General features: G+C 72.8%; 91 protein-coding genes and 2 pseudogenes (1 of these 93 running past the window's edge). 50 read left to right on the top strand and 43 right to left on the bottom strand.

Translation table 11 applies throughout. The annotated features are described in order from the left end of the window. Nucleotides 1–310, bottom strand: partial view of an SUKH-4 family immunity protein gene (locus ACZ52R_RS15740; RefSeq protein ID WP_465753593.1) — the beginning only. The gene continues 944 nt to the left of window position 1, outside the view; only the first 310 of its 1,254 coding nucleotides appear in the window; its start codon is at nt 308–310; its stop codon lies off the left edge, out of view. Nucleotides 311–665: 355 nt separating this feature from the next. Between ACZ52R_RS15740 and ACZ52R_RS15735 the strand changes: the two genes are divergently transcribed. Continuing rightward, nucleotides 666–3,476, top strand: coding sequence for a penicillin acylase family protein (locus tag ACZ52R_RS15735; RefSeq protein WP_465753592.1), 2,811 nt, complete (start codon nt 666–668; stop codon nt 3,474–3,476). Between the two features lie 72 nt (nt 3,477–3,548). On the opposite strand, the gene ACZ52R_RS15730 is transcribed toward ACZ52R_RS15735, so the two are convergent. After that, a complete protein-coding gene (locus ACZ52R_RS15730; RefSeq protein WP_465621330.1) occupies nt 3,549–3,851 on the bottom strand; it encodes a hypothetical protein in 303 nt (100 codons plus the stop codon). A 153-nt stretch (nt 3,852–4,004) separates the two neighbouring features. Between ACZ52R_RS15730 and ACZ52R_RS15725 the strand changes: the two genes are divergently transcribed. Beyond that, entirely contained in the window at nt 4,005–5,231 is a 1,227-nt protein-coding gene (locus tag ACZ52R_RS15725; protein WP_465753591.1) for a threonine synthase, read from the top strand. Here ACZ52R_RS15725 and ACZ52R_RS15720 read toward each other — a convergent pair. Then, the gene (locus tag ACZ52R_RS15720) at nt 5,228–5,986 is read right to left on the bottom strand and encodes a class I SAM-dependent methyltransferase (RefSeq protein ID WP_465753590.1); all 759 of its coding nucleotides are present in this window, start codon (nt 5,984–5,986) and stop codon (nt 5,228–5,230) included. The two genes, ACZ52R_RS15725 and ACZ52R_RS15720, sit on opposite strands and share 4 nt — an antisense overlap. 97 nt (nt 5,987–6,083) lie before the next feature. Between ACZ52R_RS15720 and ACZ52R_RS15715 the strand changes: the two genes are divergently transcribed. Both ACZ52R_RS15715 and ACZ52R_RS15710 read left to right on the top strand, forming a co-directional pair. Beyond that, on the top strand, nt 6,084–6,590 hold the full coding sequence (locus ACZ52R_RS15715; protein ID WP_360498933.1) for a winged helix-turn-helix transcriptional regulator: 507 nt from the start codon (nt 6,084–6,086) through the stop codon (nt 6,588–6,590). 252 nt (nt 6,591–6,842) lie between these two features. Next, entirely contained in the window at nt 6,843–8,177 is a 1,335-nt protein-coding gene (locus ACZ52R_RS15710; RefSeq protein WP_465753616.1) for a hypothetical protein, read from the top strand. Between the two features lie 229 nt (nt 8,178–8,406). Here the strand turns inward: ACZ52R_RS15710 and ACZ52R_RS15705 are convergent, their stop codons facing one another. From ACZ52R_RS15705 to ACZ52R_RS15665, 9 genes are all read right to left on the bottom strand, one after another. Then, the gene (locus ACZ52R_RS15705; protein ID WP_465753589.1) at nt 8,407–9,474 is read right to left on the bottom strand and encodes a hypothetical protein; all 1,068 of its coding nucleotides are present in this window, start codon (nt 9,472–9,474) and stop codon (nt 8,407–8,409) included. Beyond that, nucleotides 9,471–10,313: an ABC transporter ATP-binding protein gene (locus ACZ52R_RS15700; RefSeq protein WP_465753588.1), complete on the bottom strand. Its 843-nt coding sequence runs from the start codon at nt 10,311–10,313 to the stop codon at nt 9,471–9,473. Before ACZ52R_RS15700 ends, ACZ52R_RS15705 begins: the two co-directional genes overlap by 4 nt. Then, complete coding sequence (locus ACZ52R_RS15695; RefSeq protein ID WP_465621323.1) at nt 10,310–10,741, bottom strand: GntR family transcriptional regulator; 432 nt, start codon at nt 10,739–10,741, stop codon at nt 10,310–10,312. The genes ACZ52R_RS15700 and ACZ52R_RS15695 overlap by 4 nt, the downstream gene beginning before the upstream one ends. Before the next feature lie 165 nt (nt 10,742–10,906). Further along, entirely contained in the window at nt 10,907–11,962 is a 1,056-nt protein-coding gene (locus ACZ52R_RS15690; protein WP_465753587.1) for an MDR family NADP-dependent oxidoreductase, read from the bottom strand. After that, nucleotides 11,959–13,623 carry a phytoene desaturase family protein gene (locus tag ACZ52R_RS15685; RefSeq protein WP_465753615.1) on the bottom strand — a complete coding sequence of 555 codons (1,665 nt, stop codon included), beginning with the start codon at nt 13,621–13,623 and terminating at the stop codon, nt 11,959–11,961. Before ACZ52R_RS15685 ends, ACZ52R_RS15690 begins: the two co-directional genes overlap by 4 nt. Nucleotides 13,624–13,667: 44 nt before the next feature. Continuing rightward, nucleotides 13,668–15,398: a phytoene desaturase family protein gene (locus ACZ52R_RS15680; protein ID WP_465753586.1), complete on the bottom strand. Its 1,731-nt coding sequence runs from the start codon at nt 15,396–15,398 to the stop codon at nt 13,668–13,670. Further along, complete coding sequence (locus ACZ52R_RS15675; RefSeq protein WP_465753585.1) at nt 15,385–24,627, bottom strand: non-ribosomal peptide synthetase/type I polyketide synthase; 9,243 nt, start codon at nt 24,625–24,627, stop codon at nt 15,385–15,387. The genes ACZ52R_RS15680 and ACZ52R_RS15675 overlap by 14 nt, the downstream gene beginning before the upstream one ends. A 67-nt stretch (nt 24,628–24,694) precedes the next feature. After that, a complete protein-coding gene (locus ACZ52R_RS15670; RefSeq protein ID WP_465621316.1) occupies nt 24,695–25,552 on the bottom strand; it encodes a sterol desaturase family protein in 858 nt (285 codons plus the stop codon). 281 nt (nt 25,553–25,833) lie between these two features. After that, the gene (locus ACZ52R_RS15665; protein ID WP_465753584.1) at nt 25,834–27,261 is read right to left on the bottom strand and encodes a helix-turn-helix domain-containing protein; all 1,428 of its coding nucleotides are present in this window, start codon (nt 27,259–27,261) and stop codon (nt 25,834–25,836) included. Between the two features lie 405 nt (nt 27,262–27,666). Here ACZ52R_RS15665 and ACZ52R_RS15660 point away from each other — a divergent pair, with 405 nt between their 5' ends. Then, nucleotides 27,667–30,876: a M28 family peptidase gene (locus ACZ52R_RS15660; RefSeq protein ID WP_465753583.1), complete on the top strand. Its 3,210-nt coding sequence runs from the start codon at nt 27,667–27,669 to the stop codon at nt 30,874–30,876. A gap of 117 nt (nt 30,877–30,993) precedes the next feature. Here the strand turns inward: ACZ52R_RS15660 and ACZ52R_RS15655 are convergent, their stop codons facing one another. Continuing rightward, the gene (locus ACZ52R_RS15655; RefSeq protein WP_465621310.1) at nt 30,994–31,650 is read right to left on the bottom strand and encodes a hypothetical protein; all 657 of its coding nucleotides are present in this window, start codon (nt 31,648–31,650) and stop codon (nt 30,994–30,996) included. A gap of 260 nt (nt 31,651–31,910) precedes the next feature. After that, nucleotides 31,911–32,543 carry a hypothetical protein gene (locus ACZ52R_RS15650; protein WP_465753582.1) on the bottom strand — a complete coding sequence of 211 codons (633 nt, stop codon included), beginning with the start codon at nt 32,541–32,543 and terminating at the stop codon, nt 31,911–31,913. A gap of 227 nt (nt 32,544–32,770) precedes the next feature. On the opposite strand from ACZ52R_RS15650, the gene ACZ52R_RS15645 reads away from it, so the two are divergent. The 5 genes from ACZ52R_RS15645 to ACZ52R_RS15625 all read left to right on the top strand — a co-directional run bounded on the left by ACZ52R_RS15645 (nt 32,771) and on the right by ACZ52R_RS15625 (nt 37,714). Then, a complete protein-coding gene (locus ACZ52R_RS15645) occupies nt 32,771–34,009 on the top strand; it encodes a cytochrome P450 (RefSeq protein WP_465753581.1) in 1,239 nt (412 codons plus the stop codon). 174 nt (nt 34,010–34,183) lie between these two features. After that, nucleotides 34,184–34,693 (top strand): carboxymuconolactone decarboxylase family protein, encoded by a 510-nt coding sequence (locus ACZ52R_RS15640; protein WP_465753580.1) that lies wholly within the window; start codon nt 34,184–34,186, stop codon nt 34,691–34,693. Nucleotides 34,694–34,905: 212 nt separating this feature from the next. After that, nucleotides 34,906–36,747 (top strand): penicillin-binding transpeptidase domain-containing protein, encoded by a 1,842-nt coding sequence (locus ACZ52R_RS15635; RefSeq protein WP_465753579.1) that lies wholly within the window; start codon nt 34,906–34,908, stop codon nt 36,745–36,747. A 65-nt stretch (nt 36,748–36,812) separates the two neighbouring features. Continuing rightward, the gene (locus tag ACZ52R_RS15630; RefSeq protein ID WP_465753578.1) at nt 36,813–37,166 is read left to right on the top strand and encodes a hypothetical protein; all 354 of its coding nucleotides are present in this window, start codon (nt 36,813–36,815) and stop codon (nt 37,164–37,166) included. Then, entirely contained in the window at nt 37,166–37,714 is a 549-nt protein-coding gene (locus tag ACZ52R_RS15625) for a GNAT family N-acetyltransferase (RefSeq protein ID WP_465753577.1), read from the top strand. Before ACZ52R_RS15630 ends, ACZ52R_RS15625 begins: the two co-directional genes overlap by 1 nt. A gap of 66 nt (nt 37,715–37,780) precedes the next feature. On the opposite strand, the gene ACZ52R_RS15620 is transcribed toward ACZ52R_RS15625, so the two are convergent. Further along, the gene (locus tag ACZ52R_RS15620; RefSeq protein WP_465621298.1) at nt 37,781–38,050 is read right to left on the bottom strand and encodes a hypothetical protein; all 270 of its coding nucleotides are present in this window, start codon (nt 38,048–38,050) and stop codon (nt 37,781–37,783) included. 279 nt (nt 38,051–38,329) lie between these two features. Here ACZ52R_RS15620 and ACZ52R_RS15615 point away from each other — a divergent pair, with 279 nt between their 5' ends. Together ACZ52R_RS15615 and ACZ52R_RS15610 are read left to right on the top strand one after the other, a co-directional pair. Continuing rightward, a complete protein-coding gene (locus tag ACZ52R_RS15615) occupies nt 38,330–39,940 on the top strand; it encodes a hypothetical protein (RefSeq protein WP_465753576.1) in 1,611 nt (536 codons plus the stop codon). 11 nt (nt 39,941–39,951) lie between these two features. Continuing rightward, nucleotides 39,952–40,359, top strand: coding sequence for an Imm7 family immunity protein (locus tag ACZ52R_RS15610; protein ID WP_465621294.1), 408 nt, complete (start codon nt 39,952–39,954; stop codon nt 40,357–40,359). A gap of 81 nt (nt 40,360–40,440) precedes the next feature. On the opposite strand, the gene ACZ52R_RS15605 is transcribed toward ACZ52R_RS15610, so the two are convergent. Further along, entirely contained in the window at nt 40,441–41,646 is a 1,206-nt protein-coding gene (locus ACZ52R_RS15605; protein ID WP_465621292.1) for an FAD-dependent monooxygenase, read from the bottom strand. Here ACZ52R_RS15605 and ACZ52R_RS15600 point away from each other — a divergent pair. The 4 genes from ACZ52R_RS15600 (at nt 41,639) to ACZ52R_RS15585 (ending at nt 43,776) form a co-directional block, all read left to right on the top strand. Next, nucleotides 41,639–41,869: a hypothetical protein gene (locus ACZ52R_RS15600; RefSeq protein ID WP_465753575.1), complete on the top strand. Its 231-nt coding sequence runs from the start codon at nt 41,639–41,641 to the stop codon at nt 41,867–41,869. The genes ACZ52R_RS15605 and ACZ52R_RS15600 overlap by 8 nt on opposite strands. A gap of 125 nt (nt 41,870–41,994) precedes the next feature. Then, entirely contained in the window at nt 41,995–42,720 is a 726-nt protein-coding gene (locus ACZ52R_RS15595; RefSeq protein WP_465753574.1) for a DUF2625 family protein, read from the top strand. Between the two features lie 68 nt (nt 42,721–42,788). Further along, nucleotides 42,789–43,358, top strand: a complete 570-nt coding sequence (locus ACZ52R_RS15590; RefSeq protein WP_360498890.1) for a hypothetical protein — start codon at nt 42,789–42,791, stop codon at nt 43,356–43,358. A gap of 64 nt (nt 43,359–43,422) precedes the next feature. Then, nucleotides 43,423–43,776, top strand: coding sequence for a hypothetical protein (locus ACZ52R_RS15585; protein WP_465663354.1), 354 nt, complete (start codon nt 43,423–43,425; stop codon nt 43,774–43,776). Nucleotides 43,777–43,930: 154 nt separating this feature from the next. On the opposite strand, the gene ACZ52R_RS15580 is transcribed toward ACZ52R_RS15585, so the two are convergent. From ACZ52R_RS15580 to ACZ52R_RS15570, 3 genes are all read right to left on the bottom strand, one after another. Next, nucleotides 43,931–45,088 carry a nucleotide disphospho-sugar-binding domain-containing protein gene (locus ACZ52R_RS15580; protein ID WP_465663353.1) on the bottom strand — a complete coding sequence of 386 codons (1,158 nt, stop codon included), beginning with the start codon at nt 45,086–45,088 and terminating at the stop codon, nt 43,931–43,933. 29 nt (nt 45,089–45,117) lie between these two features. Then, nucleotides 45,118–46,473 (bottom strand): ATP-grasp domain-containing protein, encoded by a 1,356-nt coding sequence (locus tag ACZ52R_RS15575; RefSeq protein WP_360498885.1) that lies wholly within the window; start codon nt 46,471–46,473, stop codon nt 45,118–45,120. A gap of 178 nt (nt 46,474–46,651) precedes the next feature. After that, a complete protein-coding gene (locus ACZ52R_RS15570) occupies nt 46,652–48,709 on the bottom strand; it encodes a PEP/pyruvate-binding domain-containing protein (protein ID WP_465753573.1) in 2,058 nt (685 codons plus the stop codon). A gap of 504 nt (nt 48,710–49,213) precedes the next feature. On the opposite strand from ACZ52R_RS15570, the gene ACZ52R_RS15565 reads away from it, so the two are divergent. Together ACZ52R_RS15565 and ACZ52R_RS15560 are read left to right on the top strand one after the other, a co-directional pair. Continuing rightward, complete coding sequence (locus ACZ52R_RS15565; protein WP_465621280.1) at nt 49,214–50,017, top strand: glycerophosphodiester phosphodiesterase; 804 nt, start codon at nt 49,214–49,216, stop codon at nt 50,015–50,017. A 182-nt stretch (nt 50,018–50,199) separates the two neighbouring features. Next, the gene (locus tag ACZ52R_RS15560) at nt 50,200–51,525 is read left to right on the top strand and encodes an MFS transporter (RefSeq protein WP_465753614.1); all 1,326 of its coding nucleotides are present in this window, start codon (nt 50,200–50,202) and stop codon (nt 51,523–51,525) included. Between the two features lie 25 nt (nt 51,526–51,550). On the opposite strand, the gene ACZ52R_RS15555 is transcribed toward ACZ52R_RS15560, so the two are convergent. From ACZ52R_RS15555 to lanL, 3 genes are all read right to left on the bottom strand, one after another. Next, entirely contained in the window at nt 51,551–52,828 is a 1,278-nt protein-coding gene (locus ACZ52R_RS15555; protein WP_465621278.1) for a lanthionine synthetase LanC family protein, read from the bottom strand. Nucleotides 52,829–52,982: 154 nt separating this feature from the next. Beyond that, a complete protein-coding gene (locus tag ACZ52R_RS15550; protein WP_360498877.1) occupies nt 52,983–53,114 on the bottom strand; it encodes a hypothetical protein in 132 nt (43 codons plus the stop codon). Nucleotides 53,115–53,116: 2 nt separating this feature from the next. Beyond that, a complete protein-coding gene (gene lanL, locus ACZ52R_RS15545) occupies nt 53,117–55,954 on the bottom strand; it encodes a class IV lanthionine synthetase LanL (RefSeq protein WP_465753572.1) in 2,838 nt (945 codons plus the stop codon). A 172-nt stretch (nt 55,955–56,126) separates the two neighbouring features. On the opposite strand from lanL, the gene ACZ52R_RS15540 reads away from it, so the two are divergent. Then, nucleotides 56,127–56,402, top strand: coding sequence for a DUF4253 domain-containing protein (locus ACZ52R_RS15540; RefSeq protein ID WP_465663349.1), 276 nt, complete (start codon nt 56,127–56,129; stop codon nt 56,400–56,402). Nucleotides 56,403–56,454: 52 nt separating this feature from the next. Here ACZ52R_RS15540 and ACZ52R_RS15535 read toward each other — a convergent pair whose 3' ends face one another. Together ACZ52R_RS15535 and ACZ52R_RS15530 are read right to left on the bottom strand one after the other, a co-directional pair. Then, a complete protein-coding gene (locus tag ACZ52R_RS15535) occupies nt 56,455–56,820 on the bottom strand; it encodes a hypothetical protein (RefSeq protein WP_360498867.1) in 366 nt (121 codons plus the stop codon). Nucleotides 56,821–57,097: 277 nt separating this feature from the next. Continuing rightward, nucleotides 57,098–58,120 (bottom strand): helix-turn-helix domain-containing protein, encoded by a 1,023-nt coding sequence (locus tag ACZ52R_RS15530; RefSeq protein WP_465663348.1) that lies wholly within the window; start codon nt 58,118–58,120, stop codon nt 57,098–57,100. 341 nt (nt 58,121–58,461) lie between these two features. On the opposite strand from ACZ52R_RS15530, the gene ACZ52R_RS15525 reads away from it, so the two are divergent. Both ACZ52R_RS15525 and ACZ52R_RS15520 read left to right on the top strand, forming a co-directional pair. Continuing rightward, a complete protein-coding gene (locus ACZ52R_RS15525) occupies nt 58,462–59,235 on the top strand; it encodes a hypothetical protein (protein ID WP_465621270.1) in 774 nt (257 codons plus the stop codon). Nucleotides 59,236–59,673: 438 nt separating this feature from the next. Then, nucleotides 59,674–59,895, top strand: a complete 222-nt coding sequence (locus ACZ52R_RS15520) for an aromatic-ring hydroxylase C-terminal domain-containing protein (RefSeq protein ID WP_465621268.1) — start codon at nt 59,674–59,676, stop codon at nt 59,893–59,895. A gap of 22 nt (nt 59,896–59,917) precedes the next feature. Here ACZ52R_RS15520 and ACZ52R_RS15515 read toward each other — a convergent pair. Together ACZ52R_RS15515 and ACZ52R_RS15510 are read right to left on the bottom strand one after the other, a co-directional pair. Then, nucleotides 59,918–60,055 (bottom strand): annotated as a pseudogene (locus ACZ52R_RS15515) (LuxR C-terminal-related transcriptional regulator); the annotation flags it as partial. A 9-nt stretch (nt 60,056–60,064) separates the two neighbouring features. Continuing rightward, nucleotides 60,065–60,289 (bottom strand): hypothetical protein, encoded by a 225-nt coding sequence (locus ACZ52R_RS15510; RefSeq protein ID WP_465753571.1) that lies wholly within the window; start codon nt 60,287–60,289, stop codon nt 60,065–60,067. A 208-nt stretch (nt 60,290–60,497) separates the two neighbouring features. On the opposite strand from ACZ52R_RS15510, the gene ACZ52R_RS15505 reads away from it, so the two are divergent. The 5 genes from ACZ52R_RS15505 (at nt 60,498) to ACZ52R_RS15485 (ending at nt 67,367) form a co-directional block, all read left to right on the top strand. After that, nucleotides 60,498–64,001 (top strand): nSTAND1 domain-containing NTPase, encoded by a 3,504-nt coding sequence (locus ACZ52R_RS15505; RefSeq protein ID WP_465753570.1) that lies wholly within the window; start codon nt 60,498–60,500, stop codon nt 63,999–64,001. Then, nucleotides 63,994–64,356: a CU044_2847 family protein gene (locus tag ACZ52R_RS15500; protein WP_465621265.1), complete on the top strand. Its 363-nt coding sequence runs from the start codon at nt 63,994–63,996 to the stop codon at nt 64,354–64,356. The genes ACZ52R_RS15505 and ACZ52R_RS15500 overlap by 8 nt, the downstream gene beginning before the upstream one ends. Before the next feature lie 426 nt (nt 64,357–64,782). Next, on the top strand, nt 64,783–65,418 hold the full coding sequence (locus ACZ52R_RS15495; RefSeq protein WP_465621261.1) for a DUF6368 family protein: 636 nt from the start codon (nt 64,783–64,785) through the stop codon (nt 65,416–65,418). A gap of 135 nt (nt 65,419–65,553) precedes the next feature. Continuing rightward, nucleotides 65,554–66,708 (top strand): bifunctional glutamate N-acetyltransferase/amino-acid acetyltransferase ArgJ, encoded by a 1,155-nt coding sequence (gene argJ, locus ACZ52R_RS15490; protein ID WP_465621259.1) that lies wholly within the window; start codon nt 65,554–65,556, stop codon nt 66,706–66,708. A gap of 50 nt (nt 66,709–66,758) precedes the next feature. Continuing rightward, nucleotides 66,759–67,367 carry an SMI1/KNR4 family protein gene (locus ACZ52R_RS15485; RefSeq protein ID WP_465621258.1) on the top strand — a complete coding sequence of 203 codons (609 nt, stop codon included), beginning with the start codon at nt 66,759–66,761 and terminating at the stop codon, nt 67,365–67,367. 95 nt (nt 67,368–67,462) lie between these two features. On the opposite strand, the gene ACZ52R_RS15480 is transcribed toward ACZ52R_RS15485, so the two are convergent. The 6 genes and pseudogenes from ACZ52R_RS15480 to ACZ52R_RS15455 all read right to left on the bottom strand — a co-directional run bounded on the left by ACZ52R_RS15480 (nt 67,463) and on the right by ACZ52R_RS15455 (nt 77,710). Continuing rightward, a complete protein-coding gene (locus tag ACZ52R_RS15480) occupies nt 67,463–67,933 on the bottom strand; it encodes a GNAT family N-acetyltransferase (RefSeq protein ID WP_396289254.1) in 471 nt (156 codons plus the stop codon). 39 nt (nt 67,934–67,972) lie between these two features. Beyond that, a pseudogene (locus ACZ52R_RS15475) lies at nt 67,973–68,719 on the bottom strand (hypothetical protein); the annotation flags it as partial. Nucleotides 68,720–68,844: 125 nt separating this feature from the next. Continuing rightward, the gene (locus ACZ52R_RS15470; RefSeq protein WP_465621256.1) at nt 68,845–69,540 is read right to left on the bottom strand and encodes a DUF7158 domain-containing protein; all 696 of its coding nucleotides are present in this window, start codon (nt 69,538–69,540) and stop codon (nt 68,845–68,847) included. After that, nucleotides 69,537–73,721, bottom strand: coding sequence for a glycoside hydrolase family 38 N-terminal domain-containing protein (locus ACZ52R_RS15465; protein WP_465753569.1), 4,185 nt, complete (start codon nt 73,719–73,721; stop codon nt 69,537–69,539). The genes ACZ52R_RS15470 and ACZ52R_RS15465 overlap by 4 nt, the downstream gene beginning before the upstream one ends. 36 nt (nt 73,722–73,757) lie before the next feature. Next, nucleotides 73,758–76,250, bottom strand: a complete 2,493-nt coding sequence (locus tag ACZ52R_RS15460) for an endo-beta-N-acetylglucosaminidase (protein ID WP_465663341.1) — start codon at nt 76,248–76,250, stop codon at nt 73,758–73,760. A 281-nt stretch (nt 76,251–76,531) separates the two neighbouring features. Continuing rightward, nucleotides 76,532–77,710, bottom strand: coding sequence for a LacI family DNA-binding transcriptional regulator (locus tag ACZ52R_RS15455; protein ID WP_465621251.1), 1,179 nt, complete (start codon nt 77,708–77,710; stop codon nt 76,532–76,534). Between the two features lie 230 nt (nt 77,711–77,940). On the opposite strand from ACZ52R_RS15455, the gene ACZ52R_RS15450 reads away from it, so the two are divergent. The 7 genes from ACZ52R_RS15450 (at nt 77,941) to manA (ending at nt 87,955) form a co-directional block, all read left to right on the top strand. Next, nucleotides 77,941–79,230, top strand: coding sequence for an ABC transporter substrate-binding protein (locus tag ACZ52R_RS15450; RefSeq protein ID WP_465621249.1), 1,290 nt, complete (start codon nt 77,941–77,943; stop codon nt 79,228–79,230). 192 nt (nt 79,231–79,422) lie between these two features. Continuing rightward, nucleotides 79,423–80,295 (top strand): carbohydrate ABC transporter permease, encoded by an 873-nt coding sequence (locus ACZ52R_RS15445; protein WP_465621247.1) that lies wholly within the window; start codon nt 79,423–79,425, stop codon nt 80,293–80,295. Between the two features lie 19 nt (nt 80,296–80,314). Then, nucleotides 80,315–81,172 (top strand): carbohydrate ABC transporter permease, encoded by an 858-nt coding sequence (locus ACZ52R_RS15440; RefSeq protein WP_465621407.1) that lies wholly within the window; start codon nt 80,315–80,317, stop codon nt 81,170–81,172. A 44-nt stretch (nt 81,173–81,216) separates the two neighbouring features. Further along, entirely contained in the window at nt 81,217–82,473 is a 1,257-nt protein-coding gene (locus ACZ52R_RS15435) for a glycoside hydrolase 5 family protein (RefSeq protein ID WP_465753568.1), read from the top strand. Nucleotides 82,474–82,590: 117 nt separating this feature from the next. After that, the gene (locus tag ACZ52R_RS15430) at nt 82,591–85,635 is read left to right on the top strand and encodes an alpha-mannosidase (RefSeq protein WP_465621243.1); all 3,045 of its coding nucleotides are present in this window, start codon (nt 82,591–82,593) and stop codon (nt 85,633–85,635) included. A 131-nt stretch (nt 85,636–85,766) separates the two neighbouring features. Next, nucleotides 85,767–86,699, top strand: coding sequence for an ROK family protein (locus ACZ52R_RS15425; protein WP_465621241.1), 933 nt, complete (start codon nt 85,767–85,769; stop codon nt 86,697–86,699). Nucleotides 86,700–86,719: 20 nt separating this feature from the next. Then, a complete protein-coding gene (gene manA / locus ACZ52R_RS15420) occupies nt 86,720–87,955 on the top strand; it encodes a mannose-6-phosphate isomerase, class I (RefSeq protein ID WP_465753567.1) in 1,236 nt (411 codons plus the stop codon). Between the two features lie 77 nt (nt 87,956–88,032). On the opposite strand, the gene ACZ52R_RS15415 is transcribed toward manA, so the two are convergent. The 6 genes from ACZ52R_RS15415 to ACZ52R_RS15390 form a co-directional block, all read right to left on the bottom strand. Next, entirely contained in the window at nt 88,033–88,428 is a 396-nt protein-coding gene (locus tag ACZ52R_RS15415) for a DUF2267 domain-containing protein (protein ID WP_360509170.1), read from the bottom strand. A 304-nt stretch (nt 88,429–88,732) separates the two neighbouring features. Beyond that, complete coding sequence (locus ACZ52R_RS15410; protein ID WP_465621235.1) at nt 88,733–89,287, bottom strand: acyl-CoA thioesterase; 555 nt, start codon at nt 89,285–89,287, stop codon at nt 88,733–88,735. Next, nucleotides 89,284–89,595 carry a hypothetical protein gene (locus tag ACZ52R_RS15405; RefSeq protein ID WP_360509167.1) on the bottom strand — a complete coding sequence of 104 codons (312 nt, stop codon included), beginning with the start codon at nt 89,593–89,595 and terminating at the stop codon, nt 89,284–89,286. The genes ACZ52R_RS15410 and ACZ52R_RS15405 overlap by 4 nt, the downstream gene beginning before the upstream one ends. A 498-nt stretch (nt 89,596–90,093) precedes the next feature. Then, complete coding sequence (locus ACZ52R_RS15400) at nt 90,094–91,482, bottom strand: NAD(P)/FAD-dependent oxidoreductase (RefSeq protein WP_465663335.1); 1,389 nt, start codon at nt 91,480–91,482, stop codon at nt 90,094–90,096. 107 nt (nt 91,483–91,589) lie between these two features. After that, on the bottom strand, nt 91,590–92,081 hold the full coding sequence (locus tag ACZ52R_RS15395; RefSeq protein WP_465663334.1) for a flavoprotein: 492 nt from the start codon (nt 92,079–92,081) through the stop codon (nt 91,590–91,592). 21 nt (nt 92,082–92,102) lie between these two features. After that, nucleotides 92,103–92,546, bottom strand: a complete 444-nt coding sequence (locus tag ACZ52R_RS15390) for an ATP-binding protein (protein WP_465663333.1) — start codon at nt 92,544–92,546, stop codon at nt 92,103–92,105. A 183-nt stretch (nt 92,547–92,729) separates the two neighbouring features. On the opposite strand from ACZ52R_RS15390, the gene ACZ52R_RS15385 reads away from it, so the two are divergent. The 4 genes from ACZ52R_RS15385 (at nt 92,730) to ACZ52R_RS15370 (ending at nt 96,279) form a co-directional block, all read left to right on the top strand. Then, the gene (locus ACZ52R_RS15385; protein ID WP_465663332.1) at nt 92,730–93,992 is read left to right on the top strand and encodes a helix-turn-helix domain-containing protein; all 1,263 of its coding nucleotides are present in this window, start codon (nt 92,730–92,732) and stop codon (nt 93,990–93,992) included. Beyond that, a complete protein-coding gene (locus tag ACZ52R_RS15380) occupies nt 93,989–94,507 on the top strand; it encodes an NUDIX domain-containing protein (protein ID WP_465663331.1) in 519 nt (172 codons plus the stop codon). Before ACZ52R_RS15385 ends, ACZ52R_RS15380 begins: the two co-directional genes overlap by 4 nt. Before the next feature lie 75 nt (nt 94,508–94,582). Further along, entirely contained in the window at nt 94,583–94,942 is a 360-nt protein-coding gene (locus ACZ52R_RS15375; RefSeq protein WP_465621225.1) for a hypothetical protein, read from the top strand. Between the two features lie 116 nt (nt 94,943–95,058). Further along, nucleotides 95,059–96,279, top strand: coding sequence for a GNAT family N-acetyltransferase (locus ACZ52R_RS15370; protein WP_465663330.1), 1,221 nt, complete (start codon nt 95,059–95,061; stop codon nt 96,277–96,279). An 88-nt stretch (nt 96,280–96,367) separates the two neighbouring features. Here the strand turns inward: ACZ52R_RS15370 and ACZ52R_RS15365 are convergent, their stop codons facing one another. Further along, nucleotides 96,368–97,096: a hypothetical protein gene (locus ACZ52R_RS15365; protein ID WP_465621221.1), complete on the bottom strand. Its 729-nt coding sequence runs from the start codon at nt 97,094–97,096 to the stop codon at nt 96,368–96,370. Between the two features lie 301 nt (nt 97,097–97,397). Further along, nucleotides 97,398–97,883: a cysteine/serine endopeptidase inhibitor gene (locus tag ACZ52R_RS15360; RefSeq protein WP_465621219.1), complete on the bottom strand. Its 486-nt coding sequence runs from the start codon at nt 97,881–97,883 to the stop codon at nt 97,398–97,400. Between the two features lie 318 nt (nt 97,884–98,201). Here ACZ52R_RS15360 and ACZ52R_RS15355 point away from each other — a divergent pair, with 318 nt between their 5' ends. The 10 genes from ACZ52R_RS15355 to ACZ52R_RS15310 all read left to right on the top strand — a co-directional run bounded on the left by ACZ52R_RS15355 (nt 98,202) and on the right by ACZ52R_RS15310 (nt 108,814). Then, entirely contained in the window at nt 98,202–98,330 is a 129-nt protein-coding gene (locus ACZ52R_RS15355; protein ID WP_465663329.1) for a hypothetical protein, read from the top strand. Between the two features lie 606 nt (nt 98,331–98,936). Beyond that, on the top strand, nt 98,937–99,920 hold the full coding sequence (locus ACZ52R_RS15350) for a TauD/TfdA dioxygenase family protein (RefSeq protein ID WP_465663328.1): 984 nt from the start codon (nt 98,937–98,939) through the stop codon (nt 99,918–99,920). Next, nucleotides 99,907–100,113, top strand: coding sequence for a hypothetical protein (locus ACZ52R_RS15345; RefSeq protein WP_465663327.1), 207 nt, complete (start codon nt 99,907–99,909; stop codon nt 100,111–100,113). Before ACZ52R_RS15350 ends, ACZ52R_RS15345 begins: the two co-directional genes overlap by 14 nt. Before the next feature lie 26 nt (nt 100,114–100,139). Further along, complete coding sequence (locus tag ACZ52R_RS15340; protein ID WP_465663326.1) at nt 100,140–101,738, top strand: ABC transporter substrate-binding protein; 1,599 nt, start codon at nt 100,140–100,142, stop codon at nt 101,736–101,738. Between the two features lie 24 nt (nt 101,739–101,762). Then, nucleotides 101,763–102,707 (top strand): ABC transporter permease, encoded by a 945-nt coding sequence (locus tag ACZ52R_RS15335; RefSeq protein ID WP_465621209.1) that lies wholly within the window; start codon nt 101,763–101,765, stop codon nt 102,705–102,707. A 4-nt stretch (nt 102,708–102,711) separates the two neighbouring features. Then, on the top strand, nt 102,712–103,560 hold the full coding sequence (locus ACZ52R_RS15330) for an ABC transporter permease (RefSeq protein ID WP_465621207.1): 849 nt from the start codon (nt 102,712–102,714) through the stop codon (nt 103,558–103,560). Beyond that, nucleotides 103,557–105,242, top strand: a complete 1,686-nt coding sequence (locus ACZ52R_RS15325; RefSeq protein ID WP_465663325.1) for an ABC transporter ATP-binding protein — start codon at nt 103,557–103,559, stop codon at nt 105,240–105,242. Before ACZ52R_RS15330 ends, ACZ52R_RS15325 begins: the two co-directional genes overlap by 4 nt. Then, the gene (locus ACZ52R_RS15320) at nt 105,239–107,614 is read left to right on the top strand and encodes an arylsulfatase (RefSeq protein ID WP_465753566.1); all 2,376 of its coding nucleotides are present in this window, start codon (nt 105,239–105,241) and stop codon (nt 107,612–107,614) included. Before ACZ52R_RS15325 ends, ACZ52R_RS15320 begins: the two co-directional genes overlap by 4 nt. A 117-nt stretch (nt 107,615–107,731) precedes the next feature. After that, entirely contained in the window at nt 107,732–108,385 is a 654-nt protein-coding gene (locus ACZ52R_RS15315) for a 4'-phosphopantetheinyl transferase family protein (protein ID WP_465621203.1), read from the top strand. Nucleotides 108,386–108,430: 45 nt separating this feature from the next. Then, nucleotides 108,431–108,814, top strand: a complete 384-nt coding sequence (locus ACZ52R_RS15310) for a barstar family protein (RefSeq protein WP_465621201.1) — start codon at nt 108,431–108,433, stop codon at nt 108,812–108,814. Between the two features lie 34 nt (nt 108,815–108,848). Here the strand turns inward: ACZ52R_RS15310 and ACZ52R_RS15305 are convergent, their stop codons facing one another. Then, a complete protein-coding gene (locus ACZ52R_RS15305; protein WP_465621200.1) occupies nt 108,849–109,664 on the bottom strand; it encodes a polysaccharide deacetylase family protein in 816 nt (271 codons plus the stop codon). A 357-nt stretch (nt 109,665–110,021) separates the two neighbouring features. Here ACZ52R_RS15305 and ACZ52R_RS15300 point away from each other — a divergent pair, with 357 nt between their 5' ends. Continuing rightward, the gene (locus ACZ52R_RS15300; protein ID WP_465621198.1) at nt 110,022–111,599 is read left to right on the top strand and encodes a CehA/McbA family metallohydrolase; all 1,578 of its coding nucleotides are present in this window, start codon (nt 110,022–110,024) and stop codon (nt 111,597–111,599) included. A 334-nt stretch (nt 111,600–111,933) separates the two neighbouring features. Continuing rightward, entirely contained in the window at nt 111,934–112,428 is a 495-nt protein-coding gene (locus ACZ52R_RS15295; RefSeq protein ID WP_465621196.1) for a hypothetical protein, read from the top strand. 80 nt (nt 112,429–112,508) lie between these two features. On the opposite strand, the gene ACZ52R_RS15290 is transcribed toward ACZ52R_RS15295, so the two are convergent. Then, a complete protein-coding gene (locus tag ACZ52R_RS15290; RefSeq protein WP_360509176.1) occupies nt 112,509–112,964 on the bottom strand; it encodes a DinB family protein in 456 nt (151 codons plus the stop codon). 328 nt (nt 112,965–113,292) lie between these two features. Between ACZ52R_RS15290 and ACZ52R_RS15285 the strand changes: the two genes are divergently transcribed. After that, nucleotides 113,293–114,168: a class I SAM-dependent methyltransferase gene (locus tag ACZ52R_RS15285; RefSeq protein WP_465621194.1), complete on the top strand. Its 876-nt coding sequence runs from the start codon at nt 113,293–113,295 to the stop codon at nt 114,166–114,168. Between the two features lie 122 nt (nt 114,169–114,290). Here the strand turns inward: ACZ52R_RS15285 and ACZ52R_RS15280 are convergent, their stop codons facing one another. After that, nucleotides 114,291–115,049 carry a DeoR/GlpR family DNA-binding transcription regulator gene (locus tag ACZ52R_RS15280; RefSeq protein WP_465621192.1) on the bottom strand — a complete coding sequence of 253 codons (759 nt, stop codon included), beginning with the start codon at nt 115,047–115,049 and terminating at the stop codon, nt 114,291–114,293. Between the last annotated feature and the right edge of the window lie 294 nt (nt 115,050–115,343).

Genomic DNA, 115,343 nt, shown 5'->3' with positions numbered 1-115,343 from the left:
ACACCTCGCCGGTGGCCCCGTCGAGCAGCACATCCGCGAGGTTGCCCCCGTACCGGTCCTCGTACCGCGCCTCCCCCAGCACGATCAGGGTCTCGGCGCCTTCCTCCCGGAACTCGTCGTACCAGGTCGCGGCCGTCCGCAAGGGCTCGTACCAGGACGCCGCCAGGTCCAGGTACGCGAAGGAGCGGGGCAGGCCCCCGGCCGCCAGCCGCTCGCGGCTCGGCCCGTGGGTGAGCCCGGCGGGCAGCTCCCGAAGGCCCACCACGTCCGCACGCGCCTCCGCACTCCCCGCCGCGTTTGTCTCCACCACGGCACACCCCCTCCTCAACCGCGCTCCGACGGACGATCTTGCCTCCGACGCGCCCGACCATAGCCGACAGCACCGACAACCGGCCCGGCCGTCCTCGCCGCCCCCACCTGTGGCCCTGCGCAGCGGACCTCGAGGCAACGGTGAAGGGCAGCCCCACCTGTACGCCGTCACCAACGACCGGCACCTGCTGACCTTCAGCGGCGTCACCGCACGCGCGAGCGACGGTGCACCGCCACACGGCCCACGGCCCGTCAACTTCACGCCGCTCCAACGGAAATGGCATGCACGCCACTAGCCAACCGGTCAGTAGCACCCCTACCGTCGACTCCCCGTGGCTTCGACGGAGGAGTCCGCCTTGCGCCTACGCCCCCACCCCCTCCGATTCCCGGCCGCCGCCCTCGCGTCGGCCCTGCTCGTCATCGCTGCCCTGACCACCGCCCCCACCGCGGCGGCCGCCCCCACCACCCCCACGACAACGAGCGCCGCCGCCGGCGACTACTGCGGCGGCCACTGCGCCGACATCCTGCCGCCCGGTGAGAACGGCAACGCCACCCTCGCCGACATCCTGCTCAACCGGATGTTCGGCGCCCGCCCCGCCCACACCGACGACCAGCTCGGCCCGTACGCTTCGCTCGCCTCCGGCTACCCCGGCCTCACCGACGCCAAGCTGCGCGACTTCTTCAACGACGCCTCCTTCGGCGTCCCCGCCGACCAGGTCGCGAGCAGCACCAGCCCCCGGTCGGACGTCACGATCGTGCGCGACAAGGCCACCGGCGTCCCGCACATCACCGGCACCACCCGCTACGGCACCGAGTTTGGCGCGGGCTACGCCGCCGCCCAGGACCGGCTCTGGGTGATGGACCTCTTCCGGCACGTCGGGCGCGGCCAGCTGTCCGGCTTCGCGGGCGGGGCAGCCGCCAACCGCCAGCTGGAGCAGAGTTTCTGGCAGGCCGCGCCGTACACCGAGGCGGAGCTGCAGCAGCAGATCGACGCGATCGCCGCCCGCGGCGGCCGGGCCACCCAGGCCCTCACCGATGCCAACGCCTACCTCGACGGCATCAACCAGTACGCCAAGGAGTCCTACAACGCCCGGACCTTCCCCGGCGAGTACGACCTGACCGGGCACATCGACCCGATCACCAACGCCGGGTCGATCGAGCCCTTCAAGCTGACCGACCTGGTCGCCCTCGCCTCCGTGGTCGGCGCCCTGTTCGGCTCCGGAGGCGGCAACGAACTCGCCTCCGCCCAGGTCAAGTCGGCCGCCGAGGCCCGCTACGGCAAGGACGCCGGGGATGCGGTCTGGAAGTCGCTGCGCGAGGCCGACGACCCCGAGGCCGTCCAGACCCTGCACGACGGGCAGAGCTTCCCGTACGCGACCGTGCCCGACCAGCCGCAGGGCGAGGCGCTGCCCGACCCCGGCTCGGTGGTGCCCGAGCGGATGATCTACGACGCCGGCGGCTCGGCGAACACCGCCGCGACGAAGGCGGACGGGGTGCTCCCCGGCAATCTGCTCACCGCCAAGCACGGCATGTCCAACGCCCTGCTGGTCTCCGGCGCGCACACCGACGACGGCCACCCGGTCGCCGTGTTCGGCCCGCAGACCGGCTACTTCGCCCCGCAGCTGCTGATGCTCGAGGAGATCCAGGGCCCCGGGATCAGCGCGCGCGGCGCCGCCTTCGCCGGTCTGAGCTTCTACGTGCAGCTCGGCCGCGGCCAGGACTACGCCTGGAGCGCCACCTCCGCCGGCCAGGACATCACCGACAGCTACGCCGTCCCGCTCTGCACCACGGACGGCTCACCGGTCACCACGGCCGCCGGCTCCTACCTCTGGCACGGCCAGTGCCTGCCCTTCGACCGGCTGGAACGCAAGAACGCCTGGAGTCCGACCACCGCCGACTCCACCGCGGCCGGCTCCTACACCCTGGTGATGTACCGCTCGAAGTACGGCCTGGTCACGGCCCGCAGCACGGTCGGCGGCGCACCCGTCGCCTTCACCGCGCTGCGCTCCACCTACCGCCACGAGGCCGACTCCATCATCGGCTTCCAGGAGCTCAACGACCCCGGCGCGGTGCACGACGCGGCGAGCTTCCAGCAGGCCGCGCAGGACATCAACTACACCTTCAACTGGTTCTACGCCGACTCCCGCGACATCGCGTACTACAACTCCGGCAGCAATCCGGTGCGCGCGCCGGGGGTCGACGCCGGACTGCCGGTCCGCGCCGAACCCGGCTACGAGTGGGCGGACTTCGACCCCGCCACCAACACCGCCCGGTACACCCCGGCGGCCGAGCACCCGCAGTCCGTCGACCAGGACTACTACGTCTCCTGGAACAACAAGCAGGCGAACGGCTACACCTCGGCCGGTTTCGGCAACGGCTCAGTGCACCGCGGCAACCTGCTCGACGACCGGGTGAAAACACTGCTGCGGAGCGGCGGCAAGGTCAGCCGGGTCTCGCTCACCCAGGCCATGGAGGGCGCCGCGCTCGCCGACCTGCGGGCCGAGGACGTGCTGCCCGACCTGGTCCGGGTACTGCGCAGCGCGCCGGTCACCGACCCGGCCACCCTCACCGCCCTGCAGCAGCTGGAGGCCTGGCTCGCCGACGGCGCGCAGCGGAAGGAGACCTCACCCGGCAGCCACGCCTACGCGGACGCGGCCGCGATCCGGGTGCTGGACGCCTGGTGGCCGCTGGTGTCCGAAGGCGTCATGCGGCCCGGCCTCGGCGACCAGCTGTTCGCCGCGCTGACCGGCGCCCTGCAGATCAACGAGTCGCCCTCGGGCGGGCAGACCGGTCCCGGCGGCGGCCCGGTGAGCGCCAACGAGGGCATCCCCCACAAGGGTTCGGCCTTCCAGTACGGCTGGTGGAGCTACCTGGACAAGGACCTGCGCGCCGTCCTCGGCGACCAGGTGAAGGGCCCGCTGGCCCGCCCCTTCTGCGGCGGGGGCGACCTGACCGCCTGCCGGGGCGTCCTGCTGGACACCCTCAAGCGCGCGGCCGCCCAGACCCCGGCCCAGGTCTACCCGGGCGACGCGGACTGCTCGGCCGGCGACCAGTGGTGCGCCGACACCATCATCCAGCGCCCGCTGGGCGGCGTGACGGACACCAAGACCACCTGGCAGAACCGCCCCACCTACCAGCAGGTGGTGCAGTTCCCCAGCCACCGCTGAGCCACTGCTGGACCTGAACCAGCCCCGCATCACCCGACGGCCGCCGGCACCCCCACGGGGAACCGGCGGCCGTCACTTCACCCGATCGGCGGCGACCCTCGCGTCGCCCCGCAGGTTGTTCGCCTCGTCGCGCAGCCGCCGGCCCGCGACCGCGTACGTCCGACAGGTGGCGTTGGTGGTCATCCGTTCGGCCATCGCACCGACCAACTCCCCGGCACTGTCCACCAGCTCGGCGAGCGCGCCCAGCAGTGCCGCCTCCTCCGGCCCCGGCACCTTGTCCCGTACGCTCTCGCGGGCCTTCGGCTGCGCGTTCTCCCGCAGCTGCCGCCGCGCCTCGCCGATCGCCTCCACCATCGCCCGTACGCCGCTGTCCATCGTTCCCCCGATTCCTGTCCGACCCGACTCTCGACCGGCTCTCGACCTCGACCAGCCCTCGACCGGCCCTCGACCGGCCCGGTGAGTGTGCCCGCGCGCACCGGAATCACAAACCCCACCCGGTAGCACCTGAAACACCATTAGGCTGCTTACATGGCAACAGCAGACTCTCTCGCAACCGGCCAGCGCTCCCTCGGCGACCCCGACCTCGACTACCCGCTCTGGCCCCCGCTCACCGCGGGCTGCCCGCGCACGAGCACCGGGGACGTCTCCTACCCCGTCGAGGTCGACTACGCCTACGACAAGGCCGACCCGGCGAGCCTCTTCGCCCCCGCCCCGACCCGCGGCGGCCTGGAGCGCTGGGCCCCGCTGCTGCCGCCGCTGCTCGCGCCGGGCCTGGGCGAGGGCGCCACGCCGCTGGTCGAGATCGAGCCCGGGGTGTACGTCAAGGACGAGTCGCGCAACCCGACCTGGAGCCACAAGGACCGGCTGAACCGCTGCACCGTCAGCGCCGCCGTGGGTGTCGGCGCGCCCGGCATCGCGGTCGCCTCCTCCGGCAACCACGGCGCCTCGGCCGCCGCCTACGCCGCCCGCGCCGGGCTGCGCTGCGTCGTGTTCACCGGCCCCGACCTCCCGCCGAACGTCGACGCCTTCCTCAACGCCTACGGCGCGGTGGTCCTCCCGGTGCCGTGGGAGGCGCGCTGGCCGCTGCTGCGCCAGGTCGTCGACCGGCTCGGCCTGCACCCGGTCAGCAACCTGACCACCACCCACACCGGGCACACGTACGGCCCCGAGGGCTACAAGACCGTCGCGTACGAGATCTTCCAGGACGTCGGCGTCCCCAGCGCCGTGTTCGTCCCGACCGGGTACGGCGAGCTGCTCTTCGGCGTCTGGAAGGGCTTCGCCGAGCTGCGCCGCCTGGGCCTGACCGACCGGGTGCCGCGCATCCACTCCTGTGAGGCGGCGGCCTCCGGCCCGCTGGCCCGGGCCCTCGAGCAGGGTCTCCCGGCCGCCCGCGTGACGGTCAGTCCGAGCAACGCCTACTCGATCGCCTCCCCGGTGAGCGGCTACCGCGGGGTGGTCGCGGTCCGGGAGAGCGGTGGCCGGGCGCTGACGCTGGACGATCACAGCCTCGCCGACGCGCAGCGCGAGCTGGCCCGCGCCGGCCTGTGGACCGAGCTGTCCGCGGCGGCCGGCCTGGCCGGGCTGCGCAGCCTCGGTGAGCCGGATCTGTCGGACGGCCCGGTGGTGTGCGTGTCGACCTCCAGCGGCTTCAAGGACCGGGGCGTCGGCACCCGGCGGACCGAGCCGGTCGCCCCGGAGTGGGAGGCGGTCCTCCGGCGCCTGCGGGCCGCCGGGGTCACCAGCGAGAACACCTAGTCCTTCACCGCGCGCCCGAGGTAGGTGACCTGGGGCCGGGCGGCCGGGGAGAGCACGAAGTCGACCAGCGGCGGGATCTCCTCGTCGGTGATCCGGCCGCCGCGGCGGGCCAGGACCGCCCGGACCAGGTTGAGCGGGTTCCGCGGCTTGAACTCGCGGACGTCCTGGTTGCGCAGCCCGTGCCGGGCGAGCGCGGCGGCGACCTCGGCGGGGGTGCGCAGCCGGTCGGCTCGGTAGCGGCCGGGCGGCATGATCCGGGTCATCGGGATGGCCTGGAAGGCGCCGAGGTAGACCAGCCGGGCGAGGGCGGTGCGGCTGACGGTGTCGTAGACCAGGGTGGCGCCGGGGGCGAGCACCCGGGCCGCCTCGCCGAGGACCCCGTCCAGGTCGCCGGTCACCTCCAGGGTGTCGGCGCAGTAGACCAGCTCGAACTCGCCGTCACCGAAGGGCAGTTCCTCGGGCTGTGCGACCAGGTCGGTGATCGTGAGGCCGTCCCGCCGGTGGGCGGCCCGGGCGTGTCCGGTGGCCACCGGGGACGGGTCGACGGCGGCCACCCGGAAGCCGAGCCGGGCCAGTCCGGCCGCCGGGAGTCCGCGCCCGCCGCCGATCACCAGGGCGGGGCGGCCTTCGCCGCGGGGGGCGACTTCGGCGAGGTACTCCATCCGGACGGCCTGGAAGGACAGGGCGCGGATGTGCCGGCCGTCGATCGCCTCCGGGGACGCCGCGTCGAGCTCGATGTGCGGGGTGGTGCCCATGGCTGAACTCCCTCGGGACGCTCACGAAACATTCAGGTTCCCTGAGGGAACTTATCAGGGATGGGTTTCCTCGGGGAACCCAACTACCCTGGTCGCCATGACCCGCACCTCGCTCGCCGACGTCGCCTGCTCCATCGCCCGCGCCACCGACCTGTTCGGCGACGCCTGGACGGCGCTGATCATGCGGGACGTCCTGACCGGCATCCACCGCTTCGACGACCTCGCCCACGACCTGGGCATCTCCCGCAAGGTCCTGGCCGCCCGGCTGGCCCGACTCGTCGAGGAGGGCGTACTGGTCCGCGAGCAGTACCAGGAGCACCCGCCGCGCGAGGAGTACCGGGCCACCGAGAAGGGCGCCGAGCTGCACTCCGTGCTGATGGCACTGATGGCCTGGGGCGACCGCTGGTACGCGGGCGAGGCCGGCCCGCCGGCCCGGATCCGCCACCTGGACTGCGGGCACGACACCACGCCCGTGACGGCCTGCGGCCACTGCGGCGGGCCGGTCACCGCCGCCAACACCACCGAACTGCCCGGCCCCGGCGGCCGGATCGGCCCCGGCACCCGGGTCCTCGGCCCGCTCCTCGTCGCCCGCGCCAGGCCGTAGGGCCGCCGCCCGCGCCAGGCCGTACGGCCACCGCCGGCGCCAGGCCGCGACGAACGATGCGCCCCGACCGGCGGCCGCCCGGGGCCTGCTGTTCGCCGGGCCGTCCGCCGACGTAGGGCCGACGTAGGGTCGGCGTTCGCCGAGCGCCCGCAGGCTGGCAACCCTCCGCCAACTCCCCCCACCCGTGGAAGGGTTGCCACCGTGTCGCGTTCCCCCCGCCGCCTGCTGCCGCTGGCCGTCGCCGTCGCGGCGGTGCCCGTGCTCGCCCTGCCCGCCGTCCCGGCCGCAGCGGTGACGTACGGCACCCCGACGATCACCCTCTCGGCCGGTTACCTCTCCGGCGCGGTCGGCGCCACCGGCGACCCGACCGTGACCGTGACGGTCGCGCAGAGCGGCGCCTCGGCCTCGGCGCTGGCCGTCGCCGCCTCGGCCACCACCCGCAGCACCGTGGCCCGCACCGGCGACGTCACGGTCACCGGCACCGGCGGCGCCCGCACCCTGGCGGTCGCCGCCCAGGGCGTCGGCTACACCGACCTGACCATCAAGGTCACCGGCCTGGGCGGCAAGAGCGCCACCCGCACCCTGCACTACGCGGCCTCCGCCGCCGTCCGGTACTCCGCCACCAGCCGCTACCTCACCGGCTCCAGCGACGCCTCGGCCGCCGTGGACGCGGGCGGCGGCTACATCGTGGTCGGCGACGACGAGTCCAACACCCTGCGCCTGTACGACCGCAACAACTCCGGTGCCCCGGTGCGCACCTGGGACTTCAGCACCGCCCTCGGCGTCTCCAAGGAGATCGACATCGAGGCCGCCACCCTGGTCGGCAACACCATCTACTGGACCGGCTCGCTTGGCAACAACAAGGACGGCGTGGTCAAGCCCGACCGGCAGACCGTCTTCGCCACCACGATCACCGGCTCCGGCGCCACCACCCAGCTCTCGCTGGCCGGCCAGTACCACGGCCTGCGCGACGACCTGATCGACTGGGACTCCGCCAACGGCGACCGCTACGGCTTCGCGGCCGGCGCCGCCGACGGCCAGGTGCCCAAGCAGATCGACGGGTTCAACGTCGAGGGCCTGGAGTTCGCCCCCGGCAGCACCAGCACCGCCTACGTCGGCTTCCGCGCGCCGCTCACCCCGGCGGTCACCGGCGGCCGGGCGCTGCTGGTGCCGGTCACCAACTTCCCGTCCCTGCTGAACGGTTCGGCCGCGCACGCGGCCTTCGGCGACCCGATCGAACTGGACCTCGGCGGGCTCTCGGTCCGCGACATCCGCCGCAACGACCTCGGCCAGTACCTGATCGTGGCCGGCTCCTGGGCCGCCGAGGACAACTCCGCCCCGTACGCGCTCTACCGCTGGGACGGCCGGGCCGGCTCCCAGCCGGTCAAGCTGATCGACCTGCCGACCGGCGACTACGGCGCCTGGGAGGCCGTCCCGGACGTCCCGAACCTGGACACCCCGGGCGCCGCCGCGCAGCTGATCACCGACGACGGCTCCGCCGACCTCTACCAGGACGGCACCAACGCCAAGGACCTCACCCACCCCGAGTGGAAGAAGTCCCGCAGCACCTGGTTCACGCTCAACTGACGCCGCCCCGGGCCCCTCGGCATCCACACCGAGGGGCCACGCCAAGATCCTCATGCCGAGGGCCCCGCAGCGAGGGGCCGGCCCGCATCGGACCAGGCTCGGACCTTGTGCCAGGACAGCACCCAGGCCCCGTCCTCCACCGCGTAGGCACCGAACAGAGCGGGCGCCTCGGCCCGCATCGGCTCGCCGATCCGCCCGACTCCGCCCCCTGCCCCTCCCCCGGCCCCCGCTACACCGTGGTCCGGGCCCGGCGCACCAGCCACCAGGTCACCGCCAGGGCGACCACGAACAGCCCGAGGTTCAGCCCGTTCTCGATCAGGTGGAAGGTGCCCAGCCGGCTCGCCGGCTGCAGGCTCTGCTGGATGCCGGTCAGCCCGTGCTCCCGGAGGCAGGAGGTGAAGGCCGCGGCCCGCCCGTCGAGGATGTTGCCGCACCACTGCCCCATCACCTCGTTGTACGGGTGGAGGTGCCCGGCCGCGTCGACGAACGGCGGCTTGCCGCCGTCCAGCAGCAGTTCGTTGGCCACCGGCGCGAACGGGTCGATGCCCTCGCCCCGCTCGGCCGCGAGCGAGATCGTCCGGGTCGCCGGGTCCATCAGGTGCGGCCGCAGCTGCTCCATCAGCATCGTGCGTGCGCCGAAGGCCCCGAGCACCACCACGAACGCGGGCAGCAGCCGGCGCAGCGCCGCCCCCACCGCCACGCCGACCATCCCCCAGGCGAGGGCGAGGGTGAGCGGCAGCCAGCCGCCGGCCTGGAACAGTGTCCCTTCGAACAGGCTGCGCCGGGCACCGAGGTGGACGAGGTTCGCCACGTGCAGGCACTCGGCGGCGAGCACGGCGGTCAGCACGCCGAGGACGGTGCCGAGCACGGCGAGCTTGCCGAACAGCCACCGCAGCGGGCTGATGTCCTGGGACCAGGCGAGCAGTACGGTGCGGTGCTCGTACTCCTTGGCCAGCAGCGGCACCCCGACGAACATGCCGAGCATCGCGGGCAGGAAGACGACCAGGTTGAGCTGGTAGCCGGCGATGTCGGCGCCGTGGTTGATCCTGGCGAGCCGGTCGTCGGCGACGGCCTTGGCGCAGTCCGGCCCGTGGCACAGGTCGAGCGCGTGCTGCAGGTCGGCGGCGTTGACGACCATCCAGGCGAGGACGGCGGCCGTGAGGAGGGCGGCGCCGATCAGCTGCCCGCGGTGCTGGCGCCAGGTGAGCCAGAGGATGCCGCGCCACAGGTTCCCCCGGGCGGCGGGCGCGGGCCGGGTGGCGGCGGCGGGCGGCGGGGTGGTGGCGGGGGCGCTCACCGTCCGGTCTCCCCGAGGGAGGCCTTGAGGTAGCCGAGCACGATGTCCTCCAGGGTGACGGGGTGGCCGGTCCAGCCGGGCGCGTCGAGCGGGGTCGCCGCGCCGAGCAGGGTGCGCACCACGAAGGTGGACTGCCGGGCGGTGTGGTTCTCGTGGACGGTCTCCCCCTCGACGGGCGGCCGTTCGGCCCGCGGGCCGCTCAGCCGGACGTGCTGGGCGAGGAGGTCCTCGACGTCGCCGTCCAGGATGTTCCGGCCGTGCGAGAGGAGCAGCAAGTGGTCTCCCACGCCCGCGAGTTCGGCGACGACGTGGGTGGACAGCAGCACCGTCATGCCGGTCTCGGCGACCTCGCCGAGCAGTTCGCCGGTGACGGCCTTGCGGGCGACCGGGTCAAGGTTGGCCAGCGGCTCGTCCAGCAGGAGCAGCGACGGGCAGGCGCCGAGCGCGACGGCCAGCGCGACCTGCGCCTGCTGGCCGCCGGAGAGCTTGTCGCAGCGCCGGTCCAGCGGGATGTCGAACCGCTCCAGCCAGCCCAGCGCGCGGGCCTGGTCCCAGACGTGGTTGGTGTGGCGGCCGAAGTTCAGCATGTCGGTGACCTTGAAGTCGCGGTAGAGCGGCTTGTCCTGCGAGAGCAGCACCACCCGGCCGTCCGTCCGGTACTCGCCCGCGGTGGGTTCGAGCATGCCGCTGACGATGCCCAGCAGGGTGGACTTGCCCGCGCCGTTGGCGCCGACCAGCGCGACCACCCCGCCGGCCGGGAGCGTGAAGCTGCAGTCGTCCAGGGCGGTCACGCCCCGGTACCGCTTGGTCAGCCCGCGTACCTCCAGGGCCGCGGTCACGCCTTCGCCCCCTGGTGCGCGGCCGCCTGGCGTGCGTCGCGCTCGGCGGCGGCCGACTCCTCGGCGAGCACGGCGGTGACCAGGGCCTTGACGTCCTCGTCCTCCAGCCCGGCCGTGCGGGCCTCCGCGACCCAGCGGGCGAGCCCGGTGCGCAGCCGCGCCATGTCGTGGGGTTCGACGGCGCCGAGCGAGCCGGTGACGAAGGTGCCGGAGCCCTGCCGGGCCTCGACCAGGCCGCCGTGCTCCAGCTCGCGGTAGGCCTTGAGCACGGTGTTGGCGTTGACCGTGCACGAGACGACGACGTCGCGGACGGCCGGAAGGCGGTCACCGGGCTTGAGCAGTCCCAGCCTGAGCGCTTCCCGTACTTGCTTTACGAGTTGCGCATAGGCCGGGAGGCTGTCCGTCCGGTCCACATGGAATTCGATCACGGGGCGTCTCCTCGGTGGATGAGGTCCTGAGGCCTGCCCCTGAATTGTTATGGTCTAGTAGAACACCAGTCAACCACTACAGCGAAACACTTTCCGATCAGCGCCGTGCAGTGCCGTGCAGCGCCGAGCAGCGCCGAGCAGCGCCGAGCAGCCGGGCGCGGCCGCTCAGAGCTCGACCAGCACCTTCCCCCGGCTCGCCGAGCGGTCCTGGTAGAGGCTGCGGTACGCGGCGGGGATGCCGTCGAAGCCCCGGTGGACGGTCTGCTGGTACGTCAGGTCACCGCTGCGGACCAGCGCGCCGATGTCCCGCCGCAGCGCCGCCCAGTTCTCCTCGGTGAACCACTCCAGCGAGAAGATGCCGCGGATCGTGGTGCGCGGGTACATGATCATCGGCAGCAGCCGGGGGCCGGCCCAGCCGCCGCCGACCTGGCTCCCCCACTGCCAGCAGACCGCCACCCGGCTCTCCACCGCGAGCATGCCGAAGACCACGTCGGTCAGCACCCCGCCGAGGCTGTCGAAGTAGCGGTCGATGCCGTCCGGGGCGAGCTCGGCGAGTTCCTTCTCCAGTCGCTCCGGAGCGTCGCCGTCGCGGTACAGCACCACCCCGTCGAAGCCCAGCTCCCACAGCCGTTCGGCCTTCTCCGGCGTCGCCGTGGTGCCGAGCACCCGTGCACCCCGGTGCTTGGCCAACTGCCCGACCACCGAACCCACCGCCCCGGAGGCCCCGCTGACCAGCACGGTCGCACCGGCGCGGACATCGAGGAACTTCTCGACCGTGCCCCAGGCCGTCATCCCCGGCCCGCCCAGGACACCGAGCGCGGTGGAGAGCGGCAGCGCCTCGTCGTAGTGGGCGGGGTCCAGCCGGCGGAAGGCCGGGAAGACCATCGGGAAGGTGCCGGTCTGCCACAGCCTGGATGCGCCGTTGCTGATCAGGTGGCTGCGCCAGCCGCCGAAACCCTGCACCAGGTCACCGGCCGCGAACCGCGCGGCCGGCCCGGCGTCCAGCACCTCCATGATCGAGTCGGCGCCCATGTGGTCGCCGATCGGGGTGTCCAGCGCGATGCCCTGGAGGTACGGGTCGACCGAGACGTACCGGGTGCGCAGCAGCATCTCGTCGGCGGCGAGCCGGACGTCCAGCTCCTCCACGACCTTGCGGTACATCCGCTCGATGTCCGGCACACCGTCCACGTGCTCCCGGACGGTCCACTTCTCGATCCTCACGAGGTGACTCCAAACTGCCGGTCGACGGGTCCGACCGGTTCGATGAGCAGGGTGGGCGGCGGCGCGTGGTCGTCGATCTCCGCGGTGAACGGCTTGCGGTCGTCCCGGCAGATGAACTGGACGACGTGTCGGCCGGCCGCCGCCGCCCGGATCAGACCGCCGGTGGTCGCCCACACACCGGAGAGGTAGAAGTTCGCGAGGCCCGGCAGCCCGGGGCCGTTGCGCTTGATCTCCTCCTCCAGGATCTCGCCGCTCTCCACGAAGGGCTGCCAACCCAGCACCGTGCCGTCGTAGTTGCCCGTGTAGCGGACCTGGGTGAGCGGGGTGGAGACGTCCTTGACCGCCACCGTGTCCTTCAGGCCCGGGTGGTGGCCGTCCAGGAACTCGATCACGGCGTCCCGCACCCGGCGCTTCTCGCGCTGGTACTCCCGGCCCCGGCCGACCGGCAGGGTGTGCAGCTCCTCGCCGCGCCGCAGCCGGGGCGACTGCTCGGGGCCGGTGCTCAGCTCCCGCCAGGGGGCGATGTCGCAGAAGTAGCTGGCGTACACCACGGTGGTCCCGGCCGGGGACAGCTCCGGGTAGTGCCGGCTGCGGAACTGGACGTTGATGCTGGGGTGCCGGATGCCGGTGAGCCGGGCGGCGAGCTCGTCCTCCAGCAGGTAGGTGGTGCACGGGTCGCCGGCCGGGAAGGGGCGGCGCAGGCCGAGGAAGACGGTGAGGTACCCGGGGAAGACCATGCCGGGCTCGGTGATGGTCCTGGTGTACAGCCGGCGGTAGGTGTCGTTCAGGTAGCGGCCCTTGAGCAGGTCCAGCATGGTCGTCCGGCCGTCGCAGGCGGCCACCACGATGTCCGCCCGCACCTCCCGGCCGTCGCTCAGCCGCACCCCGACCGCCCGGTCCTGCTCGACCAGGATCTCGGTCACCTTGGCGTTGTACGTGATCTCGCCGCCGAGCCGCCGGTAGCGCTCCTCGATCGAGTGCGCCAGGCCGAGCGAGCCGCCCTCCGGCACGCCGGCCGACTGCCCGGCGTGCGAGGCGAGTTGGAAGTAGGTCGGCAGCACCGGGAAGTTGGGGTGCTTCTCGTACAGGACGAAGTTGAACGCCTCGCGCAGCAGCGGGCTACGGAACCGCGCCGCGTAGTCGCTCATCAGCACGGTGATCGAGCGGCGGATCACGTTGAAGTACGGCAGGAAGGAGGCGAGCATCCGCCACCGCTCCCGCCGGCCCATCAGCCCGACCGGCTTGAGGAAGGGGTAACGGGCCAGCGCCAGGCGGAACTTGCGCAGCCCGGCGCAGAACTGCCGGATCTGCCGGGCGTCCTCCGGGGCCAGCTCCAGCAGGTGGGCCTCCAGCCGGTCCGGGTCGGAGTAGAAGTAGACCGCCCGGCCGTCCCGGGTGCGCACCACGTTGAAGACGTCGAAGTTGCGCATCAGCTTGCCCTGCAGGGCGCCGAGCTCCAGCCAGATCCGGTGCATCTCGTTGCCCGGACCGCTGCCCAGCAGCCAGCTGACGCAGCAGTCGAAGGTGAACTCGCCGCGGTCCCAGCCGGTGCAGCAGCCGCCGGGGATCTCGTGCATCTCCAGGATCCGGGTGCGGTAGCCGTTCATCTGCGCGTAGCAGCCGGTGGACAGGCCGCCGAGGCCGCCGCCGATGATGACCACGGTCTGCCTGCTGCCGGTGGCCGTCCCGCCGGTGGTCGTCCCGCTCACTCCGCCACTCCCACTTCCACGTCCGCGACGCCCACGTCCGGCACTCCCACGGCCGGTACGCCCACGGTGGCCCGGTCGAGTTGCGGCAGGTGGCCCCACTTGCCCGCGTGCCAGGGTTCCCGGTTGTCGCTGGGCCAGGCCCGGAACGGCCGGCCGAGTTCCCGGCAGAGGTACTGCGCGGCGTACCGTCCGCTGGTGGCGGCCCGGATCAGCCCGCCCAGGGCGGTCCACTGCCCGGCCATGGAGAAGCCGCTGAGGCCGGGCAGCCGCATCCGGTCCCGGTTGACCAGCCGGTTGGCGACGTCCTCGGCCTCGGAGAAGGCCTGCCAGGCCAGGATGCTGCCGTAGGTGTTGCCGGTGAACCGCTCGGCGGTCACCGGCGAGGCAACGTCGACGAGTTCGATCCGCGGGCCGAGCCCGGGGTAGGTCCGGTCCAGGAAGACGCGGACGAACGCGGCGACCTCCTGCTTGCGCGCCCGGTACGCCCGGCGGTCCCGGACCCGCAGGTCCTTCCAGGAGCGGTAGTCGCTGAAGTAGGTGCAGTGCAGCACCGACTTGCCGGGCGGCGCGAAGCCCTCCGCGTAGGCCGAGCGCAGTTGCACCACCAGGCTGTGCTGCAGCGAGCCGGGCAGCCGGGCGCTGTCCTCGGGCGTCAACAGATAGGTGGTGCTGTGCGGTTCGCCCTCCGGCAGCGGGCCGTCGATGCCGACGAAGGCGGAGACCACGGCCGGGTACAGGTTGCCCGGCTTGTGGATCAGTTCGCCGTACAGCCGGTCGGTGACGGGGCTGGAGTAGCGGCCCTCCAGCAAGCGGTCGAGTACCGTCGGACCGTCGCAGGCGGCGACCACGTGGTCGGCGAAGTGCCGTGATCCGTCCCGGAGTTCGATGCCGATGGCGCGTCCGTCCTCGATCAGGATCCGCTCCACCCGGCAGCGGTAGCCGATCACCCCGCCGAGCGAGGTGTACCGCTCCTCCACCGAGCGGGCCAGCCCCAGCGAACCGCCCTGCGGGAAACCGGCGTTGCCGTTGTGCGCGGCGGCCAGTGTGTACAGGTACGGCAGCAGCGGGAAGCCCGCGGGCTCCTGGAGGAACATGGTGGGGAAGGCCCGGCGCAGCAGCGGGTCCTGGAAGCGCTCGGCGAAGCCGCTCATCGGGGTGGTCGCGGTGCGCCAGAACAGCCGGAAGGCGGGCAGGACGGCGCGCAGGGTGCGCAGCCGCTCCGCCGTGGTGCGCAGCGGCGGCGGGGTGAGGTCCCAGGGCAGGTCGACGGCGACGAAGCGGCGCAGGTCCCGGCAGAAGGCCCGGATCGGCTTGGCGTCGTCGGGGGCGAGGGCGAGCAGGTGCTGTTCCAGCCGGTCCGGGTCGCCGTAGAAGGTGACGGCGCGGCCGTGTTCGTCGACGACCCGGTTGAAGATGTCGAAGCGGGTCACCGATTTGCCGTCCAGGGCGCCGAGTTCCTGCCAGACCTGGTGCGCTCCGGTGCCTTCGGCGGTGCCGATCAGCCAGTCGATGCAGTAGTCGAACAGGTAGCCGTGCCGGGACCAGGCGGTGCAGCAACCGCCGGGTAGCACGTGTTTCTCGAAGATCCGGGTCTCCAGGCCGCTCATCTGCGCGTAGCAGCCGGTGGCGAGGCCGGCCAGGCCGGCCCCGATCACGATGACCCGGGGCGGGCCGCCGGGGGCCCGCTCCCTCGTGGACCAGTCCGGTCCGCGGTCAGCCGCGGCCATCGGCGGTGCCTCCGGCCAGGATGGCGCCCGCCAGTTCGGCGTTGCGGGCGGCGTACTCGCCGTCGAGCATCTCGGCGTGGCTGCCGTGGCCGGCGTACACGGCGGTGCCGGTGGTGGAGGCACCGTGCCAGGAGCCTTCCTCGCCGCCGACGTGCACGCTCAGCCGCTCGCGTTCGCAGACCACGTCGAGTTGGGCGCGTACGGTGCCCGTGTTGGGGGTGCGGCTGGAGAACTCCAGGTAGTCCCGGGCCTGTTCGAGGGTTTCCCGGGCGACGATCCGCGAGCCGGTGTGGCGGTGCAGGTGCTCGTGGAGTTCGCGCTCGAAGACGGCCACGTGTTCCTCGCCGAGGTCGAAGGCGTCCAGGACCCGGTAGGCGTCGACCAGCAGCACCGAGCCCACCGTGCGGCCCCGGCGTTCCAGCTCCTTGGCGACCTCGAAGGCGAGGTTGCCGCCGAGGGAGTAGCCGAGCAGGACGTACGGTCCGGCCGGGTGCAGTTCCTCGACCAGGTCGGCGTACCGGGCGGTCTTGTCGTCGCCGGTCAGGTAGTTGAAGGCGGCGATCCGGTGCTCGGGCAGGTGCGCGGCGAGCTGCCGGTAGACCAGTCCGTGGCCGCCGGCCGGCGGGAGGCAGAAGACCGTACGGCCTTCGGTCGCCGTGGCGTTGAACCAGAGGTAGGGCTGGCCGCCGGACACCTCGCCGGTGATGATCTGCTCGACGGTGCGGGCCATGCCGTGCAGGGTGGTGACCTTGAACAGCAGGCCGACCGGGATCCCGATGTTGAATTCGGTCTGCAGGTGGTGGATCAGCTCGATGAGCCGGATCGAGCTGCCGCCGAGTTCGAAGAAGTCGTGCTGCAGGCCGACTTCGTCCAGGCCGAGCAGGTTGCGCCAGTGCTCGGCGACCCTGGTCTCGTAGAGGGTGACGGGGGGTTCGTGCTGGGCTCCGCCGGTGTCGGCCTTCGGCTCCGGAAGGGCGGCGAGGTCGACCTTGCCGTTCGGGGTGAGGGGCAGGGCGGGCAGTTCGGTGAGGTAGGAGGGGATCATCACGGTGGGCAGGTGCTCGGCCAGGTGGCGGCGCAGTTCACGGCGGTCCAGCACGGTGCCTTCGGCGGGGACCACGTAGGCGGCCAGGACGGCTTCGCCCGAGGCGTCCTGGCGGACCGCGACGCAGGCCTGGGCGAGTTCGGGGCGGGCGGTGAGGTGGGCCTCGATCTCGCCCGGCTCGATCCGGTGGCCGCGGACCTTGACCTGGTTGTCGATCCGGCCGAGCAGGTGCGCGGTGCCGGTGGTGTCCCAGTGCCCGAGGTCGCCGGTGCGGTAGAGCCGTACGGGCGTGCCGTCGAGCTCCAGGGTGGCGAAGCGGTGGGCGCTCTGCTCCGGGTCGTTGGGGTAGCCGGCCGCGACGCCCGCGCCGCCGATCCACAGCTCGCCGGGCACGCCGGCCGGGACGGGCTCGCCGTACGGGTCGAGGATGTACAGCGCGCTGTTCGGGAAGGGCCGGCCGATCGGCACCATCCGGCCGGGTTCGAGTTCCTCGGCCGCGCCCTCGTAGTAGGTGCTGTCGACGGTGGCCTCGGTCAGGCCGTAGGAGTTGACCAGCCGGGTCCGTTCGCCGCACAGGGCGCGCAGCCGGCGGTGCTCGGCGGCCTTCCAGGAGTCGGAGCCGACGATGACCAGTTTGAGGAAGTCCAGCCGCAGGCCGTCGCGTTCGCAGTGGGTCAGCAGGGCGCGGGCCACGGCGGGCACGAACTCGCCGCAGTCCACGGCTTCTTCGCGCATCACCCGGTGCAGCCGCGCGGTGTCGAAGAGCAGCTCGCGGTCGACCAGGACGAGGGTGCCGCCGCTGCCGAGCGCCCGGGCGAGGTCGCCGGAGAAGACGTCGAAGGCGGTCCCGGCCATCTGCAGGTGGACCCGGGCCTCGGTGTCCAGCCGGTACTCCGCGCGCCAGCCGGCGGTGACGGCGGCCAGGTTGCGGTGGTCGACCCGGACCGCCTTCGGGCGGCCGGTGGAGCCCGAGGTGTGGATCACGTAGGCGGCCCGGTCCGGGTCGGCGGCGGGCAGCGGCCCGGCGGCGTCGGCGGGCCGGTCCAGGTCCTCCAGGGTGACCGGCTCGGCGGGCAGGTCGGCGGCGGGCGGGCGCCGCTCGTCGACCACGACCAGGGCGGCCCCGGCGTCGGCCACCTGGTAGGCCAGCCGGTCCGCCGGGTGCCCGGGGTCGAGCGGGAGGTAGGCGGCGCCGGCCCGCCAGATGCCCAGCAGGGTGGTGATCAGCTCGGGTGACTTGTCCAGGCAGACGGCCACCACCGAGCCCTCCCCGACGCCCAGTTCGCGCAGCCGTACGGCCGTGCGCTGGGAGCGCCGGTCGAGTTCGCCGTAGGTGAGGCGCCGGACCCCGTCGCGGCCGGGCGCGACCACGGCGACGGCCTCCGGGTGCTCGGCGGCGGCCTTGGCGATCAGCTCCGGCACCGGGGTGTCGTGGTCGATCCGGCGTTCGGCGCCGCTGAACCCGGTGAGGATCTCCCGGCGTTCGGCCGCGTCCAGCATCCGCAGCCGGCCGACCGGCTCGCCGTCGGCGGCGCGGGTCATGGCGTCCAACAGGTTGCGGTAGTGCGCGGCGAGCCGCCGGACGGTGGCGGGCTCGAAGAGGTCGGAGTTGTACTTGAAGACGCAGTGGAAGCAGCCGTCCGCGCGGTCCTCGTAGGCGGACAGCGTCAGGTCGAACTGCCCTTCTTCCTCCGGGAGTTCGATGTACTCCAGGCGGTAGCCGAAGCGTTCCACGGCGACCTTGTGGGTGAGCAGGATGAACATCGCCTGGAACACCGCGGAGCGGCTCGGGTCGTGCTGCAGCCCCAACTGCTCGACCAGCAGCGGGAAGGGGTACTCCTGGTTGTCCAGTCCGCCGAGCACGCTCTCCCGCACCCGGGCCAGCAGCTCGGCCACGGCCGGTTCCCCGGCCAGGCTCACGTGCAGCGGCAGCGGGTTGACGAAGTAGCCGTAGACGGAGGCGAACTCCTCCTGGGTGCGGCCGGTGACCGGGCTGCCGACCACGATGTCCGGCTGCCCGGACCAGCGGTGCAGCAGCAGGTAGTAGGCGCCGAGCAGCACCATGAACGGGGTGACGTTGTGCGCACGGGCCAACTCGTGGACCCGGTCGGTGAGTTCGGTGTCCAGCCGGAAGAACTCGGAGGCGCCGTTGTGGGTCTGCACGGCCGGCCGGGGCTTGTCGGTGGGCAGCGCCAGCACCGGCATCTCGGCGGGCAGGTGCCCGCGCCAGTAGTCGAGCATCCGCTGCGCCCCGGGCCCGGCCAGGAAGCGGTTCTGCTGGTTGAGGAAGTCCAGGTAGCGGGCGGCGACCGGGGGCAGTTCGGGGGTGCGCCCCTGGCGCAGCGCCTCGTAGACCTCGAACAGCTCCTCGATGAAGGTGAAGGTGGAGATCGCGTCCGAGACGATGTGGTGGACGGCCTTCATCAGCACCCAGCGGTCCGGCCCGCGCCGGAACAGCCGCAGCCGTACCAGCGGGTCCGCGTCGAGGTCGTACGGCCGCCGGTACTCGCGGACGATCAGCTCGTGGATCTCCTCCCACGGGCGGCCCTCGACGTCGAACAGCCCGGTGTCGGCCGCGGCCTCCTCACGGATGCGCTGGAGGGGCCGGCCCTCCTCGGCCGTGACGTTGGCGCGCAGTGCGGGGTGGCGGGCGACCAGGTGGCGGAACGCGGCGAACACCAGCTCCGGGTCGAGCACCGCGCGCACCTCGACGGCGCCGCCGATGTTGTACGCGAAGCCGTCCGGGTGCAGCTGGCGCAGGAACCAGAGCGCCTGCTGGTTGTGGGTGAGCGGGTAGCGGGACTCGTCGGTGTGGAGTTCGATCTCGGCCCGGTCCGGGCCGCCGTCGGTGTCGAGCCGCTCGGCCAGGCCCGTGGTGAGCAGGTCGACCAGGTCGCCGACGGAGCCGTTGCTGAGCAGGGCCACCACCGGCAGGGCGACGCCCAGTTCGCCGTGCACCCGGGCGCGCAGCTCCATCGCGAGCAGCGAGTCGAGGCCGTGCGCGCCGAGCCTGGTGTCGGTGCCGATCCGCTCGGAGCCGATCCGCAGCACGGCCGCGGCGGCGGCGGTGAGCCGTTCGGTGACCAGTTCGAGCCGGGTCTGCGGGTCGGCCGCCCGGTAGGCGTCCAGGAAGCCGCCGGTCTCGGCCGGGGCCTGCTCGGCGGCGCTCGCCGCCAGGTCGGCGACCAGCGGCGGCGGCGCGGGGTACCAGGCGAGGAAGGTCGGCCAGTCGACCACGGTGGCGACCAGCAGCTGGGCGCGGTCCTGGCCGAGGACGCGTTCCAGGACGGCCGTTCCGGCGTCCGGGGGCAGCGAGCTCATGCCGCGGGCGTCGCGGTAGTGGGCGACCAGGCCCAGTTCCTCGATCATGCCGGTGGCCCAGGGGCCCCAGTCCAGGCTGAGCGCGGGCAGGCCGTCGGCCCGGCGGTGGTGGGCGAGGGCGTCCAGGAAGGCGTTGCCGGCCGCGTAGTTGGTCTGGCCGGCGGTGGTGAGCAGCGAGGCGACGGAGGCGAACAGCACGAAGTGGTCGAGCGGTTCGTCGCGCAGCAGCCGGTGCAGCAGGTGGCCGCCGGCCACCTTGGGGGCGTATCCGGCGTCGAAGGCCATGCGGTCCATCTGTGCCAGCAGGGTGTCCCTGACCTGGCCGGCGAGGTGGAACACGCCCCGGATCGGCGGGCGTTGGTGCTCCCGGTAGTCGGCGAGCCAGGCGGCGAGCGCGGTTTCGTCGGTGACGTCGACCGGGGCGAGCAGCGGTTCGGCGCCGAGCGCCTGGAGTTCGCGCAGGAAGGCGATCCGCTCCCCGGCGGGGCTGCCCGGGTCGGTGGAAGCCCACTGGGAGCGCTCGGGCAGGGCGGTGCGGCCGACCAGGATCAGCCGCCGGGCGCCGCGCTTGACCAGGGTGCGGCAGAGCAGTCGGCCGAGGGCGCCGAAGGCGCCGGTGACGAGGTAGCTGCCGTCGGGGCGCAGGACCGGCGGCAGCGGCCGGGTGAGGCCCTCGGCCTGCCGCAGTCGGCTGGTCAGGCGGCGGCCGGCCCGCAGCGCGATCTCCTGCTCGTCCCGGGCGGCGAGTTCGGCGAGCAGTGCCCCGGCCTGGTCGGTCGCGGTGACGGCCGGGTCGAGGTCGATCAGGCTGCCGCGCTGGGTGACGAGTTCCTGCTGCCACAGCACGCGTCCGATGCCCCAGGCGGGGGCGCCGAGCGGTTCGACCCGGTCGCCGGGGGCGGCGGGCTGGGTGCCCCGGGTGACGATGTGCAGCCGCCCGTCCGGGAGGGCGGCGGGCAGGGCCTGGGCGAGGGCGATCACGGAGTAGGCGCCGAGGGTGGCGAGCCCGTCGAGCCGGTCGGCCGTGGTGGCGTCGAGGGCGGGCAGGTCGAGGTTCCAGAGGTGGACGACGGTGTCGTAGCCGGGTTCCAGGGAGGCGAGCAGCCGCCGGACGTCCTCGGCGGAGTCGGGCCGGACGGTCGAGTGTCCGTCGCCGTGGTGGTACTGCTCGGCGGGCCGGACGAGGTGGCAGCGGGCGCCGCGCTCGGCGGCGAGCGCGGCCAGCCGCTCGGCGAGGCCGCCTTCGTCGGCGAAGAGCAGCAGGTCGCCGGGGGTCTCCTCGGCGGTCGGCACGGGCGCCTCCACCCAGGCGACCTCGGTGAGCCAGCCGTCGATGGTGGCCAGGCCGACCGAGGCCGGGGCCTGGGCGACGTCGGCGACCCGGAACCCGGTGATCCGGCCGAGCGGGGTGCCGTCCTCGGCGTGCAGGGCGATGTCGCCGACGAGTTCCTCGCCGCTGTCCCGGGTGACGGTGGCCTGCGCCCAGAGCGGCCGGTCGCCGATCTCGTCGAGCCGGACCTCCTCGATGGCGACCGGCAGCCGGACGCTGCCGCCCTCGGGCGTGTGCAGCGTGGTGGTGAGCAGGGTCTGGAAGCAGGCGTCCAGCAGCACCGGGTGCAGGTGGTGGTCGGCCGCGCCGGGGCCGAGTCCGGCGGTCGGCCGGATCCGGGCCAGCGCCTCGCCGGGGCCCGCCCACACCTCCTCGATGGCGCGGAAGGCGGGCCCGTAGTCGTAGCCGCGCTCGGCCAGCAGCCGGTAGCAGTCCGGCCCGTCGAGGTGCTGCCCGTGGGCGTCCGGGGCCGAGACGTCCAGCGCGGGCCCGTACGAGCGCCGCTGGCCGGTGCGGACCCGGCCGCAGGCGTGCACGGTCGGCTCGCCGCCGGCCGGGGTGGCGGCGACGGTGAAGCGGGCGTCCTCGGGCGCGTAGCCGAGCTGGACGGGGACGGGTTCGGTCTCGGAGAGGAAGAGCGCCCGGTTGAGCTCGACCTCGGCCAGCACCACCTCGGTGCGGCCGGTCAGGGCGCGGACGGCCTGCGCGGCCATCTCCAGGTACCCGGCGGCCGGGAACACCACCTGGCCCTCGATCCGGTGGTCGGTCAGGTACGGCAGCCGCTCGGGGTCGAGCGCGGTGGTCCAGCCGGGCTGGGCGCTCGCGGTGCGGCGGCCCAGGAGCGGGTGGTCGACCCGGCCGAGCCGGACCTGCTCGACCGGCTTGGGCTCGATCCAGTACCGGTCGCGCCGCCAGGGGTAGGCGGGCAGCGGCACCGGGCGGCCGGCCGGGTGCAGTGCGTCCCAGCTCAATTCGACGCCGAGGGTGTGCAGTTCGGCCAGGCTGCGGGCGAAGCGCTCGGGCTCGTCCTGGCGGCGGCGGATCGACGGCAGGGTGTGCGTCCGCTCGGCGCACTCGCGGATCGCATGCCCGAGGACGGGGTGCGGGCCGAGTTCCAGGAACAGTCCGTGCCCGTCCTCGGCCATCCGCTCGACGGCGGCCCGGAACCGCACCGGGTTGCGGACGTTCTCCCACCAGTACCCGCCGTCCAGCTCCGGCCCCCGGGCGAGTCCTTCCCGCGCGGTCAGGTAGAGCGGCAGCCGCGCCTCCTGCGGCTTGATCGCGGCGAGCGCGGCGATCAGCTCGTCCCGGATCGGGTCCATCCGCACGCTGTGGTAGGGGACTTCGACGTCCAGCAGGCGGGCGAAGACGCCCTGCTGCTTCAGTTCCTCGGCCAGCTCGCCGAGGGCTTCGGTGTCCCCGGCCAGGGTCACCGCGGACGGGCTGTTGACCGCCCCGAGCGAGATCCGGGTGCGGTACGGCCGGATCCGGCGCTCCGCCTCCGCCTCCGGCAGACCGACCGCGAGCATGCTGCCGGTGCCGGCCAGCCGCTGCTGGAGCCGGCTGCGGGCCAGCACCACCCGGACGGCGTCGGCGAGGTCGTACACCCCGGCCTCGTGGAACGCGGCGACCTCGCCGGTGCTGTGGCCCACCACCGCGTCGGGGCGCAGGCCGTGGCTCCGCCAGAGCGCCGAAAGTCCCACCTGGACGGCGAAGTTGGCGGGCTGGGCCACCCAGGTCTCGGCCATCCGGGAGTCCGTCTCGTCCCGGTCCAGTTCCGTCAGCAGTGACCAGCCGGCCTGCTCGCGGATCTCCCGGTCGACGACCCGCACGGCCTCCCGGTACACCGGCTCGCTCTCGTACAGGCCCCGGCCCATCCCCCACCACTGCGGGCCCATGCCGGTGAACACCCAGGCCAGACGGCGCTGTCTGCGCTCCCGGGCCCGGCCCTGGACCACCCGCGGGTGCTCCTCGCCGCGCTCGCAGGCGGCCAGCGCCTCGTCCAGGTCCTGCCGCGACGAGTACGTGACCGCGAGCCGCTCGGGCAGGTGCTGGCGGCGGTGCGCCAGGGTGTGGCCGAGGTCGGTGAGCGAGGCCCCGGTGGCGAGCTCCTGCCGTACGGCGGCGGCGAGTTCGGGCAGTCCGGCGGTGTCCTTGGTGCTCAGCGGCAGGACCGTGAAGACGGGCTCCGCGACCGCCGCGGCGGGCCCGGGGCGGGGCGGCTCCTCCAGCAGGACGTGCGCGTTGGTGCCGCCGAAGCCGAAGGAGTTGACGCCCGCGCGGGCCGGGCCGCGGTGCTCGGGCCAGTCGACCGGCTCGGTCGGGATCTCGAAGGGCAGCGCGGCCAGGTCGATGCCGGGGTTGGGCCGCTCCAGGTTGAGGTGCGGCGGGATGCGGCGGTGCTTGAGGGCGAGGGCGGTCTTGATCAGCCCGGCGACGCCGGCGGCGGCCTCGGTGTGCCCGATGTTGGTCTTGACCGAGCCGACGTAGCAGTGGTCGCCGGAGCGGCGGCCGATGCCGAGCACCCGGCCGAGCGCGGCGGCTTCGATCGGGTCGCCGACCGGGGTGGAGGTGCCGTGCGCCTCGACGTACTGCAGGCTGCCGGGCAGCACCCCGGCCTCGGCGCAGACCCGCTCGATCAGGGTGACCTGGGCGTCGGCGCTGGGGACGGTGATGCCGTTGGTGCGGCCGTCCTGGTTGACGCCGCTGCCGAGGATCACGGCGTGCACCGAGTCCCCGTCGCGCTGCGCGTCGGAGAGGCGCTTGAGCACGACCACGCCGACGCCCTCGGCCCGGACGTAGCCGTCGGCGGAGGCGTCGAAGGCGCGCGATCGGCCGTCCGCGGAGAGGAAGCCGCCCTTGGTCTCGGCGATCGTGTACTGCGGCGCCATGTGCAGCAACGCGCCGCCGGCCAGGGCGAGTTCGGTTTCGCCGCGGAGCAGGCTCTGGCAGGCCAGGTGGACCGCGACCAGCGAGGAGCTGCAGGCGGTGTCGATCGAGACGCTGGGGCCGCGGAAGTCGAAGCAGTGCGAGATCCGGTTGGAGACCATCGTCATCATGGTGCCGGTGGCGGTGTGCGCGGCGATGGTGGCGAAGTCGAGGTCGGCGAACTGCAGGATCTTCCAGTCGAGGGTGAAGGCGCCCATGTAGACGCCCACGTCCCGGCCGGCCAGCTCGCCGGGGCGCAGGCCGCCGTCCTCCAGGGCCTCCCAGCTGACCTCCAGGAGCTTGCGCTGCTGCGGGTCCATGTGCTCGGCCTCGCGCGGGCTGATCCCGAAGAAGTCCGGGTCGAAGGTGTCGAAGCCGTCGATGTAGCCGCCCCGGCCGCCGATCAGCCGCCCCGGCTTGGCCCGGTCCCGGCTGCCCAGGGTGCCGGTGTCGTACCGGTCGGCGGGCGTGTCGGTGAGACAGTCCCGACCCTCGATCAGGTTGCGCCAGTAGGTCCGGTGGTCGTTGGCGTGTCCCGGCAGGCGGCAGCCGATACCGGTGATCGCGATGGACTCGCGGGGCACGGCGAAGGGCGAGGAAGTCATGATCCAATCCGAGGGTGATGGCGTGACGCCGGGGACACGGGCTAGGGGGCGGCTGCGCGGACCGGAGTCAGACGGACTGCTCGGTGGTCTTCGCCCGGCGCCAGGGGTGCAACAGGCTGGCGCCGAGCTCGCCGGTCGTGGGGAACGCGGTCGGGTCGGTGAGGCCGACGGCGGTGGGCACTCGGCCGGGCCGCCAGGTGAAGCTCCCGAACACGTGGTCCCACAGCGAGAGGTCGGAAGAGTAGTGGCCGGCTTCGGCGAGGTCGGTGCTGTGGTGCAGGCGGTGGAGTTCCGGGCCGGCCAGGACGTGGCCGAGCGACCCGAGGTGGACGTCGATGTTCGCGTGGACGAAATACCCCTGAGCCAGAACGAATATTCCGACCACGAACACTGAATCCGCCGAGAATCCGATCAGCGCCAACGAAATCTGGACCACGGACTGTGCGACGAAGACGTCCAGGAAATGATTCACGCCGTTGTTCGCGACGTTCACCTTCTCCGGGACGTGGTGCACGCCGTGCAGCCGCCAGAGCCACCGGTTGCGGTGGGACCAGCGGTGCACGAGGTAGTCGCCGAGCGAGCCGACCAGCAGCGCGAGTGGAATCTCCGCCGCGAAGGGCAGCGCCGGGTGCGCCGGACCGAGCAGTTCGACCAGCGCCGTCACGAACCCCTGGGCCAGTGCGCCGCCGATCATGCTCAGCACGAAATAGACGCTGTACCAGCCGAGTTCACGCCGGTTCGGGTGCCAGTCGGTCCGGTACGGGATCAGCCGCTCCAGCACCGCCAGGTATCCGATGACGGCCACCAGGACGAGCGGGGAGACCCGGTCGGGCGCCCAGTGGAAGTGCAGGGTCGCGACGGCGACGCACAGCACACCCAGGAGCAGGAGCGGATGGGCGAGCCGGCGGGCAATGGCGTGCAGCACGCGCCCCCCGTTCTTCGCGGACTAACGACTGGAAACGTCAGAGACTCTAGCGGGACCCGATGGCCGGGGCAGTCATTCGACGTGTTAACGCCATGAATGACCCGATCGGCGGACCATACGCGCACGAAGTTGACGCTCGGACGGCGTGAAGGGGGCGCATTGCGCGGCAGAAACGGGAGTTGTCGGGGTGCGGCACCGTCACACCGCCGGGTGAGCGCCGTCGAGCGCCCTGCCCGTGACAGCCGCCGGTGACGCCCGCCCGCGCCGGCCACCCGCCGCCCTCAGGCCCGTACCAGCTCCGCCAGCCGCCTGGCGGCGCGCGGTTCGTACGCCGCCAGGCGGTCGCGCAGGCCGCGCAACTCGTGCGCGACCAGCGCGGGGAGGGCGGCCGCCGCAGTGGCCTCCAGGGCGGGGCCGAGGAGTTCGACGGCCGCGCGCGGATCGTGCGCGCAGACCAGGCAGTCCGCCGCCCGGACGACGAACAGCAGTCGGCTGGCCGGGAGTTGGGTCGGGCCGAGCAGGCCCAGCGCGGTCTCGGTGGCGCTCAGCGCCCGGCGGGCCAGCCGGGGGTCGTCCCCCGCCGCCGCGAGGTCGCGCAGCGCGGCGGCCGCGGCGGACTCGACCCGCATCCGCATCGAGGCGATGGAGAGCCAGGGCACGTCGACCTCGTCCTCGGCCCCGATGTGGTCCAGCTGTGCCCGGGCCAGGCCGATCTGCCGTACGGTCGCCGGGACGTCGCCGGTCAGGGCGTGCGCGCGGGCCCGGCTGATCCGGCCCATCGCGCCGGCCCAGGGCCGGCCGGGGGCGACCCGGTCGATCTCGCGGGCGTAGCCGAGGGCGGCTTCCGGGTCGCCGTCCAGCCGGCCCAGGATGCTCAGGTCGCTGAGCGTGCCGACCTGGGTGGCCTGGTCCCCGGCGAGCCCGGCCCAGATGAGCGCGCGGTCGTAGCAGGCCATCGCGGTGGCGTTGCGGCCGTCCTGCATGCGCAGCGCGCCGGCCGCGTGGGCGTGCTCGGCGGCCAGTCTGGCGAGCGGACGGCGCTGCGCGGCGGGAGCGCCGGCGAGTCGGGCGAGCACGGCGTGCAGGGTGCGTTCGACGGCGCCGGCCAGGCCCGGCCGGTCACCGGTCTCGCCGGAGCGCAGGTGGGCGGCGAGCAGTCCGGTCAGGGCGTGCGCGGTGGCCGCGTCCAGCGGCGGGGCGGCGGCCGGATCGGCGAGCGCCGCGGGGGCGCAGAACTCGGCGTGCAGTGCGGCCAGTTCGGCGGGCGCGGGGACGTCACAGCCCTCTGCGTCGTGCAGCGGGCAGAGCAGGCCGTAGTCGGGCAGCCGCGCCGGGGCGGGCGCGGCGGGGGCCGGGCCGACCGGGGCGACGCCCGGCAGCGGGGGCCGCAGCAGGGCGGGTGAGAAGGAGTCGAGGGCGCAGAGTTCGGAGGTCTCGGCGCGCAGGCAGGCGGCGCTCACCTCACCGCCCGCGCCGAGGAGTTCGTCGATCCGGTCGGCGACCCTGGGGGTGACCCGGCGGGCCCCGTGCTCGATCTTGCTGACCGCGGTGTGGTCGTAGCCGATCCCGGCGCCGAGCTGCGCCTGGGTGAGGCCGGCCCGGCGCCGCCAGTGCCGCAGCCGGGCTCCGAACTCCCGCCAGGCGCCTCGGCCCTGGCCGGTCGGCGGTGCCGGAATCCCCGCCGAAGGGGCCACTCGGTTCCGCTCCACGGCTGCCTCCCCGGGGGCGTGGCGCCGTCCCCGGCCGATCGCGGGGCCCGCCGACGATTCCAGTGGTTCCGACGACTCCGCCGGCTCCGACGGCTCGGATGACACCGGCGACTCCGGCGACTCCGATGACCAGGACGGTACTCGATGGCCACCCGCGCCGTACATGACGTGGTCTCAACCACTCGAAGAAGACCGCAGCTTGACGCAAAGCCGAGCGGCGGGCTTGACGGAATTTGCCAACCCTATGCATCGCCCGCACCATCCATTGACCCGAGCATGACGCCATGTGAGGGTTCGGGCACCCGAGCGCGGACGGCCCGCACGGCCGTCCCCCGGACGCGGCCTGCGGTGCACCACCAGCCCATGCCGTCCGCGGTCGAGGACCCCCACATGCGAGGAGCCTCGATGCAACGCAGAGTTTCCACCGGCCGGTTGCTCACCACGGCGACCACCCTGACCGTACTGGCCGGCCTGATCGCCGCCACCGCGGGGCCGGCCACCGCCGCACCCACCCCCTCCCCGGCACCGCCGAGCGCCCTGGCCGCCGCCGTCAACGCCGCCGACGCCGCTGCCGCGGCCGGCCTGGACGCCCTGGCCAAGGGCCCCGGCGAGACCTACGAACGCAAGGCCGTCACCCCCTGGGTCGGCGGCCTCTACTCCGTCGCGTACGAGCGCAGCTACCGCGGCCTGCCGGTGGTCGGCGGCGACGCGGTGGTGCTCGCCGACGGGCAGGGCAAGGTCCGCGGCCTGCAGTCCGCCGTCACCGGCCCGGTCGGCGGCTCCGTCACCCCGCGGATCGGCGCGGACCAGGCGGAGAGGACCGCCCGCACCCAGCTGCCCGCCGTGGACGCCGTGGCGTCGAACCGGCTGGTCGTCCGGGTCAAGGACGGCAGCGGCGGCCGGCTCGCCTGGGAGACCGTGCTGAGCGGCCACCGGGGGAACGCCCCGAGCCGGCTGCACGTCTTCGTGGACGCCGCGACCGGCGAGGCCATCGACCACTACGACGAGGTCCACGCCGGCACCGTCACCAGCAAGTGGAACGGCCCGGCCCCGGTCACCATCAGCACCACCGGCTCGGGCGGCTCGTACTCGCTGCGCGACCCCAACCGGCCCGGCCTGACCTGCTCCGACTACAGCACCGGCCAGGTGTTCTCCAAGTCCGGCGACTCCTGGGGCAACGGCAGCCCGTCCACCAAGGAGACCGGCTGCGGCGACGCGATGTTCGCGGCCCAGAAGGAATGGGACATGCTCCGCGACTGGCTGGGTCGCAACGGGCACAACGGCAACGGCGGCAGCTGGCCGGTGAAGGTCGGCCTCAACGACGTCAACGCCTACTGGGACGGCAGCTCGATATCCATCGGCCACAGCCAGGCCAACGAGTGGATCGCCTCCATCGACGTGGTCGGCCACGAGTTCGGCCACGGCATCGACCAGTACACCCCGGGCGGCGCCAACAACGAGTCCGGCCTGGGCGAGGCCACCGGCGACATCATGGGTGCCCTCACCGAGGCCTACGCCAACGAGCCCGCGCCGTACGACAGCCCGGACTACACCGTCGGCGAGATGATCAACCTGGTCGGCAGCGGGCCGATCCGCAACATGTCCAACCCCTCGCAGGTCAACAACGACCCGAACTGCTACTCCTCCTCCATCCCGAACACCGAGGAGCACGCGGCGGCCGGTCCGCTGAACCACTGGTTCTACCTGCTGGCCGAGGGCTCCAACCCGGGCGGCGGCAAGCCCACCAGCCCGACCTGCAACAACTCGACGGTCACCGGCGTCGGGATCAAGGACGCCGGCCGGGTCTTCTACGGCGGCATGCTGCTCAAGACCAGCGGCATGACCTACAAGCGCTACCGCACCGCCACCCTGACGGCGGCGAAGAACCTGGACCCGTCCTGTACCTTCTTCAACCGGGCCAAAGCCGCCTGGGACGCGGTCAGCGTGCCCGCGCAGAGCGGTGACCCGACCTGCACGCCGTCCGGCACCAACGACTTCTCGCTGTCGCTCGGCCCGGCGTCCGGCTCGGTCCAGCCCGGCTCCACGACCACGGCGACGGTCGGCACCGCCCTCACCTCGGGCACCGCGCAGTCCGTCAACCTGAGCGTCTCCGGCGCCCCCGCCGGGGTCACCGCGACGGTCAGCCCCTCGTCCGTGCAGACCGGTTCGTCCGCCACGCTGACCCTGTCGGCCTCCTCGGGCGCCCCGGCCGGGACGTACGTGATCACCGTCACCGGCACCGCCGGCCCGGCCACCCACACCGCCCAGTACACCCTGACCGTCGGCGGCGGAGGCACCCCCGGCGGGCCCGCACCCGACATCGACGTCGCCAAGGTCCAGGCCCACCTGTCGCAGCTGAACAGCATCGCCAACCAGAACGGCGGCAACCGTCGGGCGGGCACCGCCGGGCACAGCCAGTCGGTGGCGTACCTCAAGGCCAAACTGCAGGCCGCCGGATACACCGTCAGCGAGCAGACGTGCACCTCCTGCACCTACCGGTCCGACAACCTGATCGCCGACTGGCCCGGCGGCCCCGCCGACCAGGTCACCATGTTCGGCGCCCACCTGGACAGCGTCGGCGCCGGCCCCGGCATCAACGACAACGGCTCCGGCTCGGCCACCCTGCTGGAGAACGCCCTGGTGCTCGCCCAGCAGAACCCGTCGCTGACCCGGCACGTCCGGTTCGCCTGGTGGACCGGCGAGGAGCAGGGCCTCCAGGGCTCCCAGTACTACGTCGGCCAGCTCGGCTCGAGCCAGCGCTCCGCGATCAAGGCCTACTACAACTTCGACATGGTCGGCTCCCCCAACGCCGGCTACTTCATCAACAACATCTCCTCCTCGGCCTCCGCGCCGATGAAGGCCTACTGGGACTCGCTCAACCTCCAGCCCGAGGAGAACGTCGAGGGCCAGGGCCGCTCGGACGACTACTCCTTCCAGCAGGCCGGCGTCCCCACCTCCGGCTACGCGGCCGGCGCCGACGCCGTCAAGACCTCGGCACAGGCCGCCAAGTGGGGCGGAACGGGCGGCCGTTCGTACGACTCCTGCTACCACCAGTCCTGCGACACCACGAGCAACGTCGACGCGACGGTGCTCAACCGCAGCGCCGACGGCGTGGCCTACACCATCTGGAAGACCTCGGTCGGCGGCAGCACGCCCGCCAACGACTTCTCCCTCGCGGTGAACCCGGCCACCGCCACCGTCAAGCCCGGTGACAGCGCCACGGCGACGGTCGCCACCGCCACCACCTCCGGCTCGGCCCAGACCGTCAACCTGACCGCCTCGGGCGCCCCGGCCGGCGTCACCGTCGCCTTCAGCCCGTCCTCGGTGCAGTCCGGCGGCTCCGCGACGGTCACCCTCGCGACCACCACCGCCACCCCGGCCGGCACCTACAGCATCACCCTCACCGGGACCGGCACCGCCAACCACAGCACCAGCTTCTCCCTGGTCGTGGGCAACGGGAACCCCAACCCCGGCGGCACCTGGACGCCCGGCACCACGTACAAGGCGGGCGACACCGTGACCTACAACGGGGTCACCTACGTCTGCCTCCAGGGCCACACCGCCCAGGTCGGCTGGGAGCCGCCGATCGTCCCGGCCCTGTGGCAGCCGGTGTGACCGGGGCGGCGCCCTGAGGCCGTCGTCACCTGACGCCCTGTGAAGCCGCTGCGCCGCGGTCCGTCGAGGGGGACGGACCGCGGCGCAGCCGTGTGCGGGGAGGGCGGGGCCGGGCCCTCAGCCGGGATGAAAGGCGACCCGGACGGAGGAGTCGAAGGGCAGGATCAGCCCGTTGCCGGTCTCCCAGGTCCAGTCGCGCGGGATCAGGAACATCCGGCCGCCGGAGTGGGCCAGCAGCCGCAGGCCCTCGTAGCGGTACCGGAACCGTGCCCCCTGCTCCACGTCGGGCAGCACCGTCTCCCGCACCCCCGCCCACCCCAGGTGCAGGCGCTCCGAGGTGTCGAGGACGACCGCCGGACGCCGGTAGAGGTGCTGGGCGAGCTGCTCGGCGTCCGCCGTCCCCTTCTGCTGGGCGTAGCCGTCGACCGCCCAGTACGAGCAGAGCACGATGATCGCCACGCTGATGCCCAGCGCCGCGCGCTCCCCGGTCAGCGGGTAGTCCGCGCCGGTGCCGCGCACGTACATCAGCCGGGCCAGCACCCCGAGCAGCAGCGCGCCGCCGATCAGCAGCGGGGTGCCCATGGGGCCGGCGTCGATCACCTCGAAACCGGCCAGGAGGCCGAACAGCAGCAGCGGGACGACCAGCGCGGTGACGGCCAGGCAGACCCACCGGAGGGCTCGGACGCCGCTCCCGTCCCTGCCCCCCTCGCCGCCGACCGCCCTGGTCGCGAGGTGGTAGCCCAGCGCACCGAGCAGCGCACCGCACAGCGCCACCCCGGCCGGGACGTAGAGCGCGGGGGAACTGCGCAGCAGCAGGTCCTGGGTGGCGAAGCCGATCGTGCCGGCGTCGATGCCAAAGTAGCTGTAGAGCGAACTGGTGTAGGCGTAGCCGAAGAAGAAGAGCAGCGCGGTGAGGAGGGTGGTCGGGGCGACCCAGGTGGCGAGCTTGGCGATCCAGTCGGTCCAGGGCTTGACCTCCGGCTGCTTGACCTCCGGCTGCTTCGGCTCAGCCGGGGCCTCCTCCTCGGCAGGGCTCAGGGGTTGCTCCCGGCGCCTGTGGAGGCACCACCGTTGTCCGGGGTACCACCGTTGTCCGGGGTACCACCGTTGTCCGGGGTACCACCGTTGTCGGGGGTGCCGCCGTTGTCGGGGGTGATGATCGCCACGGTGCCCATGGCCTGGATCCGCTCGCTGGCGCCGTCGACCGTCACCGTGAGGCAGATCGTGCGCTTCTTCGTGCCCGGCTGCCAGGCCGGAAGGGTGAACGTGACGTCCTTGCCCACACCGTCGGTCACCGGGACCGGCTGCGAGTCAGGATGGGTGGCGTACCGCGAACTGCCGCAGTCCGCCACCTTGCTGACCGTCGCCTGGAAGCTGGTCTTCGCCGTGAAGGACAGCGTGATCCGGGCGGTGTTGTCCGTGCCCTGGACGTTCGCCGACGGCTCGCCGGCCGTCCGGAACCCGCCCTGGTTCCCGGTGTCCCTGGTCCGCTGGTCGTCCGGCTGCCCCTGAGCGGTGGTCTGGCCGTTCTGTCCGGCTTGGGTCGCCGAGCCGGAGTCGCCGCCACCACCGCCGCAGGCCACCAGGGCCGGTACGAACAGGACGGCCGCCAGCCACCGGGCCGCTCGACCGCTCCTGCCGCCTCCGATGTGCCGGGTCCCGGGCATGCGTTCTCCCATCCGCGCAGCGAGCAGGGCCGGTTGGCCCCGCCGCACGGTACCCGTTCGCATACGGCGGGGCGGTCCGCCACGCGGGCCCCGGCCCGGCCCGCCACCCGGTCGGCGCAACCCGGTCGGCCCTCGGCCTGGCATAGAGTCTGAACCGACGAACCGTCAGCAGGCCGTCAGCAGAGTGGCAGGACGGCAGGCCGCAGCAACCCGGAAGGAACCCACCCGTGAGCACGGACACCCGCCCGGTACCGGAGCTGGCCCCCGAGGCCGTCGAGCAGTGGCGGGCCGAGGAGGTCGAACTCGTCGAGTTGCTGGCCCGGGTGCAGCGCGGCGTCGGCGGCGTCGCCGCGTTCCGGCTCGGCCCGACGCCCACCGTCCTGGTCACCGACCCGGCGGCGGTGCAGCACGTCCTGGGCCGCCACCCGGACCGGTACGTCAAGCGCTCGCACCGCGCCCGGATGCTCGTCGGGGACGGCGTGCTGTCCGCCACCGGGGACGCCTGGAAGCGCCAACGGCGCTTGCTGCAATCGCAGTTCACCGGCACCGGGATGCGCAGGTACGAGCAGCGGATCGCGGCGGCGGCGCGCCGGACCGCCGAGCGCTGGGAGGGGTACCGGCGCAGCGGGGAGACCTTCGACGTGGGCGAGGAGATGCGCCGCTTCGCCCTGGACACGGTCTGGCGGGCGCTCACCGGGCTGCCGCTGGACGATCGCACGGACCGCGGACTCCGCGCGGTGGAGCGGGTGGTGGCCGCCATGCCGAAACTGCCGACCGACGCGGCGGACGCCCGGGACGCGGTCGCCGAGGACCTGGCGCTGGTCGACGCCGTGGCGCACGCCGCGATCGAGGCGGCGCGGTCGGCCGGTCCGGCGGAGGAGCCGGGCGTGCTCCGGGTCCTGCTGGACGCGGGCGGGCAATTCCCCGAGTACACCGACCGGTTGATCCGCGACGAGCTCGTCACGCTGCTCGTCGCCGGACACGAGACCACGGCCACCACCCTGACCTGGCTCTTCCTGCTCCTCGACCACCACCCCGAGGCCCGGACAGCCGACCCGCAGGCCCTGGTGAGCGAGACGCTGCGGCTCTACCCGTCCGCCTGGCTGCTCCCCCGGCACGCCGTCGAGGACGACGTCATCGCCGGCCACCACATCGCCGCCGGAACGGACGTGCTGGTCTGCCCGTACCTCACCCACCGCGACCCGGCCCTGTGGCCCGACCCCGAGCGCTTCGACCCGACCCGCTTCGCCCCGGGCTCGGACCGCCCCGGCCACCTCGGCGCCTACCTCCCCTTCGGCCTCGGCGCCCGCGCCTGCCTGGGCACCCAGTTCGCCCTCCGGGAGACCACCGCCCTGCTGGAACTCCTGCTGCCGATGGGCGAGTTGGAGTTCCGCGCCAAACCGACGGGCGCCGCCTACAGCATCACCGTACGACCGGCCGGGCCGACGCCCGCGGTCCTGCGCTGACCGCCCCGGGAGTGTGCGCGGGCCTCGGTGTCACAACGCCGCGTCGAGATCCGTCGGGACAGTGACAGCACCGCTGATCGCACCGATCACCCCGATCGCGCCGATCACCCTGCTGACGCTGATCACCCTGCCGGCACCGATCACGATGATCCCGCCGCTCCCGAGAGGAACACGATGTCGACCACCCGATCGATCACCACCGAGATCCCGCAGCGCCCCCGCATGGCCCAGGACCCGGTCCAGCTCATCCCCGAACTCGCCGAGGTCTCGGCCGCGTTGTTCAAGGCCACCGGCAACCGCTCGGTGCCCCGCGCCACCATCAGCCTGGTCCAGCTGCGCGCCGGCCAGATCGCCGGGAACACCTACCTGACCGTCCTGCACACCGGCTTCCTCCGCAAGGCCGGCGAGAGCGAGGAGCGGATCACCTCGGTGGCCTCCTGGCAGGACTCGCCGTACTTCACCGCCCCCGAGCGCGCCGCGCTCGCCCTCGCCGAGGCCGCCCTCCAGCCCAACCCGCACGGCGAACGCGTCTCCGACGCGCTGTACGCCGAGGCCTCCGAGCACTACGACGAGAAGTCCCTCGCCACCCTGATGATCGCCATCGGCCAGGTCAACTTCTTCACCGCCATCGCCCTCATCGCCAAGCCCGTCCCGGGCCGCTCCTTCACCGACCCCTGGGCCTGACACCCCAGCGCCGTACCGGACGACCCGCCAGGCACCCGCGCCCGGCGGGTCGTCCCGCTGTCGACCGATCACCCCGATCCGCTTAGGCTGGTCCGCGCCCGAACGGATGCACGAACCGGCCGGCCGGGCCGCGGACCGGAAGCCGGAGGGGGCGGGTCCGCGCGACACGAAGCACCGCGAAGCACCACGAAGTCCACAGGGGGGACGAAGACATGCGCGAGGAACAGGAGCCCGACGGGCACGACCGGCACGACGGGCACGCCGCGTACGACGGGTATGGCGGGCACGCCGCGTACCACGGGTATGGCGGGTACGACGGGTACGACGAACTCGACGAGAACCAGGTCGGGTTCGAGAGCGCGGACGAGGACGAGGACGAAGCCCCGCGCCGCTCGGGCGCGCGGCGGGCCGTGCTGGTGGCGGCGGGCGGGGTGTTCGCCGCGCTGCTCGCGGTCGGCGGGTACGGCGCCTACAACGTGATGAACGCCGTGACTGGCGGCGCGTCCTCGGGTGGAAGCGGCCAACAGGGGTCAGACAGCGCGGCGAAGGCCCCGCAGGAGCCGCCGACCGCCGCGCAGGCCGAGACGGTGGCGAAGGACTTCCTGGCAGCCTGGGGCCGCGGGGACATGACGGCCGCCTCCGCCCTCACCGACCAGCCGGACACCGCCCGCGCCGCGCTGACCGTGTTCCACGAGAACGTGCCGGCCCGCTCACTCGCACTGACCGGAACGGGCGCGGCGCCGTCCGGCGCAGGCCCGGCGTCGTCCGGCGCCCCGAGCGGGCCGTCGCTCGGCTTCCGGGTGAAGGCCGAGTTCGAGGGCGCGACGGGCGCCTGGGAGTACGACAGCGCGCTCAGCGTCGTCCGCGCCCAGGACGGCCGGGCCGTCGTCCACTGGGCGCCGACCGTGATCCACCCCCACCTCGGCCCGGGCCGGACGATCGCCGTGAAGCCGCTGCCCGACCCGGTGTCCAAGCCGACCGACCGCAACGGCAAGCCGCTCGAGGGCTTCCCGTCGCTGAACGCCGTGCTGCCCCAGATCGCGCCCGCCGACGGCGCGACCGCCGTCACCGGACGGGCCGTCGTGCTCTCGGGCGGCTCCGGGAAGGATCCCGAGCAGCTGTTCGTGCTGACCCCGCCGAGCGCGCCGCAGGTCAAGCTCACCCTCGACGCCGACCTCCAGCAGGTCGCCGAGGAGGCCGTCAAGCAGCAGTCGGCGGGCGGCAAACCGGCCTCGCTGGTGGCCGTCCAGCCGAGCACCGGCCACATCCTCGCGATGGCCTACTCGCCGAGCGGGTTCAACCGCGCCGTCGCGGGCGGCCAGCCGCCCGGCTCCACGATGAAGGTCATCACCTCGGCCGCACTGCTGGAGGCCGGGGTGTCCCCGGACACCCCGGCGCCGTGCAAGGACACCACCTACTCCCCGCGTGCCTGGCACAACGACGAGCCCGGCGACTTCCCCTCGTACACGCTCACCGACGACTTCACCCACTCCTGCAACACCGGCTTCATCGACAAGGGCCTGGAGAAGCTGCAGCCCGGCACGCTCACCAAGGTCGCCCGCGACCAGTTCGGCCTCGGCCTGGAATGGCACATCGGCATCCCGAGCCGGGACGCCACCATCCCGCTGCCGGGCAGCAAGGACGAGGCCGCCGCCGAGTACATCGGCCAGGGCCAGATCCAGGTCAACTCGCTGCTGATGGCCTCGGTCGCCGCCACCGTGCAGAGCGGAACGTTCCGCCAGCCCGTCCTGCGGGAGGACGCCAAGCGCGCCACGGCGCCCGGGAAGCTGCCCGCCGACGTCGCCCGCGACCTGCGCACGATGATGGCCAAGACCGCCACCCAGGGCACCGCCCGCGGCCCGATGTCCGGCCTGTCCGGCCAGATCGGCGCCAAGACCGGCACCGTCGAAGCCGGCAGCCAGGCCACCAACAGCTGGTTCATCGCCTACCGCGGCGACCTCGCCGTCGCCGCCGAGGTCGAAGGCGGCGGCCACGGCAACAGCGCGGCCGGCGTGGCGGCGGCCCAGGTCCTGAAGGCCGGCGGCAAGGGCTGACGACTGCCCCCGCCGACCGCGGCCACGCGGCCGGCGGGGGCCGGACCCTCTCAAGGAGCTCGGGCATGGGAATGACCCTGCGGCGCTACCCCCGTGCCGCCACCGTCCTGGCAGCCCACGCCCGCCACGCCCGCGACCTGCCGCCGACCGTCGAGCGCTACTGCCTCGTCGCCGCGCCGGCACTGCACCTGGCCGCCGAATCCGCCGAGTACTCCGGCTGCACCGAGGCAGAGCGCGACGCGATCCTCGCCGCCCACCTCTCGCTCCTCGACCGCGAGGACTGGTACCGGACGGCCCGCACCGCCCTGACCGCGCGGAACACGTGGCTCCTCTGGTTCGCGGACTTCAGCGGCTCCCGGCTGCGCCTCCGGGTGTTCGAGGAGTGGAAGTCGGCCGACGGGGCCCGGGAGGAAGGCTGATGGCCGTGCGAGGGGCTCGGGGAGCGCCCGAGCTGATCGATCCCACCGTCCGGTTGCGGGCGTCGTTCCTCGCGGCGGTGGCCGAGTACCGCGCGGATCGCGGCCACCCCCTCCCGTGGTTCGTCACCGATGTCGACCCGTCGGCGTTGACCGACACCACCGCTTTCGGCACCTACGTCGCCCGGGTGCTCGCCGAACGCACCGAGGCCGGCGCACGCCGGGACGCGGGTGTGCCGATGACGACGCTGTGGTGGGCCGACGCCGACGAGCTACTGGGCAGGATCGCGATCCGGCACCGGCTGACCCCGAACCTGGCGCGGGTCGGCGGCCACATCGGCTACGACGTGCGGCCGGGCGCCCGGCGCAAGGGGCACGCAACCGCGATGCTCGCCGCAGCCCTGCCGGTCGCCGCCGCACTCGGCATCACGGAGGCGCTGCTGACCTGCGACGAGGCGAACCCCGCGTCCCGGCACGTGATCGAGGCCAACGGGGGCCGCCTCACCGGCACGGACGGCGGCAAGCTCCGCTACCTGGTGCCGACGGCCTGACTCCCTCACACCCCCGAAGCGGCCGGTTACGGGCGAGGGTGTCGAGGGGGCGGCAGCGGGCTGTGTTCAGGACGGGTCCTCGCCGCGGATCAGCGTCAGGGCGGGCCGCGGCGGTGTGTGCTCCGCCTCCTGCTCCGCCATCAGTTCGGCCAGCATCCGGGCGCCCATTTCGCGGAACCGGGCCTTGCGCTCCTCGTCGGCCTCCTCCTCGCCCGGGTAGAAGGCCAGGTGGACAGCGCCGTTCTCCGCGTCCCAGCTGTAGCTGCGGTACGGGGGCAACGGCTCGTGGTCGTGTCCGCACTCGCACTCGTGCTCGTGATCGTGCTCGCCCGTCATGGGGAACCTCCGGTGCTCGTCGTCGAGGGGGCCTCACATGGGTAACGAGCCCGCCCCGGGAAGGGCGCGCGGCGTGTCAGCTGCCGACGATGCGGAAGACCGGGCACCCCGCCCGCAGGGGGAGGTCAGCCGGAGGCCGGGCGAGACGTCAGCGGGAGGTCAGCGGGAGGTCAGTCAGAGTTCTCCCGAGTCCGGGTTCCGGCTCGGGTCCGTCATCGGGTCCGTCATCGGGTCACTCTCCAGTGTGAGTCGGTGCTGATCGCTGACAGAATGCCCCCCATGCCCTCCTCCCCCCGTACGGACCCCGCTCCTGCAGCCTCTCCTCTCGCCGAGGCCCGGCTGCGCGGCGTCGCGGCCAACCCGGGTGCGCCGTCCGGAGTCCTGCTGCGCCTGCTGGACCCGTCGGCGCGCTCGGCGTGGACGGTCCTGTGCGAGGGACGCGCCCTTCCGGCGGAGGTCGTCGAGGCGGTGCTCGTGCACCCCCAGCGGGCGGTGCGCGTCGCGTTCGCCCGCAACCGGTACGTGGCGCCCGCGCAGCGCGGCCGGCTCGTCGACGATCCCGACGCGCTGGTCCGCGAAAGGCTGGCAGGCGGACCGCGTCCACGGTTCGGCGCCCTCGAGGCACTGCCCGACGACGTGTTGGAAGCCCTGATGACCGCGCGGGACGACGACCGCCCGGACCAGCTGCTGACCGCCGCCGAGATCGCCACCGAGCTGGTGTGCTCCGAGCAGATCCCGCAGTCCTTCCGGCGCGGGCTGATTCGTCACCCGAACCCCGAGCTGCGGGCGAAGGCCGTCGGCCTGTGGCTGTCGCTCACCACCGAGCAGCGCGACGCGCTGCTGGCCGACCCGGTGCCCGCCGTGGCCGAGGCCGCGCGCCTGAGCAGCCGGAATCTGGACCCGGAGGCGATGGAAGCGGACCTGCCGGACCGCGACTGCCATGGCCGGAACATGATCCTCTTCAACTACGCCGTCTCCCCCGCGATGGCGCAACGGTGCCTCGCGGCGGGCCGTGACCTGCAGTCGCTGGCCCAGAACCCCTACACGCCCGTCGAGTTCCTCCCCCGCCTCGCCCGCGAACCCGATCCGGAGGTGCGCGCGCGTGTCGCCGCCCGGGCCGACACGGACCCGGCGCTGCTCGCCGAGTTGGCGCAGGATCCGGAGGACACCGTACGGATCCGGGCCGTGCTGCACCCGCTCCCCCGCACCTGGCCGGAGCGACGCGCCATCGACCGGGTCATCGGCCGGCCGGCCGAGCAGGTCGGCCCGGTCCGCGAGATGTTCCAGGAGCCGGAGACGAGCTGGTACGAGGCGTGCGCGGTCTCCCCGGAACCGGTCCTCCGGCGGGTCGCCGCGACCTGCGCGCGGCTGCCGCAGGAGCTGGTGCACCGTCTGGCCGAGGACGCCGACCCGGACGTGCGCCACCTCCTGGCCTACAACCACCCGCTGGCCCCGCCCGCGACCGTCCTCGACGCCTTCATCGCCACACCCCGGCAGCGCCCCTACCTGCTCACCCTGTCCCGGCTCCCCCGCACCGGGCTCACGCACCTCCTCGACCACGAGGACGCCGAGGTCCGCGCCCTGGCCGCCGCCGACACCGGCCTCGCGCAGCCGCCCGTCCGGCACCTGGCCGACCCGGATCCGCGCGTCCGACGGGCCGCGGCGGCGAACCCGCTCCTGCCCCTCGACCTGGTCGAGTCGATCCTGAACGCGTCGTTCCTGGACGCATCGATCCCGGACGCATCGATCCTGGGCGATTCGCTTCCGGAGGCGTCGGAGTCGGCCGACCCGGACCTCGTCGAGGGCGCGTCCGCCAACCCGGCCCTGTCCGCCGAACGCCTCCATGCGCTGCTCGACCGCGGCGGGCTGCCGGCGGTCGGCGGCGAATAGACTGCCGCACCATGTTCGAGTACCACGGGTGGATCAACGTCCTGGAAACGGCCGAAGCCGAGGACGACGACATCACTCTCGTCGACGCCCGCCTGCGGGAGATCGCCGACGGCATCCAGCGCCGGATCGACGAACTCGCCGACCCGTACCTCCTCGACCTGCGGTGGATGAACGGCGTGCTCTTCCTCCACCTCGGCGGCCAACCGAACCACCGGAACCCGGACATCCTCGACCTCTTCCGCGAGGTCGGCGAGCGCGCGCCCGGGTCGTACGGCCTGCTGCACGTGCGCGACGACGAGGACCGCGCTCACGAGAACGACATCCGTGTCCTCAGGATGGTCCGCGGCCGGGTCACCGAGCACACCGAGCCGCTGCTGTCGCCGTGCGTCCCGGTGCTGGAGGACCCGTTCGGAGGCTGAGCGGTTGCCCGTCCCCGTTCGGTTGGCCGTCCCTGTTCGTGGCCTCTCCGCACGCAGTGGCCCTCCTCCCCTCATGGTCCCTCAGTAGTCGGGCAGGTCGAAGACCGTGGCGGCACGGAAGGCCGCGTCCATCTCCGGCCCGGGCCGGTCGAAACCCGGCCCGCCCACGGCGGACGCGCCGTCGCCTCCGTAGAGGGTGGCGGTCAGTTCGAGGATGGCCTGGTTGGCCGCCACGTGGTCGCGCAGCCGCCGCTCGTAGGCGGGGTAGGCGGTCCGGTGGTCGCCGTCCGCCGTGTGCAGTTCCCCGGCCAGGACGTAGGCGGCGGTCAGGGCCACGCTGGTGCCCTGGCCGGTGAACGGGGAGCAGCAGTAGCCTGCGTCGCCGAGCAGGGCGACACGGTCGTTGGACCAGCGGTCCATCCGGATCTGGGCGACGACGTCGTAGTGGAAGGCCTCCGTCTCCCACATCCCCCGGAGGAATCGCGGCATCTCCCAGCCCAGGTGGGCGCAGCGCTCGGCGACCACCCGGCGCTGCGCGGCGCGGTCGCGCGGCAGCATGCGGTCGAGCGGTTCGTCGGAGGCGAAGCCGGCGAAGACCCGCAGCTCGGTGTTGTCTCGGACGGTCATCACCAGGCAGTCCCAGCCGGTGTCGGACTGCTGGATGACCTCCCAGCGGTCGAGGCCGAGGTGGTTGGGAACGCTCCAGCCGGCGACGTACGTGCCGATGGGGTGCAGGTAGTCGGCTTCGGGGCCGAAGACGAGACGGCGGGTGTTCGAGTGCAGGCCGTCGGCGCCCACGACCAGGTCGAAGGACTGCTCGGTGCCGCTGCGGAACCGGACCTGGACGCCGTCCCCGTACTGCACGAGGGTGTCGATCGAGTCGTCGAACCGGTACTCGACGCCCGGTCCGGCCGCTCCCGCGATCAGCTCCGCGAGTTCGTCCCGCAGGATCTCCACGTCGGGGCCGCCGACCGGGCCGCCACTGGCCGTCCACTCGGTGGTACGGCTCAGCTCGCGCCCGTCCCCGTCGACCACCGACATCCCGCGCAGACCGGTCGTCCGGGCCCGGACCTCCTTCAGCAGGCCCATCCGCTCGACGACCTCCAGGGCGTTGCCGCGGATGTCCACCGCCTGGCCGCCGCCGCGCAGCGCCGGGGCGCGCTCGACGAGGGTGACGCGGAAGCCGTAGCGCTCCAGCCAGTAGGCGAGGGCGGTACCGGCGATCCCGCCGCCGGAGACCAGGACCGAGGCCCGGCGCGCGCTGCTGTTCGACACGGTGTTGCTCAACGCGCTGTTGCTCGACACGGTGCTGTTCGAAGCGGTGTCGCTCGACACGGTGTCGCTCGACACGGTGCTGTTCGGCACGGTGGACCTCCCGTGGGTCGGTGATGCTGCCGTGAACCAGCCTGTGGCGGGCCACCCACAGGACACGGACAGCCCGCTCACAGCACCGGCACGCCACCGGCGGGGCGCTGACAGGGCGTCGTCAGCGGAAGCCGGAAGCCCCTGAAGGGAGGGCAGTTGGCACCCCGCCCACACGCCACCCCGCCCGAGGTCACCGTCGGCCGCCGGGGCGAACCCGCCATCCGTGACCCTGCCCGGCGGGGCGACCGGCGGCGGTGCGATCATCCTCGGATGCGCGCGATCGACGAACTGACCGAAGTGGACGATCCGGCGTGGCCGGAGCTGGCGGGGGTGCTCGCGGCGGGCCAGGTGTCCGCCCGGGTGCTGCCCGCCGACCGCGAGGAGGGGCGCCGCTGTCTGCTGCAGTTGCAGGTCACGGCACGCTCCACGCTCGGCGCCCTGGTACTGAACACCGGCGGGCTGCTCCTGGACCACGGCTGGGTGCGTGTCTTCGGCGGCGGCCCGGCCGCGGACGGCGGCCTGCCGAGCCTGGGACGGGTCAACCGCTTCCCCGCCGCGTTCGACCCGGCCTGGCAGCCGGCCGCCGGCCTGGTCGTCGGTCATGACGTCGTGGGCGGCGTCTTCGCGCTCAACGGCCACGATCCGGCCGCCGCGGGCCGCCCGGGGCTGCCGGGGCAGATGACCTACTTCGCCCCGGACACGCTGGAGTGGGAGGCCCTGGACATGGGCCACTCCGCGTGGGTCTCCTGGCTCCTCTCGGGCCACCCGGAGGCCTTCTACGACGCCCTGCGCTGGCCCGGCTGGCGCGCGGAGGCCGAGGAACTCGCCCTGTCCCAGGGGATCGCGGTGTTCCCGTTCCTGTGGTCGGAGGAGGCGCAGACGGACCCGTCCGCCACGTCCCGGCGAGCGGTTCCGATGCGCGAAGTCCTCGGGGTGGCGGCCGACTTCGCGCGCCGCCTGGGGCCGTGCGACCCCGGGTTCCTCGGCGAGGTGTAGGGCGGCCCGGGCATCGGATGGCGTAGTACTTCTCGCGCCGCCCATGGGTGTTGAGAAGACTGACCAGCGTGTCCTCCACCGTGAACGCCGGAACCTCCCGCCACGAGCAGGTCCTTGTCGGCGCGCTGCGGGCGAGGGCCTCGCGCGGCGCGCTGACCGCCGAGGCCGTGGTCCTCGCCCAGGGGCGCCTCCAGACCCCGTCCCCCTGGCCGACCGGCATGCCCCGCCGAGGCAACGGCGGCGCCTGCTTCCCCAACGCGTCGCGCATCGCCGGTAGATCACCCGCCCTGGCGTACGTCGAGGGCTACGTGATCGAGGACGACGGCACCGTCTCCCGCCACGCCTGGTGCGCCGACGAGCACGGCCACGCCCTCGACCCGACCTGGCCCGACGGACGCGCCCGCGCCTATGCGGGCATCGGCATGGCCCTGGCCTGGGTCACCGCCGTCCAACGGCGCACCTGCACCCAGACGCGCTTCCCTGGTGTGCTGGACGCCGCCGTCCAGCACACCAGGGACGCCGACCGGGTCCTGACCTACGGAATTCCGCCGGAGGCACTCCTCACCCTCGGCCGCGACCTGCCGGAAGGAGCGCCGCACCACCCGTGGGAGGCCCGGCTGCCCGACCTGGTCGCCTGACGAGCCCAGCGGCTGCGCCGGTAGGCTTCCGCAGCAGTGCCGTCGACGGGGGAGGAAACGGACCATGCTCGGCTGGTGGATCGGCATCACGGAACTGGGGCCTCAGGAATACGACCACGCCGCCCGTGAGGAGCGCGGTGCGGCCCTCCTCGCGAAGTGGGAGATCGGGGTGGCAGGGCTCGACTGGGTCCAGGAGCTGGTGGCCGCGGGCCAGGCCGAGCAGCTGCTGCGCGGCGGCTACCCGAACCGCTACAGCGCCCGCGCCGAACACGTCCTGCCCCTGCTCACCGCCGGCACGGTGCCCGGCGCCGGTACCGGGCCGTTCTCCCGGGTCCTCACCGTGGAGACGCATCCGGAGCGGATCGCCGCGTGCCCGGCCGACCGGCTGTTGACGATCGAGGCCTGGGACCAGTCCTGAGGGCCCCCGTCCGTTCTCGAGTGCGCGTGCTCGGGTGACGCCCCGAGGGGACGTCACCCGACCTCCCAGGAAGCGGAGTTCCCGTGCCGGCAGCGGGCTGAGCGGGACGTAGCGGGTGGCGGGGTCCTCGCAGGGAGGACCCCGCCGGGTGCTCTCAGCCCGCGACGCCCGCCACGCCCGCGGTGCCCGCGATGCCCGCGAGCCGTTGCGCCACCGCGGCCGGGCTCGGCATCGCCGCGATTTCGGCGCTGACCTCGCGGGCCGTCCCGGCCAGGGCGGTGTCGGTGAGGAGGCGGTTCAGCAGGGCCGGGCCGATCTCCTCGGCGCCCGCGCTGAGGCCGGCGCCGCGGTCGCGGACCGCGTGGGCGTTGATGTAGCGGTCGGAGCCGTCGGGCAGGGCGAGTTGCGGGATGCCCGCGTCGAGGGCGGCGAGTGCGGTGCCGCTGCCGCCGTGGTGGATCGCGGCGGCGCAGGTGTCGAGCAGGGCCCGCCAGGGCACCCAGCCGTACGGGTGGACGTTGTCGGGCAGGGTGCCGAGGGCGGCGAGGTCGAGTTCGCCGGTGGCCAGGACGAAGTCGGCGTCGACGTCGGCGGCAGCCGCGATCACCCGCTCGATCCTGGTCAGGCCGTCGGTCTTGGGCGGTACGGTGCCGAGCGTGACGGCGACGCGCGGGCGGTGGGCGGGTGCGGCCAGGGTTTCGGGGAGGGCGCCTTCACCGTTGTAGGCGACGGGCCGCAGCGTGCAGCCGTACCGTTCGTCGCCGGCCGTGCTCGGCGGGGCGAGGTCGAGGGTGGCGGCCGGCTGGGGCAGCGGGTCAGCTCCGTGCCGGGTGAAGGTGTCCGTCATCTCCGCGAGCATCAGTTCGCGCAGCCTGGGGGTGCGGACGAAGCCCAGGTCGTGTTGGACGGCGGGCACGCCCAGGGTGGTCGCCGCGAGGAGGGCCACCGGGAACAGGTACTCGTAGACCACCAGGTCCGGCCGCCACTGCGCGGCGAGTTCGACGGTGGCGTCGGCCACCGTGCTGTTGACGTGGGCGGCCAGCGGGACGAAGGCCTCGCGGTCGGCCGCGTTGGTCTCGACGACCCGCCGCATCAGGTCGGGCCGCCGGGTGCGGCCGGCCTCCCGGATCTCCCGGCGCCAGTCCACGCCCGGGGCGAGTGGCAGGTACGGCAGCCCGGACGCGGCGACCGGCTCGCCGCCGTCCATCGAGGCCACCGCGACCTCGTGGCCGAGTTCGCGCATCGCCCGGGCCAGCGGGACCAGCGGGAAGAGATGGCCGACGCCGGGTGCGCCGGCGAACAGTACACGCATCGAAGAACCTCGGTAAGTGACGATCGGGATCAGCCGGCGGCGCGGTGCAGGGCGGCTTCCATGCCGTTCAGCACCGCGTTGCAGTCGCGCTGCAGGGTGTCGGCGTCGACGGCGCTGAGCAGGTAGACCCCGAGCCAGTTGCGCGACCCCGCGAAGGGGTCGAAGGCGGGTACCGGCTGTCCGGCCGGCATGGCGAAGGCGGGGACGGCTTCGATGGTGCTGCCCGGGGACAGCAGGCTCTGCCAGTCCACGGCCTGCGGGTTCCAGACCGGCCGGGTGCGCCAGGGCACTCCGGACGCGTCGGCCGGGACGACGGCCACCGAGGCGGCGGCCCGGATCCCGTCGGTGGGCATGGCCTCGGGGTAGTCGACCCGCTCGCCCAGCAGCTGCCGGACCAGCATGCCGATCGGGTCGAACCCGAACACCTCGTGGACCTGCCGGGTCGTCAGCAGTCCGCCGAAGCGGGCCGCGGTCTCGATGACCACCAGCTCGCCGTCCTTCATCAGCTTGAGCTCGGTGTGGGTGCCGCAGTTCTCCAGCCCGAGCGCGTCGACGGCCTGCCGCGAGACCTCCTCGATCCGGCGCTGCAGCGGTACCGCCATGACGGAGGGCGAGGTGCTGGCCACCTCGACGAAGGAGGGGACGGTCGGCAGTTTGGCGGTGATGGCCAGCGGACGGTAGACGCCGTCCGCGACGATCCCCTCCACGCTCACGTAGTCGCCGTAGCCGGGCTTCTCGTACCAGCCGTCGGTGGAGCCCTGGGCGATCTCCTCGACCAGCCGGTCCCGGTCGGTGTCCGGGGCGTAGAGCTCGTTCATGCCGACTCGGCTGCCGGCCTGGAGTCCGCGCTCGATCTCGCCCCACGCGGGGGCGGCGTCCGCGGCCGACTCCAGCACGATCTGGGCGACCGAGCCGGCGCCCCAGGCCGGCTTGAGCAGCAGCGGGGGCGTGAACTCGGCGAGCGCGGCGTCCAGGTCCGCGAGGCTGTCGACCCGGCGGAACCCGGGGATCGGCACCCCGGCGGCGGCCCACGCCTCCCGCATCAGCCGCTTGTCCCGGGCGCGGACGATCCCCTCGCCCGCGCCGGCCAGGCCGAGCCGTCTGGCGGCGTGCGCGACGGCCAGCACCGCGAACTCCGAGAGCGTGAGCACCGCGTCGGCCCCGATGGCCTTCGCGTGCTCCACGATCAGTTCGACCAGTTCGTCGCCGCGCGGCGCCTCGGCCACCGTTTCGATGCCGGTACAGCTGGGCCGCCACACCTCCTCGGCGGTGGTGGGCAGCGGCGCCAGCGCGAGGACGTGCAGTTCCCCGCAGGCGGCGATGCGCGGGAAGGCGTACTCGAGCGGGGCTCCGCCCTTGACGTAGACGTACAGGATCCGGTTCAACGTGCTTTCTCCTGAGGGAAGTTCACTCGGCCCGGGGCGGTGTCCGGCCCGGGGCGCGCTCGGCCGGCGCCGTCGCGCGGCGCGGCCGTGGCGTCGCGCGTGGTCGCGCACGGCCGCGCCGCACACGGCGGCGTCGTTCGCGGCCGCGTCGTTCGCGGCCGGTGTCAAGCCGGCGGTGTCAGCCGGCGGTGTGGAAGGGGCGCAGCTGCAGCAGGTTGATCTGGTCGCCCTCGATCGCCCACTCGATGTCGACCGGGTCGGCGTAGCTCTCGTCGGGCGAGAAGTGCGACTGCAGCAGCCGGCTGATCAGGGCGAGCCGGCCCACGAGGTCCTTGGTCGCGGCGTCCAGGTCGGTGGCGGCGGTGCCCAGCGAGACCGTACGGCTGCCGCCCTCCATGGTGTTGCAGAGGTACTGGAGCGGGGCGCCCTCGCCGGTGACCACCTCGGTCACCGAGCGCGGCGAGATGTTGAGGTAGACGCTGCGGAAGTCCCGCGGGCTCAGCGGGTTGCAGGTGACGAGGACGCCGCCGACGGTGGCGCCGACCTGCTCCTGGACGACCACCGCCATCCGGCAGTGGTCCAGCGGGATGCCCGCCTGGTGCCGCAGCCGTACGGCGCGCGGCGACACCAGCGAGGCCCACACCTCCCGGACCGCGTCGAGGACCGCGTCCGTGCCGCTGACGTGCGCGACCGACTCGTAGAGTCCGGCGGCGGAGAAGCCGGACAGGTCCTCGGCGTTGGAGGAACTGCGGACGACGAGCTCGGATGCGCCGTACAGGTGCCGGTCGAGCGCCCGGTCGATCTCGGTGCGGATCGGGTCGGGCAGCGGGGTGGTGCGGATCAGCCGCTGCGCCTCGAGGCACAGCTCGTCGGCCGCCGAAGTACCGTGCCGGAGCGCGGAGTCGAGCCGGTCGAGGGCGTTCCGGAGCTCCGTCGAGGAGTCGAGGAAGCGCTGCTGGAGGGAGAACGGCAGCACGATGCCGCGCGGCACCTGGGCGTGCTCCTTGACCAGGCGTAGCGCCGACTCGGTCAGTTCGGTGTCGTCCGCGTCCTCCGGGAGGCCGAGTTGCCGGGCGAGGTAGCGCAGCAGGTTGTCCCGGGGCGGGCGCGGCACGCGGTAGAAGCCGAGCCAGCGCGGTGAGCCGTGCTGCAGCAGGTGGGTGAGTTCGCCGAGGTTGGCGGCCTTGGTGCCGAACCGGACGTGGTCGCCCGCGCGCAGTTCGGTCAGCGGGGTGATGGGGGTGGGCGTGAGGTCGGGCCGGTCCACGGTGACGCGTTCGGCCTGCGGCGCCGGCGTCGGCCGGTCGCCGTCGGGGCGCGGTGGCGCGGGTTCGAGGTGGAGGTCGGTGCCGTCGGCGTCGACCCGGTAGCGGACCCATTCGCCGGCGAGCCCGGCCCGTTCGATCCGGTCGGCCGCTCCGATGCCGACCGAATTGGGGATCCGCCACCCGGTGGCCATCACGTTGATGTGGGAGAGCGGGGTGGTGTGCTCGGTGTGGATGATGCCGGACACCCGGGGGACGTCCTCCGGGACCCGGGGCATCACCACGATGTCGTGCCACCGCAGCGGCTCGGCGTCGGCCCGGTACTCCTCCTCCGAGCGGAACACCCGCAGCCGCCCGTGGGCCTCCCCGGTGTTCAGCGGCACGAACGCGGCCGTGGAGTAGAGCTCGTGGGACAGGACGCGCGGTATCTCGGTCTCCGGGATCCCGGCGACGTAGCCCTCCTGCCGGTGGTTGGCGGGCTTGAGGAGCAGCGGCAGCGACGGGTCGATGTGGTCGCGCACCCGGTGGTAGAAGAAGCGCAGCATGTCCTGGGACATGGTGTCGACGTCGACGGTCTCCAGGGACAGGAAGGGGCCGACTGCTCGGCTGTTCTCCTGCGTACTGCTCTGCTGCGTACTGCTCTCCTGCGTTCCGCTGCGGGTGTGCAGGGCGAGGGTGCCGAGATAGAAACGGCGGCCCGGATTCCGGTAGACATCGTCATTGAACGAATCAAGCCCGCGGGCGAGTTCGTCGATCGACATGCCGAGTATCTCGCACGCGATGTAGCGGACGTGGAGAGTTCCGTCCGCGCTGTCGATGAAGTGGAGCACCTCGTCGGTGCGGTCGAAAACGATCTTCACATAGGGGTAGCCGCCGACGTTGCCGGCGAGCTGGGAGAACTCCTGGATGGTGAGCTTTTCGCCAGCGAGGCGGGTCCGCGTGGTCGCTTCGTTGCGATCCGAACGGGTCATGCGCACAGTTCAGCCATTCGTCATCGTGTACACGATCGATGTGCACCAGGTCAGAAGGTGGTACGGCTAAACACACACTGCCATCAAATCCGAACTTCTGACGAATAGTCAGGCGAGATCAAGCCACTGCGCATTGTTTCGGCCACAAACACTTCGCCGCGGAAAGCATGACTGCACGTCGAACTGTGGCAGGGGTCACAAGATAAAGACATCCGGCCGATCGAAGGGCTTGAAATACGCCCGAAATGTTGATTCCTGCACGACCTCCGACGTCGAAGGCGGCCCCATCCGACACCCTGTCATGTCCAGCACCATATTGGCGGGCCAGCAAGGGATCGGTCAGGCCGCGAACTGTCCGTAAAGCGCCTCGAGCGCCGCTCCGAGGCGGGCAGGAGCGGGCGGGCATTACTGCTTGACAGGGTGCGTAATACTGTAACGCGCGCGGCCCGGGACGGCGGTGGAGCGGGCGGCGCGGCCTCCTCTTCCAGCAGCTCGGAGCACGACATGCACGCCTTCCTCGACCATCCGGGGCCGCTGGCCTTCGCACACCGGGGCGGCGACCTCGGGCATCCCGAGAACTCGCTGGCGGCCTTCGAGGCCGCCGTCGCGCTCGGGTACCGCTACCTGGAGACGGATGTGCACGCCACCCGGGACGGCGTCCTGGTGGCGTTCCACGACTCCCGGCTCGACCGGGTCACCGACCGCACGGGGGCGGTGGCGGAGCTGCCCTGGGAGAGCGTCAGGCAGGCCCGGATCGGGGGGACCGAGCCGGTGCCACTGCTGGAGGACCTGCTCGGTGCGTTCCCCGAGGCCCGCTTCAACATCGACGTCAAGGCGGTGCCGGCCATCGCGCCGCTGGTCGAGGCGGTCCGCCGGACCGACGCCTGGGACCGGGTCTGCGTCGGCGGCTTCTCCGACAGCCGGCTGGCCGCCGTCCGCGCCGCCGCCGGCCCCCGGCTGGCCACCTCGCTCGGCCCGCGCGAGGTGGCCCGGCTGCGGCTGCGCTCGCTCGCCGGGCCGCTGGTGCGGGGGCGCGGGGCGCCGTTCGCCGGAGTGTGCGCGCAGGTGCCCGAGCGGCACCGGGGCGTGCGGGTGGTCGACCGGGCCTTCGTCCGGGCCGCCCACCGCCTCGGCCTGCAGGTCCACGTCTGGACTGTGGACGATCCCACACGGATCAGGGCTCTCCTCGACCTCGGTGTGGATGGCATCATGGCCGATCGCATCGACGTCCTGCGGGACGTCCTCGGCGAGCGCGGCTGCTGGACGGACGGCAGTACCGGCTCCAGCACGGTGATGGGGACCCCATGAGCACCACGAACTCCGCGACGCACCCGCCGGACGATCCACCGACCGCCCCGGCGACCGGCCAGGCAGGTGCCCCGGCAGCCGGCCAGGCCGATTCCCCGGCAACCGCCACCGCCGCCACGGCCGCCACCGCCGCCACCGCCACCGCCACCGCCACCGCCACCGCCGGACAGGCCCTGCGGCGGATGCAGTTCGGCTGGTACATCAACGACTGGGCCAACGCCGCCTTCTCGGCGACCGTCCTGACGGTGTTCCTCGGGCCGTACCTCACCACGGTGGCCAAGAACGCCGCCGACGCGTCCGGCGACGTGCACCCGCTCGGCCTGTCGATACGCGCGGGCTCGTACTTCCCGTACACGGTCTCCTTCTCCGTGCTGCTCTCGGTCGCGGTGATGCTGCTCACCGGCACGGTCGCGGACCGCACCGGGCGGCACAAGGAGCTGATGTGCGGCTTCGCGTACGTCGGCGCGCTCACCACCATGGGCATGTTCTTCCTCGACGGCGACCGCTACCTGCTCGGCGGCGCGCTGCTGGTCGTCGCCAACATCGCGTACGCGGTGTCGGTCGCACTGTCCTACGCCTACCTCCCCGGCCTCGCCGCCCCGAACGAGCGCGACGCGGTCTCCTCCAAGGGTTGGGCGTACGGCTACGCGGGCGGCGGGCTGCTGCTGATCGCCAACCTGGCGCTGTTCGAGGGCCACGACGCGCTCGGCCTGTCCTCCGGCACCGCCGTGCGGATCTGCCTGGCCTCGGCCGGGCTGTGGTGGGCGCTGTTCACGATCGTCCCGCTGCTGCGGCTGCCCTCCCGGGCCGGGGTGACACCCGAACGGGCCGCGGCCAGGGCCGCCGAGAAGGCCGACGAGCCCGCCGCGGGCAGTCTGCGCGAACTCGGCCGCACCCTCAAGGGCATGCGCAAGCACCCGCTCACGCTGCTCTACCTCGCCGCCTTCCTCTGCTACAACGACGGCATCCAGACCGTCGTCTCCCAGGCCTCGCTCTACGGCAGCGAGGAACTCGGCATGGAACAGACCTCGCTGGTCACCGCCGTGCTCCTGGTCCAGGTCGTGGCGATCTGCGGCGCCCTGCTGCTCGGCCGGATCGCCCAGCGGTACGGCGCCAAGCGGACCATCCTCGGCTCCCTCGTCGGCTGGGTCGTCACCCTCGCCCTCGGGTACTTCATGCCCGCCCACCAGCCCGCCTGGTTCTACGCCCTGGCCTGCATGATCGGCCTGGTGCTCGGCGGCAGCCAGGCACTCTCCCGCTCGCTCTTCTCCCACCTCATCCCGGCCGGGCGGGAGGCCGAGTACTTCAGCGTCTACAAGGTCAGCGACCGCGGCACCAGCTGGATGGGACCGCTGGTGTTCGGCCTCGCGTACCAGCTCACCGGCAGCTACCGGTCGGCGATCATCTCGCTGCTGGTGTTCTTCGTGATCGGCTTCGCGGTGCTCGTCAAGGTCCCGGTCCGCCGCGCCATCGAGGCCGTCGGCAACCCGGTGCCCGAGCGGCTCTGACGGGCGGGGCCCTGCCGCTCGTCGGTCAGGAGAGCAGCAGGGCCCGGTCCCAACCCGGCGGCACGGGCGTCGACGCCGCCAGCAGGGCCAGCAGTACGCCCGCGGCACCGTCGAGCAACCCGGGGGCGGCCGAGCCGCCCGATCCGTACCGGTCGGCCGAGAGGTCGATCAGGCGGGCCGCCACCTCGCGGACCGCCGGCCGGAAGGCCGGGTCCGCGGTGTCCCGGGCGAAGCGGAGGGTGATCAGCAGCAGGCCGGCCAGGCCGTGACAGAGCCCCGGCCGCAGGTCGATCCGGCGCAGCTCGGGCGGGCGGCGCAGCGCGGCCAGCAGGGTCTCGCGGCCGAGGTCGCGCAGGGGCGCGTCGTCGAGGGCGGTGCCGGCCAGCCAGAGCGCTCGGGCGATGCCCGGACCGCCGTGGCACCAGGAGGCGGGCAGAGGCCGCCGGTCGGAGCCTGATGAGCCCGAGCCGTGGTGCCAGGCCTGGTCCGAGCCGTGGTCCGAGGCCTGGTCCGAGCCGTGCTGCGAGGCCCGGTGCGTGGCCTGGTCCGAGCCTTCGGCCAAGGCCCAGTCCGGGCCCCAGTCGTCGTCCCGGCGGTGCACCAGGAGGCGGTCCACCGCCCGGTGGACCGCCGCGACCTGCCCCGGCACCTCGACGCCCGCCGACAGCGCCAGCGCGAGCAGGGCCAGCGGACCGGCCGGACCGTGCGCCATCCCCGGTGACTCGCCCGGGAACGCCGCCACCTGACGGCCGAGCGCGGTCAGGACCGTCTCCAGCCGGGCGACGGCGGCCGGGTCTTCCGGGTGGTCGAGGAGGACGGCGCCGAGTCCGGTCAGGCCGGAGCCCAGGTCGAGTGCGCGACGACGGTCAAGGGTGTGCAGGTCGACGGTGCGCAGGTCAACGGTGTACCGGTCGACGGTGCGCCAGTCCACGCCGAGCGTGTCCGGACCACCCGACCGCTCGGGTCCGAACAGGTCCGGGTACCCGAGCCGACCCGCCGCGAAGGCGAGTCCGCCGAGGCCGCCGAGCAGTCCCGGGGCCCGTCCACGCATCCGTTCCGCGCCCCGGACCGCCGCCTCCAGGTGGCCGGCGGCCATCGCGTGCCAGCCTTCGCCGGGGCGGCAGAGGTCGAGCTGGTGGTAGGCGAGGGCGAGGCCCGCGCCGCCGGCCGCGAGGTCGGGCCGGACCGCCCGGGGTGTCGCGCGCGGTCGGCCGGCGATGGTGTCGACCAGTTGCCGGGCCGTGTCCGCCGTGGGGCCGTCGAGCAGGACGGGCCAGGGGGTGTCGCAGCCGTCGCCGGTCATCGGTCCCCCTGTGCTCGGTCCTCCTGTGTTCAGTCCCCTGTGTTCGGTCCCTGCGTTCGGTCCTGCGTTCAGTCCCCGTGCTCGGTCCCCCCGGTGTGTGGTGGGTGCTGTGAGGCGCCGTCGGCGGTTCTCACAGCACCACGGGGGTCGACCGTCAGTCGACCGGGCTCAGACAGATCTCGGTGGGCAGGTAGCTGCGGTGGCCGGTGTCGCAGCACATCATCGGCTCCAGCGGCTGCTCCTCGGTCTCGGGCAGTTCCTGCAGTTCCAGGACGGTGCTCTCCATCGTCATTCCCCCTTTCCGGGGCTCGGGTGGTGGTGCGGGTCCGCGGCCGGCCGGTCGACCAGCCACGATCGGGGGCCGCCGTGGCGGCGGCGGAGCAGGAGGTCGAGCACTCCGCCGTAGCCCACGTTGTAGGCGGCGGTGACCTCGCGGAGGGTGTCGTCGGGGATCAGGTACCGGCCGTCGCGACGTGCGGCGCGCAGGGCGATGCCGTGGACGAGGTCGTCGGCCCGGGCCCGGTGGCGGTCGTCTCCGGTGGCGGCATCCAGGTCGAGGAGCAGCTCGGCGTTGCCCGCCAGGCCGTGGCAGGTGCCGGGGCCGCGGCGGTGGCGGTCGCGGTGCACGGCGAGGGCGGCGCCCTGAGCGTGGGCGAGGTGGCGCTGGTCGCCGGTCTCCTGCCACAGCCTCAGCAGGAAGGTACCGATGCCCGAGGAGCCGTGGCACCAGTAGTTCAGGCCCGGACGGTCGGTGCGGCCGGGGCCCTTGGGCCAGTACGCGGCGCCGTCGCGCCAGTCGGTGAGCGCGCACAGGGCCTCGCCGCCGCCGAGCGCGATGTCGGTCAGCTCGGGCTGCCGCAGGTCGCGGCCGGCGGCCAGCAGGAAGGCCGCGTTGCCCGCGACGCCGTGGGCGAAGCCGTAGTGGGTGGAGCCGGCCAGTTCGGCGCGGAACTCCGGGCCGAGCGGCCAGTCCACCCCGGTGCGGGATTTCAGCAGGTGCAGCAGCCCGTCCGCGCACTCCTGGGCCCGGTCGGCGAAGCGCCGGTCGCCGGTGCGGCGCCACAGGTGGAGTTGCGCGAGCCCGGCACCGGCGAGGCCGTGGCACACGTCGGTGCTGCCGGAGTCGAGCGGGATGCGCAGGGCGTAGGCGAGGGCGCGGTCGGCGAGGCGCCGGTCGTCCAGGGCCGTGGCCGCGTCGTGCAGGGCCCAGGCGGTGCCGGAGCGGCCGAAGTGGAGACCGGGCAGGACCCGGCCGGGCTCGGTGAGCCGCCCGTCCAGCCAGTCGGCCGCCGTGCGCAGCGTGGGCCGGGCGCCCTCGTATCCGCAGCGGACGGCCCGGGCGAGCACGGCGAGCACCCCGGCCGCGCCGAGTTGCACGTTGCAGGGGTCGCCATCCGGCAGGGAGCGCGGGGCCGGCCAGAGGTACTCGGCGGAGGGGGTCATGGTGGCGGCGAGGTGGGCGAGGCCGTCCTCGATCAGCCGCGTGGCGGTCGGCGGTTCGGTGAGGTGCTCGCGGCCGGCCGGGTGCAGCCCGGTGTGCAGGTAGGACTCCGCGCGGGGCAGTGTCCAGCGCTGTGGCGCCTCCGCCGTGAGCCCGGTGACCAGGGGCGCGAGGGCGTGCAGCGCGGGCAGGTCCGGGGCGGCGCCGACCAGGGCGGCAGCGACCAGGGCGGCGAGCCGTTCGCCGGGCGGCCGGGCCGGTGTGCCGTCGTCGGCGAGTACGGGGCTGATGCCGCTGGTGACGTGCAGCAGGGTCGCGCCGAGACTGAAGCAGTCCGCCTCGGGGCCGGGCGCGGGCGCCGGGCGGAGCGCGGGACCACCGCCCCGTCGTGCCGCGGCACCGAGGTGCGCGGGGTCGAGGTACGCGGGGTCGGTGAAGCCGCGGGTGCCCGCCGGGTGGGTGTCGGAGCCGAACCGGACGGCGAGCTCCAGGTCGACCAGGACCGGCCGCTCCTCCGGGGTCACGAGGACGTTGCCGGGCTTGAAGTCACGCAGGACCAGCCCGGCGGCGTGCACCTCCCCGATCAGCCGGACGAGCGCGCGGGCGAGCCCGAGGGCCGCCGCGACGGGGATCCGGCCGTCGCCCCGCTCCAGGTGCTCGGCGGTCCACTGCTGCAGGTTCCGGCCGGGGACCAGGTCCTCGACCAGGAAGAGGTGCCCGCCGGACTCGAACAGCTCCCGCACTCGGGGGGTGATGCCCCGGGGCGCGAGTTCGTCCAGGATCGCCGCCTCGTGGCGCAGCCGGTCGCGGGCGTCCCGGCCGTCCGGGTCGGCGCCGACGTGCGGCCGGGCCTCCTTGAGCAGGACCGTCTCGCCGCTGCGGGTGTCCTCGGCGCGGTAGACCCCGCCGCGGTTGGAGTGCCGGATCGCCTCCTTGACCAGGTACCGCCCGTCCAGCAGGACCGGCTCGCCCCGGCGGCGGGGCGCGGCCGACCGCGTCGCCCGCGCGGCCGTCGCGGACTCCGCAGCCGTCGCCGACTCCTCGGCCGGCTGCACGGCGGGCTGCACGACCGGCTGCACGGCGGGCTGCACGGCGGGCGCCGGTTCCGGCCGGGCGAACGGGTCCTCGGCCCAAGGGGGCGGCGAGAACCAGGGGTTGCGCTGGTCGGTGCTGAGGCTCCCGTCCGGCGCCACCAGCCGGCCCTCGTAGAACCCCTCGTCGTTGAGCACCCGGGAGCGGACGAAGCACCCGTAGCGGTAATGCACCACGCTGTCCGGCCGGTAGCGGCGGTCGGACAGGATCGCGGGGCCTGGCAGGCCGACGGTCGCCTCGTGCAACTCCTCGGCGATGAGTCGGAGTTGGTCGTCATCGGCAGGGTAGGCGGTGAGGAACTTGCCGGACTGCCCGCGAGGCGCCCGGGTGCCGGTCAGTTCGGCCGTGACCCGCGGCCCGGCCGCGAACTTGAAGGCGCACCCGCGCGCGACGAGCACCCGACCGGCCCGCTCCAACACCTGCGGCGCCGAGGCCAGGGTCGCCGACACGTGGAGCTTCCAGCCCTGCCGGCGCGGCAGGTGGCCCGGCGGGGTCACGGTCCACCACGGCTCGAGGTGGCGTACGCGCCAGCCGGCGGCCTGATCGGATGGCGTCAGGAATTCCGCGAGAATGGACCGGTAGGGCAGGGTCACACGGCGAAGCTAGCAACGGCGAAATCGCCAACACAAGTGTGCTGCAAGGGATTTGGTAAGTCATAGAAGAGGATCTCCCGACTATCGAGCGGGCCGTGCTACGGATCGGCTGCCCCGAACAGCCGCATGCCTCCGTGCGCGCACTGTCCGACCCTGCCGCCAGCGCGGACACATGATCGACCGCGCCCCACTGCCGCCCGGCCTGCGGCGACGACAGCGCCCCGGTCATGTGGCTGAGCAGCGGTACGGCACCCGCCTCGTCCAAGTCGGCTTCGACGGCCTGCGATTGAGCACAACGGCCCAGCCGGCCGACCTGGACGAGGCCCTGCCGGCCGCGGCCGAGCACGTCGCGTTCTACCCCGACAACGTCTTCCGGGGCACCGAGAGCCTGACCGACTACGCACAGGAGCTCGTCATCGAGAACTGCTGGTCGTTCTGGTGGAACTGACGGTGTTCAACGGAACCGGCGCGGCGGCCCGTTGCGTCCGCCAGTTCCAGTGTCAGCAGCCGATGTAGCGCATCGTGACGCTGGTGAAGTGCGTGCCCGAGGGGGCATAGAGGGTGATGGCCCGGGACTTGCCCTTGCCGCCCGCCCAATCGCTGTCCACGACACCTCCGTTGGACAGGTTGCCGCGCACGAACGGACAGCGGCCGTCCGCCTTGGTGTCGTGCACCGTCCCGACGACCTTGGTGTTGTAGTTGCACCACTTCCCGTTCGCGTAGCCCTCGGCGGAGCTGACGCTCCAGTTCTGGGTGCAGGAGTCGGCGGCCGGAGCGGCATGGGCGCCCGCGACCGGGAACAGCAGCGAGCCGAGCGTCAGAGCGGCGACGGCGGCTCCGGGGACGGCGAGGCGGCGAATGGACATGGCGGTACCTCCAGACAGGGCGTTCACGGTGAACATCCGAGCCGGAGGCGGCCTCAGGACGCACGGCAGAACCCACACGCCACCCGCCCCCGACGGTCCGCCGAGCCTGACGCACCTGAACGGGCACCGTCAACGGCGCCGCCGGGCGCACGGCAGCGCACACCGCCCCCGGCGCACCAGAACGATCCGCGCACCCCACGGGCCTGCCCCGCACCACGGGGACGACGCCCGGAGGTCGATCGCCTGAGCGAGTGCGGATCGGGAGTTCGAGACGCGCCTACCCGGGGGTGGCTGACGGGTCGTCCGGGGTGTCGGCAGTGGGTTCGGCGCCGGTCCAGCCCTGGTTGGCGTCGACGGTGCTGAGAGGGGCGACGGAGGTCGGCCCGGCGGTGCCGAAGGCAGCGCAGACGGGGTCGGCGGTGTCGACGGTGACGAGGGGGTCGCGCAGGCTGGTGTCGAGTTTGGTGTAGAGGAGGAGGGTGCCGCCGGTGGTCTGGGCCGGGGTGCCGGGTTGGACGGTCACCGGATGCTGCCAGCGCCAGGCGCCCCAGGTGAGGGTGACGGCGGTGTCGGCGGGCTTGCCGTCGGGGCGGGCGAGCAGGGCGTAGACCTGGCCCTGGTAGGCGTGGTCGTACTGGTAGACCCAGTGGGTGCGGGCGTCGCAGCCGGAGCCGGCGGCCGGCCAGGGCGGGGGTACCGGCGGCGGGACGACCACGACGGTCGGCAGCGCCCGGGACGGCGTGGACTGCGGGTCGGCCGTGGCCGACGGGGTGCCGCGCGGGAGCTGGAAGCCCGCCAGCAGACCGGCGGTGAGGCCGACGACGAGTGCGGCGGCCGCGGTGGCGGGGCGCGAGGACCACCAGCGCGGGGCGGACGGTAACGGGGCAGGGCGCGCGGATCGGTACGGCCGTACGGTGGCCGGACCGTCGGGCGGGCTGTCGGGCGGGCCGTCCGGAGGGCTGTCGGGCCGGCTGCTTGCCGGGCTGTCGGGCGGTCCGTCCGGAGGGCTGTCGGACGGGGGCACGGGCTCCCCCAGTGCGTCGCGGGCGCGCTCCCAGTGCTCGCGCCACGGCCCGGTGTCGGTCTCGCCGCAGGCTTCCAGGAACGCCTCGACCGTGGCCCAGGTCGGCAGATCGACCCCACCGGCGGCCTCCGAGAGGACCGTCGTCGAGCGGTGGACCCGTCGGCTCATGGCGGCGAAGGTCGGGGTGCCGGCCCGCTCGCGCAGGGTGCGCAGCCGCAGGGCGAACTCCGCGACCGGCCCCGCGTCGGGGTCCAGGCTCCGTTGTCTGCGGCCCACCCGCGCCCTCCCCCGTGCTGCGACTTCGCGCCGATTGATTGTCCGAACGAGATTGTCCGCACCGTCTCGCTTGGCGACCAGGAGTTGATCGTTTTCCGTAATTGTTTGTCCGAGTCCCGATGGTGTTGGCCACGACCGACCGGCCCGCCAGTGTGGTGGGCGCACCGGGACCGCCGGACTCACAGGTGCACCACCAACCCCGTCCACCCGAACCAGCCGACCCGGCTGACCCGGCTGACCCGGCTGACCCGGCTGACCCGGCTGACCCGGCTGACCAACCGTCCACCCCTTCGGGAACCCGTCCACCCTCCGGGAAACCGTCCACCCCTCCGGGAGACCGCATGAAACCCATCGCACACTGGCTCGGGCGCGTCGTCGCCGTACTGGCCGTCCTCGCGGGCGGGCTCGTGGCGTTCGCCGCTCCCGCCTCGGCCGCCACGATCTGCGGCAACTCGCCCGTCCCGCCCGGCCAGGTGATCACCGCCGAGCGCACGAGCAACAGCTGCGGCGGCTACCTGGAACTCACCGTCCAGCCGCCGTACAACGGCGTCAACATCTGCGGCGACTCCCCGATCCCGGCCGGTTACGTGATCACCTCGGAGTCGACCGGCAACGGCTGCGGCGGCCACCTCGTCGCCGTGATCAGCATCGCCGCCTCGCGCATGGGCATCTGTATGGACTCCCCCATCCCGCCGGGCTACGTGATCCTCTCCGAGCAGCAGACGAACAGCTGCGGCGGCCGCATGGGCGGGTACATCAGCAACGAGCTCTTCCCCGGCATCAACGTCTGCGCCGACTCCACCGTCCCGGCGGGCTGGGTGATCACCTCCGAGTACCAGACCAACAGCTGCGGCGGGCACCTGGGCGAGGTCATCAACGTGCCGTTCCCGGGCATCAACACCTGTGGTGACTCGCCGATCCCGCCCGGCTGGGTGATCACCTCCGAGTACCAGACCAACGGCTGCGGCGGGCACCTGGGCGAGAACATCACCAACAACCTCTTCAACGGCATCAACGTGTGCGCCAACTCGGCGCTCCCGGCCGGGTGGTGGGTCTCCTCGATGTACACCACCAACGGCTGCGGCGGCTACCTGGCCGAGATCCTGCAGCACTGACGCAGCACGCTGACGCAGCACCGACGCAGCACTCACGCAGCACCGACGCTGACGCGTCCCCCCTGAACCCCCGGCCCCGGATCGGCGAGCGCAGCGGCCTCGGCAGCGCCTCCAACCTCCGCCGCCACTTCACCGCCCGCGTCGGCGTCACCCCCACCGACTACCGTGCGCGGACGAGCTGCTGCTGACAGCGGCCTACCGCTCGACGGCGGTCCCGAGCGACCCGACAGCCGATCCGACAGCCGACCCGACAGTCGACTCGGCAGTCGACCCACAGGCCCTCGCCCGCCCTCCGCTGGACCCCGAGCGCGAGCACCCGGACGGCGTGCCCGGCACCCGGCTCCCCCACCTGCGGCCCGCCGGCCCGCCCGGGCCCGCGTCTACCCTGGACCTGGTCGGGCCAGGCTTCACCCTGCTGGCACCCCCACGGAGACTGCCTTGCAGTGGCAGGCGGACACCGCCGCGGCGGCCGGCCTGCCCGTCGCCGTCCGTCCGCTGCCGACGGCGCTCCTCGGGAACGACTCGCCGACCGAAGCGATCCTCGTCCGCCCAGACGGCCACATCGCCTGGCGGGCCCCGCACCGGCCCACCGCCGCCGACGGCGCGCAGCTGCTCAGCGCCCTGCGCCGGATCCTGTCCGCGGGCGAAGGCCACCGGTGAGGACCACCGCAGGCGTCCCGGCTCAGGTCACCAGACCGCGCCGGAACGCCTCGCCGACCGCCCCCGCCCGGTCGCGCACCCCGAGCTTGTCGTAGATGCGCAGCAGGTGCGTCTTCACGCTGGCCTCGCTGACGAACAGCTCCTTCAGTCGGTTCGAGGTGCTCATGGGTCATCGGCCGGGGTGGTCGAACCGGCGCCCGGTCAGCGCGAGGAACGCGTCCTCCAGCCCGGCCGGTTCGGCCCGCAGGTCCACCGCCACGATCCGGTGGCGGGCCAGGGCCGAGGCGACCGCGTACACCAGGTTGCCGGTGCCGGTGACCACCACCTGCGAGCCGTGCCGCTCGACCGAGGCCACCTCCGGCACGCGCAGGTTCGATGTCACATTGGCTCGCACGGTACTGGTCTCCGTCCGCCCGGTTTCGCCCAGTCTCCGGCGGACGCCCCGGCCCGCGGACCCATGGCCCTCCCCTTGCGCACAAAGCAAGTGTCAAAACTCGGTCAACACCTCATACTGACAACTGATCTGACGTTCTGTAAGAATTTCCGGTCGGGGGGTGAGGCTGATGGGATCAGGCAGCGCGGCACCGAGTGACGCCTCGGTCGTGAGGATCCTCGGCCCGGACGGCCGACCGGAGGGGGCCGGGTTCCTCGCCGGGCAGCGCGAGGTGATCACCTGTGCGCACGTGGTCGCCAAGGCACTCGGCGTACCGTCCGATGCGGCGGATCCGCCGGTCGGGCGATTGGAGATCGACTTCCCGCTGGCCGCGCCCGGCCGGCGGATCGCGGTGGAGATCGGCTCGTGGACCCCGATCCGGCCGGACGGGTCCGGGGACGTCGCGGTTCTGCGGCTCCTCTCCCCCGCGCCCGCCAAGGCGACTGTGGGCAGGCTGGTGGAGCACGTGGCAGGTCCGGACCGCCGAGTGCGCACCTTCGGATTCCCGGACACCCATGACGACGGCGCCTGGAGCGTCGGCTGGTTGCGCGGCCGCACCGGCGCCGGGTGGTTCCAGTACGACACCGACCCGGCCAGCGAGCACCGGGTGGAGTCCGGGTTCTCCGGTGCGCCGGTGTGGGACGTCACCGAGGGCGGCGTGGTCGGGATGGTCGTGGCGGCCGACAGCAGACCGGACGTGCGCACGGCGTACCTGATCCCGACCGAGACCCTGCGCGGGAGCTGGCCTGCTCTCGGCGAAGCAGCGCTGCCTGCCTGCCCGTTCCGGTCGCTGGAACCCTTCGAGGAGCGCCACGCCGGTCTGTTCCACGGCAGGGAGGAGCCCGCCCGCCGGATCGCCGACCTGCTCGGCTGGGCACCGACGATCAACCTGGTCGGCCCGTCGGGCTGCGGAAAGTCGTCGTTGCTGTACGCCGGTGTGCTGCCGAGGCTGCGGGACCGCGAGGATCTGGAGATCGTCGTTTTCCGCCCGGGGCAGCTGGGCCGCAGCCCGCTCGCCGCCCTGGCGCTGGCGCTGCTCCCCCGGCTCGAACCCGACCTGACCGAGACCGCCCGCCTGGCCGAACTCCCCGGGCTCACCGATCTGTTGCGTGACGGCCAGCTGCCGGCGATCGTCGACCGGATACTCGCCCGGCAGCGCAAGGACCGGCTGCTGCTGGTCGCCGACCAGTTCGAGGAGGTCCTCATCGGCACGGAGCGCGCGGACGTGGACGCCCTGGCGTCCGCGCTCGGCGCCGCCCTGCTTCCCGGGGCCCGGCTGCGCGTGGTGACGACCCTGCGCAGCGACTTCCTTACCGCCGCCCTCACCCACCCGGGGCTGGCCCCGTTGCTCAGCGGGGAGCGCCTGGTCACGGTGGGTGCCATGACCGACGTCGAGCTCCGCGCGGCCGTCGTCCGGCCCCTGGAGCACACCGGCGTGGCGTACGAGCCGGGGCTGGTGGACCGGATCCTGGGTGACCTCGGGAGCGATCCGGGCCGCCTGCCGTTGCTGGAGTTCGCCCTCACCAAGCTCTGGGAGCGCCAGCACCGGGGCGTCATCGGCCATGCCGCGTACGAGGCACTCGGCAGGGTCAGCGACGCGCTGGTGACCCACGCGGAGCAGATCTGGACCGGCAGCCTGACCGAGGAGGAGCACCTGGCGGCCCGCGGGCTGCTCGTCCAGCTCGTCCACCCCGGCGGCGACGGCACGGCACCCACCCGCCGCACCGTCGCCCGCTCCGAGCTGAGTGCCGGGCAGTGGCGGATCGCCCAGCGCCTGCTGACCACTCGGCTGATCGTTCCCGGTGAGGAGTTCCGTCCGGCCGACGGGCCGCCCGAGGAGACCATCGAACTGGCCCACGAGGTGCTGCTGACGCACTGGGGCCGGCTGCGCGACTTCTTCGCCGCGGACCGCGACTTCCGGGTCTGGCAGGAGGACCTGCGGCGGCGGGTCGCGCTCTGGAAGGGGGACGATCGCTCCGGCCGTCGCCTGCTGCGGGGGGCCGAGCTGCGTGACGCCCGGGACTGGCTCACCCGTCGTCGGGACGAACTGCGCCCCGACGAAGTGGAGTTCGTCGAAGCAAGTGCCCGCGGCTCACGCCGCCGCCGGCGCACCCTCATCTCGCTCGCCGTCGCGCTCAGTCTCGTCACGGGCCTGGGCGCCTGGGCGTGGCGGAACGACATCAGCCAGGACGCGGCCACCACCGCCTCGCAGGTGCTGGTCCAGCAGTCGCGGGACGCCGAGCAGATGCGCGACGCGCAGGACACGGGCTTCTCGTACACCGCGTTGCTGCTGGCGCTGCGGGCCTACCGCACCCAGGACACCGAGCAGACCCGAACGCGGCTCGGCGAGATGTACGCCCGGTACGGCTTCGCCGACCTGATCGCCCCCCGGTACGGCAGCGTCGACTCGCTCCTGACCGACCCGCTGGGGAAGCCGACCGCTTCGGCGATCGCCGACTCCGAAGGCCGGGTGATCGCGGCGCGGGCCGCCGACGGCACGATCGTGGTCGTCCGTGTCGACGCTTCCGGGGTGCACCGGGATCCGACCGATCAGCCGGCGGGTGTCACGGCGGTGAGCCCGGACGGTTCCCTGGTGGCCATGGGACGGCCGACCATTCCCGTGTCTGTCGAGGAGGCTCCGACGGCGCTGCCGGACCCCCGCGGGCTGCCGGCGGCCCTGTACGACGTACGGACCGGGAAGGTCCGGGAGCTGGATCGCCCCCGGGAGGGCGACCCGTTCCCGGACCCGAACTCCCTGCCGAGCGTTCCCGGCCTGGAACTGCCCAAGCTCCCCGACCTCTCCGACCTGCCGGGGGCGGCCATGCCGACGCAGTACGCGCGGCTCTCCTTCGCCCCCGACGGATCGGCGCTGCTGGGGCAGACGGGCCTCTACGGCAGGGGAGGCCGGCTCGTCCTCTGGGACACGGCCGACGGTCGGATCAGGAAGGTGATGCCCACCGTCGCGGAGCCCGTCGACCAAATCTGGCTGGGTCCCGGCGGGGACAGCATGCTCACCCTCATGGACGCCTCCGCGCTGAGCGGATCGGGCACCGCGTCGGTGAAACTGTGGGACCTGCGCGGCGAAGTCCCGGTCGCGCGGGAGCTGTTCCACTGGAGCGGCACGGACACGATGACGCTCCATGTGGACGTGAGCCCGGACCTGAGTCGGCTGGCGGTCGTCGAGACACGGCAGACCGACCTGGCGGTGAGCCACCGGCTGGTGGTCCAGGAACTTCCGAGCGGCAAGGTCCTGAGTGACAGCACGACCGCTCAGCAGGTGACGGTGACCGGCGTCGCGGTGCCGGCCAGGAGTTCGCGCATAGTGGTCTTCGGGACGCCAGATGGGGAGCTGTCCGGTGACGTCCCCTTCGTCCCGCTGCCCGGCGAGTGGACGGCGGACCTCCTCGGCTCGGACGAGGCGCTGTCCGTGATCATGGCCGACATGGGGGTGATCGCCGTCGTGGGCCCGACGGGCGGTGATCCGGTGCGCAGACTTCCCGCTCGGCGCCAGAACACCGAAAAGGTTCCCTCCGTCGCCGAGGCCGAGCACTGGCTGTCCGAGCTGTGCCGGGTCATGGGTGACGAGACACTGCCGTCCACCGCCTCGAAGAAGCTGCCTCCCGGTGCCTACCGGGGATCGTTGTGCACGTGGAAGAAGGAGAAGCATGGCTGACGCGACCCAGCTCATCCGGGTACCCCTGGGCGGCTCGGACACCGCTGGGCAGGTGGTACTGGAGGTCGACACCGCCGCCTCGGGCATCGTGCGCGCCGCCCGGCCGGGCGAGATCGTCGGGACCGCCACCCGGACCCTCACCGAGAGCTTCGACCAGGTCCGGGGCGCGGCCGCAGCCCTGCTGGACCGGCTGACCACGCTGCCCAGTCCGCCGAGCAGCGTGGAGGTGGAACTCGGTGTGAAGATCAACGCCGAGGCGGGCGCGGTCATCGCCAAGACGGCGGCCGAGGGCAACTTCGTGATCAAGCTGATCTGGCAGCGGACCGACACCCCCGGCCCGGACGCAGAGCAATAGGGGAACTCAGCCCACTGCCGGCTCCTCCTTCCAACGGCCCCAGAGCAGCAATTTCTGCGCGAACGCGCCGAATTCGGTGACGACCGAGTCCGGGACGCGGATGTGACCAAGAGGCAGGAAACTGGTCAGCCAGGGCGGCATGGAAGCAGGCGCCGCCCTTAACGAGGCCAGAAGACAGGAGCAGATACAGCGCCGGATCCGGATTGGGATCCCGACAGTCCTGGCCGTGATCCTGAATGTCTGGGCGCTCTTTGTCGCGTCACCTCCTGAACGACATGCGCGCCCCGACCAGCCCGTTGGATCCACGGAGCACCGTACCCCCCGGCCAGACGGACACCCAGGCGGCCTCTCTGGCGGCCTCGCGGCGACCGGACAACGGGTGAGGTCGTTCACGCGGGGCATCAAGCCGGTGACTAGGCTCCCGGCATGTCCGGACCGACGTTGGTGATCGATCTCGCGGAGCCCCTCTCCCCCACTGTGCTGCGGGAGTTCCGTGAGCTGGTGGTGGGGCTCTCCTGCCGCTTCGAGGAGAAGCGCCCCGGTTGCTACGACGTCAACGTGCCCGCGGAACGGCTGGGTGTCGAGGACACCCGGGACGCGGACTGGCGACAGCCGAACCCGCTGCCGCTGCTCGGTGGGCAGCCGGCGGACGATCGGCTCGCGGCGCTGGTGGGGTTCAACCCGCAGCGCGAGGACTGGCGTCGGCCGTTCGACGTCTACCTGATGGGAGCGGGGGTCGGTGACGAGTCCGTCTTCGAAGCCGAGCACGAGGAGGAGGACGAGATCGAGGCCCTCCTGGGGTTCCGACCGGTGCAGGCCGTCAACGTCAGCGCCGCCTGCAATCGCCCGATCGACCACATCGCGACGGCCCTGCTGACCGCCGCCGTCCTGGACGTCACCGGCGGTGTCGGCAAGGCCGAGCTGGCGCCCGGGCAGGAGGCGGTGATCGCCGGGCTCCCCGGGCTGCTGGGGATCGCCGACGACGGGTGGGACACCGCGCTGGTGACGGCCGAGTTCCTGCGGGCCTGGGCCTGGCGGCCGGGCTTCCGGCTGGTCAAGTAACGACTCACCTCACCGCATCGCCTGCATATTCATGCACCATGCACCGACCTCGGCGGCTGAATTGACCACACCTTGATGGCTGATGTATTCAATACTTTGCAAATCTATTCGCGATCACCCAGGGAGGAATCAGCCATGCAGCCTGTGGCACCCCGCGGCTTCCGGGCCGTCACGGCGAACCTCGGCCTCAAGGACGTCGAGGACGACTTCGCGGCGGTCATCTCCGAAGTGCCGTGCCGATCGGCGGCCGTCTTCACCCGGTCGCGGTTCGCCGGCCCGAGCGTCATCCTCAGCCGCGAGGCAGCCGCACTCCACCACAGCCGCGGAATGGTCGTCCTGGCCCGCAACGCCAACGTCGCCACCGGGCGGGCCGGGGCGGAGAACGCCGCCGAAGTACGCCGCCGGGTCGCCGAGATCGCCGGCGTCTCGCCGGACGAACTCGTCATCGGCTCCACGGGCATGATCGGGCGCCCGTACCCCATGGAAAGCATCCGTGCCGGACTCGACGCCATGACCTGGCCGTTCCCCGAGACCGACTACCGGGCGGCCGCCAAGGCGATCATGACGACGGACACCCGCCCCAAGCACGTCCACGTGCGCTGCGGCGACGCCGTACTCGTCGGCATCGCCAAGGGCGTCGGCATGATCGAACCCAACATGGCGACCCTGCTGACGTTCTTCTTCACCGACGCGGACATCCCCACCGCCGAGCTCGACGCCCTCTTCCGCCGCGTGATGGACAAGACGTTCAATGCGCTGAGCATCGACACCGACACCTCCACCAGCGACACCGCCGCGATCTTCGCCAACGGGCTCGCCGGCCCGGTCGACCCGGCTGCCTTCGAACAGGCACTGTACGAGTGTGCGCTGCACCTCGTCCGCGACATCGCCTCGGACGGCGAAGGCGCGTCGAAACTGATCGAGGTCCAGGTGACCGGCGCCCGCGACACGGCGCAGGCCAAGCGCGTCGGCAAGACCGTCGTCAACTCCCCGCTCGTCAAGACGGCCGTCCACGGCTCCGACCCGAACTGGGGCCGCATCGCCATGGCCATTGGCAAACTCGAAGACGACACCGACATCGACCCCGCCACCGTCCACATCCGATTCGGCGACCTCACCATGTACCCCGACGAGCCGAGCGACGCACTCCTCGAACAGGCGGGCCGGTACCTGAGCGGCGACGAGGTGATCATCCGCGTCGACCTGGGCATCGCCGACGGCACGTTCACCGTGTACGGCTGCGACCTCACCGAGGGCTACGTGAAGATCAACGCGGACTACACGACCTGAGGGTCTCCCCGACCAGGTAGATTGCGGGAGATCCAGAGAGAAGAATCCGCATGGACTCCCGCGTCACCCGCATACGACGCAAGCTGGCCAAGGTGCCCTACGCCCCGCTCCGGAGCCACTCCTTCGGCGAGGAGAAGCACGGTTTCCGCCTCGCTCCCCCACTGCCCACCGCCAGTGTGGCCGAGTTCGAGGCCGACCACGGCATCCGGCTACCCATCGCCTACCGTAACTTCCTGACCACCATCGGCGGCAGCGGCGCCGCGCCCTCCTACGGTCTCCTGCCGCTGCGGTCGTGCCGGCTGTTCACGATGAATCCCCTGGAGAAGGCCGGATCGCCTCGGGGATTCACCTGCGCAGACCCTCCGGCACGCCCAGGCGACCTGTTCCTGAACATCATCGAAGCCGGGTGCAGCGACCTGCTGCTCCTCGGCATCACCGGCCCGCTGACCGGCCGGGTCGTCACCGGAAACGCCGACGGATTCTGGGGCCCCAACGTCTCCTCGGCCACCGACTTCCTGGCCTGGTACGAACGCTGGCTGAACCACATGCTCGACGGCCGCGACAACCGTGCCCTGCACCTGACCTCGCCCGCCCTTCGGGCACCTCTCGACCGTGTCGAGCGGGAGCACCGCCGTCGCCGCGAGGACCAGTCCCCGTAGCCCAGGGCCCGCCGCGTTCGATGGGTCGAGCGCGGCGGGCCGACGGGATCGTGCCTCCGTGGCGGTGGTGGTTGTCCGATCGCCGGTTCGCGGGATCACAGCTCCCGTCGCATGAGGACGCACATCGTCTCGTAGCGGCGGATCGTGCCGTCCGGCGCCTCCTCGTCCCAGGAGTCGGGTTCGCGGCCGTACGCGACGTAGCCGAGGCGTTCGTACAGGGCGCGGGCCCGGGGGTTGTCCTCCTCGACGGCGAGTTCGCTGCGGGTCAGGCCGCGCTCCCTGATCCGCTGTTCGGCCGCGCGGATCAGCAGTGTGCCCAGGCCGCAGGACTGGAGTGCCGGGTGGACGCCGAGCTGCCACACGGTGCCGGCGCCGTCGGCGACCTGGTAGTCGATGCCGCCGATCGCCACCGGCAGGTCGGCGGGTGTGCAGACCGCCAGGTAGTCCACCTCGCCGGCCGCCGCGCGCACCAACTCGTGTTCCACGCAGCGCAGATGGGTGGCCGAGCCGGACCAGGTGCAGGCCGGCAGGTCCTCGTGGCGCAGGTTCCGCACGGTGACGGGCAGGGTGACGGCGGTGTGGGACCGGGCGGTGGGCCCCGTGGACGGCCGGAGCAGCGCCAGGTCGTCGCCCCACGCGTCCAGCGTCGCCGCGTGGCCCGCTTCCCGGGCCCTCACCTCGACCTGCGCGAACAGCCCCTGTTGGGCGGACACGTCGCCCGTCCGCTGGATCCGCTCGATCGTGTCGAGCAGCACGCGGCCCTCCCAGCCCGGCAGCGGGTGCCGCTCCAGTTCCCAGGACAGGTACTTGTTGTAGGGGCGTGGCCGCCGGTCCAGCGCGAACAGGAGTTCCAGCAGGTGGCCGATGCTCTCGGCAGCATCGAGGAGGGACGGCAGGGCGAGGCCGTCGCGGGCGTTCTTGACCGAGCGGTACAGCCAGTTGACGTAGGCGTCCAGCCGGGCGGCGGCGACGGCACGCGCCTCCTCCGTACCGAGCCGGCCCTTCGCCGCGATGATCGCAGCGAGCTCGCCGCCGGTCCGGTCCAGCACGACGCGGGCCCGGGCGAGGGCGTACCGCTCCAGGCCGCCGAACGCGCGCAACCCGTCCAGCGTGGTCACCACCACGTCCAGCGCGGCGGAGCGATAGCCGTCCAGGGCCGCCAGTCCGGTCGTGGCCCGGTCCGCGAGGACGACGTACACGTCGTGGTCGGAATGCTCGGTGGGCATGTCCTCGTGCGCGTGCGACCCCTTGAGGATCAGCCCGACCACGTCGTCGTCGGCGGTGGCGCGATCGATGAACTCTTGATATTCGGACGGCAGTTGCTGCGGAGTTGCGGGCCGATGAACCGTCACTTCTCCTCCATGCGGACCGGTTTGTGTTACCTCGGCAAGCTAGCTGCGCCACCCCACCGACCGCACGCCGTTTTCCGTCGGCTCGCCCGGGCCGGGGCGGCGTCGCCGCCTCCCCGGGGGCGCGCTCAGTGACGGTGGTGGTTGTCGGGTTGGGCGGGGTCGCCGGGGTGTTCGAGGCCTTCGACGAGCGTGAGGCGTCGGGCGCGTTCCCGGTCGAGCCAGCGGACGAAGGCGGCCCGGCGGGCGGCGTCGCGGAGGGCGGGGGTGGGGTCGGGCGTCTCCGATGGCATGACGGTGGAGAGGAGGGCAGCCGCCCAGGGGCCTGCGGTGACCCACTCGCCGACCGGGGCCGCGCGGAGGGCTTCGGCGAGAGCTGTCGGCAGGGTGTCGGGGTTGGCCTCCAACTCGCCGTCGGGGAGGGAGAGGTGCCAGCGTTCCACTGGCGCTCGGGTGGTCATGGTGCGGTAGTGGGCAATGTCCTCGGCCGAGGGCTCGATGTCGGCTGTCACCCAGACATAGGCGGCCCGGACGGCTGCGCTGCCCTCGTAGGCGGCCGCCGTGATGGAGCCGAGTTCGACGGCGGCTTGTTGGTCGAGCTGGGCGGGGCCGGACAGGGCGACGGGCAGGTTGCGTTCGGCGGCCACCGCCTCGCACAGTGCCTCCGTGAGCAGCACCTGGGCGACCCATCGGGTCAGCTGCCGGTCCTCCGAACTTCCGGGTTGCGGCAGGGCGGTGGCGCGCGGGCCGTTCCGGAGGACGGCGAGCCGCTGATCGAGGCCGGTGCGCGCGAGGGGCCGACCGTCGAGCAGGCCGAGGGTCATGCTTCCACCACCAGGGCGACGGTCGGTGCGTACTGGCAGCGGCCGAACCACATCACCTTGGCGAGGGCCCAGTACGAGCCGGGGTCCGCGGATTCGGGGACGGCAATGGCGAAGTCGACCACCGTGGACGTACCGGCCGGGACGGTGAAGCCGCGTACGGGGTCGGCGATGGCCTCCCAGGTGCCCCATGGCGAGACCAGTTGCAGCTCGCCCCTGATCTCACCGCGCGTGCGGTTGGTGAGCGTGAGGCCGAGGGTGGCGTGGCCGCCCGGGTTCAGGCGCAGGGTCTGGTGCGGGACCTCCACGTTCAGTCCGGTGTCCCGACCCGAGGCCGCCTTGGTGCCCTGGGCGGCGGTCCAGTCTTCGGGCGTGTCGCCGGGGACGGGCAGGAGAGCGGGGAGGTCGCCGACGGCGATCGTCACCACGTCCTCGATCTGCTGGCCGTCGTGGTCGATCCGGACGGCCGCGAAGTACAGCCCGGCTTCGGCGTCGGCGGGCGGGGTGAGGGTGACCGGGAAGCGCAGGTGGCCGCCCGCCTCCAGTCGGTACGGGCGGCTGCCGAGGCTGGTGGCCCAGCCTTCGGGCGGCAGGACGACGGCCGTGCCCTCGACCGCCGCGTCCCGCAGCTGCGAGGAGAGGGCGACCGAGAGCGTCACCGGCTCTCCTGCTGTCCGCAGCAGTCCGGGCGAGGCGCCGACGGATACCGGCAGGTAGCCGAGCGGTGCCGGGCCTCGGTTGTGCAGCCAGTAGCGGGCGTGGACGGGCTGGGCGGGTTCGGCGACCGGGCCGAGGACCGGGCCGTCCGCCGAGGCGGAGACCTCGGGGGCGGCCAGCAGGGTGGCGATCTGCGAACCCGCGAGGTCCAGGCCCGACGTGGCGGAAGCGAGCGGCCGTTCCAGCAGGTCGGCGGGCCGTACGTCGCCCAGCCCGAGCGCGCCCGCGAGTGCGGCGGTTCGCCCGAGGCCCGTGGACTCGACCAGCCGGACGGCCAGTTCGGGTCCGCTTTCCGCCGCCGATCCCTTCGCGATCGGGTTCCCGGCCGGCTTGAGCGCGCCGAGCAGGACCTCGCGCTGCGGTTCGACGCGTAGCCAGGACAGGGTGGCCGGCAGTGGGCCCTCCTGCGCGGCCGTGACGCGGGCGTACAGCGGGTGGTTGAACTCCTGGCCGTGCGCGGGCAGCGTCTGCTCCCGCCAGTCGCCGTTCCCGCCGACCAGCGCGTAGCGGAACTCGTGGGTCCAGTGCTGGAGTTGGAAGGATGCACCGTCGGGCAGGGTGCGCCGGGGCGGGTCGATCCAGATGCCCGAGGGCCAGCCGGTGCACGACCGCATCAGGGACAGGTGCAGTGCGCCCGTGGTGTCGACGGCGAAGCCGGGCAGGCCGAAGCTGAGCAATGCCACGGTGTGGTCCGCGAGTTGATCGGAGACAGCGGCCGGGCAGACGGCGGTGATCCGGGCGTCGGCGAGGTCCTCGGCCAGCGCCGCGAGGTCGGTGACGACCAGCGCGGGCAGGGCCCGCAGGTCGCGCAGGTCGGCGTCCGGCCGCCAGACCTCGGCGAGCGGGGTCAGCGCCGGCACCCACACCGCGCCGTGTGCCTTCAGGGCGGCCGCGTACTCCTCGCCCACCTGTGCCATCAACTCGCGTGCGGCGTCGTTGACTTCGGGCGAGCCGACGACGATGCGGAAGTCCGGCAGGTTGGAGTCCACGTCCAGCCAGCCGTACCGCGCCCAGTCGGCGCCCGAGGTGGTGGCCGTCACACCAACCCGGGCGAGCGCGACGACCAGGGGGCGGGCGTCGGCGGCGTCGTCCAAGGTGGGCACGACGACTTCCGCCACACCCAGGGCCCGGGAGCCGATGACCGTACCGGCCGGGTCCGCGAGGTCGACACGCGCTGTGGCGCCGAGCCCGAACCAGGTGTTCGCCGGGTTGTCCAGGGTCCACGGCGCCTCCGCCGAGTCCACGTCGGGCATGGCGAAGCCGCGCCCGACGACCGCCCCCGCGACCTCGCTGACGGGCAGCCCGCCGGGGACGTCCACGGGGAAGCGCAGCCGCAGCAGCCGGTCGGCGCCGGAGTAGTCCACGATCCGGGTGCGGCAGTCGACCCGGTCGAGGCCGCGCCACAGGGTGACGGTCTGCTCGTATCGAAGAGCGGAGACCGTGCCCTCGATCACCAGGCGTTCGCCGAGCGGCCCGGTCTCCCGGCGGACCGACGCGGCGCCGTCACCGGAGCCGACCACCGGGCCGCTGGGCACCAGATGCCAGGGGCCCTCGCCGAAGTCGGGGTGCTGCGGGTACTCCTCGTAGACGCGCAGTTCGTTGCCGATCCGGCCGTCCTGGAGCAACTCCCTTTCGTGCCGCAGGTCCCAGACCGAGGTGAGGCCGCCGCCGCGTGCCGGGTCGGCGGTGACCCGGTAGCGTCCGTTGGCGATGCCCAGGCCTTCGGTCGCCGTCCACGGCTCCTCGGCGGTGCCTTCCGCCAGTCGCCAGGTGCGCCAGCCGAGGGCGGGCACGTCCTCGGCGAGGAACCGTAGCGTCCCCCGGTCGACGAAGCTCGGCACCGCCTCGCCCCGGTCGTCCAGCACCCGCACCGACCGTACGCCGGAAGGCAGTTCGACCGAGACGAGATCGGTCCGGTCGAAGGACAGCGTGTTGGTCACCACGACCGCCGAACCGGCCCCCGCCGTGGAGATCCGGCCCGTGAGCGCGTCCAGCGCCGCGTCCCGTACACCGCTCGCCAGGTCGTACGCCTCCCGCCAGCCGCCGAGCAGGTCCAGGTACACCTGGTCGGACTCGGAGCCGGTGATCGCGTCGTGGTGGGCGCCGTAGGCGAGTTGGCGCCAGACCTTGTCCAGCGCGGCGGCCGGGTAGCGGCCGAGTCCGTGGACGACGGCGAGCGTGGCGAGCTTCTCGGCGTCCACCGCCGCGACCTCGCCGGCCCGTTGGGCTTGCTTGGTGTCGATGTACGAGACGTCCTTGCCGGTGTACACCGGGTTCATGTCGCGGGTTTGCGGGCTGGGTCGCCGTCCGGTGGCGGCGAGTTCGGCCCGGACGGCGTCGAGGAAGTCGCGCGGGGTGGCGCAGACGAACCGGGGCCAGAGGTATTTGGCGGCCCAGGAGCGGTGGATCTCGGTGACCCACTTGTTGGGCGGAGTGTAGTCCGTCCCGACCGGCAGCAGCAGGTTCTTCGTCGCGCCGACCGGCTTGAGCTTGCGGTACAGCTCGTGGACGGCTTCCTCGGCGGTGGCGAGGTCGGGCGAGGAGTCCATCCACCAGCCGGCCGAGTAGTGGTGCGGCATGTAGTGGGTGAGCACACCCTCGCCGCCGGGGGCGATCCATTCGAACTCGCTCGGGAACTGCATCACCCGGGCGTCGTCCTTGGCCTCGCGGAAGTTCTTCTGGATCGGGCCCCACTGGTGGAACGGGCCGCGTGCCCAGGCGCTGCCGGTGAGACCGGCTGCGGCGAGGTGGCCGGGGAACTGCGGGTCGTGTCCGAACACGTCGAGTTGCCAGGCGGTTCGGGGGTCCCCGCCGAGGATGTCGCGCTGGTAGCCGATGCCGTGGACGATGTTGCGGATGGTGGTCTCGGCGCCGGTGAGGTTGGTGTTCGGCTCGTTGTAGGTGCCGCCGACGAGTTCGACCTGGCTGCGTTCCAGCAGTAGTCGCAGCGTCTCACGCCGTTCCGGGTGCTGGTCGAAGTAGGGCTTCAGGTAGTCGACTTCGGCGAGCACGAACTTGTACACCGGGTCCCGCAGGGCGAGGTCCAGGTGTGCGTCGACGAGCGCGAAGCCGTTGCGCTCCCAGAGCGGCCGGGTGGTGGCGTCGGCGGAGAGCAGTTCCCAGGGGGAGGTGTAGGCGGCCTGGGTGTTCCACCAGACCGGGTCGTAGTGGAAGTGCGAGACCAGGAACATCGTCCAGCCGGGCTCGGCGATGTCCAACCGCCCTTCCGTGACCGCGTCTTCGGACCGGACGGTGACCGGGATCCGATCGCCCGGCCGGGCATCGGCGGTGATCTCCAGGGGGACTTCGACCAGTCCCGTGCCGGTCGCCTCGCCGTGGACGCCCGGGCCGCTGACGGTGATCCGGGCGGCCGGGCCCTCGGTCGTCACACGCAGGATCTGGCGCGGGGCGTCCTCCGGTCCGACGAACAGGTCGGTGCTCTCGACGGCGGTGATGGTGACCGGCACGGGGGCTTCCTTTCCTCAGGTGCGAGCGGCGCGGGACTACGCGCCCCAGGCCTCGAACTCGTAGATGCGGGCGGCCTGGTCGGTGGTCTGGGTGGGCTTGGTGACCACCAGGCGGACGTAGCGGGCGGTGGTGGTCACCGGGTGGGTGGTGGTGCCGGCCGTGTTGCCCGTGACGGCGGCGACCGTCGTCCAGGGATCGCTGGTGCCGGACCGGACCTGGATGGTGAAGTCGCGGGTGTTGTACGAGCTGCTCTCGCCGCCCGCCGACGCGTGCTTGACGACGAACTTGGACAGGTGCTTCGCCGAACCGAGGTCCACCTCCAGCCACTTGGCGGAGCTCAGAGTGCACCACTTGTCGCTGTTGCCGCCGCTGACACTGCCGTTGACGGCCTTGGCCGGCGTCTCGTTGGCGTTGCACTGGCCGGAGGCGGTGGCCGGGCGGTTCCGTGCCAGGTTGGTGGAGGTCGGCGGCGTGCTGGTCCAACTCACCGTCGCCGACGCGGCGTTCGAGCGCCCGTACGTAGTGGACACGGCCTCGACGTCCAGTGTGGTGGCGGCTTCGCCGCCGGCCCGGTCGAGGCGCCCGACGAAGTACGCGTCGTTGGGCGTGGCGCCGAGGAAGGTCCGGGTGCCGTCCGCGTTGCGCCGGTACACCTCGTAGTGGTGGACGTTGCTGCCGGGCGCCGCCGCCCAGGACAGCCGCAGCGACTGGCTGGAGCCCGGCGTCACGTCGCTCGCGCCGAGGACGGTGAGGCCGCTCGGCGCCGCCGGGGTCTCCACCGTGCCGTCGTAGACGGCGACTTGGCCGACCCGAAGGTCGTACGCGGGGTCGGATCCCTCGACCCGGAGCGCGATCTGGGCGATGGTGCGGCCCGCGTACGGGGAGAGGTCGAGGGTGTGGCGCTCCCACCCGGTCCCGGAGTCCGCGCCGACGTCGATCGTGGTGAAGCTGTTCGGTGCGTCGGTGAAGGTGACGGCGGCCTTGAGCTTGGTGGGCCCGGCGGCCGGGGTCTTCACCACCAGGTCCAGCTTGGTGGTCGCCGCGACCGGCAGCTTGGCCTGGTACAGCCGGACGGTGTTGGCGGCGTCCAGGGTGCCGGTCAGCCGCAGCGAGGAGCCGCCCTGGTAGGCGTCGGTGAAGTCGACGGACGGGGTCAGCCTGCTGCCGGTGGAGTCGACCATCCAGCGGTAGGTGGGCGGGACGTCCTGGAGCGAGAGGTTGTTCCAGCCGCCGGTGGCGACCCGGGTGCCGCCCGCGTTGTAGAAGTCGCCCTGCCCGGTGTCGAAGTTGGTGACGAAGGGCTTGGCGGTGATCGGCGAGGATTCGGCGACGTAGCCGGCCAGGCCGGGCCAGCTCGACGAAAGGTCCGTTCGGGACGGGTCGTTGTTGGCGCCGACCCAGTAGCGGGCGTCCTTGTCGTAGAAGTCGGCGCGGTCGGTGGCGGACTTCCAGGTCCACTCCGGGCGGTAGAGGCCGAGCGAGGTGGTGTGCGGTGTGCCGGACGGGAAGAGGGTGTTCCAGTCCACGCTCGTGTTGTAGCCGTTGGCCTCGGTGTCGATGCCGGAGTAGAGGTCGTACTCGCTGCGGCCGAGCTGCCGGGCCAGCGTCCGGGAGGAGTTCAGGCCGCTCGCGGACCAGTCGAAGTTCAGGAACATCGAGTCCGAGGTGCGCTTCGAACCATCCTGCAGGAACGGGGAGTTGGCAGAGGTCAGGGCGTTCTGCCAGTCGACCGCACCGGAGGTGGTCATCGCGTCGTACCACATGAACTCGGTGCCGCTCTGCGCCTTGGTGTACTGCATCAGGTTCTGCAGCTCGCCGGCGAGAGCCGAATCGCCGCCGCCGGTCTCCTGGTTGATGAACCAGCCGTCGAAGCCGTAGTACTGCGCGGCCTGGGCGAGCTTGTCGGCGACGGGGTAGCGGCTGCCGGACTTCTGGACGAAGTCGCGCACCCACTGGATCTGGCCGCCGTACGCGCCGGGCGGGAAGAAGACGGTGCCGTAGACCTTGACGCCGTTGCGGTGGGCGGCGTCGATGACGGTCGGGTTGGGGGCGAGGATCAGGCCCTCGCCGGCCGAGCCGCCCCAGAACACCAGCTTGTCGACGTACTGCCAGTAGCCGAAGGCGTAGTAGTTGGGGTCGGCGGAGCCCTGGGAGGGGTTGTTGGAGGTGGGGCCGAAGGAGACCAGGGAGGCGATCTTCCCTTCGCCGGTACGGGCGTTGGGGTTCGCCTTGAGCGCCGGGTCACTGGTGCGCGGTTGCAGCGGGACGCGGGAGCGGTTGAAGCGGGCGTCCGGGTCGGTGGCCGGGTCCCAGTTCAGGATGGTGCTGGGGTACCAGTACGAGGCAAAGGGCTGGCTGCCCGGGCCGGCGGTGGCGGCGGGTGCCGAGCCTGGCGTTCCGGCGGGTGCCGAACCGGCCGTGCCGACGGGTGCCGCGACCGGTCTCGGCTCGGCCCAGGCCGAGGGGGTGGCGGTCAGCGCGGCCGTCGCGAGGGCGGCGCTGAGCAGCAGGGGGAGGCGTCGTGACATGCGGTGGCTCCGATCGAGCGGAGGAGGTGGGGGCGGGCCCGCCGTCGCGTACGGGGGCCGGGTGCATGCGGGCGTGCCAGTGCTGGAACGGGTGGCGCCGGAACGGGTAGAGCCGGAGCAGGTGGCGCCGGAGCTGGTGGCGGCGGAACGCGTGGCGCCGGAACGGGTGGGGGTCGTCGCCGCTGCGGCGGTTGCTCGACGTACGGGCGCAGCGGGAGCCGGACGAAGTGCGGCAGCGTGCGGCGGAGCGCGCCGGGCGGGAGCCGCTCGGCGCTGCGAGGCTAAACCGGTTCAGAACCGCTGTCAACGACTCGCGCAGCAACCACTCCGGGGAGCGAATCGCCGACGGAACCGGCCTCGGACTCGACGAGGGAAGCGGCCTCGGACTCGCCGGACGAACCGGCCGCGGACTCGACGAGGGAACCCGCCGCGGACTCGCCGGCACGACCGGGCGGCGAGGTGGACTCCCGTACGGTCAGCCGTGGCGTCGGCATCTGCAGGTCCCGCCCGGGCCCGGCCTCGTCGAGGGCGGCCAGCAGGCTGCGGGCGACCTGCTCGCCGAGCGCGAAGGTGTCCCGGCTGAGCGCGGTCAGCGGCGGGTGGACGATCCGGGCGAGCACCGAGTCGTCGAAGGAGACGATGGACAGCTCGCCGGGCACCGCGACACCCATCTCGCCCGCCACGCCGAGCCCGGCGACGGCCATCACGTCGCTGTCGTAGACGATCGCGGTGGGACGCCTGGCCCGGGAGAGCAGCGTGCGGGTGGCGGCGGCGCCCTCGGCGTCGCTGAAGTCGGTGGGCACCGACACGGCTTCCTCCAGGCCGAGCCGGCGCGAGGCGTCGCGCAGCGCACGGATCCGCCGCTGGGTGTGCTGGAAGTGCGGCAGCCCGGCGAGGTGGGCGATCCGGCGGTGCCCGATGGCGGCCAGGTAGTCGACGATCGAGAGCATCGCCTCCCGGTCGTCGGCCCAGATCCGCAGCTGGTTGCCGCCCTTGCCGGGCCCGCCGAGGACGACGGCGGGCAGCCCGAGCTCGTCCAGTACCGGCAGTCGCGGGTCCTTGACCTGCAGGTCGACCACGATGAAGCCGTCGACGCGGTGCTCGGAGGCCCAGCGGCGGTAGACCTCGATCTCGGCGGCGGTGTCCTCGACGACCATCAGGTGCAGCGCGACGGAGCTGGCCGAGAGCACGGCCTGGAGGCCGGAGAGCAGCTGGCTGAAGAACGGCTCGACGCCGATGGTGCGGGCGGGGCGGGCGATCACCAGGCCGACGGCGTCGGCCCGGGCACCGCCGAGGGCGCGTGCGGCGCTGTGCGGGCGCCAGTTCATCTCCTCCGCGACCCGCAGGATCCGGGCCCGGGTCGCCTCGCTCACGCCCGGGCGGCCGTTGAGCGCGAAGGACACCGCGCCCTTGGAGACACCGGCCTGGCGGGCGATGTCGGCGATCGTCGGTCTGCCCACAGGACCCGACTCCTCTCTTGACAGCCAAGTTTAGGCGGGAGCATAGTCCCTGGCATAGCTAGACCGGTTTAGTTGGTTAGTGAGTCAGGTTCCGGGATTCGCCACAACCCCCTGTCGACGGAACTCCCGTTGACAGAAACCCCCGTTGACGGAGAACCCCCGGAACATCCCCGGGAAGCACCCCGAGCTCAGCACGATCCCCCACCCACCCCCAGGACCGGGAGACCCTCATGCGAAGAATCTGGGCGGCACTGACGACTACGGCCCTCACCGCGGCCGCACTCACCGGCTGCGGACTCGGCTCCGGTGACACCAAGGACAGCGACAGCGTGGCGAGTGCGGCCGCCACCGGCGAGGTCAAGGGCAAGGTCTCGCTGCAGACCTGGGCGCTCAAGCCGAAGTTCACCGACTACATGCAGGGCGTGATCGACGGTTTCAAGAAGAAGTACCCCGGCGTCGAGGTCGACTGGCTCGACCAGCCCGGCGAGGGTTACTCCGACAAGGTGCTCAGCCAGGCCGCCGCCGGCACCCTGCCCGACGTGGTGAACCTGCCGCCCGACTTCGCCCTCCCGCTCGCGCGGAAGGACCTCCTGCTGGACGTCGCCAAGGCCGACCCGAAGCTCGCCGACGAGTACGTCGCCGGCGGCGTCGATGCCTACCGCTTCGCCGGCCACCCGGGCACCTTCGGCTACCCCTGGTACCTCAACACCGATGTGAACTACTGGAGTTCGGAACTCCTCACGAAGAACGGCCTGGACCCGAAGAAGCCCCCGACCAGTCTGGACGAACTGATCGCCCAGGCCCGGGTGATGAAGGAGAAGTCCGGCGGCCAGACCTACCTGATGAGCCGCAAGCCGGGCCTCGGCGACCTCTACAACGCCGGCGTGAAACTCATGTCCGACGACGGCAGGACCTTCACCTTCAACACCCCCGAGGCCGCCGCGCTGCTCGACAGGTACCGCGACGCCTTCAAGGAGGGCCTGCTCCCCAAGGACGTGCTGACCAACACCTACGCCGGCAACACCAAGCTGTTCAACGCCGGCACCGCCGCCTGGACCACCGCCGGCGCCAACTACATCACCAGCCTCGCCACCGACAACCCGACGCTCGCCCCGAAGGTCGTCCCGTCCGCCGCACTGGCCACCCCGCCGCTGTACGTCCAGGGCGTGTCCATCCCGAAGAGCACCAAGAACCCGGCCGCCGCGGTCGCCCTCGCCCGCTGGGTCACCAGCGCCGAGAACCAGGCCGCCTTCGCCCACCTGACCAGCATCTTCCCGTCCACCAAGGCCTCGTCGGACGACCCCTTCTTCAGCAAGAGCGACGGCACCAACGCGGGCGACGCCAAGGTGATCGCGTTCAACTCGCTCGCCAAGGCCAAGCTGATCCAGCCCGTCCAGGTCGACGACGCGATGAGCACCATCGTCAACCAGCAGATCGCGCTCGCGATCAGCGGCGACGCGAGCTCCAAGCAGGCGCTGGACACCGCCGTCGAGCAGTGCAACAAGCTGCTCAAGGGCTGACCCCGACCAGCAGCCCCGCGCAACGTCGCCGACCACAGCCCCGACCAGCGTCACCCACCAACAGCCCCGACCAACAGCCCCGACCGTACCGGCCGAGCGGCGGGTTCCGGGTACCCTCCCGCCCCCCCAACCCGCCGCTCCCGGGAATGACCCGCACCGCCCGCAGGCCCAGGCTCCAGGAAGGCAAACCGCATGACCCACCGGCGTTGGTTCACCCCCTGGCTGCTCGCCGGGCCCGCGATAGTCTGGCTGGCCGTCTTCAACCTCTGGCCGGCCGTCAACACGGTGATCCTGTCCTTCACCAACGCCAAGCCGCTGGGCGGCGGGCAGTTCACCGGCCTGGAGAACTACGGCCGCCTGCTGGACGACGAGCAGCTCGCCGACGCCCTGCTCAACAGCATCGTCTTCATGCTGGTCTGCCTGCCCCTGCTGACCATCCTGCCGCTGCTGCTCGCGCTGCTCGTCCAGCGCAGGATCCCCGGCATCACCTTCTTCCGGACCGCCTTCTACACCCCGGTGATCGCCTCCGCCGTCGTGGTGGCGCTGATCTGGGGCTGGGTGCTGAACGATCGCGGGCTGGTCAACGGCGTGCTCCAGCAGACCGGACTGGCCGACTCCCCGGTCGACTTCCTGACCGACCGCTGGCTGCTGCTGTTCAGCGCGATCGCCCTGACCGTCTGGAAGGGCCTCGGCTACTACATGGTCATCTACCTGTCCGCCCTCGCCAACGTCCCGCGCGAGCTGCACGAGGCGGCGGCCGTGGACGGCGCCGGGCCGGTCAGCCGGTTCTGGCACGTCACCCTGCCCGGGGTGCGGCCGACCATGGTCCTGATCTCCGCGCTGATCTCGGTGAGCTCGCTGCGCGTCTTCTCCGAGCTGTACGTGCTCTCCAACGGCCAGGGCGGCCCCGGCGGACGGGACATGTCGGTGGTGATGCTGATCCAGATGTACAGCCGCGGCTTCAACGGCCACCTCGGCTACGCCTCGGCGCTCAGCCTGCTGCTGTTCGTCGTCACCCTCGCCCCGATGCTGTTCCTGATGCGCCTGAACCGGAAGGCGGCCTGAACCCGTGACCACCCGCCCGATGAAGGCCGCCAAGGGCTCCCGGGGCTTCGACACCCCCTCCCCCGCCCGGACCGTCGCCCGCTACCTGCTCCTGGTGCTCGTCCTGCTCCTGGTCATCGGCCCGTTCCTGTGGCAGCTGTCCACCTCCCTCAAGGGCCCCGCCGAGGACGTCTTCACCCGCACCCCGACCTTCCTGCCCGAGCAGCCCACCCTCGGCAACTACGGCAAGGTCGCCGACACCATCCCGGTGTGGACCTACGCGCTCAACTCGGTGATCGTCGCCGCGGTCTGCATCACCGGCAACGTGGTCGGCTGCACCCTGGCCGGCTACGCGTTCGCCCGGCTGCGCTTCCGCGGCGCCAAGCTCGTCCTCGGCCTCTTCCTCGCCACGCTCGTCCTGCCGGGCGAGGTCACCATCGTCTCCCAGTACGTGCTGGTGCGCGGCCTCGGCCTGGCCGACACCCTGGCGGGCGTCGCGCTGCCGGGCTCGATCGCGATGCTCAACGTGCTGCTGATGCGCACCGCCTTCGCGGCCGTCCCGCTCGAGCTGGACCAGGCCGCGCTGGTGGACGGCGCCAACGTCTGGCAGCGGCTGTGGCACATCGGCCTGCCGAACGTGCGCGGCATGATCAGCGTGATCGTGATCTTCACCTTCATCGGCGCCTGGGACGACTTCCTCTGGCCGCTGATCGTGCTCAACGACCCGCAGAAGTACACCCTCACCGTCGGGCTGCAGTACCTCAACGGCACCTTCTCCGCCAACCCCCGGCTGATCGCGGCCGGCACCATGATCGCCTTCCTGCCGATCGTCGTGGTGTTCGGCGTCTGCCAGCGCTTCTTCTTCAAGGGCGTCGAGGAGGGAGCCGTCAAGGGCTAGCGCCACCGTCCGTACGCCCCGAACCCAGTCGAGGAAGCTCTCCGATGACCACCGCCCCCCGCTTCGGCGTCAACTACACCCCCAGTGTCGGCTGGTTCCACCACTGGCTCGACTTCGACCTCGACGCCGTGCGCGCCGACTTCGACTCCATCGCCGCCCTCGGCCTGGACCACGTCCGGGTCTTCCCGCTGTGGCCACTGTTCCAGCCCAACCGCACCCTGATCCGCCCGCGCGCCGTCGACCAGCTGACCGCCCTGGTGGACGCGGCCGGCGAACGCGGGCTGGACGTCGCGGTGGACGGCCTGCAGGGCCACCTGTCCAGCTTCGACTTCCTGCCGGCCTGGACCCGGACCTGGCACCGGCGCAACCTCTTCACCGACCCCGAGGTCGGCGACGGCCAGGCCGCCTACCTGCGCACCCTCGCCGAGGCGCTGCGCGAACGGCCCAACTTCCTCGGGATGACGCTCGGCAACGAGATCAACCAGTTCTCCGGCGACCCGCACCCCGACCCGGACCGGGCCACCCCCGCCGAGGCCGAGGCCTGGCTGCGCCGGATGCTCGACGCCTGCGAGACCGGCGCCCCCGGCCGGCTGCACCTGCACGCCTCGTACGACGCCGCCTGGTACCTGGACGACCACCCGTTCACGCCCTGGCACTCGGCCCGGATCGGCGCCGCCACCGCCGTGCACTCCTGGGTGTTCAACGGCACCGCCCAGCGCTACGGCGCCCACTCCACCGCCACCGCCCAGCACGCCGCGTACCTGGTCGAACTGTCCAAGGCCTGGGCGGACGACCCGGCCCGCCCGGTCTGGCTGCAGGAGGTCGGCGCGCCCGCCCCGCACATCGGCCCCGAGGACGCGGCGCGCTTCACCGGCGCCACCGTCGAGGCCGTCCTGGACTGCCCGGACCTGTGGGGCGTCACCTGGTGGTGCTCGCACGACGTGAACCGCTCGCTCGCCGACTTCCCCGAACTCGAGTACAGCCTGGGACTGTTGACCACCGACCGGACGGTCAAACCGGCCGGCTCCCGGCTCGCCGAGGCCGCCGCCGAGGCCCGCCGCTCCTGGCAGCCCCCGAAGCTGCGCAGCACCGCCGTGGTGGTCACCACCGGCGACGAGGTCACCTCCCCGAAACGCTCGGCCTGCGGCCCCGGCGGCCCGGTGTACGAGGCGTTCATGCGCCTCGCCGAGGCGGGCGCCCGCCCGACCGCCGTCCTCGCCGAACGCGCCGGGGACCGCGAGCACCTGGCCGCGCGCGGTATCACCGAGGTGGTCCACCCCGACGACGTATCTTCCCTCTAGCCCGTTCCCGTCCGACCCTCAGCCACGCACCACGCAGTCACGCAGCCCTCAGTCACGCATCACGCAGCCACGCATCACTGCCACGCACCCCTCAGCCACGCAACGGAGCCCGCTGACATGCACGATGACCGCACCCTGGTCGAGTCCCGCCTCAAGCGCGTCCTGGACGAGCGCATCCGCCCGGCCGTGTACCCCGAGTCCGTCCCGCTGGAGGTCGGCATCTGGACGGCGCCAGGTGAGCCCGTCCCGGTCGCCGAGGGCCTGGCCGCGCCGCGCACGCCGATCGCGGTCGGCGACGCCTGGGGCGCGCCCTGGGGCACCAGCTGGATCACCGTGACCGGTACGGTGCCCGAGGCCTGGGCGGGCCGGACCGTCGAGGCGCTGATCGACCTCGGCTTCGACGCCAACATGCCCGGCTTCCAGTGCGAGGGCCTGGTCTACCGCCCCGACGGCACCCCGGTGAAGGGCCTCAACCCGCAGAACCAGTGGGTGCGGATCGCCGCCCCGGCGGCCGGCGGCGAGCCGGTGCTGCTGCACGTCGAGGCCGCTTCCAACCCGGTCATCCTGGACTACCACCCCTTTCTGCCCACCGAGTTGGGCGACCAGGAGACGGCGGGCGACCGGCCGCAGTACAAGCTGGCCCGGATGGACCTCGCCGTCTTCGACGAGACGGTCTGGCAGCTGGTGCTGGACCTGGAGGTGCTCGGCGAACTGATGGCTGAGCTGCCGGTGGAGAGCGCCCGCCGCTGGGACCTGCTGCGCGCCATCGACCGGGCCCTGGACGCCGTCGACCTGCAGGACGTCAACGGCACGGCGGCGGCTGCCCGTTCACAGCTCGAAGGGGTGCTGGCCGCGCCCGCCGCGCCGTCCGCGCACCGGATCAGCGCGATCGGCCACGCGCACATCGACTCGGCCTGGCTGTGGCCGCTGCGCGAGACCGTCCGCAAGGTGGCCCGCACCACCGCCAACATGACCGCGCTGCTGGAGGACGAGCCGGACTTCCTCTACACCATGTCGCAGGCGCAGCAGTTCGCCTGGATCAAGGAGCACCGACCCGAGGTGTACGCGCGGGTCCGGAAGGCGGTGGCCGAGGGCCGGTTCGTCCCGGCCGGCGGCATGTGGGTGGAGTCGGACACCAACATGCCCGGTTCGGAGGCGATGGCCCGGCAGTTCGTGCACGGCAAGCGGTTCTTCCTGGACGAGTTCGGGGTGGAGAACCACGAGGCCTGGCTGCCGGACACCTTCGGCTTCACCGGCGGCCTGCCGCAGATCATCCGCAACGCCGGCTCCAAGTGGCTGCTGACGCAGAAGATCTCGTGGAGCCAGGTCAACAAGTTCCCGCACCACACCTTTCTGTGGGAGGGCATCGACGGGACCCGGATCTTCACCCACTTCCCGCCCGTGGACACCTACAACTGCTCCATGAAGGGAAGCGAAATCGCCCACGCGGCAAGGAACTTCAAGGACAAGGGGGTGGCCAGGCACTCGCTCGCACCGACCGGCTGGGGCGACGGCGGCGGCGGCACGACCCGCGAGATGGTCGCCAAGGCGGCCCGGATGAAGGACCTGGAGGGCTCGGCCACCGTCCGCTGGGAGAAGCCCGCCGAGTTCTTCGCCAAGGCCGAGGCCGAGTACCCGAACCCGCCGGTCTGGGTCGGCGAGCTCTACCTGGAGCTGCACCGGGCCACCCTGACCAGCCAGGCCAAGACCAAGCAGGGCAACCGGCGCAGCGAGAACCTGCTGCGCGAGGCCGAACTCTGGTGCACCACCGCCACGTTGCGCACCGGAGCGGCGTACCCGTACGAGCAGCTGGACCGGATCTGGAAGACCGTGCTGCTGCACCAGTTCCACGACATCCTGCCCGGCTCGTCCATCGCCTGGGTGCACCGCGAGGCCGAGGCCACGTACGCGGCGCTGGCCGGGGAGCTGGGGGAGCTGATCGGACGGGCCCAGCGGGCCCTCGCCGGGGATCCCTCGGGTGGACGCGAGCTGGTGTTCAACGCGGCGCCGCACGCGCGCTCCACCGTCGCGGCGGGCGGGGCCGGCGTGGTGGCTCCGCCGGTGGACGGCTGCACGGTGGTCGAGCGGCCCGAGGGCGGCTACCTCCTGCGCAACGGCCTGCTGGACGTCGTGGTGGACGCGGACGGCCTGGTGGCCTCGGTGGTCGAGGTGGCGAGCGGTCGGGAGTCCGTCGCCCCCGGCACCCGCGCCAACCTGCTCCAGTTGCACCCCGACTTCCCCAACATGTGGGACGCCTGGGACGTCGACCAGTTCTACCGCAACACCGTCACCGACCTGACCGGCGTGGACTCGCTCACCGTCCTCTCGGAGACGGCCGAGCGGGTCTCCGTCCGGGTCGTGCGTTCCTTCGGCTCGTCCACCGCCGTCCAGGATCTGACCCTGCGCGCGGGCGAGCAGCGCCTCGACATCGAGACCCTGGTCGACTGGCACGAGACCGAGAAGTTCCTCAAGGCCGCGTTCCCGCTGGACATCCACACCGAGCGCTACGCCGCCGAGACCCAGTTCGGCCACCTCTACCGGCCCACCCACACCAACACCAGTTGGGACGCCGCCAAGTTCGAGGCCTGCAACCACCGCTTCGTCCACCTCGACGAGCCCGGCTGGGGCGTCGCCCTGGTCACCGCCTCGACCTACGGCCACGACGTCACCCGCACGGTGCGCTCCGGCGACGGCGGCACCACCACCACGGTCCGCTTCTCGCTGCTGCGCGCCCCGCGCTTCCCCGACCCGAAGACCGACCAGGGCCTGCACCGCTTCCGGCACGCCCTGGTCCCGGGCGCGGCGATCGGCGACGCCGTCCGCGAGGGGTACCGGATCGGCCTGCCCGAGCGGCGGGTCACCGGCAGCGCCGAGCGGGTCGCACCGCTGGTGGAGCTGGACAACGACGCGCTCGTGGTGAGCGCGGTCAAGCTCGCCGACGACCGCAGCGGGGACCTGATCGTCCGGGTCTACGAGGCGGGCGGCGGCCGCGCCCGGGGCCGGCTGACCACCTCCCTCCCGCTGGCCGACGCCGTCCCCTGCGACCTGCTGGAGCGGCCCTGGGACGGCACCCGCGGCGAGGTGGCGGTCGAGGACGGCGCGGTGCGGCTCGCGCTGCGCCCGTTCGAGCTGGTCACCCTGCGGCTCCGGGCGGCCGGCTAGCCCCTGCGCTGCGCAGTGCGGCTGCTCTGCGCCGTCCGGCTGCTCCGGGCTGTGCGGCTGCTCTACGCTGTGCGGCGCCCCGGCTCCCACCGGCCGGGGCGCCGCCCCTCCCGACCCTCCTGGAGTCCACCGTGCCGCTCACCCCGCTGTTCGCCGCCGTCGACATCGGCGGCACCAAGATCGCCGGAGCACTGGTCGACGGCGACGGACGGCTGCGGCACCGGCTCCAGCTGCCCACCCCGGCGACGGAACCGGGCGCGGCCGTGCTCGCCATCGTGCACAAGGTGCTGGACCAGCTCGCCGGGACGGCCGACTGGGCCGCCGTGACCGCCGTCGGGATCGGCAGCGCCGGTCCGGTCGACCTCGCCGCCGGCACCGTCAGCCCGGTCAACATCCCCGGCTGGCGCGGTTTCCCGCTGGTCGCCGAGGTCGCCGCGCACCCGGCGGTGGCAGCGCGCGCACTGCCCGTGCGCCTCGCCGGTGACGGCGTCGCGATGGCCGCCGCCGAGCACTGGCAGGGCGCGGCCCGGGGCGCCGCCAACGCGCTCTGCCTGGTGGTGTCGACCGGCGTCGGCGCCGGGCTGGTGCTCGACGGCGTGGTGCGGCCCGGCCCCAGCGGCAACGCCGGGCACCTCGGCCACATCACCGTCGACCTGGACGGCGAGCCCTGCCCGTGCGGCTCGCGCGGCTGCCTGGAGGGCCTCGCCAGCGGCACCGCGATCGCCCGCCGAGCGCTCGCCGAAGGCTGGCGGCCGCCGGGCGACGACCGGACGGCCCGCGCCGTCGCCGCCTCCGCCACCGCGGGCGACCCGGTCGCGCTCGCCTCCTTCGACCGCTCCGCCCAGGCCCTGGCCGCCGGCATCGCCGCCACGGCCGCCCTGGTCGACCTCGACCGCGTCGTCGTCGGCGGCGGCGTGGCCACCGCCGGGGACGTGCTGTTCGCCCCGCTCGCCCGCCACCTGGACCGCTACGCGGCCCTCTCCTACATCCGCGGCCTCGACGTGCGCCGCGCCGAACTCGGCACCGACGCCGGGCTGATCGGCGCGGCCGCGCTCTGCCGCTGAACCGTCCCGGAGCCCCCCGCATGCCGCCCTCCACACTGCCTCCGTTCACGCGGCCTCCCTTCGCCCTGCTTCACAACCCGGTCCGCCGGTACGCCTGGGGCTCGCCCACCGCCATCCCCGCGCTCACCGGCACCGAGCCCGACGGCACCCCGCAGGCCGAACTGTGGCTGGGCGCGCACCCGTCGGCACCGTCGTCCGTCCTGGGACCGGACGGCCCGCAGCCGCTGGACGAACTGATCCGCGCGCACCCGGACGGCATGCTCGGGCCGGACACCGTACGGCGGTTCGGCCCGGAGCTGCCGTTCCTGTTCAAGGTGCTGGCCGCCGACCGGGCGCTCTCCCTGCAGGTCCACCCGAACCGTGCGCAGGCCGAGGCCGGGTACGCGGCCGAGGAGGCCCGGGGTGTCCCGCCGGACGCGCCGGAGCGGGTGTTCAAGGACCGTGGACACAAGCCCGAACTGCTCTGCGCGCTCGGAGAGTTCGAGGCGCTCTGCGGCTTCCGTCCGGCTGCCGACACGGCCGGACTGCTGGACGCGCTCGACGTGCCGCTGCTGGCACCGTGGGCTGCGGCGCTACGCGCACGGCCTTCCTCCGAGGTGCTGCCGGAGCTGCTGCGGAGCGCGCTGGCGTCCGCCCGCCCCTCGGCCGCCCAACTCTCGCTCACCGCGAGGGCCTTGGAGCGGGTCGCGGCCTCCGGGGGACCGTACGCGGAGGCCTGCGCCGGCTACGCCCGGGTCGCCGGGCAGTACCCCGGCGACCCCGGCCTGATCGCCGCGCTGCTGCTCAACCACGTCCGGCTCGCCTGCGGGCAGGCGCTCTACCTGGACGCCGGGGTGCCGCACGCCTATCTCCGGGGCCTGGGAGTCGAGTTGATGGCCAACTCGGACAACGTGCTGCGCTGCGGGCTCACCCCCAAGCACGTGGACGTCGACGGACTGCTGGCGGTCACGTCCTTCCGCACCGGGGTGCCCGACATCCTCGCACCGCGCCCCGCCGATGGCGGCATCGAGGAGGAATTCCCTTCGCCCGCCGAGGAGTTCATGCTCTCCCGGCTGCGCCCCGGCACCACCGCGACCCGCATCGAACTGCCCACCCCGCAGATCCTGCTCTGCGTCTCGGGGCATGCCCGGCTGCACGCTCCCGACGGAGCCGAACTCGCCCTTCCTGCTGGGGCGTCCGCCTACCTGCGCCCGGGCGCCGGACCGGTCGGGCTGACCGGCCCGGGCGCGGAGCTGTTCCGGGCTACCACGGGATAGCGGCCGGTAGCGGTCGGCTGCGGCAGGTTGCGGCCGGTAGCGGCCGACAGCGGTAGGTTGCGGGCCGGCCGGACCGCTCACGCCGGTGTGGGATGCCCGAACAGCAGGTCGTAGCCCTCCGGGAGCTGCTCGATCACCTGGTCGATCAGCTCCCCCGGAACCAGGTCGGCCAGCGTGCTCAGCACCGCCCCGATGTCCCACTGCGCCGTCGTGGTGGTCGCCCCGTCGATCCACCCGACCACGCCCTGGACGAAGCGCTCGGCGGTCAGCGGCTCGGCCGCGGGCTTGGCGTCGCGCAGCAGGGAGGCGTACGTCACGGGCAGCGCGTCGGCGAGTTCGAGCCGCTCGGACCCCACCAGGTGCTCGCCGAGCAGGGCGAGCACCACCCGGGCGGCGTGGTCCGCCTCGGCCTCACCCCGGTACTCGCCGCGCTCCACGACGCGGGCGAGGAAGTCCTCCCAGGAGATGGTCATCGCGTCCTCCTTCCGGTCGGCGGGATCCGGCAGGACCGACGGCGCTCTGCGCCCCGGGCCGGGGAGGGAGGTCGCAGCTGGTGACCGCCGTGGGACGTACCGGTGCCCGTGCTGCTCAGCGTAACTCGGCCCGCTGCCCTCGGGAACCGGCCCCTTGCCCTCGGGAACCGGCCCACTGCCCGCAGGCTCGACCAGGCAACCGGCCGGGCGCCGGAAATCCGGTCTGGCGGATCGACGCCGTTGTCGATCACGCCGCCGGCCCGGGGCGTCGGCCCCGGGGATCGCGCCGCGCCCGGGGCCGCTCTCAGCCCGCCGAGGCGCGGCAGCGCCTGCGCGGCCGGCGCGAGGAGGAGACCGCGCCGGCGGCGGCCCCGGGCGACACCCGCTGCGCCGGCGCCGTCGCCGTCGGGGTGGCCAGGGCGGCCTCGGCACGCGCCGTGTCCGGCATAAACGCCGAGAGAAAGCGTCGCTCGTCCGGGTTCAGGGTGCGCGAGCGGCCGGTTTCGCGGTCCCGCGCGACCACCACGGTCCGCGCCCGCATAAAGGTGAGCGGGTCCCGGCAGACATTCACCTCGACATGCGCGGAACTCCGTCCGAGCCGTTCCACGGTGAGCCGCACCGACAATGGCTCGGGGCGGTGGTGCAACTGCTCCAGATAATCGATCTCGTGCCGCGCGATAATGAAGCCGGACGGGAACAGCGATTCCCGGACGGCGGTCGCGTGGTGGCAGAACAGGTCGTAAATCCCCTCCTGGATGTAGCCGACCAGCCGGGCGTTGTTGATGTGCCCGTTCTCGTCGACGTCGCTCCACCGGGTGGGGCAGGCCAGCACGTGCGCGCCCAGGTGCACCGCGCTCACTGCTGCGCCGGCCCGGCACCGGCCCCGGCGGGGAGCAGCGCGCGCTGCAACCTGGCATAGTACCCGGAGTGTTCGACCGCCATCCGGGCCGCGGTCCACCCCTCCTCGGCGGCCTCCGCGGCAGCCTGGACGACCAGGCTGTCGAGCACCGCGTCGACCGAGCGGCACAACTCGGCTACCGCCGCGAGCCGCTCGGTCACGACCGACCCGCCCGCCACATTCCGGGACGGAAACGCGGCCAGCGAGTCCACCGCGAGCTGCAGATCGTCGAGTGTCTCCGGCTGGTTTTCCGAAGGGAAATTTCGCACGTTTTTCTCCAGGACTCAATCGGCCTCTACGGCCCGGTAGCTAGCGTTCGAATACACCGGATCGGTGTCGACCCCCCGACGCCTTCGACGCTATCCCAGTCGACGGGGGTCGGCAGATGGTTTTCGGACCGCGACGGGAAACTGACTTCCATCGGAGTAGTTTGCCGGGGTACACAATATGCCCTGTCAGCCGAACGCTGTCCGCAATTCGAGTGGTATCGCCGACGCGACGCCCAAGATCAACTACCTGGCGTCACGGATCTGCTAATAGCCTCCCCACCCCCTCGCCTCGGAGGGGCGACGACGCTCCTCACATCCCGCTCTGCCGCCCGATCCGCCAGGTGGACGGGCATGAAACCGTCGGCGGACGGGCCGATTCCGCTGGACGGCGCGTCCGAACGACCGTGGACCGTCCGGGGCCCAGCGCCGTCAGCGCCCGGACCCCAGCGCCGCTACCGTCCGGGGCCCAGCGCCGGTAGCGTCCGGACCCCCGCGCCGCTACCGCCCGGAGACCAGGTCCGCGACCCGGGCGATCGGCGAGGTGGTCGCCCGGCCGGACGCCTCCTGCCGGTCGGCGGCGTGGTACGCGGCATACATCGCGTGCACCCCCAGCCAGCGCAGCGGCTCCGGCTCCCAACGCCGCACCGTGTGGCCCACCCAGGGCAGCCGGGTCAGCTCGGTGTCACGCCGCAGCACCAGGTCGCACAGGGTCCGCCCGGCCAGATTGGTCGTGGTCACCCCGCTGCCGACGTACCCGCCCGCCCAGCCGAGCCCGCTCACCCGGTCCAGCTCCACGGTGGCGCACCAATCCCGGGGGACGCCGAGCACACCCGCCCAGGCGTGATCGATCCGGGCCTGCGCGGCAACCGGGAAGAACCGGTCCAGGATCGCGCGCAGTTGGACCACCGTCTCCACCTGGGTGCTGCCGTCCGAATCCGTCCGCGAGCCGAACCGGTACGGCACGCCGCGCCCGCCGAGCGCGATCCGGTCGTCGGCGGTGCGCTGCGCGTACATGTACGCGTGGGCGAAGTCCCCCAGCACCTCCCGGCCCTGCCAGCCCGCGTCCGCCCAGAACTCGGCAGGCAGCGGCTCGGTGGCGACCATCGCCGAGTTCATCGGCAGCCATGTGCGCCGCTCCCCGCGCAGCCCGGCGGTGAACCCCTCGGTGGCGCGCAGCACACGATCGGCGGTGACGGTGCCGAACGGGGTGACGGCACGCGGCTTCCGGTAGGCGGTGCCGGGCAGGATCGCAGTGACCGCCGTGCCCTCGTACACCTCCACCCCGAGGTCCCGGACGACCCGGGCCAGGCCGCGCACGAGCTTCGCGGGCTGGATGCGGGCGCCGTACGGGGTCCACGAGCCGCCGAGGGTGCCGGCGACAGTGACGCGGTCTGTGGCCTCCCTGGCACTCAGCAGCTCGAAGCGGCCCTCACCGTACGCGCGCTCGGCCTCGACGAAGGCCCGCAGGCGCTCCAACTGCGGCTTGCTCCTGGCGACTTCGAGGACTCCGCCGCGCACGACATCCGCGTCGATCCCCTCGGCCGTCGCCACATCGACGACCTCCCCGACGGCATCGTCCATCGCCCGCTGCATCGCCGCCGCACGCTGCTGCCCGTACCGCTTGGCGAAGGCGGAACGGCCCGCGAAGCCGTTGTACAGCCAGCCACCGTTGCGCCCGGAGGCGCCGTAGCCGCAGAACCGCCGTTCCAGCAGGGCGATCCGCAGCGAGGGGTCGGCCTTCTTCAGGTAGTACGCCGTCCACAGGCCGGTGTACCCGCCCCCGACGACACACACGTCGACGTCCCTGTCCCCCGGCAGCCCGGGCCCCGCCTGCGGCACCCCGCCCGCCGCGTACCAGAACGACACCTCGCCGTTGACCGCCGCCACCGGAAACCTCCCACACCCTCGCTGACCTGCCCGGACGCTACCCCGGCCCAGCCGACGCGAACCACCCCTCACACTGCCAGGAACGCCCTCCCCGACCAGCCACCCTGTCAGTCCCGCAGCAGCTCCAGAGCCCGCGTCCAGTTGTACGAGCCCGGCACGAAGTCCGCGACCCGCACCCCCATCCGCCGCAGCTTCGCCAGGCTCTCGCCGTAGGCGGGGTGAGCAGCCTGCGCGGCACTCAGGCACGGCTGCACGGCCACCGGGATGCCCCAGCCGTAGGACTCGCAGAGAATCCCGAGCGCAAGCGTGTCCGAGATGCCCGCCACCCACTTGTTGATCGTGTTGAACGTCGCAGGCGACACGACGATGGCGTCCGGATCCGGCAGCGGCCGAGGATCCCCCGGCTTCCGCCAGGCCGAGCGAATCGGATACCCCGTCTGCGCGGCGATCGCGTCAACGTCAATGAACCCGATGGCGTGGGGAGTCGCGACCACCCCCACATCCCACCCCTGCGCCTGCGCGGCCGAGATCAGCTCCCCCACCCCACCAGCCACCCCCGCCGCACACACCACGACATACAGCATCGGCTTCGTCGTCATTCCCAGCGCTCCCCTCTCCCGTCACCGCCGACTCACCACAAGATCGGCATGCACCACCTTCCCAAACGGCTCCGCCACTGCACCCCAACGCCCCTTCGTCAGCTCGTGGACCAGAGCCAACCCCCGATGCCCTTCCTCGTCCTCCCCCGCCACCATCAACGTCGGCATCACCCGCGACCCGTCCCGCACCGCCACCCGGACGGTCCGGTCGGTGACACGGCGGATCGTGACGGTCATCCTCGTCAGGCAGCCGGTCTTGGTGGCGTTCGTGACCAGCTCACTGACGATCGACTCCCCCATGTCGATCAGCTCCGCCAATTCCCACTCCACCAACTTCTCCCGCACCAACCGACGCGCCACAGAAGCCGATTCCGGCAGGTAGGGAAGGCGGGCCGTGGGCCGGAAGGGGACTCCGGTCGGGCCGACCAACCAACGACAGCTGCAGATGTTGGACGGTCGTCGCACGCTTCGCCTCGGCGGGCTGGCTCATCGCGGGTCACTCCTCAGTCGGGTCGGGGGGCCGAGCGGCTCGCGCTCACCCAATCCCCTTCAGAACCACCCCAAGGACTCCGACCCAGTGACTCCAAGTTGAGGTCAGCACACTCTCTGTGGCCGTACGATCGGATCACGCGTTCAAGGGAGCGAGTAGTGGACCGTCAACCGAACCCGCACCAGGTCATCGCGGGGCTCCTCGACGACCAGCGCTTCCTGGCGGCGTGCGCGGCACGCGACATGGGAGCCCTCTTCCGTCTCCTGAACTCCCGTGGCATCAGTACCCGTCGGCTGGCCGCAACCGTCGACATCACCCAAGGCCGGCTCTACGACTACATGAACGGCAAGACCCGCGTGGAGAAACTCGCATTGTTCGAACAGATCTCCGATGCGCTCCACATCCCCGGTCATCTGTCGGGTCTCGCCCGACGGCCGTGGGAGCCACAAGCCTCCGCTGCCAGGCCGCCGGCTCCCGTGTCCCCATGCGCGGCGGCCGACGACGACCTCTCCGCCGTGGAAGCCTTCCGCGTCGCCGACCGGCAAACCGGAGGTGGTCGGCTCTATTCCGCCGTCGTCCGGCACCTGTCCGCGAACGTGGCTCCGCGGCTGGTCGACATCGGCAGCAGCCCTCAGGTGTTCGCCACCGCCTCCGCGCTCACCGAGATGGCAGGGTGGATGGCACACGACTCGGGGCGCGACCGCCTCGCCGCGCACCACTTCACCCGTGCATTCACTCTGGCCCGAGCGGCGAGCGACCTGCCGCTCGCCGCTCACATCGCCGCCAGTACAAGCCACCTGGCCCTGCATGACGGCGATCCGTCCCTGGCCTCGTACTGGGCCACGATCGGCATCGATCTGGCCCGCCAGGGACCTCACCTGCCGAGCTTGGTGGCCCGGCTGCATGTCATGCGCGCCCGCGCCCTCGCCGCCGCCGGACAGTTCGGCCCCGCCATCCGCTCGCTCGAACTCGCCCAAGCAGCTCTCGCAGCCCCGGCCGACGAGTCGCATCCGTGGTTGAGCCCGTTCGACCACGCCACTCTCGCCAGCGATTCCGCGCTGATCTTCGCCGACCTGGGACGGCACTCCGACGCCCTCCGATGTGCTGAACAGGCCGTAGCGCTCCGCGAGGAGGGCCGCACGCGTTCGATGGCCTTCAGTCGGATCGCGCTTGCCCGTGCCCACATCCAGTGCGGCAATCTGGACGCTGCGGTCTCGGTCGGCGCCGACCTACTCGCCACCAGCCCCACACTCGGGTCCGTACGAGTCGTCAACCAACTCGACGATCTGGCCGGGCTCCTCGGCAGGCACCGCGACTACAGTCCCGTACAGGAGTACCTGGCACGATTCGATGAAGCGAGCCGGCCCCGGCTGCTCCTGCTCGCCGACATCATCCCGGAGCCACGGGGAGGTTCATCGTGAGGCCCGTACCCACCGATACAGAAGCCTGGAACGCCTACCTCGCCGAGGGCAATGCGAAGCAGGCCCGCAAGCGCGTCTCGGCCGATGTCATCCTGCGCGACGAGCGCGGCCGCGTCCTCACCGTCAACCCGACCTACAAGGACGGCTGGGACCTGCCCGGCGGCATGGCGGAGTCCAACGAGCCGCCCGACCAGGCCGCCGTACGCGAACTGCGCGAGGAACTGGGCCTCGCCATCGTGATCCACGGCCTGCTCGTCGTGGACTGGGTTGCTCCGCACGGGCCTTGGGACGACCAACTCGCCTTCATCTTCGACGCGGGCACCCTATCCCCCGCCCTCGCAGCCGCCGTCCGCCCACACGACGATGAGCTCTCCGAAGCCCTCTTCCTCCCGGCCCCCGACGCCGCCGCTCGCCTCCGCCCGCGCCAGCGCCGGCGCCTACGCGCCGCCCTGCGGGCACTCGCCGACAACCGGACCCGCTACCTGCACAACGGAGCAGAGCCATGGCAGATCTGAACCGGCCGATGCCGCGCTGACGATGACGTCGTCGGAGTGGCAGAAGGTGTACCTCCCGACCGAAGGGTGACAACCATGACCGATGATGGCGGCCGGATCTTCCGTGAGGCGTGGATCGCCGGGGTGCGCAAGCACTTCCCCGGCGATCCGAAGCCCGGCTACACCACCCCCTGGGACCAAACGCCCAACTGGGAACGCGCCTCCGCAGCAGCGGTGTTCGGGCAGGTCCGCGACTTCGTCGCCGTCAGCGCGGGCACCACCGCCAAGCTCACCCGCGAGCAGAAGGGCCGCTTCGTCGCCACCTGCTGGATCGCCCAGATCCACAAACACATCGACGACCCCAAGCCCGCCTACGTCGCCGACTGGGACGACCTGCCGAAGTGGCAGCAGGAAACCGATGCCGACATCTTCGAGACCATCGAGCGCGCCGTCTGAACCCCTTCGCCGCGCCGCCCGTAGGTAATTCGTTTGACCTCGGAACGCTGCAGCGCTGCACTGTGGCAGGGGCACTGCAAGCCGTGGTGCCGGTTCCGGGGGAGGCAGCGGCAGCAATGCGCATTCGTTCCACGACCGACCAGGACCTCGGTGTCTTCGTCGACACACTGCATGCCGCGTTCGGGCGGTTCCCCGAGACTGCGGCCGAGGACGGCAGCGGGGTCTGGTGGTCGGCGCTCGAGATCGACCGCGGCCTGCTCGCCGTCGCGCCGGACGGGAAGCCCGTGGGTACCGCCTGTGCGTACTCCTTCGAGCTCACGCTGCCCGGTGAGGCCGTCGTCCCGGCCGCGGGCATCAGCTGTGTCGGTGTCCTGCCGTCGCACCGGCGTCAGGGCGTGCTCACCGCGATGATGCGTCACCAGCTCGGGGAGCTGCGGGAGCGGGGGGAGTTCCTGTCCGTCCTGCTGGCGTCGGAGGCGCCGATCTACGGCAGGTTCGGTTACGGCCCGGCGACCTACACGGAGCGGTTGACGGTGTCGCGCCGGCAGGGCGACTTCACTCTCCCTCGGGCGCGTGGGGCAGCCGAGGTGCCTGCGTCCGGCTCGGTCGAGGTGCTGCGGCGTTCGGAGTGCGGCGAGATCCTGGAGGAGGTCTACGACCGGTACCGCCGCGCGCAGCCGGGCGCGTTGTCGCGGCCGCACCGCTGGTGGGCTTCGGGTGCGGGGCAGCCCCCGGTCGCCCGGGCGCCGCGCTACGTCGCCGTCCACCGTGATGTCGACGGCGTTGCGGACGGGTACGCCAGCTACTCGCTCGGCGATGACGCCCTGACGGTCGACGAGACCATCGCCACCGACGACACCGTCCGCACGGCCCTGGCCCGGTTCGTCCTCGACCACGATCTGGTCACCCAGGTGGTGTTCAAACACTTCGCGCCCGAGAACCCGCTGCGCTGGCAGCTGGCGGACTTCAACGCCGGCCAGCTGGGCAACAGCACCGACTGGCTCTGGGTGCGGATCCTGGATGTGCCGCGCGCGCTGACCTCGCGCGGCTGGTTCGGTGACGGGGAGTTGGTCCTCGACGTCGACGACCCGTTCCTCGGCGAGCGGGGCCGCTACCTGCTGACCGTCCGGGACGGCAAGGCCGAGTGCGTTGCGACGGACCGCGAGCCCGATCTGTCCCTGGATGTCCGCGACTTGGGCTCGGTCTATCTCGGCGGCACCGCCCCGAGCACGCTGGTGCGCGCCGGCCACATCCGGGCCAACCGCCCGGGTGCGGTCGCGCTCGCCGACGCCCTCTTCCGCGCCGAGCGACCGCCGCACTGCCTGCACTGGTTCTGATCCGGCACACGCCCGCCGGCCCCCGCCCGCACCAGGGCGGGGCCCGGCGGGCGTGCGGGCGAAGCGGGGGGCTCGTTCGACCGGGCGTTCACGCGTGGGCGCTGATCTGGCCGCCGGCCGAGAGCACGATGTAGACGCCGTTGGCGTCGACTCCGACGTCGTGCCCGTTGGTCTCCAGCGTGCCGTACACCGCGTTGTCGATGCCGAGGATGTCCGCGCGGTACTTGAGCTCGCCGGTCTTGGTGACCTTGACCGTCCAGTCGCCCGCGAGCTTGAACGTGCCCGGGCCCTGGTGCCCGCCGCCCATCCAGGCGTGGACCGTGCCGTCCAGCGAGAGCACGATGAACATGTCGTTGGCGTCGAGTCCGGCGTCGGTGTCCTTCGCGTCCAGCGTGGCGAGGACGTCACCACCGTGGACGATCTTGGCGACGAAGTGCTGGGGGGCGACTTCCCGGATCTCGGCCGTGCTGCCGTCCGGCAGGGTCTGGGTGTGGGCGCCGGGCGCCGGCTTGCCCGGGGCGGTCGCCGTGCCGGTGGGCCGCGCGTCGGGCTTGGCGGCCGTGGTGCCGGTGCCGGGCTTGGCGGCCGGAGGGGCGGTCGGCGCGCTGGGCGCTCCGGGCGTCGTGGCCGTGGCGGCCGGGGACGCCGGGGCGCTGGGCGCGCCGGTTGCCGCGGCCGTGGCGACGGGGGAGGCCGCGCTCGCTGCGCCGGAGCTGCTGCTGCAGGCCGTTGCGGCGGGTACCAGCAGCGCGACGGTCAGGACGGTGCCGGCCAGCGTGCGGGCAGTGGTCGCGCGGCGGGTCGTCGAGAGGGACATGCTGGTTCTCCTGAACGAAGTACGGCTGGGGACGGGCACGTTGCCCGTTCCGTGCCCTGCGGAGATCGGCCGGCGGGCGACGGAGCGGCGTGCACGATCGAAACTAGTCCGAACAGTCGACGGAATGACACATTCCGTGTCACCGGACTGCAACGCCCGGGCTGCGAACGCCTGAGCTACAACGCCCGGGCTGCGATGCCCGGGGAAGGCCGCACCGATGATCCGGCCTGCCACGCGAACCGGCCGTGCCCGCCCCCGTCATGCTGCGGGGGCGGGCACGGGCCTGTCGGACCGGTCGGTCTCAGCCGATGCTGGAGCCGGTGACGGGGGCGGAGAGTTCGACGGTCTCGCCCTTCAGGCCGGTCTTGACGAACTGCCAGGTGAGGCCGCTGATGACGCCCTTGTCCAGCGGGGCCAGCTTGGCGAACGCCGGCTTGCTGAGGTCGATGTGGGTGGAGTCGCAGGAGGGACACTGGTCCTTCACCGGGACGGTGATGGTCTTGCCCTGGTAGGTCACCTTGACCGAAATGCCCTTGCAGACGGGGTCGTTGTTCGGGTTGGCGGTGGTCCACCAGGAACGCGGGACGGCCACCAGCATCTGCGACGAGGCGTTGATCTGGGTGCCGCACGCACCGTAGCCCGAGTCGGTGTAGTAGGTGGCCTTGCCGGTCATGGGCTTGTTGATCGGGATCGCGGCGCTGGCGGAGCCGGCCGTGAGGGCGATGAGAGCGGCTGCGGCGAGCGGGGCGCCCGCGAGGATCCTGAGGTTCTTGCCAATGGCGCGCATGGTTCGTTCCCTCCGGTTGCAGTGCTGGGAAAGCCTGGCTGCTTGTTTTTCTGGCGTTCTCTTCATGGGCATGACAGGTCGAAGTCGCCATGTCTGCGCGGCAGTTCGGCGACCCGATGCCCGCCCTTGCGAAGGGAACGTATGCGCTCCTCCTCGGCGTGGTCCAGACCTCCACAATGTTGGCATGAACACAAGGCAAGGATCTTTACGAATGCGGCCGAAGGGGCGAAGATGCGTGACCACTCCGCCACGCAGGGTGTTGACAGGCCGTCACCCACCTGACTGTCCCGTACACAGCCGCCCCGGAGGTCCCGTCACATGCGCACCGCTCTCGCCGCCCTGCTCCTCGGCGTCGCCCTGGCCCCGGCCGTCCTGGCCCCGGCCGCCATTGCCGCCGGCGCGCCCCGCGAGGTGAACCAGGGCTACAGCATCCGGTCGGCGGCGTGACCGACCTCGGTGCGCTGCCCGTCCTCGGCGGCCTCGGGCTGGACTTCGCCCGACTCCTCGGACAGTGACCGCCGGCAGTCACCGAAGGTAACTTCCGTACGGCTCCGGGCAGGCGTCAGCCCCGGCGCGGGAACCGCCCGCGCCGGCCCGGATCACTTCCGCTCCGCACCTGGGCACCTCCCGCACCGGCACCACAGGGCCGACCTCCCGCCCACGGCGCGCCCGCCATCCGTCATCCTCCGCAACGGGCGGCAATGGGCCGCAACAGGCCGCAAGGAACCGCAAGCAGCCGCAATGAAGCGGCAACACCCGTTCCCACCAGCCAAGATGGTGATTGACAGCGGCCTGCGCGCTTCAGCACGATGAGCACCGAGCCCACTCGCAGCGAGCCGGAAAGGAGGGGCCGATGCACACCGTCGTCCGCCCCGTTCCCCGCCGCTGCCCGCGCCGTTGTTGTCGCGGCGCGCTCGCGTTCTGACCGTCCGCCAGTCCGGACCGGCCCCTCCCGCACTCCTCGCCCCGCGCTGCGCCGTGCGACCGTGCCTGCCGCGCCAGGCACCACCACACATCACTCTCAGTCACCACACTCCCCGAAAGGGCTCCGCCATGACCACCACCGCCCACACCACCGCCCAAACCACCCCCACCACCGCCCACACCGCCCCCAGCCTCACCCCCGTCGCCGGCCGCATCGGCGCGATCGTGCACGGCATACTCCTCGGCGGCGACCTCCCCGCCGAGACCGTCGCCGCCCTCGAGGCCGCCCTGTACGAGCACAAGGTGCTCTTCTTCCGCGGCCAGCAGCACCTGGACGACGCCGGGCAGGAGGCCTTCGCCCGGCTCCTCGGCCACCCGGTCGGCCACCCCACCGTGCCCAGCGCGGACGGGCGTTACATCTTCGAGCTGGACGCCACCAAGGGCGTGCGCGCCAACAACTGGCACACCGATGTCACCTTCGTCCCGTCGTACCCGAAGGCCTCCATCCTGCGCGCCCTGGAGGTCCCGGCGGCCGGCGGCAGCACCGTCTGGGCCAACACGGCGGCTGCCTACCAGGACCTGCCGGCGCCGTTGAAGGCGCTCGCCGAGAGCCTGCGCGCCGTCCACACCAACGACTACGACTACGCCGCCCGGCTCGCCCTGCGCCCGGAGCTGGCGGACAACGCCGAGGTCGCGAAGCTGTTCCGGGACGTCTTCGTCTCCACGGCCTTCAAGACCGAGCACCCGGTGGTCCGGGTCCACCCGGTGACCGGCGAGAAGACCCTCTTGCTGGGCGCGTTCGCGCAGCGCATTCAACTTCTCTCGGGCGACGACAGCAAGGCGCTGATCGACCTCTTCCAGCGCTACGTCGAGCGGCTGGAGAACACCGTCCGCTGGGACTGGCAGGTCGGCGACGTGGCGATCTGGGACAACCGCGCCACCCAGCACTACGCGGTCGCGGACTACGGCGACGAGCCGCGGCTGGTGCGCCGGATCACGCTGGACGGCGACCTGCCGGTCGGCGTGGACGGCGTCCCGAGCCGTCTGCTGGAGCCGGCCGACCCGCCGCGGGTGCCGGGCCTGGTGCCCGCCGAGTCGCTTGAATCCAACTGATCTGCGGCACAAGGGCAGCGGCCTAGCCACCCCGCTGCCCACCGGCGACGACCGCCGGGATGCCGACGCCGCCACCGTCCTGCGCACGGTGCTCGACCGCAGGCCGATCGCCCGCACGCTGGTGGCCGTCGGCACCCCGGTGCTCGGCGAGCCGTACGCGCGGCCGGTCCACGCGCCGGCCCGCCACCTCTGACCGCCTCACCACTCCCAGGGACCGCCATGACCGCGCTCACCCGTCCCCCCGCCCCGAGCCGCCGCGCCCTGTTGCGCGCGGGCCTCGCCGGTGCCGGCCTGCTGACGCTCGCGGCCTGCCGGTCCGCCGTCGACGAGGCCGCGAACGCCGCCAGTGCCGGCGACGCGGCCGACGCCGTGGACACCCCCCGCAAGGGCGGCGTCCTCTCCGTCGCCACCGGCATCGACTTCACGCCGAGCCTGCTCTTCGCCCAGAGCGCCAACACCCTCGTCCAGCGCCTCGTCTTCAACACCCTCACCAGATACGACGACCGGCTCCGGCCGCAGCCCGAACTCGCCACCGCCTGGGAGGTCGCGCCGGACGGCACCAGCGTCACGCTCAAGCTCCGCGAGGACGTCACCTTCCACAGCGGCCGCCGGTTCACCGCCGACGACGTGGTCTTCGCGGTCAGGAACCTCCAGAACCCAGCCCGCTCGGCCCAGTTGCGCTCGACCGCCGCCACCGTCACCGATTTCCGCAAGAACGGCGACTTCGAGCTGACCCTGGTGCTCGCCCACCCGGTCAGCAATCTCTTCGACCTCTTCGAGTTCATGATCATCCCGGACTCCGGCACCGTCGAGGACGCCGTCTCCGGCACCAGGCTGATCGGCACCGGCCCGTTCACCCTCACCGACCGCAAGCCCGGCTCCTCGCTCACCTTCGCCCGCAACGACGCGTACTGGAACCCCGGCCGGCCGTACCTCGACGGCGTGGAGATCCGGATCGTCCCGCAGGCCGAGTCCCTGCTGTCCTCACTCAAGACCGGCCAGACCCACCTGTCGTACAACGTCCGCGGCCAGGACGTCGCCGGCCTCCGCGGCGACCCGCGGTTCCGGATCAAGCAGTACGACACCGGTTCCGGCGCCTCCTACATCGGCGTCAACGTCAGCGCCGAGCACGTCGGCGACAAGCACGTGCGCCAGGCCATCGCCTGGGCCGTCGACCGCGAGCGCTTCGTCCAGCAGGCCCTCGGCGGCTACGGCAGCGTCTCCTCCGTGCCCTGGCCCCCGTCCTCCCCCGCCTACACCGAGGCCGGCGCCACCCACTACCGCCACGATCCACAGAAGGCGCGCGCCCTGCTCAAGGAGGCCGGCCTGGAGCGGATCACCCTGCCCTTCGCCCACTCCAGCGAGCCCGGTGCGACGGCCGTCGCCCAGATCCTGCAGTACGACCTCCAGCAGGTCGGCATCGACACGGTGCTCCAGCCCACCGACTCACCGACCATGCAGAAGCAGCTCATCTCCCAGTCCATGCCCGCCCTGTGGACGCTCAGCCACGGCTTCGCCCAGCTCCACCCGGCCACCCTCGCGGTGAGCGCCTACCCGTTCAACGAGGCCAAGAACAGCTCGCGTTTCGCCTCCCCCGCCTACACCGACGTGGTGCAGCGGGCCTGGAACCGCGGCGACAGCGACAGTCCCGAGGCCAAGGCCCTCTACCAGCAGATCACCGACGTGCTGCTGGACGAGGAGTTCGTGATCGACCTCGCCATCGCCGGACTGGTCGAGGTCGCGGGCCGCAAGGTCCGCGGCGCCACGCTCAACAAGTTCGGCTACCTCAACCTCGACGACGCCCAACTGACGGCCTGAGCAGGACGGCCCGGTACCCGACCCATGCGCACCTTCCTCCTCAAACGCCTCCCCAGCGGACTGCTGGTCCTGGCCCTCGCCTCCTTCCTCGTCTTCCTCATCCTCCGCCTCATCCCCGGCGACCCGGCCACCTCGCTCGCCGGTCCCGACGCCTCCGCCGCCTCCGTCGAGGCGATCCGCTCCCAACTCGGCCTGGACCGACCGCTGTTCGGCCAGTACGTCAGCTGGCTCGGCCACCTGCTGAGCGGCGACCTCGGGCCGAGCTACGCGATCGGCGGCCAGGTCGCCGACCTGATCGGCGACGGACTCGGCGCCACCACCCAACTCTCCCTTGCCGCGCTGCTGTTGGTGGTGCTGATCGCGCTGCCGCTGGCGGTGGCCGGCGCGACCGCCCGGAGCCGTCCGGTCGCCGCCGCCATCCAGGCGGTCACCACGGCCGTGCTCGCCGTCCCGCCCTTCGTCACCGGCGTCGTGCTGGTCCTGGTGTTCGCCGTCTCGCTCAGGCTGCTCCCGGCCGGCGGCCACGAATCCCTGCTGGACGCCCCGGACCTCGCCGTCCAGTACCTGGCGATGCCCGCGCTCTGCCTCGCCCTGCCCAGCGCCGCCGTGCTCGCCCGCTACCTCAAGGACGGCATCGAACGCGCCCTCGCCGAGGACTACGTCCGCACCGCGACCGCGCTCGGCGTCTCCCGGCGGCGGATCGTCTGGCGGCACGCACTGCCCAACGCCCTGCCCTCCGCCGTCACCGTCCTCGGCCTGCAGATCGGCCATCTCATCGCCGGGGCCGTCCTGGTGGAGCGGATCTTCGCCTGGCCGGGCCTCGGCCGGCTGATCGAGCAGGGCGTCGCCCGCCGCGACTACCCGGTGGTACAGGACCTGCTGCTGCTCGTGGTGGCGGTCTACGTCGCCGTCCAACTGCTCACCGACCTCGCGTACGCCTGGCTCGACCCCCGGATCCGTTGGGAGTGACCCGATGACCACCGCCACCCTTCCCCTCACGTCCCCCGCGACGCAGCGCCGTCACCTCTCCGCCCTGCGCACCTGGCGCGGTCTGACCGGCCTCGCCCTGGTCGGCGTGGTCGCGCTCGGCGGGCTGCTCGCACCACTGCTCACCGGCACCGACCCGAACGCCCAGAGCGCGCTCGCCCTGGCCGGCCCGAGCGCCGATCACCCCTTCGGCACCGACGACCTCGGCCGCGACCTGTTCAGCCGGGTGCTGCACGGCATCGGCACCGACCTGGCACTGATCGTCACCGCCGTCCCGGTCGGCGCGCTGCTCGGCTGCTCGGCGGCGCTGCTCGCGGCCACCTCCCGGTGGGCCGACCTCGCCGTCCAGCGGTCCTTCGACCTGCTGCTCGCCTTCCCCGGGCTGATCCTCGCCCTCGCCGTGACCGCCGTCCTCGGCCCGGGCCGCTGGCCGGTGGTGATCGTCGTCGCCCTGGCCGAAATCCCGGGCTTCGGACGCCAGTTGCGGGCCGGGATCCTGGTCCAGCGGGAGCGCGAGTACGCCCTGGCGGCCCGCGTCGGCGGCGCCTCCCGGGCCCGGGTGCTGCTGCGGCACGTGGTGCCCAACGCCGTCGACCCGCTGATCGTGCAGACCGCCGTGGCGCTCTCGCTGGGCGTGTTCATCGAGGGTGCGATGAGCTTCCTGGGCCTCGGGGTCCGTCCGCCGGAGCCCACCCTGGGCAGCATCCTCAGCCAGTCCGTCGCCTACCTGGCCACCGACCCGACCTTCGCGGCCGCCCCGCTGGCCGCCACCACCGCGCTGGTGCTCGGCTTCACGCTGATCGCCGAGGCCCTGAACCGGGGGATCCGCCGATGACCGCCACGCTCCGCGAACCGGACCGCATTCCGGACTTCACCCCGGAGCCCACCCCGGACCGCGCTGTGCTCCAAGTCTCCGGCCTCACCGTCCGGTTCGGCGCCGCCGCTGCCACAGCCGACAGCGCCACCACCGCCGTCGACGCCGTCGACTTCGAGCTCGCGGCGGGCGACACCCTGGGCATCGTCGGCGAGTCCGGCTCCGGCAAGTCCACCACGGCCCTCGCCCTGCTGCGGATGCTGCCGCCCGGCGGCGCGATCACCGCAGGATCGGTCCGACTCGCCGGGCAGGACCTCGCTGCCCTCCCAGAGGAGGCGCTGCGCGCCCTGCGCGGCCGGCGGATCGCCATGGTCTTCCAGGACCCGATGTCCTCACTCAACCCGGTCCTCACCATCGGCCGGCAGCTGGACGAGGCGCTGCGTGCCCACGGCAGCCGGTCACGGAAGGCCGAACGGCTGGCGCGTGCCGCCGAGTTGCTCGACCTGGTCGGCATCCCGGACGCCGCCCGACGGCTGCGCGACCACCCACACCAGTTCTCCGGCGGCCAGCGCCAGCGCATCATGATCGCCCTCGCACTGGCCCACGACGCCGAGGTGCTGGTCGCCGACGAGCCGACCACCGCCCTCGACCCGACCGTCCAGCGGCAGATCCTCGGCCTGCTCACCCGGATCAACCGGGAGAGCGGCACCGCGCTGGTGGTGATCAGCCACGACCTCGGCGTGATCGCCCGGACCTGCCGTCGACTGCTGGTCATGCGCCACGGCCGGGTGGTCGAGCGCGGCCTCACCGCCGACCTCCTCACCGCGCCCCGGCACCCGTACACCCGCGAGCTGCTGGCCGCCGTCCCGCGCCTGGACGAACCCTCCCGGGCCGCCGCCAACAGCACCCCTGGCGCCCGACCCCTGCTCACCGTCCGGGGCTTGACCAAGATCTACGGATCCCGGAAGAGCAGTCGGACCGCCCTGCACGGCGTCGACCTCGACCTGCACCCCGGCGAGACGCTGGGCCTGGTCGGCGAGTCCGGCTCCGGGAAGTCCACCCTCGCCCGGGCGCTGGTCCAGGTGCACGCACCCTCGGCGGGCAGCATCCGCTTCCGTGGCGAGGAACCGGGCCGACGGCCGCACCGCGAGGTCCAACTGGTCTTCCAGGACCCGTACTCCTCGCTCAACCCCCGGATGACGGCCGGGCAGATCATCGCCGAGCCGCTGATCGCCCACGGCCTCGGCGATCGCGCCCAACGGGCCGCCCGGGTCGCCGAGTTGTTGACCCAGGTCGGGCTGGATCCGGCCACCGCCGACCGTCTCCCACGCGCCTTCTCCGGCGGCCAGCGCCAACGCATCGGCATCGCCCGGGCGTTGGCGCCCGAGCCGAGCGTACTGATCTGCGACGAGCCGGTCTCCGCCCTCGACGTCTCGGTCCAGGCCCAGGTGATCGACCTGCTCGCCCGGCTGCAGCGCGAACTCGGCCTGGCCATCCTCTTCATCGCCCACGACCTGGCCGTCGTCCGCCGGGTCAGCCACCGGATCGCGGTGATGCACCGCGGCCGGATCGTCGAGACCGGCCCGGCCGACCGCGTCGTCACCGCGCCCGAACACCCGTACACCGCCGAGCTCCTGGCCGCCGTCCCGCGCCTGGAGCCCCTACCGGCCGCCACCCGCGCCACCACCCGGAGCAGCATATGACCACCGCACCCGAAGCGAACCCGCACCGCCGCGACCCGTACGCCGGCTTCCCCGGCACCGTCGGCCGCACCTTCCGCGAGTCCACCCCCGCCTGGCCGCAGCGGGTCCGCCCGCGCGAGGGCGCGCCCAACATCGTCGTCGTCCTGATCGACGACATGGGCTACAGCGACATCGGCCCGTTCGGCTCCGAGATCCCCACCCCGACCCTGGACCGGCTCGCCGCCACCGGCGTCAAGCTCGCCAACTACCACACCATGCCGCTCTGCTCCCCCGCCCGGGCCGCCCTGCTCACCGGCCTCAACCCGCACCGGGTCGGCTACTCCTTCGTCGCCAACGCCGACCCGGGCTTCCCCGGCTACGGCATGGAAGTCGCCGGGGACATCCCCACCCTCGCCGAACTGCTCCACGACGCCGGCTACGCCACCTACGCCGTCGGCAAGTGGCACCTCACCCGCGACTCCGCCTCCAACGCCGCCGACGACCGCGCCAACTGGCCGCTACAGAAGGGCTTCGACCAGTACTACGGCGTCCTGGAAGGCCTCACCGGCCTCTTCCACCCGCACCAACTCGTCCGTGACAACAGCCCGTTGGACATCGACGAGTTCCCCGACGACTACTACTACACCGACGACATCACCGACCAGGCCATCAAGATGGTCAAGTCGCTGCGCGCCCACGACGCCGACAAGCCCTTCTTCCTCTACCTCGCCCACAACGCCGTACACGGCCCGCTGCAGGCCAAGCCCGCGGACCTGGCCCGCCACCAGGGCCGCTACGACGACGGCTGGGACGAGCTGCGCCGCGCCCGTTTCGCCCGCCAGCTCGCCGCCGGCCACTTCCCGGCCGGCACCGAACTGCCCGAGCGCAACTCCGAGGCCGGCTACGAGGTCGACCCCTGGGACGAACTCACCGACGTGCAGAAGAAGTTGTACGCCCGCTACATGGAGGTGTACGCGGCGATGGTCGACAACGTCGACCAGAACCTCGGCCGCCTCACCGACACCCTGGCCGCCCTCGGCGAACTCGACAACACCGTCATCGTGTTCACCAGCGACAACGGCGGCACCGGCGAGGGCGGCGCCGAGGGCACCCGCAGCTACTTCAGCCGCTTCGTCCACCACCCGAACCTCCCCGACGACTGGAACCCGGACGTCGGGCGCGAGATCGACCTCATCGGCGGGCCGCAGAGCCTGGTCCACTATCCGCGCGGCTGGGGCATGGCCTCCAACACCCCGTTCCGCCTCTACAAGGGCCAGACCTACGCGGGCGGCGTCCGCGTACCCTTCGTGCTCTCCTGGCCGGCCGGCCTGCCGCGCGCCGAGGGCGACAGCGGCGTCCGCGCCCAGTACCAGTACGTCACCGACATCCTCCCCACCCTGCTCGAACTCGCGGACCTGGAACGGCCGTCGGAGCGGCGGGAGCGTCCCGTCCAGGAACTCGACGGCATCAGCTTCGCCGCCGTCCTGCGCGACGGCACGACCCCCAGCACCCACCACGAGCAGTACTGCGAGATGACCGGCAACCGCAGCTACTACCGCGACGGCTGGAAGCTGGTCACCCTGCACCGCCCCGGCACCCCGTACGACGACGGCGAGTGGGCGCTGTACGACCTGCGCACCGACCCGACCGAGATCCACGACGTCGCCGACGAACACCCCGACCTGGTCAAGGAGTTGTCCACCGCCTGGGAGGACGCCGCCTGGCGCGACGGCGTCTTCCCGCTCGCCGACGGCAGCGGCGCCCTCGCCCTGCGCGGCCCCGAGGCGGACCGGCTGCGCCGCCCGGTCACCCTGCTGCCCGGCACTCCCGAGCTGGAGCGCTACCGCTCCTCCCGGCTGATCTCCTTCCGCTCCTTCACCGTCGAGGTCGCGCTCGACGGCTACCGGGCGGGCGACCAGGGCGTCCTGGTCTCGCACGGCGACCAGGGTGGCGGCTACAGCCTCTACGTCGAGGACGGCCGGCTGCGCCTGGCCTACAACCAGTACGGCGAACTGCTGGAGGCCGACGGCGGTCCCCTGCCGGAAGGCACCCGGCTGGTCACCCTGGAAGCCACCGCGGTCGCCGGCCTCGCGTGGGAGTTCCGACTGCTCGTGGACGGCGACGAGGCCGGAACCGAGACCGGCACCGAGGCCGGAACCGGGGCCGGCCGCCTCGGCCCGGTGCACCAGCTGATCGGCATGGCACCGTTCCAGGGCATCAGCGTCGGCATCGACCGCAAGTCCCCGGTCTCCTGGCCGGTGTACGAGCGCCACCGCTCCTTCCGCTACACCGGCGCGCTGAAGTCCGTCACCTACCTGCCCGGCGACCCGGCGCCGTACGACCCGGAGACGGTCGCCCGGGCGCTGCGCGAGGCGGCGGCCGCCTTCGAATAGCACGCGGCAGGACGGATCCCCGGCAGCAGTCCCGGTTCCGCCCACCAAGATCCCCCGATCGGGTTACGCTCGTCCCGCGCGGCGACGACCCCGCGCGACCGACCGAGGGGGGAACGGGTGATCGGGGACCTGCTGCCGGACGTCGTGGCGACCGAGGTGGCGTACGACGACCCGCCGAAGGCCCGGCTGGAGCCGGCGGAGGAGGCGGTCATCGCCAAGGCCGTCGACAAGCGGCGCCGCGAGTTCACCACCGTCCGGCACTGCGCCCGGACCGCCCTCGCCCGGCTCGGCGTCCCCTACCGCCCGCTCGTCCCGGGCCTGCGCGGCGCGCCGAGCTGGCCGGACGGCGTGGTCGGCAGCCTCACCCACTGCGACGGCTTCCGCGGGGCGGCCGTGGCCCGGGCCGGCACCCTCGCCTCCGTCGGCATCGACGCCGAGCCCGCGCTGCCGCTGCCGGAAGGCGTCCTGGACGCCATAGCGCTGCCCGTCGAGCAGCGGCGACTCGCCGACCTGGCCGCCGCCCACCCGGGCACCCCGTGGGACCGGATGCTGTTCAGCGCCAAGGAGTCGGTGTACAAGGCGTGGTTCCCGCTGACCGGGCTCTTCCTGGAGTTCAGCGAGGCCGAGCTGGACCTCTCCCCCGACGGCACCTTCACCGCCCGCCTGCTGGTCCCCGGCCCGGTGGTCGGCGGGCGGCGGCTCGACGGCTTCGACGGCCGCTGGGCCGTCCGGGACGGGCTGATCGCCACCGCCATCGCCGTGGAGCCGTAACCCTTCGTCGACCGTCCGTTCACCACCCGGGCATATCCTCGACCCGTGACGGTGACTTACGTGATCGACGGCAGCAGGATCGGCACCCTGGAGGACTTCTGGGACGCCGTCGGGCAGGAGATCGGCGTGGACGGCTACTTCGGCCGCAACCTCGACGCCTTCGCCGACTGCCTGCGCGGCGGCTACGGCACGCCCGACGACGGGGACTGGGTCATCGAGTGGCGCGACCACGAGGTCTCCCGCCGCAACCTCGGCCACCCGGAGACCGCCCGCCAACTGGAGCTGCGGCTGGGCCGCTGCCACCCCACCAACCGCGAGGACGTCGCCGCCGAGCTGGCCGCCGCCCGGGCGGGCAAGGGGCCGACGGTCTTCGACTGGCTGGTGCGGATCATCGAGGAGGAGCACCCGGGCGGCCTGCGGCTCGCGTAGCGCGGGCCCGAGGCCCGAGTGCCGAGCGCCCGGCCTACAGCACGTCCGAGAGCCGGACGAACCGCCGCCCCGCCGCCAGCATCCCCGGCACCGCCGCCGCCACGCCGGGGGCGGTGCCGCCGCCGGGGTGGTTCAGGTGGCCGATCACGATCGCGCCCGGCGGTGCCGACCCGACCTCCTGCCGCACCTGGGAGGCGCTGAGCGTCGCGCCGCCGTCCCCGTTCACGGTGAAGCCGGCGACGCGCTCGCCCAGGTCGGCGACGACCCGGGTGGCGACGTCGTCGTAGTGCGCGGTGCCGGAGCGGAAGAAGCGGGGCGGGTGCCCGAGCAGGTCGGCGAGCTTCCGCGCGTTGCCCGCCACCTCGTCGTACACCGCGCCGACGTCGCGGGTGCCGGCGATGCCGTAGGCGGAGCGGCCGGTGACCGACAGCGGCCGGTGGACGGTGCCGTGGTTGCCGATCTCGAACAGCGGGTCGGCGGCGAGCTGCTCGAACTCGTCCGGGTTGGCGTCGATCCAGCGGGCGTTCAGGAAGAGCGTGGCCGGGACGGCGTTCGCGCGCAGGAAGCCGATCAGCTCGGCGTCGTAGCCGTTGCCGCCGGGGCCGCCGCAGGCATCGAAGGTGAGCGCCGTCGCGCGTTCGCCCTCGGGCAGCTCGGTGATCACCCCGGCGACCTCCAGCCCCCAGTCCGTCGGGGTCACGGCCCCGTACCGGTCGACGACCTCCGCCCGGGTCGGTTCCTTCGCCGGAGCCGGGGTCGGTGCCGGGGTCAGAGCCGGAGTCGGCGCGGGTGTGGGCGCAGCGGTGGGCGGGGCGGTCGCGGCGGCCGTCGGCGCGGCGCCGGCCTCCACGGGTATGCCGCCCGCCGTAGCAGCCGCCGTCGCCGAAGCGGAGGCCGGACCTGAGACCTCCCCGGCGGGGGAGGTCGAGGCCGACCGCGTCCCGCACCCCGCCAGTACGCTTCCGGCCATTACCACGAGCAGCGTCCGCCGACTCACCGCCACGCCCGCCTCCCGACCCATCTGTACTCCTATCAACCGATTACATGACTATGAACCGACCATTCGTCACTCCCCGCAACTCGCCCCGGCCCCCGCCCGGCCCCTCTTCACCGACCCGCCCCGTCCCCGTGGGCCCCGACTCACCCCCGGTTCACTCACCCGGGTAGGCACGCGAGCGACCCGCCCCGCCCCGATCCGGAGACCTCGATGCCGACCGAACCCAGCACCCCGCACCCCGCCCGCCGCGACCTGCTCCGTACCGGCCTCGCCACCGGTGCCGCCACCGCACTCGGCCTCGCCACCACCACCGGCGAGGCCGTCGCCGCACCCGCCGCAGCCCCTACCGCAGCCCCCGACCGCACCCTCACCCTCACCGGCCATCTCGCCACCGGCGCCCCCGACTTCGTCTACCTCCCGGTCGAAGTCCCCGAAGGCGTCCGCGAGATGGCCGTCTCCTACAGCTACGACAAGCCTCCGGTCCCGGCCGGCACCCCAGGCAACTCCTGCGACATCGGCGTCTTCGACGAGCGCGGCACCGACCTCGGCGGCCCCGGCTTCCGCGGTTGGTCCGGCGGCTTCCGCACCGAGTTCAGCCTCTCCCGCTCCGCCGCCACGCCGGGCTACCTCCCCGGCCCGGTCAACCCCGGCACCTGGCACGTCGTCCTGGGCCCGTACCAGATCGCCCCGCAGGGTCTGGACTACCGCGTCCAGGTCACCCTCCGGTTCGGCGCGCCCGGGCCGCAGTTCACCCCGCACTACCCGGCAGAGCGGGCCCGCGGCCGCGGCCGGGCCTGGTACCGGGGCGACTGCCACCTGCACACCGTCCACTCCGACGGGCGGCGCCTGCCCGAGGAGGTCGCGACCGGGGCCCGCGCGGCCGGCCTGGACTTCATCGTCTCCACCGACCACAACACCAGTTCCTCGCACGCCGTCTGGGGCCCACTGGCCGGCCCGGACCTGCTGATCGTCCCGGGCGAGGAGATCACCACCCGCAATGGCCACTGGCTGGCCCTCGGCCTGGAAGGCGGGCAGTTCGTCGACTGGCGCTACCGCTCGCGCGACGAGGAGTTCCCGCGCTTCGTCCGCCAGGTCCACCGCTCCGGCGGCCTGGTCGTGCCCGCGCACCCGTACTGCCCGTACGTCGCCTGCCAGTGGAAGTTCGGCTACGAGCAGGCCGACGCCGTCGAGGTGTGGAACGGCCCCTGGACGTACGACGACGAGTCCGCGGTGGACACCTGGGACGGCCGGCTCGCCGTCGCCCTGCGCGAGGGCCGCTCCTGGCTGCCCGCCCTGGGCAACAGCGACGCACACAGCGAGCCGCAGGTGATCGGCTCCCCGCACAACGTGGTGCTGGCCGAGGACCTCACCCGGGACGCGATCCTCGACGGGCTGCGCGACGGGCGCAGCTGGCTCGCCGAATCCCGGGCCGTCCAACTGGAGTTCACCGTCACCGGGCACGGCCGCCAGGCGGGCATCGGCGAGGAGCTGACCGTCCCGGCCGACGCTCCGCTGGACGTCCGGCTCACCGTCTCCGGGGTGCCCGGCGGGACGGTCCGGCTGGTCACCGACGAGGGGCAGATGCACCAGGAGTCACTGCCCGCGGCCGGCTCCGGCACGGTGGTGTGGCGCACGACGGCCTCGCTCGCCGCGTACGTCCGGGCCGAGGTGCGCCATCCGAAGCCGGACGGCACGCCGGGCAGGGGCAACGCGATGGGCCCGGACCTGCCCTGGGGCCCGATGGCGGCGCTCACCAACCCGATCGTCCTGCGCGCCGAGGAGCACTGACCGCACCGACGGTCGCAGCCACCGGAGCAGCGACCGGAGCAGCCACCGGAGCACCCGCCGAAGCACCGGCAGGGGCACCCGCGGGGGCACCGGAACGACGCGGGCGGGCCACCGCCCGGTCACCGGGCGGCCACCGAGCGCCCGCGGTGCCCGTCCGCGGACCGGGTGGGGGACGACTCGGGGCACCCGTTTGGACTAGGTTGATCTCCGAAACGCATCAGTCGTAGGGACGAGGCGGTCGGCTGTCCGGATATGGACCGACCAGCTCCTTCGCACTCCGACCGCCTCGCCCCGGCTACCCGACCGTCCCCGGCCCGCGAAGGGATCAGCAGCTGTGAACCGTACGACCGAAGGTGGGCCGGAGCTCGGGGGCGGCCGGGGCGCCGGGGGCGTCCTCGTCCTTGTCGACCCGTCCGTGGCCGGGAACAGCCCGGTCGCGGAGCTGCTCGCGCGGGAACTGCGCCTGAGCGTCCACCTGCGGACGGACGACTTCCTGCGGGTCATCCGCAGCGGCCGGCTCCCGCCCCACCTGCCGGAGGCCGGCCGCCAGAACGCCACCGCTCTGGCCGCCGCGGCCCAGGCCGCCTTCGCCTACGCCACCCGCGGCTACCAGGTCGTGGTGGAGTGCCCGGCCGTCCCGGCCGCACTGGACACCTTCCGCCGCGAGAGCCGCGCCACCGGCACCGCGCTCCACTACGTCGTCCTCCATGCCGGCCCGGCCCCGGACGACGCCCCGCACACCCTCGACACCAGCGACCTCACCGACGAGACTGCCGCCGAGACCGTGCTCACCGCCCTCACCCGCCGCACCCACCTCCTCGGCTGGTAGCGCCGCGCCCCGGGTGCCGGCGGCAGTCTCGGCTGGTAACGGCAGTCCCGGCGGGTGGCGCCGTGCCCCGCGTGACTCCGCTACGCCCCCACCACCCCGTCGATCGCCTCCCGCAGGAAGTCGGCGTGCCCGTTGTGCCGGGCGTACTCGTGGATCAGGTGCAGCATCACCAGCCGCAGTGACACGTCGGCGTCCCATCGGGCCTGGTAGCCCGTGACGTCGAGGGTCTCGGCGGCGAGCTCGATGCGGCGGGAGTGCTCGACCTCGGCCTGCCAGCCGGCGAAGGCCTCGGCCCGGGTGGCGTCGGCGGCGTCGTACGAGGCCTGGTAGTCGCTGTCCGACCAGACCAGCGGGAGGTCCTCGCCGTTGATCACCCGGCGGAACCAGGTGCGCTCCACATCCGCCATGTGCCGCACCAGTCCGAGGAGGGACAGCGTGGACGGCGGGCTGGAGCGCTGCCGCAGCTGTTCGTCGCTCAGGCCCTCGCACTTCATGGCGAGGGTCGCCCGGTGGAAGTCCAGGAAGCCGCGCAGCATCTCGCGTTCTCCGCCGGTCAGCGGCGGTACGGGGCGTTCGTCGGGGGTCTTCACGGTGTCGTTCTCCTCATGTCTCGTCAAGATCGCGGGAATCCTCGCGGACTGTAGCGAACCCGGCGCCCGACCGGCAGGGATTTATCTCCCGCCGGTCACAGCCGACCCAACCGACCCAACCGACGCGGCTGACCCGGCTCGACGAGCCGGCCGACCTCACCCGTCGCCGCCCCCGGTCGCGCGGCGGTGTTCCGAGCCCCCTCGGAACACCGCCGCGCCCCTTTCCCGCCAAGCACACCGGCCGATCACGTACCGTGTTCGGACCACCACCGGTTTGGGTACGTACCTCGGCGCGCCCGACGCCCGGGCGCCCACCGAGCAGGAGATCCAGCGGCCCATGGACCACAACCGCATCCCCCCGACCGTGCGCCAGACTTACGGCGCCGGCGATCTGTCCAAAGCCGCCAGTTTCGCAGGCGGATTCATCAACTTCGGCGACTGGCACGGCATCGACCTCACCGCTCCCACCCCCGAGGACCGGGTGCACAGCCAGGAGCAGCTCTACCGACGCGTCCTGGGGGCCTTCCCTGAGCCGCGCGAGCAGCAGCGCCTCGCCGAGGTCGGCTGCGGGCGCGGGCTGGGCGCCGCCCTCGCACTGCGCGAGTTCCGCTTCGCTGCCGTCACCGGCGTCGACATCCACCCCGACCAGGTCGAACGCGCCCGCGCCGTCAACGCCAAGGCCCTGGCCACCTATCCCGACCGGCTCGCCTACGCCCTCGGCTCGGCCGACGAACTCCCGTTCCCCGATTCCTTCCTGGACGGCCTGTACTCCGTCGAGGCCGCCCAGCACTTCCGCGAACTCACCGGCTTCGCCCACGAAGCCGCCCGCGTCCTGCGGCCAGGCGGCCGCCTCGTCGTCACCACCTTCTTCACCGCCCCCGGCCCCGACGCCGCCGAACGCCTGGCCATCCTCCTCGCCAGCTTCGCCGACGGACTGGACGTCGCCCACCCCCTCGACGCCTTCACCGACGACCTCGCGACGGCCGGCTTCTCCGAGGTCACCACCGAGTCGATCGGCGCCGACGTCTGGCCCGGCCTCGACCGCTACCTCACCGGCACCGTCCCCACCGCCCACTGGACCCGCAACTTCCTCCCCGCCTGGCGCGACGGCCTCCTCGACTACCACGTCGTCACCGCCGTCCGCTCCTGAACCGCACCCGCCCGTCACCGACACCCGGTGCGCCGCGACGGCTGCCCGGAGGGCTGCTCACGGTTCCGTGAGCAGCCCTCCGCGGTTTCCGGGCGCGCCCGGCCGGAACCCGGTGCGGTCGCTCAGGCTCGCCGCACCCGTACGCCGCAGTCGGCGATGGCCTTCTCCTGGGCATCGGAGAGCCCGGTGTCCGTCACCAGGTCGTGGACGTCGGCGAGCGGGCAGATCGAGGCGAAGGTGACCCGGCCGACCTTGGTCCGGTCGGCGAGCACGACCGTACGCGCGCTGCTGCGCAGGAACGCCCGGTCGGTCTGAGCCTCCATCTCGTCGTGGGTGGTGCAGCCCTCTTGGGCAGTGAGGCCGTCCACGCCGATGAAGGCGAGGTCGAGGTGGTAGCGCTGGAGCATGCTGTCCGCGGCCGGCCCGACCAGTTCGTAGCTGGCCGACCGGGCGATGCCGCCGATCACGACCAGCCGGATCTCCGGGCGCACGATCAGCTCGGCCGCGATGTTCACGGCGTTGGTGACCACGGTGAGGTTGCCCCGCTCGGCCAAGGCCTTGGCCAGCTCGGTGGTGGTCGTGCCGCCGGTCAGGCCCACCACGGCCCCGTCCGGCACCAGTTCGGCTGCCGCCCGGGCGATCCGGCGCTTCTCCTCCTGCTGCTTCTCACCGCGGTGCCGCAGGGGGACTTCCAGGTTCACCGCTCCCGTCACCGCCCCGCCCCGCGTGCGGTGCAGCAGGCCCTGATCGTGCAGCTCCTGTAGGTCCCGGCGCACGGTCGCGCCCGACACCCCGAGCAGCTCGGCGAGCGCGTGCACGTCGGCGCTTCCGGCCTCGGCGATGTGCGACAGGATCCGGGCGGCACGATCGGCTTTGAGCATGGACGGAGTGTAGGCCAGGCCCGTCAGCCGACCCAACGGGCAGCCCGCGTCCCCCGGTACCCCCGGGGGACCACCGCTCGGTAGAGCCTCCGGTACCGCCCCTCGGTGGCTTCAGAGGCATCGAGAATTCTGCTCAAAGATGACTACAATGTCGAGCATTCGATCAATTCCAAGCACCACCGGGGGCTGTGATCGCCGTGGACCGTGACCGTACTGCCCTGGCCGGCGCCCGCCTGGTCCTGCCCGGCGGCGTCGTCGAGGGCGACCGGCTGGCCGTCGAGGGCGACCGCATCG

The sequence above is a fragment of the Kitasatospora sp. NPDC034023 genome (assembly GCF_055575795.1).
This window is presented reverse-complemented; position numbering and strand designations above follow the sequence as displayed.

Bases quoted from the DNA above. Each gene is read 5' to 3' on its own strand.
- ACZ52R_RS15335 (WP_465621209.1), top strand. From the start codon at position 101,763: ATGCGCACCTTCCTCCTCAAACGCCTCCCCAGCGGACTGCTGGTCCTG.
- ACZ52R_RS15550 (WP_360498877.1), bottom strand. From the start codon at position 53,114: ATGGAGAGCACCGTCCTGGAACTGCAGGAACTGCCCGAGACCGAGGAG.
- ACZ52R_RS15620 (WP_465621298.1), bottom strand. From the start codon at position 38,050: ATGACGGGCGAGCACGATCACGAGCACGAGTGCGAGTGCGGACACGAC.
- ACZ52R_RS15450 (WP_465621249.1), top strand. From the start codon at position 77,941: ATGCGAAGAATCTGGGCGGCACTGACGACTACGGCCCTCACCGCGGCC.
- ACZ52R_RS15640 (WP_465753580.1), top strand. From the start codon at position 34,184: ATGTCGACCACCCGATCGATCACCACCGAGATCCCGCAGCGCCCCCGC.
- ACZ52R_RS15730 (WP_465621330.1), bottom strand. From the start codon at position 3,851: ATGGACAGCGGCGTACGGGCGATGGTGGAGGCGATCGGCGAGGCGCGG.
- ACZ52R_RS15435 (WP_465753568.1), top strand. From the start codon at position 81,217: ATGACCACCGCCCCCCGCTTCGGCGTCAACTACACCCCCAGTGTCGGC.
- ACZ52R_RS15445 (WP_465621247.1), top strand. From the start codon at position 79,423: ATGACCCACCGGCGTTGGTTCACCCCCTGGCTGCTCGCCGGGCCCGCG.
- ACZ52R_RS15375 (WP_465621225.1), top strand. From the start codon at position 94,583: ATGACCGATGATGGCGGCCGGATCTTCCGTGAGGCGTGGATCGCCGGG.
- ACZ52R_RS15725 (WP_465753591.1), top strand. From the start codon at position 4,005: ATGGCAACAGCAGACTCTCTCGCAACCGGCCAGCGCTCCCTCGGCGAC.
- ACZ52R_RS15635 (WP_465753579.1), top strand. From the start codon at position 34,906: ATGCGCGAGGAACAGGAGCCCGACGGGCACGACCGGCACGACGGGCAC.
- ACZ52R_RS15675 (WP_465753585.1), bottom strand. From the start codon at position 24,627: ATGACTTCCTCGCCCTTCGCCGTGCCCCGCGAGTCCATCGCGATCACC.
- ACZ52R_RS15325 (WP_465663325.1), top strand. From the start codon at position 103,557: ATGACCGCCACGCTCCGCGAACCGGACCGCATTCCGGACTTCACCCCG.
- ACZ52R_RS15715 (WP_360498933.1), top strand. From the start codon at position 6,084: ATGACCCGCACCTCGCTCGCCGACGTCGCCTGCTCCATCGCCCGCGCC.
- ACZ52R_RS15355 (WP_465663329.1), top strand. From the start codon at position 98,202: ATGCGCACCGCTCTCGCCGCCCTGCTCCTCGGCGTCGCCCTGGCCCCG.
- ACZ52R_RS15720 (WP_465753590.1), bottom strand. From the start codon at position 5,986: ATGGGCACCACCCCGCACATCGAGCTCGACGCGGCGTCCCCGGAGGCG.
- ACZ52R_RS15580 (WP_465663353.1), bottom strand. From the start codon at position 45,088: ATGCGTGTACTGTTCGCCGGCGCACCCGGCGTCGGCCATCTCTTCCCG.
- ACZ52R_RS15360 (WP_465621219.1), bottom strand. From the start codon at position 97,883: ATGCGCGCCATTGGCAAGAACCTCAGGATCCTCGCGGGCGCCCCGCTC.
- ACZ52R_RS15280 (WP_465621192.1), bottom strand. From the start codon at position 115,049: ATGCTCAAAGCCGATCGTGCCGCCCGGATCCTGTCGCACATCGCCGAG.
- ACZ52R_RS15500 (WP_465621265.1), top strand. From the start codon at position 63,994: ATGGCTGACGCGACCCAGCTCATCCGGGTACCCCTGGGCGGCTCGGAC.
- argJ (WP_465621259.1), top strand. From the start codon at position 65,554: ATGCAGCCTGTGGCACCCCGCGGCTTCCGGGCCGTCACGGCGAACCTC.
- manA (WP_465753567.1), top strand. From the start codon at position 86,720: ATGCCGCCCTCCACACTGCCTCCGTTCACGCGGCCTCCCTTCGCCCTG.
- ACZ52R_RS15430 (WP_465621243.1), top strand. From the start codon at position 82,591: ATGCACGATGACCGCACCCTGGTCGAGTCCCGCCTCAAGCGCGTCCTG.
- ACZ52R_RS15395 (WP_465663334.1), bottom strand. From the start codon at position 92,081: ATGACGACGAAGCCGATGCTGTATGTCGTGGTGTGTGCGGCGGGGGTG.
- ACZ52R_RS15365 (WP_465621221.1), bottom strand. From the start codon at position 97,096: ATGTCCCTCTCGACGACCCGCCGCGCGACCACTGCCCGCACGCTGGCC.
- ACZ52R_RS15440 (WP_465621407.1), top strand. From the start codon at position 80,315: ATGAAGGCCGCCAAGGGCTCCCGGGGCTTCGACACCCCCTCCCCCGCC.
- ACZ52R_RS15570 (WP_465753573.1), bottom strand. From the start codon at position 48,709: ATGACCCGTTCGGATCGCAACGAAGCGACCACGCGGACCCGCCTCGCT.
- ACZ52R_RS15660 (WP_465753583.1), top strand. From the start codon at position 27,667: ATGCAACGCAGAGTTTCCACCGGCCGGTTGCTCACCACGGCGACCACC.
- ACZ52R_RS15495 (WP_465621261.1), top strand. From the start codon at position 64,783: ATGTCCGGACCGACGTTGGTGATCGATCTCGCGGAGCCCCTCTCCCCC.
- ACZ52R_RS15680 (WP_465753586.1), bottom strand. From the start codon at position 15,398: ATGGCCGCGGCTGACCGCGGACCGGACTGGTCCACGAGGGAGCGGGCC.
- ACZ52R_RS15625 (WP_465753577.1), top strand. From the start codon at position 37,166: ATGGCCGTGCGAGGGGCTCGGGGAGCGCCCGAGCTGATCGATCCCACC.
- ACZ52R_RS15300 (WP_465621198.1), top strand. From the start codon at position 110,022: ATGCCGACCGAACCCAGCACCCCGCACCCCGCCCGCCGCGACCTGCTC.
- ACZ52R_RS15485 (WP_465621258.1), top strand. From the start codon at position 66,759: ATGGACTCCCGCGTCACCCGCATACGACGCAAGCTGGCCAAGGTGCCC.
- ACZ52R_RS15650 (WP_465753582.1), bottom strand. From the start codon at position 32,543: ATGCCCGGGACCCGGCACATCGGAGGCGGCAGGAGCGGTCGAGCGGCC.
- ACZ52R_RS15555 (WP_465621278.1), bottom strand. From the start codon at position 52,828: ATGACCGGCGACGGCTGCGACACCCCCTGGCCCGTCCTGCTCGACGGC.
- ACZ52R_RS15565 (WP_465621280.1), top strand. From the start codon at position 49,214: ATGCACGCCTTCCTCGACCATCCGGGGCCGCTGGCCTTCGCACACCGG.
- ACZ52R_RS15350 (WP_465663328.1), top strand. From the start codon at position 98,937: ATGACCACCACCGCCCACACCACCGCCCAAACCACCCCCACCACCGCC.
- ACZ52R_RS15290 (WP_360509176.1), bottom strand. From the start codon at position 112,964: ATGCTGCGCGGCTTCCTGGACTTCCACCGGGCGACCCTCGCCATGAAG.
- ACZ52R_RS15470 (WP_465621256.1), bottom strand. From the start codon at position 69,540: ATGACCCTCGGCCTGCTCGACGGTCGGCCCCTCGCGCGCACCGGCCTC.
- ACZ52R_RS15340 (WP_465663326.1), top strand. From the start codon at position 100,140: ATGACCGCGCTCACCCGTCCCCCCGCCCCGAGCCGCCGCGCCCTGTTG.
- ACZ52R_RS15610 (WP_465621294.1), top strand. From the start codon at position 39,952: ATGTTCGAGTACCACGGGTGGATCAACGTCCTGGAAACGGCCGAAGCC.
- ACZ52R_RS15525 (WP_465621270.1), top strand. From the start codon at position 58,462: ATGAAACCCATCGCACACTGGCTCGGGCGCGTCGTCGCCGTACTGGCC.
- ACZ52R_RS15540 (WP_465663349.1), top strand. From the start codon at position 56,127: ATGATCGACCGCGCCCCACTGCCGCCCGGCCTGCGGCGACGACAGCGC.
- ACZ52R_RS15370 (WP_465663330.1), top strand. From the start codon at position 95,059: ATGCGCATTCGTTCCACGACCGACCAGGACCTCGGTGTCTTCGTCGAC.
- ACZ52R_RS15535 (WP_360498867.1), bottom strand. From the start codon at position 56,820: ATGTCCATTCGCCGCCTCGCCGTCCCCGGAGCCGCCGTCGCCGCTCTG.
- ACZ52R_RS15560 (WP_465753614.1), top strand. From the start codon at position 50,200: ATGCAGTTCGGCTGGTACATCAACGACTGGGCCAACGCCGCCTTCTCG.
- ACZ52R_RS15585 (WP_465663354.1), top strand. From the start codon at position 43,423: ATGCTCGGCTGGTGGATCGGCATCACGGAACTGGGGCCTCAGGAATAC.
- ACZ52R_RS15630 (WP_465753578.1), top strand. From the start codon at position 36,813: ATGGGAATGACCCTGCGGCGCTACCCCCGTGCCGCCACCGTCCTGGCA.
- ACZ52R_RS15415 (WP_360509170.1), bottom strand. From the start codon at position 88,428: ATGACCATCTCCTGGGAGGACTTCCTCGCCCGCGTCGTGGAGCGCGGC.
- ACZ52R_RS15330 (WP_465621207.1), top strand. From the start codon at position 102,712: ATGACCACCGCCACCCTTCCCCTCACGTCCCCCGCGACGCAGCGCCGT.
- ACZ52R_RS15615 (WP_465753576.1), top strand. From the start codon at position 38,330: ATGCCCTCCTCCCCCCGTACGGACCCCGCTCCTGCAGCCTCTCCTCTC.
- ACZ52R_RS15595 (WP_465753574.1), top strand. From the start codon at position 41,995: ATGCGCGCGATCGACGAACTGACCGAAGTGGACGATCCGGCGTGGCCG.
- ACZ52R_RS15320 (WP_465753566.1), top strand. From the start codon at position 105,239: ATGACCACCGCACCCGAAGCGAACCCGCACCGCCGCGACCCGTACGCC.
- ACZ52R_RS15460 (WP_465663341.1), bottom strand. From the start codon at position 76,250: ATGTCACGACGCCTCCCCCTGCTGCTCAGCGCCGCCCTCGCGACGGCC.